General features: G+C 66.2%; 83 protein-coding genes, 3 tRNA genes and 2 pseudogenes (1 of these 88 only partly in view). 35 read left to right on the top strand and 53 right to left on the bottom strand.

Features of this window, described 5'->3' with window-relative positions:
* Positions 1–481, bottom strand: a 481-nt coding sequence (locus OVO38_RS07840; RefSeq protein WP_267208156.1) for a transposase, incomplete at its 3' end; no start/stop codon positions are given.
* 16 nt (positions 482–497) lie between these two features.
* Entirely contained in the window at positions 498–1,841 is a 1,344-nt protein-coding gene (locus OVO38_RS07835) for a DNA methyltransferase (RefSeq protein ID WP_267208155.1), read from the bottom strand.
* A gap of 228 nt (positions 1,842–2,069) precedes the next feature.
* Here OVO38_RS07835 and OVO38_RS07830 point away from each other — a divergent pair, with 228 nt between their 5' ends.
* From OVO38_RS07830 to OVO38_RS07815, 4 genes are all read left to right on the top strand, one after another.
* The gene (locus OVO38_RS07830; RefSeq protein WP_267208154.1) at positions 2,070–3,101 is read left to right on the top strand and encodes a P63C domain-containing protein; all 1,032 of its coding nucleotides are present in this window, start codon (positions 2,070–2,072) and stop codon (positions 3,099–3,101) included.
* Between the two features lie 67 nt (positions 3,102–3,168).
* Positions 3,169–3,444, top strand: coding sequence for a hypothetical protein (locus tag OVO38_RS07825; RefSeq protein ID WP_196823699.1), 276 nt, complete (start codon positions 3,169–3,171; stop codon positions 3,442–3,444).
* A gap of 65 nt (positions 3,445–3,509) precedes the next feature.
* Complete coding sequence (locus OVO38_RS07820; RefSeq protein ID WP_267208153.1) at positions 3,510–4,085, top strand: hypothetical protein; 576 nt, start codon at positions 3,510–3,512, stop codon at positions 4,083–4,085.
* Positions 4,086–4,174: 89 nt separating this feature from the next.
* Positions 4,175–5,197: a hypothetical protein gene (locus tag OVO38_RS07815; protein WP_267208152.1), complete on the top strand. Its 1,023-nt coding sequence runs from the start codon at positions 4,175–4,177 to the stop codon at positions 5,195–5,197.
* Positions 5,198–5,374: 177 nt separating this feature from the next.
* On the opposite strand, the pseudogene OVO38_RS07810 reads toward OVO38_RS07815, so the two are convergent.
* Positions 5,375–5,692: pseudogene (locus OVO38_RS07810) on the bottom strand (IS481 family transposase); the annotation flags it as partial.
* Between the two features lie 59 nt (positions 5,693–5,751).
* On the opposite strand from OVO38_RS07810, the gene OVO38_RS07805 reads away from it, so the two are divergent.
* Positions 5,752–6,192, top strand: a complete 441-nt coding sequence (locus tag OVO38_RS07805; RefSeq protein WP_267208151.1) for a MarR family winged helix-turn-helix transcriptional regulator — start codon at positions 5,752–5,754, stop codon at positions 6,190–6,192.
* Between the two features lie 82 nt (positions 6,193–6,274).
* Entirely contained in the window at positions 6,275–7,486 is a 1,212-nt protein-coding gene (locus OVO38_RS07800) for an MFS transporter (RefSeq protein ID WP_095554687.1), read from the top strand.
* A gap of 70 nt (positions 7,487–7,556) precedes the next feature.
* Here the strand turns inward: OVO38_RS07800 and OVO38_RS07795 are convergent, their stop codons facing one another.
* Positions 7,557–8,597: an HNH endonuclease signature motif containing protein gene (locus tag OVO38_RS07795; protein WP_267208150.1), complete on the bottom strand. Its 1,041-nt coding sequence runs from the start codon at positions 8,595–8,597 to the stop codon at positions 7,557–7,559.
* A 172-nt stretch (positions 8,598–8,769) separates the two neighbouring features.
* On the opposite strand from OVO38_RS07795, the gene OVO38_RS07790 reads away from it, so the two are divergent.
* The 4 genes from OVO38_RS07790 to OVO38_RS07775 all read left to right on the top strand — a co-directional run bounded on the left by OVO38_RS07790 (position 8,770) and on the right by OVO38_RS07775 (position 12,055).
* On the top strand, positions 8,770–9,321 hold the full coding sequence (locus OVO38_RS07790; protein WP_095276195.1) for a hypothetical protein: 552 nt from the start codon (positions 8,770–8,772) through the stop codon (positions 9,319–9,321).
* An 88-nt stretch (positions 9,322–9,409) separates the two neighbouring features.
* The gene (locus OVO38_RS07785) at positions 9,410–10,324 is read left to right on the top strand and encodes an ABC transporter substrate-binding protein (protein WP_267208149.1); all 915 of its coding nucleotides are present in this window, start codon (positions 9,410–9,412) and stop codon (positions 10,322–10,324) included.
* A gap of 6 nt (positions 10,325–10,330) precedes the next feature.
* Entirely contained in the window at positions 10,331–11,278 is a 948-nt protein-coding gene (locus OVO38_RS07780) for an amino acid ABC transporter permease (protein ID WP_267208148.1), read from the top strand.
* Between the two features lie 3 nt (positions 11,279–11,281).
* A complete protein-coding gene (locus OVO38_RS07775) occupies positions 11,282–12,055 on the top strand; it encodes an amino acid ABC transporter ATP-binding protein (RefSeq protein ID WP_269150535.1) in 774 nt (257 codons plus the stop codon).
* A gap of 18 nt (positions 12,056–12,073) precedes the next feature.
* Here the strand turns inward: OVO38_RS07775 and OVO38_RS07770 are convergent, their stop codons facing one another.
* Genes OVO38_RS07770 through OVO38_RS07740 form a run of 7 tightly spaced genes read right to left on the bottom strand, consistent with a single transcriptional unit; the run spans position 12,074 to position 19,244 of the window.
* Positions 12,074–12,826: a sulfite exporter TauE/SafE family protein gene (locus OVO38_RS07770; protein WP_323746827.1), complete on the bottom strand. Its 753-nt coding sequence runs from the start codon at positions 12,824–12,826 to the stop codon at positions 12,074–12,076.
* On the bottom strand, positions 12,823–13,299 hold the full coding sequence (gene coaD / locus OVO38_RS07765) for a pantetheine-phosphate adenylyltransferase (protein WP_122085604.1): 477 nt from the start codon (positions 13,297–13,299) through the stop codon (positions 12,823–12,825). The genes OVO38_RS07770 and coaD overlap by 4 nt, the downstream gene beginning before the upstream one ends.
* Positions 13,296–13,886: a 16S rRNA (guanine(966)-N(2))-methyltransferase RsmD gene (rsmD, locus tag OVO38_RS07760; RefSeq protein ID WP_095534988.1), complete on the bottom strand. Its 591-nt coding sequence runs from the start codon at positions 13,884–13,886 to the stop codon at positions 13,296–13,298. The genes coaD and rsmD overlap by 4 nt, the downstream gene beginning before the upstream one ends.
* A gap of 32 nt (positions 13,887–13,918) precedes the next feature.
* Positions 13,919–16,021, bottom strand: coding sequence for an ATP-dependent DNA helicase RecG (locus OVO38_RS07755; protein ID WP_095548317.1), 2,103 nt, complete (start codon positions 16,019–16,021; stop codon positions 13,919–13,921).
* A gap of 3 nt (positions 16,022–16,024) precedes the next feature.
* The gene (locus OVO38_RS07750) at positions 16,025–17,626 is read right to left on the bottom strand and encodes a DAK2 domain-containing protein (protein ID WP_267208147.1); all 1,602 of its coding nucleotides are present in this window, start codon (positions 17,624–17,626) and stop codon (positions 16,025–16,027) included.
* A gap of 11 nt (positions 17,627–17,637) precedes the next feature.
* On the bottom strand, positions 17,638–18,282 hold the full coding sequence (locus tag OVO38_RS07745) for a uracil-DNA glycosylase (protein WP_095548315.1): 645 nt from the start codon (positions 18,280–18,282) through the stop codon (positions 17,638–17,640).
* Complete coding sequence (locus OVO38_RS07740; RefSeq protein WP_095534992.1) at positions 18,279–19,244, bottom strand: thiamine-phosphate kinase; 966 nt, start codon at positions 19,242–19,244, stop codon at positions 18,279–18,281. Before OVO38_RS07740 ends, OVO38_RS07745 begins: the two co-directional genes overlap by 4 nt.
* Before the next feature lie 35 nt (positions 19,245–19,279).
* Between OVO38_RS07740 and OVO38_RS07735 the strand changes: the two genes are divergently transcribed.
* The gene (locus OVO38_RS07735) at positions 19,280–20,239 is read left to right on the top strand and encodes a DUF3515 domain-containing protein (protein ID WP_267208146.1); all 960 of its coding nucleotides are present in this window, start codon (positions 19,280–19,282) and stop codon (positions 20,237–20,239) included.
* Positions 20,240–20,241: 2 nt separating this feature from the next.
* Here the strand turns inward: OVO38_RS07735 and OVO38_RS07730 are convergent, their stop codons facing one another.
* The gene (locus OVO38_RS07730) at positions 20,242–21,288 is read right to left on the bottom strand and encodes a D-alanine--D-alanine ligase family protein (protein WP_267208145.1); all 1,047 of its coding nucleotides are present in this window, start codon (positions 21,286–21,288) and stop codon (positions 20,242–20,244) included.
* Positions 21,289–21,330: 42 nt separating this feature from the next.
* Positions 21,331–22,326: an NAD(P)H-dependent glycerol-3-phosphate dehydrogenase gene (locus OVO38_RS07725; RefSeq protein ID WP_095534995.1), complete on the bottom strand. Its 996-nt coding sequence runs from the start codon at positions 22,324–22,326 to the stop codon at positions 21,331–21,333.
* A gap of 141 nt (positions 22,327–22,467) precedes the next feature.
* Between OVO38_RS07725 and OVO38_RS07720 the strand changes: the two genes are divergently transcribed.
* Genes OVO38_RS07720 through OVO38_RS07710 form a run of 3 tightly spaced genes read left to right on the top strand, consistent with a single transcriptional unit; the run spans position 22,468 to position 24,460 of the window.
* Positions 22,468–23,502 (top strand): NUDIX hydrolase, encoded by a 1,035-nt coding sequence (locus tag OVO38_RS07720; protein WP_416358581.1) that lies wholly within the window; start codon positions 22,468–22,470, stop codon positions 23,500–23,502.
* A gap of 14 nt (positions 23,503–23,516) precedes the next feature.
* Positions 23,517–24,005 carry a YbjN domain-containing protein gene (locus OVO38_RS07715; protein WP_267208144.1) on the top strand — a complete coding sequence of 163 codons (489 nt, stop codon included), beginning with the start codon at positions 23,517–23,519 and terminating at the stop codon, positions 24,003–24,005.
* Positions 24,005–24,460: a YbjN domain-containing protein gene (locus OVO38_RS07710; protein ID WP_267208143.1), complete on the top strand. Its 456-nt coding sequence runs from the start codon at positions 24,005–24,007 to the stop codon at positions 24,458–24,460. The genes OVO38_RS07715 and OVO38_RS07710 overlap by 1 nt, the downstream gene beginning before the upstream one ends.
* A gap of 5 nt (positions 24,461–24,465) precedes the next feature.
* On the opposite strand, the gene leuD is transcribed toward OVO38_RS07710, so the two are convergent.
* Together leuD and leuC are read right to left on the bottom strand one after the other, a co-directional pair.
* Positions 24,466–25,056 carry a 3-isopropylmalate dehydratase small subunit gene (gene leuD, locus OVO38_RS07705; protein ID WP_095534999.1) on the bottom strand — a complete coding sequence of 197 codons (591 nt, stop codon included), beginning with the start codon at positions 25,054–25,056 and terminating at the stop codon, positions 24,466–24,468.
* A 40-nt stretch (positions 25,057–25,096) separates the two neighbouring features.
* A complete protein-coding gene (gene leuC, locus OVO38_RS07700; protein ID WP_095554677.1) occupies positions 25,097–26,518 on the bottom strand; it encodes a 3-isopropylmalate dehydratase large subunit in 1,422 nt (473 codons plus the stop codon).
* Positions 26,519–26,567: 49 nt separating this feature from the next.
* Between leuC and OVO38_RS07695 the strand changes: the two genes are divergently transcribed.
* A complete protein-coding gene (locus OVO38_RS07695; RefSeq protein ID WP_267208142.1) occupies positions 26,568–27,281 on the top strand; it encodes an IclR family transcriptional regulator in 714 nt (237 codons plus the stop codon).
* Position 27,282: 1 nt separating this feature from the next.
* Here OVO38_RS07695 and OVO38_RS07690 read toward each other — a convergent pair whose 3' ends face one another.
* Complete coding sequence (locus OVO38_RS07690; RefSeq protein ID WP_095554675.1) at positions 27,283–28,971, bottom strand: alkaline phosphatase D family protein; 1,689 nt, start codon at positions 28,969–28,971, stop codon at positions 27,283–27,285.
* A gap of 145 nt (positions 28,972–29,116) precedes the next feature.
* Here OVO38_RS07690 and OVO38_RS07685 point away from each other — a divergent pair, with 145 nt between their 5' ends.
* Positions 29,117–31,054, top strand: coding sequence for a metallophosphoesterase (locus OVO38_RS07685; RefSeq protein ID WP_267208141.1), 1,938 nt, complete (start codon positions 29,117–29,119; stop codon positions 31,052–31,054).
* Positions 31,055–31,361: 307 nt separating this feature from the next.
* On the opposite strand, the gene OVO38_RS07680 is transcribed toward OVO38_RS07685, so the two are convergent.
* The 8 genes from OVO38_RS07680 to gltX all read right to left on the bottom strand — a co-directional run bounded on the left by OVO38_RS07680 (position 31,362) and on the right by gltX (position 38,566).
* A tRNA-Glu gene (locus OVO38_RS07680) sits at positions 31,362–31,434 on the bottom strand.
* An 89-nt stretch (positions 31,435–31,523) separates the two neighbouring features.
* On the bottom strand, positions 31,524–32,714 hold the full coding sequence (gene chrA / locus OVO38_RS07675) for a chromate efflux transporter (protein WP_267208140.1): 1,191 nt from the start codon (positions 32,712–32,714) through the stop codon (positions 31,524–31,526).
* Positions 32,711–33,787: an ABC transporter ATP-binding protein gene (locus tag OVO38_RS07670; RefSeq protein ID WP_122085623.1), complete on the bottom strand. Its 1,077-nt coding sequence runs from the start codon at positions 33,785–33,787 to the stop codon at positions 32,711–32,713. The genes chrA and OVO38_RS07670 overlap by 4 nt, the downstream gene beginning before the upstream one ends.
* Entirely contained in the window at positions 33,784–35,406 is a 1,623-nt protein-coding gene (locus tag OVO38_RS07665; protein WP_267208139.1) for an ABC transporter permease, read from the bottom strand. Before OVO38_RS07665 ends, OVO38_RS07670 begins: the two co-directional genes overlap by 4 nt.
* Before the next feature lie 13 nt (positions 35,407–35,419).
* Complete coding sequence (locus OVO38_RS07660) at positions 35,420–36,478, bottom strand: ABC transporter substrate-binding protein (RefSeq protein WP_416358582.1); 1,059 nt, start codon at positions 36,476–36,478, stop codon at positions 35,420–35,422.
* Positions 36,479–36,635: 157 nt separating this feature from the next.
* A tRNA-Glu gene (locus OVO38_RS07655) sits at positions 36,636–36,708 on the bottom strand.
* Positions 36,709–36,743: 35 nt separating this feature from the next.
* A tRNA-Gln gene (locus OVO38_RS07650) sits at positions 36,744–36,815 on the bottom strand.
* 260 nt (positions 36,816–37,075) lie between these two features.
* The gene (gltX, locus tag OVO38_RS07645; protein ID WP_416358580.1) at positions 37,076–38,566 is read right to left on the bottom strand and encodes a glutamate--tRNA ligase; all 1,491 of its coding nucleotides are present in this window, start codon (positions 38,564–38,566) and stop codon (positions 37,076–37,078) included.
* Positions 38,567–38,704: 138 nt separating this feature from the next.
* On the opposite strand from gltX, the gene OVO38_RS07640 reads away from it, so the two are divergent.
* Positions 38,705–39,838, top strand: a complete 1,134-nt coding sequence (locus OVO38_RS07640; RefSeq protein WP_095536900.1) for an isochorismate synthase — start codon at positions 38,705–38,707, stop codon at positions 39,836–39,838.
* 12 nt (positions 39,839–39,850) lie between these two features.
* Here the strand turns inward: OVO38_RS07640 and OVO38_RS07635 are convergent, their stop codons facing one another.
* From OVO38_RS07635 to OVO38_RS07595, 9 genes are all read right to left on the bottom strand, one after another.
* Positions 39,851–40,642, bottom strand: coding sequence for a fumarylacetoacetate hydrolase family protein (locus OVO38_RS07635; RefSeq protein WP_095535166.1), 792 nt, complete (start codon positions 40,640–40,642; stop codon positions 39,851–39,853).
* Between the two features lie 38 nt (positions 40,643–40,680).
* Positions 40,681–41,250 (bottom strand): exonuclease domain-containing protein, encoded by a 570-nt coding sequence (locus OVO38_RS07630; protein ID WP_095546334.1) that lies wholly within the window; start codon positions 41,248–41,250, stop codon positions 40,681–40,683.
* A gap of 1 nt (position 41,251) precedes the next feature.
* The gene (locus tag OVO38_RS07625; protein WP_267208138.1) at positions 41,252–43,123 is read right to left on the bottom strand and encodes a DUF294 nucleotidyltransferase-like domain-containing protein; all 1,872 of its coding nucleotides are present in this window, start codon (positions 43,121–43,123) and stop codon (positions 41,252–41,254) included.
* 41 nt (positions 43,124–43,164) lie between these two features.
* Positions 43,165–44,682: a cell wall-binding repeat-containing protein gene (locus tag OVO38_RS07620; RefSeq protein WP_267208137.1), complete on the bottom strand. Its 1,518-nt coding sequence runs from the start codon at positions 44,680–44,682 to the stop codon at positions 43,165–43,167.
* A gap of 41 nt (positions 44,683–44,723) precedes the next feature.
* Positions 44,724–45,740, bottom strand: coding sequence for a 3-isopropylmalate dehydrogenase (locus tag OVO38_RS07615; RefSeq protein WP_267208136.1), 1,017 nt, complete (start codon positions 45,738–45,740; stop codon positions 44,724–44,726).
* A gap of 113 nt (positions 45,741–45,853) precedes the next feature.
* On the bottom strand, positions 45,854–47,437 hold the full coding sequence (gene serA / locus OVO38_RS07610; protein WP_095536905.1) for a phosphoglycerate dehydrogenase: 1,584 nt from the start codon (positions 47,435–47,437) through the stop codon (positions 45,854–45,856).
* Positions 47,438–47,524: 87 nt separating this feature from the next.
* Positions 47,525–48,388, bottom strand: coding sequence for a hypothetical protein (locus OVO38_RS07605; RefSeq protein ID WP_095536906.1), 864 nt, complete (start codon positions 48,386–48,388; stop codon positions 47,525–47,527).
* Positions 48,366–50,201 carry a DUF262 domain-containing protein gene (locus OVO38_RS07600; RefSeq protein ID WP_095546340.1) on the bottom strand — a complete coding sequence of 612 codons (1,836 nt, stop codon included), beginning with the start codon at positions 50,199–50,201 and terminating at the stop codon, positions 48,366–48,368. The genes OVO38_RS07605 and OVO38_RS07600 overlap by 23 nt, the downstream gene beginning before the upstream one ends.
* A 20-nt stretch (positions 50,202–50,221) precedes the next feature.
* Positions 50,222–51,118 carry a cation diffusion facilitator family transporter gene (locus OVO38_RS07595; protein WP_267208135.1) on the bottom strand — a complete coding sequence of 299 codons (897 nt, stop codon included), beginning with the start codon at positions 51,116–51,118 and terminating at the stop codon, positions 50,222–50,224.
* 303 nt (positions 51,119–51,421) lie between these two features.
* Between OVO38_RS07595 and OVO38_RS07590 the strand changes: the two genes are divergently transcribed.
* Positions 51,422–52,048 carry a hypothetical protein gene (locus OVO38_RS07590; RefSeq protein WP_267208134.1) on the top strand — a complete coding sequence of 209 codons (627 nt, stop codon included), beginning with the start codon at positions 51,422–51,424 and terminating at the stop codon, positions 52,046–52,048.
* Between the two features lie 92 nt (positions 52,049–52,140).
* Here OVO38_RS07590 and ilvC read toward each other — a convergent pair whose 3' ends face one another.
* From ilvC to OVO38_RS07575, 3 genes are all read right to left on the bottom strand, one after another.
* Positions 52,141–53,154 (bottom strand): ketol-acid reductoisomerase, encoded by a 1,014-nt coding sequence (gene ilvC, locus OVO38_RS07585; RefSeq protein WP_095276118.1) that lies wholly within the window; start codon positions 53,152–53,154, stop codon positions 52,141–52,143.
* A 117-nt stretch (positions 53,155–53,271) separates the two neighbouring features.
* Entirely contained in the window at positions 53,272–53,790 is a 519-nt protein-coding gene (gene ilvN, locus OVO38_RS07580) for an acetolactate synthase small subunit (protein ID WP_095553055.1), read from the bottom strand.
* Positions 53,791–55,680: an acetolactate synthase large subunit gene (locus OVO38_RS07575; RefSeq protein WP_095553056.1), complete on the bottom strand. Its 1,890-nt coding sequence runs from the start codon at positions 55,678–55,680 to the stop codon at positions 53,791–53,793.
* Positions 55,681–55,994: 314 nt separating this feature from the next.
* Between OVO38_RS07575 and OVO38_RS07570 the strand changes: the two genes are divergently transcribed.
* Complete coding sequence (locus tag OVO38_RS07570; protein WP_122085641.1) at positions 55,995–57,554, top strand: mechanosensitive ion channel family protein; 1,560 nt, start codon at positions 55,995–55,997, stop codon at positions 57,552–57,554.
* Positions 57,555–58,070: 516 nt separating this feature from the next.
* Here the strand turns inward: OVO38_RS07570 and OVO38_RS07565 are convergent.
* Positions 58,071–58,757: a DUF305 domain-containing protein gene (locus OVO38_RS07565; protein ID WP_122085643.1), complete on the bottom strand. Its 687-nt coding sequence runs from the start codon at positions 58,755–58,757 to the stop codon at positions 58,071–58,073.
* Between the two features lie 37 nt (positions 58,758–58,794).
* A complete protein-coding gene (locus tag OVO38_RS07560) occupies positions 58,795–60,903 on the bottom strand; it encodes a copper-translocating P-type ATPase (protein WP_239216831.1) in 2,109 nt (702 codons plus the stop codon).
* Between OVO38_RS07560 and OVO38_RS07555 the strand changes: the two genes are divergently transcribed.
* Positions 60,829–61,089: a hypothetical protein gene (locus tag OVO38_RS07555; protein WP_233126915.1), complete on the top strand. Its 261-nt coding sequence runs from the start codon at positions 60,829–60,831 to the stop codon at positions 61,087–61,089. The genes OVO38_RS07560 and OVO38_RS07555 overlap by 75 nt on opposite strands.
* A 13-nt stretch (positions 61,090–61,102) precedes the next feature.
* Here OVO38_RS07555 and OVO38_RS07550 read toward each other — a convergent pair whose 3' ends face one another.
* The gene (locus OVO38_RS07550; protein ID WP_267208133.1) at positions 61,103–61,429 is read right to left on the bottom strand and encodes a heavy-metal-associated domain-containing protein; all 327 of its coding nucleotides are present in this window, start codon (positions 61,427–61,429) and stop codon (positions 61,103–61,105) included.
* A 197-nt stretch (positions 61,430–61,626) separates the two neighbouring features.
* Between OVO38_RS07550 and OVO38_RS07545 the strand changes: the two genes are divergently transcribed.
* From OVO38_RS07545 to ilvD, 4 genes and pseudogenes are all read left to right on the top strand, one after another.
* Positions 61,627–63,108: a multicopper oxidase family protein gene (locus OVO38_RS07545; RefSeq protein WP_267208158.1), complete on the top strand. Its 1,482-nt coding sequence runs from the start codon at positions 61,627–61,629 to the stop codon at positions 63,106–63,108.
* 178 nt (positions 63,109–63,286) lie between these two features.
* A pseudogene (locus tag OVO38_RS07540) lies at positions 63,287–63,721 on the top strand (TlpA family protein disulfide reductase); the annotation flags it as partial.
* A 55-nt stretch (positions 63,722–63,776) separates the two neighbouring features.
* Positions 63,777–64,295, top strand: a complete 519-nt coding sequence (locus tag OVO38_RS07535) for a PH domain-containing protein (protein ID WP_122085649.1) — start codon at positions 63,777–63,779, stop codon at positions 64,293–64,295.
* Between the two features lie 62 nt (positions 64,296–64,357).
* Positions 64,358–66,196 carry a dihydroxy-acid dehydratase gene (ilvD, locus tag OVO38_RS07530; RefSeq protein WP_267208131.1) on the top strand — a complete coding sequence of 613 codons (1,839 nt, stop codon included), beginning with the start codon at positions 64,358–64,360 and terminating at the stop codon, positions 66,194–66,196.
* Here the strand turns inward: ilvD and OVO38_RS07525 are convergent.
* Positions 66,193–66,969: a DoxX family protein gene (locus OVO38_RS07525; protein ID WP_267208130.1), complete on the bottom strand. Its 777-nt coding sequence runs from the start codon at positions 66,967–66,969 to the stop codon at positions 66,193–66,195. The two genes, ilvD and OVO38_RS07525, sit on opposite strands and share 4 nt — an antisense overlap.
* A gap of 105 nt (positions 66,970–67,074) precedes the next feature.
* On the opposite strand from OVO38_RS07525, the gene OVO38_RS07520 reads away from it, so the two are divergent.
* The gene (locus tag OVO38_RS07520) at positions 67,075–68,112 is read left to right on the top strand and encodes a glutathione S-transferase C-terminal domain-containing protein (protein ID WP_267208129.1); all 1,038 of its coding nucleotides are present in this window, start codon (positions 67,075–67,077) and stop codon (positions 68,110–68,112) included.
* Here OVO38_RS07520 and OVO38_RS07515 read toward each other — a convergent pair.
* Positions 68,109–68,591, bottom strand: coding sequence for a GNAT family N-acetyltransferase (locus OVO38_RS07515; protein ID WP_095276089.1), 483 nt, complete (start codon positions 68,589–68,591; stop codon positions 68,109–68,111). The two genes, OVO38_RS07520 and OVO38_RS07515, sit on opposite strands and share 4 nt — an antisense overlap.
* Positions 68,592–68,899: 308 nt before the next feature.
* On the opposite strand from OVO38_RS07515, the gene OVO38_RS07510 reads away from it, so the two are divergent.
* The gene (locus OVO38_RS07510; RefSeq protein WP_095546348.1) at positions 68,900–70,354 is read left to right on the top strand and encodes a hypothetical protein; all 1,455 of its coding nucleotides are present in this window, start codon (positions 68,900–68,902) and stop codon (positions 70,352–70,354) included.
* Positions 70,355–70,440: 86 nt separating this feature from the next.
* On the opposite strand, the gene gatB is transcribed toward OVO38_RS07510, so the two are convergent.
* Positions 70,441–71,940, bottom strand: a complete 1,500-nt coding sequence (gatB, locus tag OVO38_RS07505; RefSeq protein WP_095276239.1) for an Asp-tRNA(Asn)/Glu-tRNA(Gln) amidotransferase subunit GatB — start codon at positions 71,938–71,940, stop codon at positions 70,441–70,443.
* Positions 71,941–72,025: 85 nt separating this feature from the next.
* Between gatB and OVO38_RS07500 the strand changes: the two genes are divergently transcribed.
* A complete protein-coding gene (locus OVO38_RS07500) occupies positions 72,026–72,559 on the top strand; it encodes a hypothetical protein (protein WP_267208128.1) in 534 nt (177 codons plus the stop codon).
* The gene (locus OVO38_RS07495; protein WP_267208127.1) at positions 72,556–73,377 is read left to right on the top strand and encodes a PrsW family intramembrane metalloprotease; all 822 of its coding nucleotides are present in this window, start codon (positions 72,556–72,558) and stop codon (positions 73,375–73,377) included. The genes OVO38_RS07500 and OVO38_RS07495 overlap by 4 nt, the downstream gene beginning before the upstream one ends.
* On the opposite strand, the gene OVO38_RS07490 is transcribed toward OVO38_RS07495, so the two are convergent.
* The 6 genes from OVO38_RS07490 to OVO38_RS07465 form a co-directional block, all read right to left on the bottom strand.
* Entirely contained in the window at positions 73,317–73,859 is a 543-nt protein-coding gene (locus OVO38_RS07490) for a mismatch-specific DNA-glycosylase (RefSeq protein ID WP_267208126.1), read from the bottom strand. The genes OVO38_RS07495 and OVO38_RS07490 overlap by 61 nt on opposite strands.
* Complete coding sequence (locus OVO38_RS07485; RefSeq protein WP_095276080.1) at positions 73,860–74,891, bottom strand: 6-phosphofructokinase; 1,032 nt, start codon at positions 74,889–74,891, stop codon at positions 73,860–73,862.
* 70 nt (positions 74,892–74,961) lie between these two features.
* Positions 74,962–76,308 (bottom strand): MFS transporter, encoded by a 1,347-nt coding sequence (locus OVO38_RS07480; RefSeq protein WP_233126883.1) that lies wholly within the window; start codon positions 76,306–76,308, stop codon positions 74,962–74,964.
* A gap of 45 nt (positions 76,309–76,353) precedes the next feature.
* Entirely contained in the window at positions 76,354–77,856 is a 1,503-nt protein-coding gene (gatA, locus tag OVO38_RS07475; RefSeq protein ID WP_267208124.1) for an Asp-tRNA(Asn)/Glu-tRNA(Gln) amidotransferase subunit GatA, read from the bottom strand.
* Positions 77,857–78,159: an Asp-tRNA(Asn)/Glu-tRNA(Gln) amidotransferase subunit GatC gene (gene gatC, locus OVO38_RS07470; protein WP_095276076.1), complete on the bottom strand. Its 303-nt coding sequence runs from the start codon at positions 78,157–78,159 to the stop codon at positions 77,857–77,859.
* 115 nt (positions 78,160–78,274) lie between these two features.
* Positions 78,275–79,426 carry a cytochrome P450 gene (locus OVO38_RS07465; protein WP_267208123.1) on the bottom strand — a complete coding sequence of 384 codons (1,152 nt, stop codon included), beginning with the start codon at positions 79,424–79,426 and terminating at the stop codon, positions 78,275–78,277.
* An 87-nt stretch (positions 79,427–79,513) separates the two neighbouring features.
* Between OVO38_RS07465 and OVO38_RS07460 the strand changes: the two genes are divergently transcribed.
* The 4 genes from OVO38_RS07460 (at position 79,514) to OVO38_RS07445 (ending at position 82,081) form a co-directional block, all read left to right on the top strand.
* Positions 79,514–80,203, top strand: coding sequence for an amino acid-binding ACT domain protein (locus OVO38_RS07460; protein ID WP_095548277.1), 690 nt, complete (start codon positions 79,514–79,516; stop codon positions 80,201–80,203).
* Between the two features lie 62 nt (positions 80,204–80,265).
* Positions 80,266–81,297 carry a serine hydrolase domain-containing protein gene (locus OVO38_RS07455; RefSeq protein ID WP_267208122.1) on the top strand — a complete coding sequence of 344 codons (1,032 nt, stop codon included), beginning with the start codon at positions 80,266–80,268 and terminating at the stop codon, positions 81,295–81,297.
* Positions 81,294–81,554, top strand: coding sequence for a hypothetical protein (locus OVO38_RS07450; RefSeq protein ID WP_267208120.1), 261 nt, complete (start codon positions 81,294–81,296; stop codon positions 81,552–81,554). Before OVO38_RS07455 ends, OVO38_RS07450 begins: the two co-directional genes overlap by 4 nt.
* 5 nt (positions 81,555–81,559) lie before the next feature.
* On the top strand, positions 81,560–82,081 hold the full coding sequence (locus OVO38_RS07445; RefSeq protein ID WP_144717051.1) for a winged helix-turn-helix domain-containing protein: 522 nt from the start codon (positions 81,560–81,562) through the stop codon (positions 82,079–82,081).
* On the opposite strand, the gene ligA is transcribed toward OVO38_RS07445, so the two are convergent.
* Positions 82,078–84,141, bottom strand: coding sequence for an NAD-dependent DNA ligase LigA (gene ligA, locus OVO38_RS07440; RefSeq protein WP_144717052.1), 2,064 nt, complete (start codon positions 84,139–84,141; stop codon positions 82,078–82,080). The genes OVO38_RS07445 and ligA overlap by 4 nt on opposite strands.
* A 61-nt stretch (positions 84,142–84,202) precedes the next feature.
* Positions 84,203–84,943: a cyclase family protein gene (locus OVO38_RS07435; RefSeq protein ID WP_144717053.1), complete on the bottom strand. Its 741-nt coding sequence runs from the start codon at positions 84,941–84,943 to the stop codon at positions 84,203–84,205.
* Between the two features lie 144 nt (positions 84,944–85,087).
* Between OVO38_RS07435 and OVO38_RS07430 the strand changes: the two genes are divergently transcribed.
* Positions 85,088–85,783, top strand: a complete 696-nt coding sequence (locus OVO38_RS07430; RefSeq protein WP_186439361.1) for a 3'-5' exonuclease — start codon at positions 85,088–85,090, stop codon at positions 85,781–85,783.
* On the opposite strand, the gene OVO38_RS07425 is transcribed toward OVO38_RS07430, so the two are convergent.
* From OVO38_RS07425 to mnmA, 3 genes are read right to left on the bottom strand one after another with little or no spacing between them, the layout of a single operon-like run.
* Positions 85,780–86,145, bottom strand: coding sequence for a hypothetical protein (locus tag OVO38_RS07425; protein ID WP_144717055.1), 366 nt, complete (start codon positions 86,143–86,145; stop codon positions 85,780–85,782). The two genes, OVO38_RS07430 and OVO38_RS07425, sit on opposite strands and share 4 nt — an antisense overlap.
* Positions 86,142–86,987 (bottom strand): methionine synthase, encoded by an 846-nt coding sequence (locus tag OVO38_RS07420; RefSeq protein WP_239216145.1) that lies wholly within the window; start codon positions 86,985–86,987, stop codon positions 86,142–86,144. Before OVO38_RS07420 ends, OVO38_RS07425 begins: the two co-directional genes overlap by 4 nt.
* 10 nt (positions 86,988–86,997) lie before the next feature.
* Entirely contained in the window at positions 86,998–88,098 is a 1,101-nt protein-coding gene (mnmA, locus tag OVO38_RS07415) for a tRNA 2-thiouridine(34) synthase MnmA (RefSeq protein WP_239216143.1), read from the bottom strand.
* Positions 88,099–88,349: 251 nt separating this feature from the next.
* Here mnmA and OVO38_RS07410 point away from each other — a divergent pair, with 251 nt between their 5' ends.
* Both OVO38_RS07410 and OVO38_RS07405 read left to right on the top strand, forming a co-directional pair.
* Positions 88,350–89,399 (top strand): sensor histidine kinase, encoded by a 1,050-nt coding sequence (locus tag OVO38_RS07410; protein WP_267208119.1) that lies wholly within the window; start codon positions 88,350–88,352, stop codon positions 89,397–89,399.
* Positions 89,396–89,599: the beginning of a response regulator gene (locus OVO38_RS07405; protein WP_173783208.1), read on the top strand. It continues 498 nt past the right edge of the window; the window shows 204 of its 702 coding nt (coding positions 1–204); its start codon is at positions 89,396–89,398; its stop codon lies beyond the right edge, outside the window. The genes OVO38_RS07410 and OVO38_RS07405 overlap by 4 nt, the downstream gene beginning before the upstream one ends.

Below are 89,599 nucleotides of genomic sequence, written 5' to 3'. Positions count from 1 at the left end.
GGCTCATATCCACCCCCAGGGTGGTCGCGAGGTGATGCTGAATATCGCGCACTGTCATCCCACCGGCGTATAGCGAGATAATCATGTCGTCTAGCTCGGTGAGCCGACGGGAGCCTTTGGGCACCATCTTTGGCGCAAACGTGCCGGCACGATCCCTCGGCATGGTCACTTCCACCGCGCCGTAGCCAGAATTGACGGTCTTGGTGTACGACCCATTGCGGTGATTGCTCTCCTGCGCGGTTTCGACCTGGGCTTTGGTCTTGCGGTCGGAATGGCCGTAGCCCAAATGTGCATCCATCTCCGCCTGCAGACCAGCGTTAATCGACGCCTGCAACAGACCTTTGACCAGGTCGCTTGCATCATCAGCAGAGGTCGAAAGCTCGCTAATCAGGCTGGCCAGCTCAGGATTTTCCATCAGCTTCTCGCTGATCTCGTTGACCCTCGCCGGGTCATGGCCTTTCTTCGGTGACACCGTAGTCATTATCGGTGAAACTCCTTCAGATCAAAGCCTCACACACAAACTTCCTGACACCCTCCATCACGGTTTTGAGCCCCTTTGAACGACGGACCTCTACAGAGCCATCTCCGTTGCGCCCAATGATTTCGATTTCACCGCGTTCAATATCTTGCAACTTTCCGCTCGTCAGGTAGTAAGGCGTGAATCCTTTGGATTTTGAACCGACTGCTTTTGCGAAGCCCTTCTCCACGCGTTTCATCAAACTCGGTGGAGTTAGGCCCCAAATCATTTCGGTGCCGTCGGGTTTGACGCGGAAAACGGAAACACAGCCGTCCGGAGCTAGGACCGATTCTCGTGGTACATCATCTGCTAATGGAGCACTTGTCCCCACAATTCGTCCATCGCTTTCCGATACGTAGATAGCATAAAATTGGTCTGGCCGACTTCCACGTTTTGAAGTCATCTCGAACCTGCGCAGGCTGTTCCACCGCACTTTTTCCGACGAATCGACTTTGAGAACCAGGGGCTCAATTTTCGATGACCCAAATTGGACAACATAGATATACTCATCCGTCCGTGTGAACTGATTCGACCTAATCGCTCCAGTTGGGTTAATGAGCGAACTCACCATCTGAATCCTCGCCTCCGGGAACGTCTGCTCCAGCAGCATCCCTAACCGCAGATATTCCTTCTCGTCAATGGTGACAATGAGCACCGAGTCCTCGGGGTTGAGTAGCTCCTTGGCGAGTTCCAGACGCTTCTCCATCATCGACAACCACTTCGAGTGCTTGTACTGGTCATCGCCGTCAACGTAGTCGTTGTTGTATTTCCAGTCCTTGTCGCGGGTGTTGTACGGCGGGTCGATGTAGATGCAGCCCACCTTGTGGCGGTGCGTGTATGTGAGCAAGTTCAACGCGTGCAGGTTCTCTGCATTAATGACCGTGTGGAAAGGTGCCTCCGGGTCAGACGAGTTCACGACCTCACCGGTCTGGACGAGTCCGGGGTAGATCGTGTCGTCGTGCTGAGCGACAACGACAAGGTCATCCACTTTCACCGCGTCTCGCAGCTCCGGTTCGTTGCCCTGTCCGGGTTCCGCTTCGAGGACAGTTGAGGTGGCTCCGCCATCGGCCTTGCGGTCAATCTGCACGACCTTCCACAGTGTTGGGTCTGTGGGCGCCACTGTGCCACGGGGAGGGAGGATATGGACCGTGTCACCGCGGCGGACAGGCCGCGTTGGCAACTCAACGCCGTCCGGCAAACGCCGCTCAAAGACAAGGCCGAAGGTGCGCTGGTTGGTGGCGTGACGAATCTCGCGTTCTAGCTCCTGAGCCATGCGGGGGTCATAGGCCCGGGCCTGGGCGAGCAGGTCGGTCAGTCGTGACATGGGTGTCCTCTCTAGTGCTGTTTCAAGGTTAACGAACCGGAACGAGATTTCGGTTCGGGACTCGAAGCGAGCAGCGAACAGCGTTTGATGACCAGCCTGCCTGAACGTATGCCGCCGCCGGAAAGAAAGTGAGCCCATTGCACAACTACCCGTCACATTCAGTGCCAGAGAGCCGGAATCCCCTCCATACGTTGTGGAAATCGCATAGCGCGCGGCACTGGCCTAAAAGTGCGGAAAATTTACCGTTTAGCCAGTTCAGATGCACCGCGCGACATTGTCGAAATCGGCATGCTAGGATATGCGATTATGGAATCGTATGGAAAAATCGAAAACCTTGATCCACACAAAATCGCGGGTCAGAAAGCTGCCGATACACGGTGGGGCCGCACAGTCGAGAGGGCCACACACCAAGGTCAAATCCATCTCGATGACATCACACTGGATTGTTTCGTCATCGAAGATGGCCGCCGCATTATCAGTCAGGCCTCTATCATGGCTGCGCTTGGCAGATCGACTTCGTCGGGCCGGCGAACGCGAAACGACAATATGCCACCGTTTGTCGAAGCGAATAACCTCCAGCCATTCATTACACCCGAGCTCAGGGAGAACCTAGAGCGCATTGAATATCGTGTTGGGGATGAAAAGCAGGTTCGTAGCGGGTACAACGCGGAAATCCTGCCGCGCATTTGCAATGTCTACCTTGCTGCTGATGACCACGGCGTTCTTACGGCAAACCAGCGTCCGGCGGTAATGGCCGCCCAGGTGCTTGTCCGAGCTCTAGCTCTTGTCGGCATCACAGCACTCGTTGACGAGGCGACCGGCTACCAAGAAACACGAGCCGCGAACGAACTGCAAAGGTTGCTCGACGCGTATGTGCATGAGGAGTTCAAGCCTTGGATCAAGAGATTTCCAGAGGTCTTTTTCAAAGAGGTGTACCGCATACACGGCTGGGAGTTCTTTCCCGGAAAAACCAAACACACCCCATACGTTGGGCATTTCATCAATGAGTACATTTACAAGCCGATGCCAGCGGGAGTGCTCCAAAGGTTGCGGGAATTGAACCCTATCAATGAGCAAGGGAATCGGGCACGGAAGCACCACCAACACCTCTCGGAAGATATGGGTGTCAAGCACCTTGAGCGGCAAATCTCAACGGTCGTGACACTCATGCAGGTTTCGGACGACAAGCAGGAGTTTGAACAGCTCTTCAATAAGGCTGATTCACGCAATCGTCCAGTGCAGACGATGATGAAGTTTTGAGACATCAAGGATCAATCTGTTACCCCCGCCCTAGCGCCAAAGGGACTGTCGACGACATGCTCAAAGCATGACCTCACACCACGACAACTTTTGGGCCGACGAAGCCGCACCCGACAGCTTTTACGCACTGACACCAGGCGGAACCGCCCCGTACCCCGCAACGGGCTCTCGGCTCGAAGTCCGGGACGAGAACTTCAACCTCCTGTCCGTCCACTGGTCGGCGGCCGCGGCGCTCGGCGAAACTGGTGAACGGTTAGCCCGTGGCGAGAGAGCTGCTGTGTACCTCGCGCGGTGGGACCGGATCGAAACCGACAACGACCCGCTACTCAAGGAGACGTCCTAGCCTCTATCGAACCTTGTACCCCTGCGGTTGTTTGCCGTCTTCGTCTCTAGGCAGGCTCCTGGCGTATGAGCCACCACCACTTTGACGAAACAGACATCGAGTTCCTTTCCGTACCGGTTCCGAAACGGCGGCATCCCGAGTCAGTGCTTCTCCATCTCGACCTGTTCCTCGACCGCGACGAGCTCGCCCACATGAACGTGTTCCTCGGTCGCAACGCCGAGACCGTGCGCCTGCTCGGTCCTGACGGTGAACACGTCGAGTTCGACGTGGCCGAAGCGAAGAAGTTCCTCACTTTGCTCGTGAAGAACTGCGACCGCGCCACCGGTCTCGTGGCGCTTGAAGCCGACGCAGCCCCTCGGGACTTGTCGATGTGGGAGCGCTCGCGGCTCGTCGCCGAAACGCACATGGAGCACGACACTCTCGTCGCCGACACCGGCGTCTACGAGGATGCCCCGCGCGAGCTCATCGACCCTCGCTTCGGCAAACAGACCTACGAGGTTTGGACAGAGTGTGGCACCGAGTTTCTCGGCCGCACGAACAAGCTCGCGCTTGCCTGGAAGATCGCGGAGAACTGCCGGAAGGAAGGTCTGCTGGCGGTGGTGTGCCAGACGCGAAGGTGGTTTGTACCGACCGACGACTAGACAGTGGCACGGTGATTCTGTCCCGCCAAGAGCGAACCCTTCACCCCCAGACACGATTGCTCGCCCGCAACCCAAGGCACACTGGGACCATGACGAACGACTACCAGCCTGACGACTTCGACGCTCACGAAAACGACGACCATGACGACATCGACCCCCTCGACCGGCCAATTTCAGACTTCACTGATGACGAGCTAAACAGCCTTCTTTACAAGCACTACCCAAACCTGATGGCTGAAATCGCAGAAACAACGCGGAAGGCCTACTCCCCAATAGACGCCGAGTTCCTCAAATCCATAAGCCGAGCCAACATTCCGAACCTTGGGTTCGACTACTCCAGCCTGTTCGAGGACATGGTGCCTAAGATTGACCTCTCGGCTTACGCTCCGAAGATCGAGCTGCCACCCATTTCGGACGAACTGCAAAAAACCCTCGACCAGGCGTACAAGGGCATCTCCGAAAGCGTCGCCGTCTTGCCAGGCGTGGAAGCCGTCCTTCAAAGCGCGAGAGAGCTTTCGGAGCAGTACGCAGGATTGCTTCCCTTCGCCCGGCAGGAACCCCTGCCGTATCTCCAGAGCTTCAACGACGAGTTCCTCGCCGTCTACGCCTGTCTCGTACTCACCGCGGCCCGAGTTGAAAACCTGATGGCCGACCTATGCCAGCACCACTTCGGTGAAGGAGAGCTGCGGGGCGCCACGCACCGAGCACAGAAAATGGCCAGAGGGCTACGAAAAGCACTCGCAAACGAAGCACCGTGCGCAACCTGCCGCGGCATAGCGGAAGACCTGGAAGAGCCAATTGACATGAGGAACACCTTCGTACATGGGAGCTGGGAGGCCGGCGCTGACATTGCCAGTGAGGAAGAGAAGGCACGGCAGGCTCTCGTTGACCGTGCGCTAGGCGACAGTCGCGTGAGAAAGCGCAGGCTCTTGGACAAGGGTCAACTTGAAGCACTCGCCGCTGGTTGGAAAGACGGCGACGAGAACGCCCTCGATGACCTTTTCGAAGAGCAGATCATCTCCCTCGGCATCGTCACGGCCTACGCCGAGATGTTCACCGAGTTCGGCGACGCGTTGGAGGACGAGCTGTTCTTCCACGAGCAAGAACAGTAAGGCCGAGCAACTGGCATCGACGGATTGGTGAACCTGCTGGCAGCGGGCACCCATTGGAACTAAATCAAGCAACGCGTGGAACTAGGCCGTGAACGAGCCCCTATTACTGCTGGTGGAAGAGTTTTCCGAAACCCCCGAAGTCTCGAGACATCGTTCCGGTTATGTCTCGGAGCTTCTTTAATTTTTGTTGCCCGGGTTGGGGTTGAGTTCGTTGTCTTTTTGGTTGTAGTAGATCTTGTCCGGTGTCAATGTGTAGTGGGCTATGTGTTGCCCCGTGGCCGTGATTTTGATGTCTGCGGTGTTGTCTACGCACATGATGGTGATGGGTTCTCCGGCCCATCGGCGTCCGATGTAGAGGCGTCTGAGTTGGCCGCCCCATCGCAGTGTTGTTTTGCCGTTTTTGGCGACTTTGTCGGTTCGCAGGCGGTAGTCATGAGCCTTGATGTCTGGTCGGGGGTGCGCTTTGGGTAAAGCGTTGTAGGCCTCCGCAGGGGTAGATCACCCTGGCGTGGGCCCGGATTGCAACTTACATAGGCATAGTATATATTTACGCTATGCAGATTGACGAACAAACACAGCTCGCCAACAGCCTCGTGTGGGCCAGCAGCCGCTTCGCACGGACCGCATATCAAGCAACGCCGGTACAACTCTCGTACGTCTCGCTGCGCGCGATGTCCGCACTCAATCGCGAGCCCGGACTTCGCGTCGGAGAACTCGCACGTCGTGAGGGTATCACACAGCCGTCCATGAGTCAGGCAATCAAGAAGCTTGTCGACGGCGGCTTCATCACCCGCCACCCCTCGCCCGAAGACGCGCGCGCCGCGGACCTCATGATCACCGACAAGGGCCGCGACATCCTCCTGAAGTACCGCAACGACTCCGCCGCCCAGATCCTGCCTGCGCTGGACACGCTGAGCGACGACGACATCGCCGTGCTTCACCGCGCCTCCGAACTGCTCCAGCAGATCACCGAGGAACTCTCCGAGAAGCGCTAGCACATCTGCATCCCTACTTACTGAGGCCGGCAATCCAGTCGACCCCACCACATTTGTCATGCCCAAAAACAAGGAGGTTTTCATGTCCAACGCTGGTTTGGAAGACGCCGAACCGCATTCAATGCTGAAGCAACCAATCGCTGTGTGGGCCCTCGCGTTCGCCTGCACGGTCTCGTTTATGGGCATCGGCTTGGTCGATCCGATTCTGCCTGCCATCAGCCGCGAACTCGACGCGTCCCCCACGCAGACGATGCTGCTGTTCACCAGCTACCTGCTCATCACGGCGCTCGCAATGTTTTTCAGCGCCTTCATCTCCTCGCGAATCGGAGTCAAGGTCACACTCTTGATTGGCCTCGCACTCATCGTCGTCTTCGCGTTTCTGTCCGGCGCCGCCGGCTCCGTCGACGCCATCATCGGGTTCCGCGCCGGCTGGGGCTTGGGCAACGCCCTGTTCATCTCCACCGCGCTCGCGGCGATCGTGGGCGCCGCCGCAGGCAGCGCCGGTCAAGCCATCATCCTCTACGAAGCGGCGATGGGCATCGGCCTCGCCGTCGGCCCGCTGGCCGGTGGTCTCCTCGGCGAGATCTCTTGGCGAGCCCCCTTCTACGGCACCGCCGTCCTCATGGCCATCGGCTTTCTCGCAATCGCGACGCTCCTCAAGCGCAAGTCCAACAATCCCGCCCCCGTCGAATTCAGCGCAGGCTTCGTCGCGCTCAAGGAACCGGCGCTGCTCACGCTCGGACTGGTCGCGTTCTTCTACAACTTCGGCTTCTTCACGCTTCTGGCATACTCCCCGTACCCAATCGAGGAGGCCGCCTCGCTCGCAGGCAAGGACTTCGGCGCCATCGAGCTGGGATTCGTCTTCTTCGGCTGGGGCCTCACACTCGCCATCTCCTCGGTGTTCCTCGCACCCCGCCTCGTGCAATGGCTCGGCCTCTTCCCCGTGCTGAACCTGATCCTCGGCGGCTTCGGCGTCCTACTCGCCTGCCTCGGTTTCGCCGCGCTGCACCTCACGGCGGTCGTCACCCTGGTCATCATCGCTGGCATCTTCATCGGCGTCTTCAACACCGTGCTCACCGAGGCCGTCATGGAAGCCACCCACCTCCCCCGCAACGTCGCCTCCTCCACGTACTCCGGACTGCGCTTCCTCGGCGGCGCCATCGCCCCCGCGGTCTCCGGCCCGCTTGCCGCCGCGCTCGGCGCGGGCGTCCCGTACTGGTTCGGCGCGGCGTCGCTAGTCCTCTCCCTCGCAATCCTGCTCGTGGGCAAGCGCAACCTGGGCCGCCTCGCTTAACGACGCCACCGCCCCAGCGCATGCGTGTTGGCGCCAGGGGCACTGGCGCTAACTCGAAAGCGACGGCACGCTACCCGTCATCCGGCGGGTCCGGGCTACGAAACGGCGCCCGCGCGGCGTGATCCGCCCCAGTCGGTGTGACCCGACCCGACGGCGAGACCCACACAATCCGCCCACCACGACGCTGCGTCCGCCCACGCGACGGCCTACCCGCCTGATAATTGTGATACCGACACAACCACCCCAAATTCCCCACCTCAGTCTCACCCCCATGCTGATGCTCCACCATATGATGCGCATCGCACTGTGACGCCGGCACATCACAATCCTTCCACGTACACGTAAGCGAATCCGCCAACATCATCTCCCGATGCTTCCGATGCGCAAACCGCACATCATACGCATTCACCGGCCCATCAGCCGCCCCCACCAAAATCACCGACCCCAACTCAGCCAAACGCATCCGCACAAACTCCGCACCGGAGACCACCACACCATTGTCAAACCGCACCTGGACATCATCACCCGCCCCCGCGATGACCTTCACATACTCCCCCAGATCCAAATTCGCAGTCACCCGCACCACATACTCCGCCTGCGGACACTCATCAGACAACCAGCCGACCACATCATCTTTCGCCGCATCAAACAACCCCTGCACCGCAAGCGAGGGACCAGTGACCTTCAACGTGGCCATCCCATCACCATGCTGGCGCACCCGCACCCCAGGCGTGCGCGCAGGCGCCGGCAACAACTCCCGCTTCAACTGCCCAGCAACACGGCGCACACACGCCAAATCACCACTGGTGGCACACAGCGTTTCAATAAACCGCCACCGGTTCGTCGCATCTGTAATCGAGCGCGACGCACGCGCAATATAGGCCAACGTATCCACCCGATGCCCGCACTCACGAGCACCTGCCACCGCACGGGCCTGGTAACGCGAATGCGACGTCGGCGCGTACAACATGCGGGCGGCAACGACTAGCTGGGCGGCGCGGTCGGGGGCCACGCCGGCGTCGATAAGCGAATCTGCAGACACGCCAACGGCCGCGGCGACGTAGTCAACGCCGGCGCGGTCGTGGGCCACAAGGTCTGCAATCACATCCATACCCAGCACCATACGGGCCTGTGACCAGCGCAAACAAGCACTTGTGAGAAGACTCCCAAAACACCCACCGAAGGGAACCGCGGGCCTACATATTGCGTCTAATACTGGTTAAGGGTTTTCCGCGCGCCTCGCCGATGGGACAATGGTCCACCCGCTTGGTTAGGATGTTCGCATGCGCCAGACCATTCTCGCCGGCACCATCGCTGCCGCACTCGCTGTATCCACCGTCCAGTTCAGCCCCCTCGTCCCGGCCGCCGCCGCTGCGGAGGCGGGAGAGAACGGGGGCGATGGGGCGTCGTCAAGCACTCGCCCCAAGGGCAACAAGCCCGGCGACCCCGCGCCCGGCCTGAAGCCGCTGGACTACGACGAAGAGAAGGATCCCATGCACCTGGATCCGGACAAGAACCCGGTGAAGAAGGTGTCGAGCTCCGAGATGTTCCTGGATTGGACCAAGGACATGGAGGAGGGCGACGGCAAGGACGTCGTGCAGGCGTGGGCGAAGAACTCGTCGGTGCCGGATACCGCGAACCCGTGGGAGCTGGCGAAGCAGGAGGTGCAGGGCTCGTCGATGATGTCGTCCGGCTTTTTTACCGGTGACTTCGCGCAGAGCTCCGCGGGGTCGAGCCGCGCTGCGTCGTCCGTCATCCCGGTCATGCTGGGCCTGCTGGTGATCGGCCAGCTCGTGGAGCTGGTGATGCGCGGCATCCGCATGGCGCAGCAGTAGCTTTGCCGCACGGCATGGCGACTTCCCCGCCGACACCGTTGCGAGTAATATACAGTGCACAGTATATTTCTACGCTTCTGGAAGTTCCATGCACGCAACATTCACCGCACGCCGGGCAAGCGTCCTCGGGGCCTGCCTCGCCGCAGCGACCCTGCTGACCGGCTGCGTGACTAACACCGAGGACGGTACGCCCGATGCCTGGGAGCCGATCGTCCCGGAAGAAGTCCCCGAGATCGCGGCCCTCGTGCCCGAGCAGGTCGCCGCGGACGGCAAACTCTCCATCGGTGCCAACCCGCCATTCGCCCCGTTTGAGTTTAAGAACTCCGAGGGCGAACTCATCGGGTTCGAAATGGACATCGGACGCGCGCTCGCGGGCGTGATGGGCCTGGAATACGACCCGCAAGACATGGACTTCTCCATGATCCTCCCCGCGGTGCAAGCCGGCAGCCTCGACGCCGGCATGTCCGGATTCACTGACAACCCTGAGCGTCGCGAATCGTTCGACTTCGTCGACTTCCTGTACGCCGGCATCCAGTGGGCGCGGCAGACTGGCAGCGCCGTCGACCCCAACGACGCCTGCGGGCTCACCGTTTCTGTGCAGCGCACGACCGTCTCCGAAACCGACGACGTGCGCCCCAAGTCCGACGCCTGCGTCGAGGCGGGCAAGGAGCCGATCACCGTCCTCTCCTTCGACACCGCCGATAACGCGGCGCTGGCCGCGCTCGTCGGCCGCGCGGACGCGTACAGCGCCGACTCCCCCGTCACCGCGTGGGCTGTGGAGCGCTCGGGCGGCGACCTCGAGCTCGTCGGCGAGATGTTTGACGCGGCGCCGTACGGAATCGCCGTACCGAAGGACTCGGAGCTGGGCCCCGTCATGGCGCTGGCCATGCAGCACCTGATCGACACTGGGGAATACGCCCGCATCCTGGAGCAGTGGAACGTCGATAGTGGGCTGCTCGAACACGCACTCCTGAACGAACAACCGATAGAAGGGCTGGGGTAACACCAGATGAGCAACAAGGTATACAGCCGGCGGAGCAAGCCGGAGCGCATCGAGGCGAAGCCGCTTCGCCACCCCGGCCGCTGGGTGCTCGCCGCGATCCTGGTCGCGCTCGTCGCCTGGTTCATCATCGGCGCCGCGCGTAACGACGCCTACGGGTGGGACACCTACTTCCAGTACCTCTTTGACACCCGCATCGCCATCGCCGGCCTGCACACGCTCGCGATCACGCTGCTAGGCATGATCATCGGCGTCGTCGGCGGCATCCTGCTCGCGGTCATGCGCATGAGCCCGAACCCGGTGTTCAACGCGGTCGCCTGGCTCTTCCTCTGGGTCTTCCGCGGCACGCCGGTCTACGTGCAGCTGATGTTCTGGGGACTGATCGGCGCGATTTATGACTCGATCAACCTCGGCTTCACCGAGATCCCGCTCGAGCCGTTCACCTCTTCCGCGTTCGCGCTGGCGGTCGTGGGCCTCGGGTTGAACGAGGCCGCGTACATGGCGGAGATCGTCCGCTCGGGCGTGTCCTCGGTGCCGGAGGGCCAGGTCGAGGCGTCGAAGGCACTCGGCATGAGCTGGTGCCAAACGATGACGCGCACGGTGCTCCCGCAGGCGATGCGCATCATCATCCCACCGACGGGCAACGAGTTCATCTCGCTGCTCAAGACCTCGTCGCTAGTCGTGGCGGTCCCCTACTCGCTCGAGCTGTACGGCCGCTCCATGGACATCGCGGCGGCCCTGTTCCAGCCGGTGCCGCTGCTGCTCGTCGCGGCGACCTGGTACCTCGTCATCACCTCGCTGCTCATGGTCGCCCAGTACTACCTGGAGCGCTACTTCGAGCGCGGTGCGACTCGCCAGCTCACCGCCCGCCAGCTCGCCAGCTTGGCCGACGCGGAGGGCACCATCCCCTCCAACGTGGAAATCATCACCGCACCGGACAAGAAGAAGGGACGCTAAGCCATGACGGTCAAAGCAACACCGATGATCCAGGCCGTGGACGTGTGGAAGTCGTTCGGCCAGTTGGACGTGCTCAAAGGCATCAACCTGGAGGTCATGCCGGGCAGCGTCACCTGCCTCATCGGCCCATCGGGGTCCGGCAAGTCGACGTTCCTGCGCTGCGTCAATCACCTGGAAAAGGTCAGCGCGGGCCGCCTGTACGTCGACGGCGACCTGATCGGCTACCGCGAGCGCGACGGCGTGCTCTACGAGATGAGCGAGAAGGATGCGGCCAAGCAGCGCCGCGACATCGGCATGGTGTTCCAGAACTTCAACCTCTTCGGCCACCGCACGGTGCTGGAAAACATCATCGAGGCGCCGATCCACGTCAAGGGCGAGGACCCGGCGAAGGCGAAGGCGCGCGCGATGGAACTGCTTGAGATGGTCGGCCTCGCCGCGAAGGCCGACGCCTTCCCCATCCAGCTCTCGGGCGGCCAGCAGCAACGCGTCGCGATCGCGCGCGCCGTGGCCATGGAGCCGAAGCTCATGCTTTTCGACGAGCCCACGTCCGCCCTCGACCCCGAGCTCGTCGGCGAAGTGCTGCGCGTGATGAAGGACCTCGCCGCCGAGGGTATGACGATGATGGTGGTCACCCACGAGATGGCGTTTGCCCACGAAGTGGCCGACCACGTTGCGTTCATGGCGAACGGCCAGGTCATCGAGTACGGCACGCCCGCCGAGGTCCTGGACAACCCGCGCGAGGAGCGCACCAAGGCCTTCGTTTCGACGCTGTTCTAACGCTCGTTCTAGCGCCCTTTACGCCCCGAACATCCCGACCAGCCCGCGCACGAGCGCGGTAAACCCGCCGAAAAACGCGAGCGAGAGCGCCACGGTGTGCGCCTTGGCGCTCGGGATGTGCGGGGCTAATTTCGTGCCCGCAACCTGGCCGACGATGAGCCCCGCGGCCGCCGCCACCCAGAACGCCGCCGGGATGGTCGCCAGGTTCGCAGCCCCGGTGAGCTCCTTGATCAGGAACGAGACCGCGCCGGAGACCATGAAGATGGGCTGCAGGGTGGCCGCGTAGGTGCGCTGCGGCCAGCGCGCCGCCTGCGAGTACACCGTGATGGCGGGCCCTGCCACGCCAGCGAGCGTGTTCATGAGCCCGCCGACGGCGCCGGAGACGGCCGCGGGCAGCGCGCCTTCGATAGGCGGCACGTAGCGCTTACCCAGGGTCACCACGCTCAGCGCGATGAGGAGCACGATGCCGACGACCACGAGCAGCGCCGAGGGCGACACCGCGCGGATGAGGAACGCACCCGGCACCGCGCCGACGACGAGCGCCGCCGCAATCGGTGCGAACTTGCCCCAATCGACGTCCGCGCGCATGGACCACGTGTTCAGCACCGCGTTGATCGTGGCGAGGACGTTGATGAGGATGATGCCCACGACCGGCCCCAGCATGAGCGAGAGCGCGGGCGCGGCGATGAGACCGAGCCCCATGCCGGAGACGCGCTGGGAGATGGCGCCGGCAGCGATGGCAACGAACACGCCGACGGCGAGCCAGATCACTGGAACTTCTCCCGCATGGCCTCGCGGACCGTGTGCGGCACCAGCCCGGTGACGTCGCCGCCGTACTTGGCCACCTCTTTGCACAGGGAGGAGGAGACGTAGCCGTACTTCTCGTCCGTCATGAGGAAGTAGGTGTCGATGCCGGACAAGCGGCGGTTCATCTGCGCCATGGGCAGCTCGTAGTCGTAGTCCAGCGAGGAGCGCAGGCCCTTGACCAGGGCGGTCACGCGGTGCTCGTTGGTGTAGTCGACGAGCAGGCCTCCCCAGGAGTCCACGCGCACGCCCGGGATGTCGGCGGTCACCTCGCGGATAAGCGCCATGCGCTCCTCCACGCTAAACAGGCCCGACTTCTTCGACGGGTTGCCGGTGACAAGCACGACGACCTCGTCAAAGCTGTGCGAGGCGCGGCGCACAATGTCGAGGTGCCCGTTCGTGATCGGGTCGAAGGACCCGGGGCAGACAGCGGTGGTCATTGCTCCTCGCTTTCGTTGGTCTCGGGGTCCGCGTAGACGGCCATGTCCATGCGGGCAATGCCGTAGGTGCGCTTCTTCAGCTTCTGGCCCGTCGGGGTGAAGGTCGCCGGCCAATCGGTCTCGGGGCTGTCGCGGTGGCGCTCGACGACGACCACGGCTCCGTCGATAAGCAATGGCTCGAGCGCGCGGACCATCTCGGCGACGGTGGCGTCATCGAGCGCGTACGGCGGGTCTGCGAGCACCATGTGGAAGTGCTTGCGCGGGGCGCGCGCAACGTAGGTGGAAGCCTTGACTGGCTCGATGCGGACGTCCGCGTGGCCGACGACCTCGGCGTTGTGCTCGATGACGGCGACCGCACGCGGGTCATTTTCCACCAGCACCACCTGCTGCGCGCCGCGCGACGCTGCCTCGAGGCCAAGCGCGCCGGAACCGGCGAACAGGTCGAGCACGTTCGCCCCCGTGAACCCGAAGCGGACCTGGAGGGACGAAAACAGGCCCTCGCGGGCGCGGTCGGATGTCGGCCTCGTGCCCTCGGGCGGGACCTTGATCTTCCTGCCGCGGGCGTCTCCGGAAATAATGCGGTTCATGCCACACACTGTAGCGGGCAGGTAGCGCGGGTTTAGCTTTTGTCTAGGTATTCGAAGTCTTCGGCGACAAAGTCCGCGGTGGCGCTGCGCGCGAACTCCAGGTTGTCGGCGACGATGCTGCCCGCGTCCCGGTAGGCGCGCTCGACGAGTGCTCGGTCGTCCACAAGATTGATCAGCCGCAGGGTGCGGTGCAGGCCCGATTGCTCCTTGCCCAGCACGTCGCCCTCGCGGCGGTTGAGCAGATCAAGCTCCGCGAGTTTGAAGCCGTCCGTGGTGGCCGCGACCTGCTGTACCCGGGTAAACGACGGGGAGCCCTGGTCCGCCAGCGTATGGAAGAGGCACCACGACTCGAACCCGCCACGGCCGACGCGCCCGCGCAGCTGGTGCAGCTGGGAGACGCCGAAGTGTTCGGACTCGCGCACCATCATCACCGTGGCATTGGGCACGTCCACGCCGACCTCGATCACCGTGGTGGACACGAGCACGTCCGTGGCGCCCGCGGCGAAATCCGCCATCACGGCGTCCTTCTCTTCGCCCTTCATCCGGCCGTGGAGGACGGCGACCGTGCTGTCCGGGAACTCCGCGTCGGCGAGGTACTCGGCCACCTCGTGCACGCCACCCTCGCCCTCGATCCTGGGGCAGACAATGTACGCCTGGTGGCCCGCCGCGATCTCTTCGCGGATCTTCTCCCACGCGCGCGCCACCCAGGACGGCCGAAACTCCGGCACGACCGAGGAGCGAATCGGCTTGCGCCCGCCTGGCAGCTCCTTGAGCGTGGACACGCTCAGATCGCCGAACACGGTGATGGCGATGGTGCGCGGGATGGGGGTCGCGGTCATGACGAGCAGGTGCGGGGTGCGCTCCCCCGCCTTCGCCCGCAGCGTATCACGCTGCTCCACCCCGAACCGGTGCTGCTCATCCACTACGACCAGCCCGAGGTTGAAAAAGTCCACCGTGTCCTGGATCAACGCGTGCGTGCCCACGACGATGTCCGCCTCGCCGGAGACGATCTTGAGCAGCGCTTCCTGCTTCTGCGCGGCCCCCATGGAGCCGGTGAGCGCGACGACGCGCGCGGGAACGCCGGCGCGCAGCAGCGTCTCTGCAAGCGAGCGCGCGTGCTGCATCGCCAGCACCTCGGTCGGCGCGAGAAGCGCGGCCTGCGCGCCGTTGTCCACCGCCTGCAGCATGGCGATCAACGCGATGATCGTCTTGCCGGAGCCGACCTCACCCTGCAACAGCCGGCTCATCGGCCGCACGGAGGCCATGTCCGCGCTGATCTCCCCGAACACCGCCGACTGGCCCTCCGTGAGCGCGAACGGCAGCTGGTCCAGCAGCCTCGCCTGGTCCCGGTCCGCCACCCGCGGCAGGGCCTCCGCGCGACGGTGCGAGAGGTCTGCCCGGCGCACCCCCATGGCCAGCGCGACGGACAGCGCCTCGTCGTACTTCAGCCGGTGCAGCGCCTTGCCGGGCCCCTCGGGGCCGGGCTCGTGGATCTGGCGGACCGCCGAGTTCAGCGGCAGCATCCCGATCGGCGTGAACCCGAGCGGCTCCTCGATGGTCGGCAGCGAGTGCAGGACCATGTGGACCGCGCCCATAATCGTCCAGGTGTTGATCCCCTTTTTCGCCGGGTAGATGGGCAGCCAGTCGCGCCCGGAAAGGATCTGCTCCAACGACCCGAAGTGCATGAGTTGTTTCAGTGAGCCGGTGGCCTGGGACGTGCCGTCGAGAAGCACGAAGTCCGGGTGCTGGAGCTGGGGGCGGCCGCGAAAAAAATTGAGCTTGCCGTTGAGCATCACGCGGCGACCCTCGCGGAGCATGCGTTGCGCGTAGGCGGAGCCGAAGAAGGTGGCGGGGATGGTTTGGCGGCCGTCGTCGACCTCGATGCGGAAGATGGGGCGCTTCGGGGTCTTGCGGTTCGGGATCAAGGTCGTGCTCACGACGGTGCCGATGATCGTCGCGGTGGAGCCCTCTTCCATGCCGGTCAAGTCTGCGCCCTTGCCGTACTGCAGGTAGCGGCGCGGGTAGTACTGCAGGAGCTCGCCGCAGGTCGTGATGTCCAGGTGCTTCGCAATCGCACGCGCCTGTTTGAGCGGGATGACCAGGTTCAGCGGACGCGAGTCTGCAAACCCAAGCATGGGCTACTCCACCCCAATCTCGGCGACCGCGCCGAGGCCGTCTGCCGGGTACGCCACCGCCTCAACGCCGAGCGTCTCGGCGAACCGCACCGCGAGCGCGTCCAACTCTTCGGCGTGCAGGTAGGTGGGGTCGTAGAGCACCGTGACCTGCTCGCCGCCGTGATCGAGCAGGCGCCGGCACGCACCCTCGAGCGCCTCCGCCGGCGTGTCCGCGATGAGCACGGTCTCTCCGTGAGCAGTAACGATGATGTCGCCCTTGCCCACGGGACCACCCTGGATAAGCCCCGCCTTTGTAGCGCGGTGCGCGACTGCCGTGCGCATCTCGCCCGCGGCCTCGGACATGGTGAACGCGGCGGTCGCCAGGGGCTGGTTCGCGTCGTGGACGGTCAGCGCGGCGATCCCGGAGACCAGCCGCACGGTGGCGAGCAGCGTGATCGTCTGCTCGAAGGCCCGCGTCGCGCGCTCGACCGCGACCAGGTTCCGGCTGTCCAGCAGCCCGTTTGGCAGCAGGATCACCTCCTGGGCGCGGGAGCGGCGGATCGCTGCGAGGATGTCCGCCACCACATCAGGGCCGGGGGCAATGGTCACGGCGCCGGCCTGACCGTACAGCTCGGTGAGCGAACCGGGCGGCGTGACCGCGATGATCACTCGCTTCGGCGCGCGCGTCACCGGCTCCGCGGGCAGGATCTCCAGCCGCAGGTTACTGACCTGCCCTGCGCCGAAGGCCTGCTCGATCACCTCGCCGGCGCGCTCGGTATGGATATGGACGGTTCCCTCGTCCTCGCCGGCGCGCGCGACGACGAGGCTGTCTCCCAGCCCGACCAGCGCGTCTTCGAGCCGCCCGAGCGCACCGACCTCGCCGCGGAAGTAGAACATGACCTCAAGGTTTCCCGCGGCACCGTGCGAGTGCGCCGCCGAGCCAGTGCTTCTGGGCGCCCCCTCCCCCGGCTCGCTTGCCCCCGGCGCGTTTTGCGCAGCGCCATCCGCCACCTCGGCCACGAGGGCTTCGAGGAGGATGACCAGCCCCGTCGCGCCCGCGTCGACGACTCCGGCTTGGCGCAGGGCCTCGAGCTGCGACGGCGTGTTCGCCAGCGCCTGCTGCGCCGCCCCGGTTGCGACGGCGGCGACGTCGCTGAGCGTGTTCGCGGTGGTGCCGGCAGCCGCCTCCTCTGCGGCGACGGCGGCGGCCCGCAGCACGGTGATCACTGTGCCCTCGACGGGCTCGGCGATCGCCCGGTCCGCAAACCGCACCGCGGCGGCGAGCGCGTCGGCGACGATGGCCCCACCGGAGGTCTCCTCCGTCATGGACTGCGCCAGGCCGCGCATGACCTGGGAGAGCACGACGCCGGAGTTGCCGCGTGCGCCCCGCACCGCGCCCTGGGCGAGGGCTTCAGCGACCTCGGCGGCCGTGGCGTCCGCGCCGATCTGCTCGGTCGCCTCCACGGCAGCATGCATGGTGTGCGCCATGTTGGAGCCGGTGTCCGCGTCGGGAACCGGGAACACGTTGAGCTCGTTGATCTCCACCCTGCGGCGTTCGAGTTCGCTGGCGGCGCGCCTGGCCCATGAGCGCAGGCGGTCACCGTCGAAGCCACGAGGAGTCACCATGAGCGGTTATCTTACAGGCCCCAGTCCACCGGCTGCCCACCTTGGTCTTGAAGCGCCTGGTTGGCCCGGCTAAACGGGCGGGAGCCGAAGAACCCTCGGCTGGCGGAAAGCGGGGACGGGTGCGGGGACTCGATGCGCGGCGTCTCACCAAGAAAGCGCGCCGCCGACTGCGCGTCGCGGCCCCAGAGGATCGCCACGAGGGGCTGGTCGCGGGCCGCGAGCGCGCGGATCGCCGCCTCGGTCACCGCTTCCCAGCCCTTCCCGCGGTGCGAGGCGGGCGCACCGGGCCGGACCGTGAGCACGCGGTTGAGCAGCAGGATGCCCTGGGCGGACCAGGACGACAGGTCGCCGTCGGCGCGCGGGGCGACGCCGAGATCCTCCTGCAGCTCCTTGTAGATGTTGACCAGGCTGCGCGGCGGCTTCACGCCCGGCTGGGTGGAAAACGCCAGGCCCATCGGGTGGCCAGGCGTAGGGTACGGGTCCTGCCCGACGATGAGGACGCGCACCGCGTCGAACGGGTCCGCAAACGCGCGCAGGATGTCGTTACCGCGCGGCAGGTAGGCGTCCTCGCCGCGGAGGAAGTCTCCCATGGCGTGGATGCGGTCCTCCACTCCCGCGAGCGGTGCCTGCCAGGTCTCGTGTACGGGCAGATTCATCCGAAGCTCTCCCATCCGTTGGTGTAGTGGGGCGCGGTGGCGTCGATAAGCACCTGCCCTGTGCGTGTGACCCTCCCGATCGAGCGGAAGCCGACGGGCGCGGAGCCGTCACAGGTGCCCAGAAGCGTGTGGTCCTCGCCGCCGGTGAGCACCCACTCCCAGGGGTCCTGCCCGAGGAGCTCGCCGGCTTTGCGCAACAGGTCGTCGGGCGCGATGGCCAGGCTGGACAGGTCGATGCCCACCTTGGAGTGCGTGGCAATCTGGGACAGGTCGCGGATCAGTCCGTCGGAGTTGTCCGTCATCGCGGTGGCGCCGGCGGCGCGCGCAACCACGCCGCGGCCGGGGGTCAGGCGCGGGACCTGGTGCGCGTGGACGAGCGGCTCGAGCGCTTCCGGGATCCGCACCCCGGCGTTGAGCAGCGCGAACCCGGCGGCGGAGTAGCCGATGTCGCCGTGGGCCACGACGCGCTGCCCGGGCCGCGCGTGGTCCAGCGAGAGCGGATCGCGGTTCCCGCCGAGCGAGCCGATCGCGGCGACGGAGACCACGAGCTGGTCTGACTGCGTTACGTCGCCGCCGACGAGCTCGGTGGAATAGTCCGCGGTTGCCTGGCCCACGCCGCGCGCAAGCCCCTCGATCACGGCGAGCGGCATCTCCGGCGGCGCGGCGATGGCCAGCAGCGCGGCGATCGGGCGCGCGCCCATCGCCTCGATGTCTGCGAAGTTTTGGACGACGGCCTTACGCCCCACGAATTCCGGCGTGGTGAGGTCGGCGCGGAAGTGGCGCCCCTCCACGAGCATGTCGGTGGCGGCCACAACCCGCGAGTTCGGGGTCGAGGGGGTGAGCACGGCGGCGTCGTCGCCGTTGATGGGCGATGGCGAGGCGCGCACGATGGCGTCGATCACCGCGTGTTCGCCCACGGATGTCAGCGTGGGCCCGACGGTGGGAAACCCGGTTCGGATCACGGTTGCTATACCGCCTTTCGTTAGACTGTGGCGCCATGAGTGCTTCCCCGGCGAACGAATCACAGGTTAATAGAACAGCGGCGTACGTCAGCCTTGGGCTCGCCGTCGTCTTCGTTGTGGCGGTGCTCGGCGGGGCGCGCTTCGTGGCCACCCAGGCCGCGAACCAGCCGGTAGCGATGTCCCAGCTCGACTCGCCGCAGGCCGGGTCTCAGGAGTGCAGCACGCTTATCGACGCCCTCCCCAACCGCCTCCTCTCCCACCGCCGCGCAGCACTTGCGGACCCCGCGCCCGAGGGCGCTGCCGCGTGGCAGTCCTCCTCCACCGAGCGGGTGACCTTGCGTTGCGGGGTGGCCATGCCGCAGCAGTACACCGCGTTCGTCGAGCCCCTAACCTTCGAGGCCGCGGGCGCCCACTGGCTGCGCGTCGACGACGCCACCCCCGGCTCCACCATGTCCACCTGGTACACCGTGGACCGCGAGCCCGCCGTCGCCGTCACCGCTGACGAGGCATCCCTCGGCCGCGACGACACCCCGCTCGACGGCCTGGACCTCTCCGCGCTGCCGGAGCAGCAGCACAGCTACGCGCCGGCGCCGCTGACGCAGCTCGCTGCCGACGAGTCGGGCGCGGCTGACTCGTGCCGCGCGCTCACGGACGCCGCCCCCGACTCGATTGCCGAGGGCTACCGCCGCAGCGCGCCTCGCGACGTCCCCGAGTCCGCCCACGTCATCGGCTGGATCGCGGACGGCAAGGAACCGATCGTGGTGCGCTGCGGTGTCGCGGACCCGGCAAGCTACGCCGCGGGGGCGCAGCTCTCACAGGTGGATGACGTTCCCTGGTTCGAGGACACGACACTGGCGAACGGGACGACCGCCTCGACCTGGTACGCGCTGGGTCGTGCGACGGGCGTGGCGGTGTCGCTGCCGCAATCGGCGGGCAGCGAGGCGATCACGAACCTCTCCGCACTCATCGCCGAACAGCTGCCGGAGCAGGGCTAGCGCTACCGCTTCAGCGCGGTGGTGACCAGCAGGTCCAGCAGGTCTGGGTACGCCAGCCCGCTGGCCTGCCACACCTGCGGGTACATGGAAATCGGGGTGAACCCGGGCATGGTGTTGATCTCATTGAGCACCGGGCCGTCCTTGGTAACGAAGAAGTCGATGCGGGCCAGGGACTTGCAGTCCAGCGCCTCGAAGCAGCGCAGCGCGAGCCGCTTGAGCTCCGCGATCGTTGCCTCGTCGTAGGGCGCGGGAATGGTCGCGGTGACCTCGTTGTCCAGGTACTTCGTCTCGAACCCGTAGAAGCCCTCGGCGGAATCCTCGGTGCCGTTGAGCCTGGCGGGCACGCTCGCTTCAATGCGCCCGTCCGGGTGCTCGATGACGCCGACTTCAACCTCGTCACCGTGCAGCTCCGACTCGACGAGGACCTTGCCGTCCGATTCGTGGGCGAGCGCGATCGCCTCGTCGAGGGCCTCCCACGACTCCACCTTTGACACGCCAATCGACGAGCCACCCGAGGCAGGTTTGACAAAGACGGGCAGTCCGAGGCGGGCACGCTGGGCGTCGTCAAGCGTCTGCCCTGCGCGCAGCACCACCTCCTCGGCGACAGCGACCCCCTCCGCCCGTACGAGCTTCTTCGTGTACTCCTTGTCCATGCCGCACGCGGAGGCGAGGACGCCGGGGCCGACGTAGGGCACGCCGGCCATCTCGAGGAGGCCCTGGATGGTGCCGTCCTCGCCGAACTTGCCGTGCAGGACCGGGAAGACAACGTCGACCTGAGCCAGGGCCTCGCCGCTTGCCGCGTCGACGAACACGCCGCGCCGGTCCGGGTTGAGCGAGAGCGCCACCTCGCGCTTCCCGGATACCTCCGGCAGCGTGGCGCCCGCGACCGGGTCGAGCGCGCCCTCCACCCAGGCGCCGCTGCGCGTAATGCCCACGGGGTAAATCTCGTAACGCTCGGACGAGAGGTGCGCCATGACTGCGCCGGCCGAGATGCAGGAAATCGAGTGCTCGGTGGACTGGCCACCGTAAATGACGGCTATACGAATCACAGATCGAGACTACACCAGCCAGCTGCTCCGCCAGCTTCCCAGCTACTCCGACTTCTTGCTCCGCCCCATCAGTGCCGCAATCGTCTCCGGCACCTTCACTCCCTTGTGGCACACGGCGTACACCGCCTGGGTCAGCGGCATGTCCACGCCCCGCTCCTGCGCGAGCTGGAAGATGCTTCTCGACGACACGACGCCCTCCGCGACCTGCCCCTTCGTCGCAGCCTTCGCCTCCTCGATCGTGGCCCCCTTGCCCAGCGCGGCGCCGAACGTGCGGTTGCGGGACAGCGGAGACGAGCACGTGGCGACGAGGTCGCCCAGGCCGGCCAACCCGGAGAACGTGCGGGCGTCCGCGCCCAGCTCCGTGCCGAGGCGGGTGATTTCCGCGAGGCCGCGCGTGATCAGCGAGGCCAAGGTGTTCTCGCCGAGGCCCTGGCCGGAGGCCATGCCGCAGGCGAGCGCGATGACGTTCTTGGTCGCCCCGCCGATCTCGCAGCCGACGACGTCCTCGTTGGTGTACGGGCGCAGGTAGTTCGTCGCGCAGGCGGCCTGCACCAGCTTTGCGCGGTTGAGGTCGGAGCAGGCGATGACGGTGGCGGCCGGCTGCTCGAGCGCGACCTCCTTGGCCAGGTTCGGGCCGGAGAGCACGGCGATGCGATCCTCGGTCGCGCCGGTGACCTCGCCGATGATTTGGGACATGCGCAGGTGCGTGTCCGATTCGATGCCCTTGGAGATAGACAACAGCGTCGAATCGGTGCGCAAATGCTGCGCCCACCCGGTGAGGTTGTCGCGCATCGTCTGGCTCGGCACCGCGAAGACGACGATGTCCGCGCCGAGTGCGGCTGCGGCGTTGGAGGTGGGGCGCACGGCGTCGGGAAGCGTGATGCCCGGCAAATAGTCGGGGTTTTCGCGTGTGGTCTCTATCGTGCGGGCGAGCTCCGGGCGGCGCGCCCAGAGGTCCACCGCGTTGCCGGCGTCGGCGAAGACCTTTGCCAGCGTGGTGCCCCACGAACCGGCACCGAGCACTGCCACATTCACCATTGCGTTGCTGCCTTCCTCATTCTTCCTCGCTGTGCCTCAACAAACTTTGTCAGCCTATCAAGAGTTTTGCACGCCGTGCGCGGCACGCGGGCGCAGCGGGCGCATTGGCGCGCGAGCACAGCGTGCGCAAAAATAGCGGGTATGGCTGACAAGAAATCGCGCGCGGGCGCACCGCGCAAGGGGAAACTGCACGAGCAGCACAAGGACATCGCCGGGGAGATGTTCCTCACCGGGCGCCACCAGGAGATCCCGAAGCGCCCGCTGGACGAGTTCCCCCGCACCACCCTGGCCGCGGGCGCGGTGCTGTGGCGCGGCAACCGCACCCAACCGGAATCCATCGAGGTGGCGTGCATCCACCGCCCGCACTACGACGACTGGTCCCTGGCCAAGGGCAAGCTCGACCCCGGCGAGTCCCTGGTGGGCACCGCGGTGCGCGAGATCCGCGAGGAGACCGGCTACGAGGTGCGCCTGGGCAAGCTGCTGGGCAAGACCATCTACCCGGTGAAGCACACCACGAAGGTGGTCTACTACTGGACGGGCGAGGTCACCGGCGGCGAATTCACCCCGAACGACGAGGTGGACGAGATCCGCTGGCTGCCCATCCCCGAGGCGAAGCCGCTGATGAGCTACAACCTGGACCGCCAGGTGCTAGAGAAGGCACAGAAGCGCTTCTCGCGCTCCGCGGATACCCGCATCCTCCTCGTGCGCCATGCTCGCGCGCACGAGCGCGCGAAGTGGTCCGGGGATGACAATCTGCGCCCGCTGGACAAGAAGGGTCGCCGCCAGGCGGAAATGCTGGTGCCGATGCTCTCCCCCTTCGCACCCACCCGCATCTTCTCGGCGGAGCCGGACCGCTGCCAGGCCACCGTCGAGCCGCTTGCGGACGAACTGGGCCTGGACGTCACCGTCGACCCTCGCTTCGGGGACCAGGCCTGGCTGGGCGATATGGTCGGCGCGAAACGCGCGTTCGAGGACGTGATCAACGCCGAGGGCACGAGCGTGATTTGCAGCCAAGGCGAGGCCATCCCGGGGCTGATAGCGTGGTTGGCAGCAAGCGGTACGCTGCCGATTGATACGGAAATCAACGCGAAAAAGGGCTCGGTGTGGTCGCTGACGTTCCACAAGGGCCAGCTCTCGGGTGCAGATTACCTGCCTTCGGCGCTACCAGTGAAGTAGCAGAAAGGACAATTATGGCTTTCGCCCCGATTACGCAGGAGCGCGTCGAGGCCACACTGGACGAGCTGGGCCTCAAGCACTACCGCAGCGAGTCGGACGACATGACGGTCACCGCGTTCCCCAGCGCGGTGTGCTTCTTCCGCTTCGACGGCGACATGTTCAACATCGTCGCCCGGTGGCTGGGTACCGCCCGCACCGAGGAAGACAAGCGCGCTTTGCGACGCTGCGTGAACTCCGTCAACCGCTCCCTGCCCCGCCTGCGCATACACCCCACCCCGTGGGAAGACGACGCCATGCTGGCCTTCGTCGATTCCCCGTTCTTCCCCAACGGCGGCGCGGAGGACGAGCAGCTCAAGCGCATGCTGGACTTCTACTTCTCCATGCTGCGCTACGCCACCGATGCGCTCAACGAGGAGCTCAGCGAGCTTCGCGACGACATCGCGCGCGAGCGTTCCGCCGAATCCAGCACTGAATCCGACGCATCCGACGAGGGGGCACAGTAATGGCTGACCACAAAACCGGTTACCGCAACACCGACCTGGACCGCGTGCGCGAGTACTTCCAGCAGCAGGGCTGGACTTACACCGACTCCGAGAACCCGGATTCGTTCCAGACTGGGTTTGCGGGCATCTCGATGGAAATTTCGTACACGTCGAACTCGATCGTGCTGTTTACCACCGTCGGCGTCAGCGAGGTCACCGCATCCCGCTTCGACGAGGTATTGACCTGGTGCGAGGAGTTCAACAACGTGCGCTCCTTCCCCACCGCGGTGGCGCTGGAGGATCCGGAGCGCGACCTCGCCGCGCTGGGCGTGACCTACGCGCTGCCGTGCCACTGGAAGCACACCGACGAGCAGTTCCGCGACTTTGTGGACCGCGGCGTGCTCGGCCTGGTGAACACCGCCAAGGCGTTCCTCAAGGAGTTTGCCCCGGAGGCGCTGGAAAACCTGCCGGAGTAGCGCGTCTAGCGCACCGCCGGCTTGAACGCGGGGCGCTTCGCTTCGAAGGCCTGGATCGCGGGCTCGTCGCGAAGCGTCAGCCCGATGTCATCCAGCCCTTCCATCAGGCGCCAGCGGGTGTAGTCGTCGATGTCGAAGGTGTAGGTGTTTTCGCCGACGGTGACCGTGCGGTCAGCGAGCGAGACCGAGGCTTCCAGACCCGGCGTCTGCTCCAGCTGCTTCCAGATCAGCTCGATGTCGGACTCGCTCATGATGCCAGCGAGCAGGCCGGCCTTGCCAGCGTTGCCGCGGAAGATGTCGGCGAACCGGGGGCTGAAGACGGCTTTGAAGCCGTAGTCCATGAGCGCCCACACGGCGTGCTCGCGCGAGGATCCGGTGCCGAAGTCGGGGCCGGCGAACAGCACCGAGCCTGCCGCGAAGTCCTCCTGGTTCAGCACGAAGTCCGGCTGGTTCTCGCGCCAGTTGGAGAACAGGCCGTCCTCGAAACCGGTGCGGGAAACTCGCTTGAGGTAGCGGGCGGGGATGATCTGGTCCGTATCGACGTTTGACCTGGTCAGCGGCACCCCAACGCCGGTGTGGGTGGTGAACTTCTCCATGATGTGTACTCCTCGTTGTCGTGTGTGAGTGCTTATGGGCTTAGAGATCCGCGGGGCTGGCCAGGTGCCCGGTCACCGCAGTCGCGGCGGCCACCAGCGGCGAGACCAGGTGGGTGCGCCCGCCGGGGCCCTGTCGGCCCTCAAAGTTGCGGTTGCTTGTCGACGCCGACCGCTCCCCCGGCGCCAGCTGGTCCGGGTTCATCCCCAGGCACATCGAGCAGCCGGCGGTGCGCCACTCCGCGCCGAACTCGGTGAAGACCGCGTCCAGCCCCTCCTCTTCGGCCTGCTGCTTGACCAGCGTGGACGACGGCACAACGAGCATGCGGGTGCCGTCGGCAATGCGTCGGCCGCGCAGGACCTCGGCGGCGGCGCGCAGGTCCTCGATGCGCGCGTTGGTGCAGGAGCCGAGGAAGACGGTGTCGATGGCGATGTCGCGCAGCGGCGTGCCCGGGGTGAGGTCCATGTACGCGAGCGCCTTCTCGGCGGCCTGCTTCGAGCTGTCGTCGGTGAAGTCCTCCGGGTCCGGCACGTTTTCGCCCAGCGGGAGGCCCTGGCCAGGGTTCGTGCCCCAGGTGACAAACGGGGTGAGCGCCGAGCCGTCGATCTCAACGACGGTGTCAAAGGTGGCGCCCTCGTCCGTGGGCAGCGTCTTCCAGTACTCGACGGCCGCGTCCCAGTCGGCGCCCTTCGGCGCGTACTCGCGCCCCTTGACGTATTCAAACGTCGTCTCGTCCGGGGCGACCATGCCCGCACGCGCGCCCGCCTCGATGGACATGTTGCAGATGGTCATGCGCGCTTCCATCGACAGCTTGCGGATCGCCTCGCCGCGGTACTCGATGATGTGGCCCTGCCCTCCACCGGTGCCGATCTTGGCGATGATTGCCAGAATCAGGTCCTTCGCGCTCACGCCCTCGGCGAGCTCGCCGGTAACCTCGACGGCCATCGTCTTAAACGGCTTGAGCGACAGGGTCTGCGTCGCCATCACGTGCTCGACCTCGCTGGTGCCGATGCCCATGGCGATGGAGCCGAACGCGCCGTGCGTCGAGGTGTGCGAGTCGCCGCACACAATCGTCATGCCGGGCTGGGTGATTCCCAGCTGCGGGCCGACTGTGTGGACGATCCCCTGCTTGACGTCGCCCATCGGGTGCAGCCTCACGCCGAATTCCTCGCAGTTCTTGCGCAGCGTCTCCACCTGGGTGCGCGACGTCGGCTCGGCGATCTCAAGCAGGTTGCCGTTCACGATGCCTTCAGTGGGCACGTTGTGGTCCTCGGTGGCCAGGTGCAGTTCGGGGTGGCGCATGGTGCGCCCGGCCATGCGCAGTCCGTCAAACGCTTGCGGGGAGGTGACCTCGTGGAGCAGCTGGAAGTCGATGTAGATAAGGTCGGGCTCGTCGCCCTTGCCTGCGGAAACGACGTGGTCGTTCCACACTTTTTCGGCCAGCGTCAGGGGCTGTTGCTCCATGGTGATTCTCCTTGGGTCAACGCACCGTCGAGAAGCGCTGCTTCCCAAAATGCGAGATGCTACTATCCATTACGTGAGACAGTATAGCGAAGACTCCGGCATCAAAGTGCTCGACCGTTCCGTAGCAATCGTCCGCTCGGTCGCGCGGGGCGACAAGACCCTCGCGCAACTCAGCGAGGACACGGGGCTGCCCAGGGCCACCACCCACCGCATTGCCACCGCGCTCGAGGTCCACCACATCCTCGCGCGCACCGACACGGGAGCCTGGACGGTGGGCCCCGCGCTCGAGTCGCTCTCTTCGGGTACGCCGCCGCGGCTGCTCAGTGCGGCGTCGCCCATCATGCGCGAACTCGTCGCCACGACCGGCGAGGCGGTCCAGCTCTACGAGCTCACCGGCGACACCCGCACGTGCATCGCCGCCGAGGAACCCGCGGCCGGCCTGACCTACACCGTGCCGGTCGGCTCGCAGCTCTCGCTCACCGCGGGGTCGGCCGCGCGAGTCTACGCCGCACATGCGCTTATCGACGCTACCCCGTTCCCCACCTCCGAACTGGACTCCGTGCGCGAGACGGGCTTGGCAGAATCCGTCGCCGAGCGCGAGGTCGGCCTCGCGTCCGTCTCGACGCCGGTGCGCGACCCCGACGGCTCGGTCATCGCGGTGCTCTCTATCTCCGGCCCGGCGGAGCGGTTCTCCCCCAGCCCCGCCGACAAGTGGGGCGCGGAGCTCCTAAGCGCCCGCGGCCGGCTCGAGGCCGCCCTCTAAGTTAGGCCTCGACGAAGCCCTCGCCGATGCGCCACTGCTGCTCGTGCGCGAGCGACACGGTGGCGTCCGGGTCTTCGACGTCGGACACGCGGTAGTAGAGCATGTCGACGTAGTCGTGGTGGATGCTGGCGACCCCGTACCCGTGACCGTCAAAATCGATGTGCTTGACCCACGGGTTGTTGTCACGAATGACCTTTTCTACCAGCAGCGAGGTGGAGTTGTCCTCCTCGTGGTAGGTGCCAAACGCGCTGGTGAGAATCTCGTCCACGTTGGGCGCCGAGATGGAGGTGGTGACCATCTCGCAGCCGATCTCGCCGTAGGTCGAGGAGATGGAGTTCGCCCACTCGGAGTGGATGTCGCCGGTGAGGAACAAGACGTTGCTCTCCTGCTCGTCCAGCATCGTGAGCAGGCGGTTGCGCTCGGCTGCGTAGCCGTCCCACTGGTCCGAGTTGACCGCGATACCGGTGGAGCGCTCCTTAATGAACCCGACGGCTTCATTCGCCTTGTCGTTGTCCGCGATGGTGACAAAGCGCATCGGGGAAATCATCACCGAGTTGCCCAGCACGTCCCAGCGAGCGTTGGATTCCTGCAGCTGCTCGGCAAGCCAATTGAACTGCTCGCTGCCCAGCATCGTGCGATCCGGATCGTCGAAGTGGTCGCTGCCGGACTCCTCGTCGCGGTAGGTGCGCAGGTCCATCATGGTCAGCTGCGCAAGCTTGCCAAAGTTGAAGCGGCGGTAGATGCGGCGCTCGCCCGACAAGGATTCCGCGCGGACCGGAAGCCACTCAAAATAGGCCTGCATCGCGGCGTCGCGGCGCTCGTCAAACTGCCCTTCCACGCGGCCGTCCGTGTGGTTCTCCGCGCCTTCGCGCCAGTTGTTGTTGGCCACCTCGTGGTCATCCCACACCACGATCCACGGGCAGGCCGCGTGCGCCGCCTGCAGGTTGAGGTCCGTACGGTAGCGCCCGTAGCGCTGGCGGTAGTCCTCCAGCGTGGTGATCTCCCACTCCGGGTGGTGCATACGGGCGACACCGCTCTTGCCCGCGTACTCGCCCGTGGGGTACTCGTAGATGTAGTCGCCCAAGAAGACCACGTGGTCGATCTCGCCACTGCGTCCGCGCTCGGCCATGTCCGCATACGCCCGGAAGTACCCGGATTCCCAGTTGGCACAGGAGGCGATGGCCAGGTTGAGCTGATCCAGGTCCGCGTCCTCCTTCGGCGCCGTCAGCGCGCGCCCGACCGGAGAGACCGCTCCCTCATGCTCGCCGCTTTTCACGACAAAGCGGTAGAAGTACTCCGTCTCCGGCTTCAGTCCGGTCGGGTCTACGTGCACGGTGTGGTCCGAGGACGCCACCGCCATGACGGAACCCGTCTTCGGCTTCTTGAAGTCCTCCGAGGTGTCCAGCTGCCACTCCAGCTCCACGTCTTCGCCCAGCCCAGAACCCGGTAGCGCCTCGCGCGACGGGGTGACGCGCGTCCAGAGCACGACCCGGTCCGGCAGCGGGTCACCGGACGCAACACCGTGCAGGAACGGCAGGCCCCACTGGTCCGCAGTGGTGGGGGTTTCCGGGGTGGACACGGTACCGGTGCGGGCGGCGTACGCCCCGGTGGCCCCCACAGCAGCGGCGGCAGCGGACGCTGCGGCCGCCTGCAGGACGACGCGACGATTCACACGAAACTCTGAGCTCATGACCGCTACTTTTACCCAACGCTCATGCCTCCGCAAGACGAACAGCGCAAAGTAAGTTACTGTTCACTTAAATTTCAGCTTTCCGCTGCTTTGCACGTAACCGCCTGTTCAGAATCTTCAGATTAAGTAAAGGACCATGGCCTTCATGCGTACCCCTCACCGTTCCCCCGCCCGCCGCGGCGCACTCGCAGCCGCACTTGCAATGTCCCTCTTCGCCGCTCCCGTCGCAGTGCCCACGGCGCACGCCGCGACCAATGCGGTCGACCGCGTCGCCCTCGGTATCGGCGCTGACGAGACCCAGGCGAACGTCGCTTGGCAGTCCGCGCGACTCGGCGAGCAGTACCTCGAGTACTGGAAAAGCGACGATCCGTCGTCGAAGCAGAGCGTGACGTCGGAAAAGGGCCCCCGCGAGGCGCTGATGACCAACCTCGAGCCGGAGACTGAGTACACCTACCGCATTGGCAGCGACAAGATCGGTTGGACCGATGAGGCGACCTTCACCACCGGCGAGGAGTCGGATTCCTGGAACTTCCTCGCGTTCGCAGACGCGCAGATCGGTGTGGACACCAAGATCGATGAGCAGGCCGTCGCCTGGGACAAGGCAGTCACTACCGCCACCTCTGAGCACCCGGATTCCGCATTCATCATGCATCTGGGCGACCAGATCGAGGGCTGGGGTGCGCCGAACCAGCAGATGAAGGCGTTCCTGGCTCCGGAGAAGCTCAAGGAGTACCGCCTCGCCGTGCTGCGCGGCAACCACGAGACCTACGCCCCGGCCAGCATCTTCGACGACGGCTTCTACCTCCCCAACGAGGACGCCGATACCACCGACTACTTCTTCACCTACAACAACGTGCTGTTCATCGGCCTGGACGGCAACCGCAGCTCCAGCGAAGACATTCAGAAGCACGCGGAGTTTGTAAAGAAGACCATCGCCGAGCAGGGCAAGGACGCGGACTGGGTGATCGCCGGCATTCACCAGGCGCCATTCTCCCAGGGCACCCACTACACCGACAATGACGTCGTGCGTATGCGCAACGAGCTCACCCCAGAGCTGTCCAGCGCCGGCGTGGACCTCGTCCTCAGCGGCCACGACCACATCTACACCCGCACCCACCTCATGAACGGCGCCGACCCCGTCGTCCCTGAAGGCGCGGCGAAGGCCGGGGACGTACTCATCCCGGACGAGAACCAGGTCCTCTACGTCACCTCCACCACCGCGACCGGTGGCAAGTACTACGACTTCCAGGACGAGAACAAGGAGAAGCACCCGCGCATCCGCGAGGAGCGCGCGACGGACCTTGTGCACAAGTCCACGGCCCGCTGGCGCCAGGACTACAACCCGGACTACACCAGCATCGATGTCTCCCCGGAGTCCCTGAAGCTGACCACTTACAACATCAACACCCCGTACACGGTCGATCAAGTCACGCTGCAGAAGAAGGACGCGGCGAAGCCGGAGGAGACCACCACCCCGGCCAAGCCGTCCGAGGCCACGACCTCCGCGACCTCCGCGCAGGCGACGCCGACCACGGGCAAGACCAGCCCGGCCGAGACGACGACGGCAACGACCACCGTGCGGCAGGAGCCGAAGACCAGCGTGGTCACCACCACCGTGGAAAGGCCGGTCACCACGACGCAGACGGTGGACAAGACCACCGAGGTCCCGACCACGATCACCAAGGGCTCCCCGGCCCCGACCACGGTGACTACTGCGGTCCCGACGACCGTGCGCGAGGAGGTGGAGAAAACCACCACCAAGCTGGTGCCCACCACCATCACGCGCACGGAGGAGGTCGCCTCCACCGCGAAGGAAACCGTCAAGGAGACGGTTGAGAAGACCGTCGCTACCACCGCGAATGCCACGGTGACCACCACCGCCGAGCCCACTGAGAAGCCGGACCAGCAGCCAGGCGAGAAGCCGAGCGACGACACCGAAGGCGCATCGAGCGGCAGCAGCGTCGCCGGCGCCGTCCTGCTCGCGCTCGGCCTGTTCGCTTCCCTGCTCGCCGTCATCGCCGGCATCTTCGCCCACCAGTACCCCGACCTGGTGCAGCAGATCCGCAACTACTTCAACATCTAGCTCACCGGCCATTGCCTCCCTGCGCCGCCGCCTGCCTCCACGAGGGGCCGGGGGCGGCGCATTGTGTATGTAGTGCCCGGAATCGGCGACGTCCAGGCAGGGGTGTGTGAATCCGGAGCCGCCCCGACGGTGCCCAGTTGACGAGAACCCCGTGACGAAGACGCTGGAAAAACTCCGTGATCTCGTCAACCTGACTTCGTCAAACAGTCCAAACTGCACCCCGCCGGCACGCCGGGCCAGTTACGGCCCACACGACAAAAGCCGGACCGGCTTCCACGCTGTGGTGAAAACCGGTCCGGCTACGTTGTACCCCGTACGGGATTTGAACCCGTGTTACCGCCGTGAGAGGGCGACGTCCTAGGCCACTAGACGAACGGGGCTCGTTCGCTGTCCTTGCGACTTTGTAAACAATAAAGGCAGACCCTACCACTTAGCAAATCGCCAGCTCATGACCAGGTTCTCGCGCGGATCACAAGGCGATAAACCCGACTAGCGCCGCGCCGATCACAACGGCCCACGCGGGGGTCTTCCACGACCGCAACGCAACGAAGGCGACCGCGGCGAGCGCCATCGTCGCGGGCCCTCCGATCCCCGAAGTAAACACCGGCGTGTACAGCGCCGCCGCCAGGATTCCCACTACCGCGGCGTTCGCGCCGGCGAGCACGCTGCGGCTTGCCGGGTGGGCACGCAGCTGGTCCCAAAACGGCATCGCCCCCGCCACGAGGAGCGCAGCGGGCAAAAAGATCGCCACCGTGGCCAGGACAGCACCCAGCGCCCAGTGGATGCCGTGTGCGCTCGCGCCGAGGAACGAGGCAAACGTGAACAGCGGCCCGGGCACCGCCTGCGCGGCACCGTAGCCGGCGAGGAAGACGTCCTCGCCCACGAGCCCGTTCGGCACCACGGCCTGTTCCAGCAGCGGCAGCACCACGTGCCCGCCGCCGAAGACGAGGGCGCCAGCGCGGTAGAAGGTATCCACGATGCCGAGGCCGACGTCGCCGCCTCGAGCAATCAACGGCAGCGCGACCAGCAGCCCGGCGAACAGCGCCAGGCACGTCACGCCCACGCCTTTGGACTGCTGGTACACGGCGCGGTCGCGCGACGCAGCATCGGCCGTGCCGCCGTCCCCGCGCAGCAAACCGAACCCGGCCGCCGCGCCGACGAGGATCGCGGCCACCTGGACCCAGGGGCTCGGCACGAGTAAGACCAGCACCATCGCGGACACCGCAATCAGCGCGCGCGACGCGTCTGTCACCAGCGAACCCGCCATCCCAATCACCGCGTGCGCAACCACGGCCACGGCGGCGGCTTTCATCCCGGTGAGCCAGCCGGCGTGGGTGGCGTCGTCAAGCGTGGCGAGCCCCAGAGCGAAGCACACCAGGGCGATTGCCGACGGCAACGTGAAGGCCGCCCACGCCGCCGCCATGCCCAGGTACCCGGCCCGGCGGAGGCCGAGCGCCATGCCGACCTGGCTGGAGGCGGGACCGGGGAGGAATTGGCAGAGCGCGACGAGATCGGCGTACTCGGAATCCGTGAGCCACTTCCGGCGCTCGACGAACTCGTCGCGGAAGTAGCCGAGGTGCGCCACGGGGCCGCCGAAGGAGGTGCAGCCGAGTTTGAGGAAGACGCCGAATACCTCGGCGACGCTGCCGCGCTGGCTCACTCCTGCTCCTTTGGCGTTGACGCGAAGACCAGTGGTGGGTCGATGCGGACCACCGCGGCGGTGTCGATCTCCGGGCGTGCGCTGCCGGGGGCGAAGGCACGGAACTCGTGGTCGCCCGCGCGCAGCGAGACCGAGTAGCCGTCGCGCTCGTAGAGCGCGGATGTCACGATCATCGTCATCGCCGTCGCTGTCGCGCCGTCGTGCCCGGCGCCGTCGAGGTGGACCATGGATGGCCGGACCGCCACCTCGACTTCGGTGCCGTCCGCCGCGGCGGTGCCCGAGAGCTCGGCGGGCCAGGACAGCTCGGGTAGGCTATCGACGACCACCCGTCCCCCATTGATCCGCCCTGGCAGCACGGTGGCGTCGCCCATAAACGACGCCACCCACGCCGACGCCGGCCGCGCGAGCAGGTCCGCCGGGGCAGCGATCTGTTCGATGACGCCGTCGCGAAGGACCGCGATGCGGTCGGCGATCGCCAGCGCTTCCTTCCGGTCGTGGGTGACGTGGACTGTCGTGAGGTTGTGCGTGCGCGTGAGCGCGACGAGCTCGCGCCGCAGGCCGTCGCGGAGGGGCTCGTCGAGGGCGGACAGGGCTTCGTCGAGAAGCAAAACGCTCGGCCGCGCGACGATGGCACGGGCGAGGGCGACGCGCTGGCGCTGGCCGCCCGACAGCGAGTCCGGTTTGCGCGCGCCGTACCCCGCCAGGCCGACGAGCTCGAGCACCTCTTCGACCCTGCTGCGGCGCTGCGATGCGGGCACCTTGGCCTGCTTGAGGGGGTAGGCCACGTTGGCCTCCACCGTCATGTGCGGCCAGACCGCGTGCTGCTGGAAGACCATGCCCATGTTGCGGTGCTCCGGCGGCACGGCGGACACATCGCGGCCGCCGATGCGGATCGTGCCGGACGTGGGGCTGAGGAAGCCGGCGAGGGTGCGCAGCAGCGTCGTCTTACCAGAGCCGGAGGGGCCGACGAGCGCGAGGAACTCGCCGCTCTGCACGTTCGCGTCGAGATTGTTGAGGCCGACGGTGCCGTCGGGAAACGCCACGGTCAAGTGCTCGAGCTGGATTTCGCTCACTTGGCGCTCCTTTCTGGGTTGCGGATGGTCAGGGCGAGCGCGACGATGCCAATGACGGCGAACATGAGCGCCAGCGCGGACGCCTGGTTGTAGTTGCCGGATTGCTGCAGGTTAAACAGCTGCACACCGATCGTGGTGGTGCCGGGCGCGATGAGCAGGATGGAGACAGTGAGTTCCCGCACCGCGGTGACCGCAACCAGCACCGCGCCGGAGACGACCGCGGGGATGGCCATGCGGCCGGTCGTATCAAGCATGGCGCGGAGCCGGCCAGCACCGGAGATGCGCGCCGCCTCCTCCACCGCGGCTGGCATGGACGCCAGCGGGGCACGCACTGCCTGCAGCACGAGCGCGGTGAACGCGCACACGTACGCCAGGAGGATCACCCACCGGGTGTTGTACAGGTCGGTGTAGCGGCCGTAGATGACCCATCCGACGCCGATGATCAGCCCGGGCAGCGCCGTCGGAAGCAGCACGATCAGCGTCAGGGCGGTGTTCGAGCGCGCCCGTGTGCGGGTGACCAACAACCCGACTGCCCAACCAAGCAGGCCGCACAGCAGCGCAGCACCTAGCGCGAGGGTGACCGAATTGGTGAAGCCCTCGATCACACGCGGGTTCTCCAGGGTGGACTGGAAGTTCGACAGTGAGATGTTTTCCAGCGTAAACGGCACGCCCGGAGCGGGAAGCAGCGCGCGGTACGTCAGGCCGATGAGCGGCCCGAGGGTGAGCGCCAGCGCGACGATCCAGGCGACGACGGACACCGCCGCCCGCGACTTCCCCAGCGGCAGCGGCATCGACGCGCCAGTGTGGGTGGTGTTCGCGGCCCGGGCGGAGACGACGTAGTCCGCGACCACCGCCACGATCCCGAGGACAAGCAGCACCGTGCCGATGGTGGAGACCATCTGCAGCGGGTTGGCCACGATGCCTGACTCCATCATGCGGTAGACCATGGTGGCCAGCGTTTCGAAGCGGACAGGCGAGCCCAAGATCGACGGGATTCCAAAGTCGGCCAGGTTCGACACCGCGGTCAGCGTAAACGCGCTGAGGAACGCGGGGCCGAGCAGCGGCAGCGTGACCGTCCGCAGCACGCGGGCGTTGCCGGCGCCACTGATCCGCGCGGCGAGCTCCAAGTCTGCGGGGATGGAGCGCAGCGCCGCCGCGACGATGACGTACACCAGCGGGTAGGAGTGCAGCGTCATGAGGAAGATCACGCCGTCCGCTCCGTAGAGGTTCCAGATCTCGCGGCCGAACACAGCGTTGAGGCCCTGGTTGTTGCCAAACAGCTGCAGCCAAGAAATCGCACCAACAAACGGCGGGACGAGCAGCGGCGACAACAGCAGGATCCGCAGCGCGCCTTTGCCGTACACGTCCGTTCGCTCGAGCAGCAGCGCCACTGCCCCGCCGAGGAGGACCGCGAAGGCTGACGACGCCAACGTGGTCACCGCCGAGTTCAGCGTCGCCTTTCCAAGGCCTTGCTCCAGCAGGAGCGGAATCTGGTTGCCGCCGAGCGCGAGCGACACGACGAGCGCGAGCGGGGTGAGAAACAGCGCGGCGACGACCAGCCACACGCCGAGGCGCGCGAGGCCGACGCCGGTGATACGGCGAGAGGTGGTAGTGGGCACGGTAATAGTCGGGCTACTTCACCGCGTTCTGGAAGAACGAGACCGCTTCCTCGCGGTCGTTGGTCACCGACTCGAGGTCGGCCTCCATCAGCGGGATGTCCTTGAGGCTCGGTGCGTCGCCAGGTGTGCCCACCGAATCAATCACCGGCAGGTAGTTCTGCTCCACCGCCAGCTTCTGGCCCTCCTCAGAGAGCACGAAGTTGATGTAGCGCTGCGCAGCGTCTTGCGCATCGGAGTCCTTGAACACGGCGATGGGCTCGGTGATAAACGGCGCGCCCTCCTCCGGGTAGGACGTCGCGATCGGGGACCCCGCATCCGCCAGGTCGCGCACCAGGTAGTCCACCACAACGCCCACCGGGTGGCCGCCGCCCGCGATCTCCTGCGAGGTCGGGCCGTTGGACTTGGCAATCATCGGCTGGTTTGCGCCCAGCTTGGTGATCCACTCGTCGCCCAGCGCCTCGTTGCCCTTCCACACGGTCGCGTTGTACGCGGCGGCGCCAGACACGGACGGGTCCGGCATGACGATCTTGCCCTGATACTCCGGGTCGGTCAGCGCCTGCCAGGAGGCGGGCGCGTTGCCCTGGTCGTACACGCCGGTGTTGTAGGCAATCACCGTCGGGATGATGCGGGTACCCACGTACATGTTGTCGGCGTCCTGCGCCTCCTCGATCACCTTGGAGGTGTCCACGTCCTTCAGCTCAGCCAGGTCGCCCGCCTCCTTGTACGTCTCAAAGGTCGGCGCGTCGGCGGCCCAGAAGATGTCGGCCTCGATGCTACCCGCGGTCTTCTCCGCCTCAAGGCGCGCGGTGAGGTCGCCGGTGCCAGCGCGGTAGACCTCCACGTTCACGTCCGGGTTGGCCTTCTCAAAGGCCTGGTTGATCTCGTCCACCTTCTCTTCCGGCTCGGAGGTGTACACGGTGATCGTGGTCTCGCCGCCATCGGCCGCGGCCGTGGACCCGTTCTCGGTGGAATCCTCAGCGGAAGGTTCGGAGCAGCCAACCAGCAGCGCCGCCACGGATCCCGTGGCAAACAGGGCGGTCAGGGTGGTTTTCGCAGTCATGCGCATGTCAATCGTTCCTCGCACTCGGCCATTTTTAACGACCAATACCGTAGCAAGGACTCAGGTACTTCGCAGCGCGAACGCACTATTGCTTCTCGACGCCACTCCCCCGCCCCAAACGCAAAAAACTGAGGCGGCCAGCAAACTCGCTGACCGCCTCAGTATCTTGTACCCCGTACGGGATTTGAACCCGTGTTACCGCCGTGAGAGGGCGACGTCCTAGGCCACTAGACGAACGGGGCTTAAGGACACAGAACAACAATGTGAAGTTCTGTTGCTGGCCTACCTGGACTCGAACCAAGAATGGCGGTACCAGAAACCGCTGTGTTGCCAATTACACCATAGGCCATCGTTTTTCAGTGCTTACCGGAGTAAACTCTCTGTGAAGTTGTTCTCCGTGTTCGCTCTGAACAACGATGATTACTATAACCAGAACGCGCTATACATACCAAATCGCCTGGTCAATGCGCATTTTCGTCGTCTTAAATCACGCCGTTGTAAGTGTGCTTTTGCGGGCCCTCTCCTGTCCTGTGCTCAACCCTGCACAACAACGAAACCCGCGTGACAGGCGGTGGGCCTGGCACGCGGGCGTCGTGAAGCGATGGGCGCCTATGCGGCGGTGAACGGGGTGACCTCGCGCGCGGCGCCCAGGCGGGTCAGCGTGGACTCCTTGCCCAGCAGCTCCATGGACTCGAACAGCGGCGGGGAGACCTGCTCGCCGGAGATACCAACGCGCAGGGCGCCGAAGGCCTTGCGGGGCTTGAGCTCCAGCTTCTGGATCAGGGCCTCGTTGAGCGCCTCGTCGATGGCGTCGGTGGCCCACGCGGACTCGTCGATCGCCTCGAGGGCGGCGATGCCCTCGTCGAGCGCCTGGACCGCGTCCTCCTTGAGGTTCTTCTTCGCGGCCTTCTCGTTCAGTTGCAGCTCGGCGTCCGGGGTGACAAGGAACTTGAGGAGCCCGTAGGCGTCGCCAAGCATCTTGATGCGCGTCTGCACGAGCTCCGCGGCCAGCGCGAACTTGTCGGCCGGGTAGTCGGCCGGGAAATCGGTGTACTCCGTGAGGTAGGCGCGCAGGCGATCGCGGAAGTCCTCCGAGTCCAGCTGGCGGATGTGGTCGGCGTTGATGGCCTCGAGCTTCTTCTGGTCAAAGCGCGCGGGGTTGCCCAGCACGTCGTGCACGTCGAAGGCCTTGACCATCTCGTCGACGGAGAAGATGTCCTGGTCCGCGGACAGCGACCAGCCGAGCAGCGCGAGGTAGTTGATCATGCCCTCGGGGATGATGCCAGCGTCGCGGTGGTTGAACAGGTTGGACTCCGGGTCGCGCTTGGACAGCTTCTTGTTGCCCTGCCCCATCACGAACGGCAGGTGGCCGAACTCGGGCGTGAACTCCGCGACGCCGATGCGCTGCAGTGCCGCGTAAAGCGCGATCTGTCGCGGGGTCGAGGACAGCAGGTCCTCGCCGCGCAGCACATGGGTGATGCCCATCAGCGCGTCGTCGACCGGGTTGACCAGCGTGTACAGCGGGGCGCCGTTGGAGCGGGCGACCACAAAGTCGGGCTGTGTGTTCGACTTGAACGTGACTTCGCCGCGGACCAGGTCGTTCCAGGTCCAGTCCTGATCCGGCATGCGCAGGCGCCACACGGGCTTGCGGCCCTCGGCCTCGAACGCGTCGATCTGCTCCTGGGTCAGGTCGCGGTCAAAGTTGTCGTACCCCAGCTGCGGGTCGCGGCCGGCGGCCTTGTGCCGCTCCTGCACCTCCTCGTTGGTGGAGTACGCGGGGTAGACCTCTCCGGCCTCGATGAGCTTGTCCAGCACATCTTTGTAAATGTCCATGCGCTGCGACTGGCGGTATGGCTCGTGCGGGCCGCCGACGTTGATGCCCTCGTCCCAGTTCAGGCCGAGCCACTCGAGCGACTCGATAATGGCCTGGTAGGACTCCTCGGAGTCGCGGGCGGCGTCGGTGTCCTCGATGCGGAAGACAAACGTGCCGCCACTGTGCCGCGCCTGCGCCCAGTTGAACAAGGCGGTGCGCACCATACCGACGTGCGGGGTGCCGGTTGGCGATGGGCAGAAACGTACGCGCATTGCAGAATCAGTCATGGGGTAAATAGTAGCGCGGACGCAAACAGCGTCAATTAGCAGGCAATTGCTTCTCGACGCCCCTCCCCACGCCCCCGACCACGAGCGCCAAATCCCCAAGAGTTGCCGCACACATTGCGGTTGCTAAAGTCTTCCCTTATGCCGCATACCCCCGCGTCCGATTCCCTCCGCCCCGCGAGCGCACCCGACTTCCTGCTCTCACGCCCGGGCGGCTCTGTGCGCACCCAAGGAGCCGCGCGCCGGTTCTCCGACGCGTGGGACGCAATCGACGCGCTCGAAGCGGGCGACGTGGACATGCTCGTCGGCGCCCTGCCGTTCGACCAGGACTGCCCCGCCGCGCTCACCGCCCCGGAAAAGATTGTGCGCGAGTCCGGCACGCTCGAGCCCCACCCCTACTACCGAGTGGGCCCGGGCGCCCAGCTCAGCGCGTCGGTGACCAGCTTCGACCCCTCGCCGCAGGAGCACCTGCGCCGCATCGAGGCCGCGATCGGCACGATCGAATCCTCCAAACTGAACAAGGTGGTCTTGGCGCGCGCCGTCGATATTGCCTTCGACCCGCCGGTTGATCCCCGGCTCGTCGCCGCGCGCCTGATTGACCTGTCGTACACCCGCGACGGCTTCATTGCGGACCTCACCCCCTCCGGCCGCACCGGCCACTTCTTTGTCGGTTCCTCCCCCGAGGTGCTGGTGAAGCGGCGCGGTTCGGAGGTGTCCTCGCGCCCGCTGGCCGGCTCTGCCGCGCGCATCCCGCACGACCGCGACGCCGACGAGGCGGCGGCCGCAGCCCTGTACAACTCGGCGAAGGACCTGGGTGAGCACGCCTACGTGGTTGAACACATCCGCCGCGTACTCGCACCGCTGTGCTCGCGCCTGGACATCCCCGACCGCCCGGAGTTGGAGAAGACAAGCGAGATGTGGCACCTTGCCACCCCGATCCGCGGCGAACTCAAGGACCCAGCGCCGAGCGCGCTGGACTTGGCGCTGCGCCTCTACCCCACTCCGGCCGTGTGTGGGACCCCCTCCGACGCGGCGGAGGCGCTGATCACCACCGCGGAGACCGACCGCGGTTTCTACGGCGGTGCGGTCGGCTACACCGACGCGAACGGCGACGGTGAGTACATGGTGGCCATCCGCTGCGCCGAGGTCGACGCCGCTGGCGCCACCGCCCGCACCTGGGCCGGCGGCGGGCTCGTCATCGACTCCGACCCGCAGGCGGAGCTAGACGAGACGAGCGCAAAGCTGCGCACCATCATGCGCGCGCTCGGGCTCTAGGTCCGCCTGCCGCTACGCCTTCGCGACCGGGTTGCCCAGCGAGCCGATCCCGGGGATCTCAACCTCGATGAAGTCACCCGGCACCATCTCCGCGGTGCCCGCCGGGGAGCCGGTGGCCATGACGTCGCCCGGCAGCAGCGTGAACGACTGGGTGACCCACTCGATCATCTCACCGATGCTCATGATCATCTGCTTCGAGTTGGAATCCTGCTTCGTCTCCGTGGTGCCGTCGTGCGTGAGGTGGGCCTTGATGGGCAGGTCCGTGAAGTCGAACTTATCCAGGTCCGTCTCAATCCAGGGGCCAAGCGGCGCGAAGGTGTCGATGCCCTTGGCGCGGGCCCACTGTCCGTCCGCGAACTGGAGGTCGCGCGAGGAGACGTCATTGATGATGGTCACGCCGCGTACCACTGACTTCCAGTCCTTCGCTTTGACGTTCTTGCACGGCACACCGATGACGACGGCGAGCTCACCCTCAAATTCCACGCCGGTGGCAAAGTCCGGGATGCGGATCGGCGCACCGGGGCCCACCACGGCTGTCGGCGGCTTGATAAAGATGGTGGGCGGCAGGTGCTCGGCAGATTCTTTAAACACCTCGGCGACGTGGTCCGCGTAGTTACGGCCGACCGCCACGATCTTGCTCGGCAGCGTCGGCGCGAGCAGGCGCACGTCTTCCAGCTTGTATTCCTTGCCCGTGTACTCGGGGTCCGTGTAGGGGGTGCCGGCGATTGCCTTGGCCACCTTCCCCTCGTCATCGATGACCGCGAAGGTCATCCCTTCGGGTGTTGCAATTCGTCCAAAACGCATGCCGACGAGCATACCGAATTACATAGTGCAGTGATACATCACTCACCAGACAGGGCAAGGTAAAGTTCCGCACACGCCAGCGCGTCCGTCAGCGCGCTGTGGCTTGAGTACCGCGGCAGATTGTACCGCTGCCGCACCCGCGCCAACCGCAAATCCTCCCCGCGCGGGTACGTGCCCATCCGCTCCATGTGACGCCGCTCCAGCGCCATCGTATCCACCACTTCGCTGTCGTGCAGGACCCACTTTGTGCCGGTGACCTGCTCGCCCAGGCACCCCAGAAACCCGGTCTCCATCTGGGAGAAGTGCGCCAGCAGCTTTCGTCCATCGATCGCGCGCGCGAACGCCGCCCACACCTCGGCCGGGTCCTCGCCCAGGCGTGCGACGTCGTCGTCGGTGACGCCGTGCACCGTGGCGGAATCGCCCACCTGCGCGCCAGCGAGCACGTGGTATTCGGCTCGCGAGAGGTCGATCACCCGCCCGTCAAGCGGCACCCAACCGACGGCCACCAGTTGGTCGCGCCCGGGGCGCAGGCCGGTGGTCTCGACGTCGACGGCCAGGAGCGCGGCGTCGACAAGCGTCCTGCGGGATGCTCGCGTGAACCCAAACATGTCACACCGCCTGGACCGGGTACTTGCTGGCCAGCGCGTTTTGCAGCGACTTGATCACGCGGAAGCTGTCGCGCAGCGCGGCGCGGTCACGCTCGGTGAGCTCGCGCGGGTCGATGTGGTAGTCGGGGCGCTCGCCCGCGCGCAGCTGCCGCGCCTGGTGGCGAAGGACCAGGTCGGAGAGGTAGTCGGAGGCGTCGAGAAGCTCGCGCGCCCCCTTCTCGGAGAGGGCAGTGCCTATCGACGCCCGCACGCGCTCCCCCGTCGCCACCTCCCCAACCCCCGCGACGATGGCGTACAGGCGCGCCATCTGGACGACCGCCGCGGTCCCGCCGCGCTTCACGTCCAGGGTGGAGGCGTACTCGCCACCGCGCTCGACGACGAGCCCCCGGAAGAACCCGATCGGCGGCTCGCGGAACGTGGCCAACGCCGCCAAATGGGTGTGGAGCCGCCGCGAGCCGTGCGCAGACGCGAGTGCGGACTCGCGCACCTCCCGGGCCACCTCCCGCGCCGCGTCGTCCGAGGCGAACACGGTGCGGAAGTCGAAGAAGACCTGCGCGTGCAGCAAGGCGTCGGGGTCGGGCGCGGTCACCCAGCGGTGGAAGGTGCGCTCCCACTGTGCCTGCGTCATCCGCCACGCCGCGTTGGACGCCATCATCTCGCCCGGGCACAGCGCCTGCCCCGCCTCGCTGAGCCCCTGGCAAACAAACCTCCCGAGGGCGGCGAAGTACTCGCCGTGCGCCTCCGGGTCGTACGCGTTGCCCAACACCAACGCGTTGTCCTGGTCCGAGGCCGGCCCCATCTCGCCGCGCGCCTGCGAGCCCACGGCGACGAACGCGAACGGGACCGGCGGCGGGCCGAGCTCCTCGATGGCCAGGACGCACAGACGCCGCGCGATGGCGTCAGTGATCGAGGTGAGCAGACGCTGCGACTCGGCGGCGGTGGCCCCGCGCTCGAAGAATCGCGCCGACACCTCGGCGGCGCGGCGAAAAGCGCCGTCAAGGCCGGAGCGGCTACTGCGCTCCACGTCGGCGGCGAGGTAGATCGGGTCCGCCTGGAGCAGGCGCATAATGTCGCTGGAGGTCACCACGCCGACGATCCCGCCCGCGCCGGTGACCGGCAGGTGGTGCACGCCGAGTTCGCCCATGAGCAGCATCGCCTCGAACACGAGGGCGTCCGCGCCGATGGTACGCACCGGCGCAGTCATCACCTCGCGCACCGGCCCGCGCGGGTCCTTGCACCGCGCCACGACGCGGGAGCGCAAGTCGCGGTCCGTCAGGATGCCGGGCCGCTGCGTCCCCGTTGCATCGGCGACGATCAGACACGTCACGCCCTGCCGGTCCATCTCGGCAGCGGCCTCCGCAATCGAGGTGCCGGGGTGGACGGTGGCAAGCTTGCGGTCGCGGAGCAGCTGGTCCAGCTCGGTGCGCAGCACCTCCGCGGAGCTCGACCTCCGGACCTCTTCCGCAGCAGCGCGCACACGGCGCGAGGCGGACTGAAAGAATCGCCCCAGGTCCGGGTAGCTGGCAAGGAGCTCGCTAAACGACGCGCGCGGCAGCAGCAGGAGCAAACTGTCTTCCACCGCAACCATGCCGTACTGCGATTCCCGCGCGCCGAGCAGCGTGGAGTAGCCAAAATTCTTGCCGGCATCGCGGCGGTCCAGCAGCACGCCGTCCCCGGAGACGATGTCCACCGCGCCGGAGCGGATGATGTGGAGTGCGTCGTTAATCTGCCCGGGCGCCACGATCGTCTCGCCCCTACGGACGTACGTCACTGTCATTTGCGCAGGCAGGCCGGCGAGCACTTCCTCCGGCAGGTGCGAGAACGGCTCGTGCTGGCCGAGGAAACCTGCGACTTCTTCAAGTTCGACGCTCATGCCCCAACACTAGCGTGGGGCAGCGCACAATATCAGCGGCTTTACTGGTAGCTCACAAACCACGGGCGGGGCTGGACGTCGTTGAACGTCTGCTCCGGGCTGAAGGTCGGGGCGTCCTCGTCCAGGAAGTTCTTCCACGCCATGAAGAAGCGCGGGTTCAGGCCCTCCCGCAGCACGTTCCAGGTATCAAACTTCTGCCCCAGGTCGCCGTGCCCGTCGGCGTGCAGCACGTACGCGAGCTCGTCGCGGTCGGTGCGGATGTTCTGCCGGTCGGGGAACATCTGCACCTGGAATTGGTGCAGCACAAACGCCTTCTGCGGCAAGTTGTTGTCGCGCGTGAGGTCCGCGAGCCAATCGGCGACAACGTTGATCTCCTCGGCGGTGGCGGAGCCCACGCGGGACAGCGGCGCCTCGCCCGGGTTGAGCTTCCACTCGGCGTCGAGTGCAAGGCCGACGTTCGGTCGCTTCAGCAGCTCCTCGTACATCTGCACCTGGTGGAGGAAGTCGCCCTGGCCCGGTTGCAGGTCCAGTACGGCGTAGCCGCCCGCCTCCGTGATCGCGTCGATGTACGGCACGACAGATTCCACGGGCGCCTCGTTGGAGTAGTCACCGTCCTCGCCCGGCGAGTTGGACGCCACGGTCACGATGATCTCAAACGCCGGAATGACCGGTTCCCCGGCCAACGGCTGGTACTTGCTGGCGTAGTCCTTGGCCATCGCGGCAGCCTCTTGCGGCGGCTGCTCGCCCATCACTCCCAGCTCGGGGGCGAACGAGTGTCCATAGAGCGCGATCATCCTGCGCCCCGGGAACACCAGGCCGCCGCCGCCCGGCAGCTCGCCGTTGCCCGCCAGCTCCACGCGGCGCGCAAACGCATCGGTGCCGCCCCACTGCAGGCCAAGCGCGAGCGTGTCCTGGTCGGAGACGGTGCGCATGCTTTCCGACGTCACACGCGGATCCGGGTACGCCACCACCTGCACGTCAGCGCCTGCGGCGCGTGCCGTCGCGGCCGCCGCGCGCGAGGTCTCGGCGGTGGCGAGCATCGGCGGGAGCTCGCGCTCGCCCTTGTTCGGCGCATCGAGCGCGGCGATCGCGGCGACGTCCTGTTCCGGCGCGTCGCTCTGCACGGGCTCGGTGGCGTCGTCGGCGGTGTCCTGCGCGCCCGCACCGACCTCGATGACCTCGTCGGCGCCGAGCCGCTCCAGCTCCGCGCTCACCGCGTCGCCCGTCGCCGGGTAGCGCACGAGCATCGGCGCCCCCTTGTCCACGGCGAGCGCCGCCGCCTTCAGCTGGTCCTCACGCTTCGGGCCGGACACCACGGCGGTGTCGGCGGCGTCAAAAAGCCGGCGCGACACTTCGACGCCGGAGCCGTCGGCGTCGTCAATCGCCTCGGCACCATGCGTCTCCAGCTTGTCGGGCTGCGGCGAGGATGCCGCGCCGATGCCGCCCTCACCGCACGCGGTCAGGGCGAGGCTGGAGGCCAGCACTACGGCCAGCCCCACCGCCCCAATGACCTTCCTACGGGCTCGGTTCGTGCTGGCGGACATCGCGGGAACGCTCATACGGGAGTGCACCTTTCATCTGTCTAAAGCTGGCTGACAGATTACTGCAGTGCTGCCGCGATCCGGGTTCCGACCTCCTCGGTGCGCACCGCGCCGCCGTCGCGAGCAGCCACCTTATCCTCAACCGCGCGCTCAATCCGCGCGGCGTTCTCCTCATCGCCGAGGAAGCGCAGCATCATCGCCACGGAAAGAATCATCGCGGTCGGGTCCGCTATCCCCTGCCCCGCGATGTCCGGCGCCGACCCGTGCACCGGCTCGAACATGGAGGGGAACTCGCGCGCGGCGTTGATGTTGCCGGAACACGCCTGCCCCACGCCGCCCGTGATGGCGCCCGCAAGGTCCGTCAGGATGTCGCCGAACAGGTTGTCCGTCACGATCACGTCGTAGCGCGACGGATCATCCACCATGTAGATCGTGGCGGCGTCGATGTGGTTGTAGTCCACGTCGACCTCGGGAAACTCCGAAGCAAGCGTATCGACGACACGCTGCCACAACCCGCCCGCGTTCACCAGCACATTCGTCTTGTGCACCAGGGTGAGCTTCTTACGCCGCGTCATGGCCAGCTCGAAGGCGTAGCGCACCACGCGCTCCACGCCGAAGTAGGTGTTCTGGCTCACCTCGGAGGCCACCTCGTGGTCGGTGCCCTGGCGCAGCGTGCCACCGTTGCCGGCGTAGAGCCCCTCGGTGCCCTCGCGCACGACGACGAAGTCCACGTCGCCGGGGTTGGCCAGCGGGCTCGTCGACGTCGGGAACAACCGCGACGGGCGCAGATTGACGTAGTGGTCAAGCTTGAACCGCAGCGGCAGCAACAGACCGCGCTCCAGCACGCCCGCGGGGACGTTGGCTGGGTCGCCAACCGCCCCGAGAAGGATCGCGTCGTGCGACTTCAGGCTGTCCAGGTCCGCGTCCGTGAGCAGCTCGCCGTTGCGGAGGTAGCGGCGCGCGCCAAGGTCGTACTCGGTGGTCTCCACGTCGTTGCGGACAGCGCGGAGCACCTTGAGGCCCTCCGCCATGACTTCGGTCCCGATGCCGTCGCCAGCAATCACAGCCAGTTTCATTTTCTGAGATTCCTTTCCCACATATTGGACTACGGGATAGCGTAACAGCTCCGCCGGCGAAAAATCGGCGCTGCGCGGAAAAGGATTCAGGACCGAGTCCAGCCCGGAACGACCTAGTCCAGGTCGATCTGCAGCGCGGAGGCGCCGAGCTCCTGTGCAATCTCGTTGACCAGGGCCTCCGGCACCTCGGCCTCGACGCGCAGAATCAGGATTGCGCCATCGCCCTTGGACGCCTGCGTGAGCGCGGCGGCCTCGATATTGATGCCCTTGTTCCCCAGTTTGCTGCCCACCGTGCCCAGCGCACCGGGCGCGTCCGTGTACTGGAAGAACAGGTTGCGCCCCTGCGCGCGCATGTCCACGCCGCGGCCGTTGATGCGCACGATCTTCTCCACGCCCTCGAGGCCGGTGAGCGCGCCCGTGACCGAAACGGCGTTGCCCGCCGCAGAGACCACCTGGACCTCCAGCGCGCTGCGGTGCGCCCGCGCCTCCGTCTGCGTCTCCACCGAGTACTCCAGCCCGCGCGACTGCGCGATCTGCGGCGCGTTCACAAACGTCACCGGCTCATCAATGATGCCGGAGAACAGGCCGCGCACAGCGGACAGCCCCAGCGAATCAATCTGTTCCGTGGACAGCTCGCCGCGCGCGGTCACCTTCAGCGACGTCGGCGCGCCGTCCAGCAGCTCGCCGGCGATGAGGCCGAGCTTGCGCGACAGCTCGAGCCAGCGAGCGACCTCCTCGCCCACGCGGCCGCCGGTGATGTTCACCGCGTCGGCGACGAACTCGCCGGCCAAGGCCTTGAGTACCGAGTCCGCAACGTCCGTGCCCGCGCGGTCCTGCGCTTCCACCGTTGACGCGCCCAGGTGCGGAGTCACGACGACCTCGTCCAGGGCAAACAGCGGCGAGTCGGTGCACGGCTCGGTGGCGTACACGTCGAATCCGGCACCGCGGATGGGGCCGTTCACGATGGCGTCGGCAAGCGCCTGCTCATCCACCAGGCCGCCGCGGGCCGCGTTAATGAGGATCTGCCCCTCCTTCGCCTTGGAGAGCAGGTCCGCATTGAACATGCCCGCGGTCTCCTTCGTCTTCGGCAGGTGGATGGTGACGAAGTCGGCGCGCCCCATGAGCTCCTCCAGCTCCACGAGCTCAACGCCGAGCTGCGCGGCGCGCGCCGGATTCGCGTACGGGTCGTAGGCGATGACGGTGGTCTCGAACGCGCTGAGGCGCTGCGCAAAAAGCTGGCCGATGTGGCCGAAGCCGACGATGCCGACGGTCTTGCCAAAGACCTCAACGCCCTTGAACGACGAGCGCTTCCACTCGCCGTCGCGCAGCGTCTTGTCCGCCGCCGGGATTTGGCGCGCGGTGGACAGCAGCAGCGCGATCGCGTGCTCGCACGCGGAGTGGATGTTGGAGGTCGGCGCGTTGGCCACCATGACACCGCGCTCGGTCGCGGCGTCAATGTCTACGTTGTCCAGCCCAACGCCGGCGCGGCCGATGATCTTCAGGTTCGGCGCCGCCTGGATCACCTCGCGGTCCACGGTGGTGGCGGAGCGCACGAGCAGTGCGTTCGCTTCAGGCACCGCGGCGAGCAGCTCGTCGCGGTTCGGACCGTCGACCCAGCGCACCTCCACGGAGTCTCCAAGCGCTTCGACGGTTGATTGGGACAGCTTGTCTGCGATCAGCACGACCGGTTTGGACACTGGGGATCGTCTCCTGCGGTATTTCAATAAAGGAATAGGTACGGGGGTAACTTTAATGTCCGCAGGCACGCTTGTCTGCCATCCGCGCTAATATTTTTCTTCCGCCTGCATAATTCGCTCCGGAATGTCGCTCGCCGGCTCGAATTGCGTCCCGAGCGCAATGAGCGGTGCGTCCGCCAGGCCCGCCATCGCCAGCAGCGTGTCCTCGGATTCGCGGGGGTCCGGGTTGTCCACCATCGTGACCCGCGCGCCGAACGCCCGGGCGTTTGCAATCGAAGCAATTGACGACGCCCGCGTGGCCACCACCTGCGGCGCCATATCCGCATCGCGGCGCGAATGGACCGGGAACGGCTTCGCCACCGCGTTCGGCATCACCTGCGGCTCCGCCCAATTGGCGTGCAGCCACGTCGGCACCGACGTATCCAGGTCGGCGATCACCTCCTGCGCGTCCGCCGGGTCGTGCACGGGCCGTTCGTGGAACCGTACCGAGGTCATCTTGCCCAGCGCGTCGATCCCGCCCGGATCGCGGTAGACGCGCACGCTCCCGGACGCCGGCGCGATCGCCACATCGCCCACCGTGAGCAGCGTAAACGTTTTCAGACGCTTCACTTCCTGCGTGATCTGCCCGTGGTGATCTTCGTCGTAGACCAGCATCGGCGCGTGCGCGTACGCGGCAATCGACGCCGCCCGCAGCTGCGCCTCCACGCTGGAATCCGACACCACCAACGTCTCGGACGTGTTGAAGAAGTACTCGGAGCTGACAAGCCCGTTCGTGTCATCGAGTACTACCGGGTGATCATCAAACGCAGTGGAGACGTGCCGCGACTGATTCGCGGCCCGGGCCTGGTCCAACGGGGTACTTGTGTCCTCGCCCGCGCACCCGCCGACGGCGAGCGCCACGCAGCACATCGCCGCGGCGAGGCCCCGGCTAGCTTTCTGCTTCGCTGCCATTCTCCCCGTCTGCGTGATTGGTGCTGCAGGCGTCCACCGTGCGCGTACCGAGGGCCCCGAGGGCTCCGTCCAGGTCGCGGACGACCGGCTTGTCCAGCGCGTACTCGATGATGCCCACGAAACGGTCGCGGCGGTCATGGATAAAGCTGTTCCAGTCCGAGTTCAACAGGTCGGCCGGGCGGATCTCGTGGCCCTCCAGCATTGCGTCGAACTCTGCGTCGTCCATCAGGGACTTCGACTGCAGGCGCGGCAGGTAACGCTTCGGCTCGTTGTTCTCCATCACCACGTCGGTGCGCCGCCCCATCGGGGTGCGGTTGAGCACGGAGTCAGCCAGCTCCTCGGTCGCGCCGGCCTGCAGGCAGAACTCGCGCGGGAAGACGGTGTGGAAGCGCGGCTGCAGCTCGGCGATGGTGTCGCGGTTGAGCGGCTTCCCGGTGCGCCAGTCGAGCGCTCCGCGGGCCATCAGCAGGGAGTACAGCCCGCGGTACACACCGCTCTCCGCCGTCGCGGACTGCAGGCGGGACTCGTGGAACTGCGCGTCGCCCACGGTGCGCGGCACCTCGTCGGTGTCCCCGCGGACCCAGGGGGTGACCTCGGTGACGTCGAGGCCGGCGCGAATCGTCGGCGCGTGTGCGCCGTAGAGCTCGCCGAACACGCCGGACCAGTACCAACGATTGAGTCGGTCGCGCGGCTCCTTCTCGTCCAGCAGTCCGGGCTGCTCGGCCAGTCGCGCGAGGATGACGGCCAGCGGAATGATCTGCGAGGAGTACGGGACCTGGTCGATGGCCAGGATGCAGCGCTCCGCGAGGAACTCGGCAGCGGCAACGAAGGCATCGGCCAGCTCGTCGCAGTGGGTCAGGTAGTCGTGCAGCGAGATATTGAGGATGTCGCCGCGGTGCCCCACCGCGTTGCCCTTCCTGCTGGTGATCAGGAGCGACAGCCCACGCAGGAACTCGATGCGCCCGATCCCGTCCAGCGCCGGGTACAGGCGCAGCGTGCGTTCGATGTGCGCGAAGTGGTCGGCCAGGCGGAAGTTGGGGTCTTCAGTGGCGAATACGGCGGTGAGCAGCTCGAAGACATCCATCTGCACACCGGCGGAGTTGGCGTGCGCGAAGATCTGGCCGACGCCGATCTGCGAGGTTTCACGGTCAATCCGGATCACAGGCACGTCGTACGCCGGCAGCCAGCGCAGGACCTCGTTCTGGAAGGTCTTCACCGCGGCGCGCATCTCCGGGTCGTCCGTGTCGGCGGCCATATCAATGAGGAGGTCGTTGCCTTCCTTCCACAGCAGCATTGAAACGGGCACGACGCCGTGCGCCAACATGTCCTCGCGGGAGTGGATGCCCCCGTCGATCTGCGGGCCGAAGTGGGAGCGCACCTGACCGTCCGGGTCGACGGCAAAGACCGCTTCGACCGGCATCGGGTCGGCGGCCACCGCGGCGCGCACGTCGACGAAGAAGCGGCGACGGATGCGCCGGCCCAGGTAGTCCACCGTCGGGATCTCGCCGGCGCCCTTCAGGGCGTAGAAGAGCGAGGTGAGGCGCTGTTGGCCGTCGAGAAGCAAAAGCCCCGGCTCCCGATCCCCCGTCGTCAGACCGTCGAGCGGGCGCGGGCGGAAACGCATGGGCGCGTTTCGGGTGTCCAGGGCAAGGAAAGAACCGATGGGGTAACCGCGAAGCACTGAGGTGACCAGGGTGCGAATCCTGTCAACATCCCAGATGTATTCGCGCTGGAAGTCGGGCAACTGCAATTCGCCACGTTCAGCACGGGCGAACAAGTCCTTCAAGGAATAGCTTGGCGTTGTAAAACCCATGCCCCAACCTTAGAACGGAATCAGCAAACCTGCTCGTGCGATTCGTGCTCCGGGCGCTCGATCTGGATCGTGGAGTGCTCGATGCCCAGCTCGCGCAGGGCGTGCTGCACTGCATCTAAGAGCGGCCCACTATCCGTACCCGCCGCGCCGACCACGTGCACCGTAGCCAACACGTTCACGCCGTCGAGGCTCCAAAGGTGAAGGTCATGGATGTCTGCAACCCCCGCGGTCGCTCGCAGCGCCTCCTCCACCTCGGCGGTGCGGAAACCCTCCGGGACCTGTTCGAGGAGCACGCCAGCAGATTGGCGCATCAGCTGCCACGCCCGCGGCAGCACGAGCGCGGCGATGATGAGCGAGGCCACGGCGTCCGCCACGGCCACACCGGTTGCCATGACCACGATGCCCGCGACAATAACCGCGGCCGATCCCAGCAAGTCCACCAGCACGTGAAGGAACGCGCCGCGGACGTTGATCGAGTCGCCGCGGTGACCGTGCAGCACCCACGCCGAGATGCCGTTGGCCGCAAAACCGATGACGGCGATGAGAAGCATGGTCTCGCCGTGCACGTCGGCGGGTTCGCGGAGGCGACGGATCGCCTCAACGACAATCCACACAGAGATCGCGAGCACGAGCACCGCGTTGACCAGCGCCGCGAGCACCTCCACGCGCCGGTAGCCGTACGTTGCGTGGCGCGAGGCCTGTTTCCGCCCCACGAGCACCGCGAGAACGGCGATGATGAGCCCGGCGGCGTCGGAAAGCATGTGCATCGCGTCCGCCATGAGCGCCATGGACCCGGCGAGCCATCCCCCAACCAGCTCCGCAACGAAGACCGTGGCGGTGACGGCGAGCGCAACGAGGAGCGCGCGCAGCGGAGTATCGCTCGACGGGGCGTGATCGTGGTTGTGGTCGTGTGCCATAGCTCAATCCTAAGCTGCCACACAGTTAATGACAATTAAATGAAAACGGCTCCCGGTTTCAAAAAACACGCGGTGAGCAGGGCTCATTATCGACGCTACGCCCTCCCCACCCCACACAACCGTACAAGTTGCTGACTATTTGGGCGATGCCTCAACAACTTTTGCTACCGTTGATAGGCGCAATAGCACAATGGTCTCGAGCAGTGAGCCAATTTACGCAATGTTCATCCGCTCGCATGGGGCCACATACGAAAGGATACGACTATCACTTCCGCAAACCCGAACCCGAAGGATCCGAACCGCGTGGAGAAGGCCGCGAAGCACATCGGCGACCACGCACACGACGCAAAGGACAAGGTCGGCGAGACCTTCACCTCCGCAAAGGGCAAGGCTGGCGACGCTGTCGACGGCGTTCGCGGCACCGGCTCCACCACCGTGTCCAAGGCTGAGGGCACCACGAAGGCAACCTCCGGCACCACTGCAGCCGACGCCGGCAACGGCGGTGGCGGCTGGTGGAAGTGGCTGCTCGGCCTGATCGTCGCAGCTCTGCTGGTCTGGCTGCTGATCAGCCTCTTCAGCGGCGGCAGCGACGACTCGGACGGCGCTGCCGTCACCGAGACCTCCACCGTTGCTACGGAGACCACCAGCGAGACCGTCACCGCTGACCCGAGCGAGGACGCCACCGCGGGTGCCGGCGACGCAGCGGCTGACGCCACCGACAAGGCTGGCAATGCCGCAGGCGACGCAACCGACAAGGCTGGCGACCTCGCAGGCGACGCGAAGGACGCTGCAGGCGACGCGGCCGACAAGGCTGGCGAGGTTGCAGGCGACGCAACCGACAAGGCTGGCGACCTCGCGGGCGACGCGAAGGACGCTGCAGGCGACGCGGCCGACAAGGCCGGCGACGCTATCTCCGGCGCCACCAACTAGTTTCGCCACAGCGCAACACAACACCGCCCCAGCTCCTGGACTGACCAGGATGCTGGGGCGGTGTTTTCGTGCGGATGTTGTCGCGCGTGCGTCTACGCGGTCTCGTTCAGCGGGTTCTTCACCCAGGTCATCATGTCGCGCAGCTGCGCACCGGTCTTCTCAATTGGGTGCTCTGCAACCTTCGCGCGCAGGCCCTCGAGCTCCTTGTTGCCGCCTTCGACGTTGGCTACCAGGCGCTTGGTAAACTCGCCGGACTGAATGTCCTTCAGGATGTCGCGCATGCGATCCTTGGCACCCTCGTCGATCACGCGCGGGCCGGACAGGTAGCCGCCGAACTCTGCGGTGTCAGAGACGGAGTAGTTCATGTTGGCGATACCGCCCTCGTAGATGAGGTCCACGATCAGCTTCATCTCGTGCAGGCACTCGAAGTAGGCCATCTCCGGCTCGTAGCCGGCCTCGGTCAGCACCTCGAAACCCTTCATGATCAGGTCCTCCAGGCCGCCGCACAGGACTGCCTGCTCACCGAACAGGTCGGTGACGGTCTCCGCCTCGAACGTGGTCGGTATGACGCCCGCGCGTGCGCCGCCGATCGCGGCGGCGTAGGACAGCGCCAGCTCCTTGCCATTGCCGGTCGGGTCCTGCTCGACCGCGATCAGGCAGGGCACGCCCTTGCCGTCGACGTAGGTGCGGCGGACCAGGTGGCCCGGGCCCTTCGGCGCGACCATCGCAACAGTGATGGTGTCGGCCGGATCGATCAGCTTGAAGTGGATGTTCAGGCCGTGGCCGAAGAACAGCGCGTCGCCGTCCTTCAGGTTCGGCTCGATGTCCTTGCTAAAGATTTCTGCCTGCGAGGTATCCGGGGCCAGCAGCATGATCACGTCGGCCCACGCCGCGGCGTCCGCGTTGGTCTTGACCTCAAAGCCGGCCTCCTGGGCCTTCGCGGCGGACTTGGAGCCCTCGCGCAGGCCGACGACCACCTCAACGCCGGACTCGCGCAGGTTCTGCGCGTGGGCGTGGCCCTGGGAGCCGTAACCGATGATGGCGACCTTCTTGCCCTGGATGATGGACAGGTCCGCGTCGTTGTCGTACAGAACGTCAATTGCCATGAGTGAAACACTCACCTTTCCTATTATATGGGACGGCCATTTCATATTATGGCATAGATTTGAGTTTATGTGGGGATTATGTGGCGTCGGCAAGCGATTGCTTCTTTACGCCACCGCCTACCCCTTCGTCGGCGCCATCGTCTTCGGGCCGCGGCTCAGCGCGACGTTTCCCGAGCGGACGAGCTCCTTGATGCCGAAGGTCTCCATCAGCTCCAAGAAGGCCTTGAGTTTCTCCGGCGAACCCGTGGCCTCGATGACCACGGACTCCGGCGACACGTCGACGATGTGGGCGCGGAAGATGTTCGCCGCGTCCACCACCTGCGGGCGGTTCTGGTTCGTCGTGGCCACCTTGACCAGCATGAGCTGGCGCGCGATCATCGAGTCGTCTTCCAGGCGCGCGACCTTGAGCACTTGAACCAGCTTGTGCAGCTGCTTCGTGATCTGCTCGATGGCGTACTCGGACGCGTCGACAACGATGGTCAGGCGGTTAATGCCCTCGGTCTCCGTCTTCGCCGACACGAGCGAAACCAGGTTGTAGCCGCGACGGGTAAACAGCGCGGTGACGCGGGTGATGATGCCGTCGACGTCCAGCACCAGCACCGACAGCGTGTTGCGAGAAATGGTTTGGTCAGACATCTACTTTCCCTCCTGGGTGGTGGTATCGGCAGCCTCTGTAGCTTCTACGGCCTCGATGGCCTCGTTGATCGCCTCCGGGGTCTCCCCTGCGGACTCCTCCATGTCGAAGAACGGGCGCATGCCCAGGGCGTACTGCATATCGGAATTCGACGCGCCGGCCGCGATCATCGGCCACACCTGCGCGTCCTCGCCGACGATGAACTCGACGACGACGGGCCGGTCGTTGATCTCGCGCGCCTTCTGAATCGCCGGCACGACATCTTCTTCCTTGGTCACACGGATCGCCTCCGCGCCGAGCGCCGTCGCCAACTGCACAAAGTCCGGCACGTACATTTCCTCACCGCCGAGCTTGGTGTGGGAGTAGTGGCCGTCGTAGAACAACGTCTGCCACTGGCGAACCATGCCGAGGTTGCCGTTATTGATCAGCGCCACCTTGAACGGGAAGCCCTCCATCGCGGCGGTGGTCAGCTCCTGGTTGGTCATCTGGAAGCAGCCGTCGCCGTCAATCGCCCACACCTCTTTATCCGGGCAGGCGACCTTCGCGCCGAGGGCCGCGGGCACCGCGAAGCCCATCGTGCCGAGGCCGCCGGAGTTGATCCAGTGCCGCGGCTGTTCAAAGTCAACAAACTGGGCCGACCACATTTGGTGCTGCCCCACGCCCGAGACGTAGATCGCGTCCGGCCCCACCGTCTTCGACAGCGTCTCAATCACAAACTGCGGCGAGAGCTTGCCGTCAGACTGCGGGTCGTAGCCGCGCGGGAAGCGCTCCTTCAAGTCGTTGAGGCGCGCGAGCCAATTGCTTATCGACGGCGCAGCATTCCTCTTCTCGTCCCTAAACGCATCGAACAGCTGGGACAGGACCTTCTTCGCGTCGCCCACGATCGGCACGTCCGCCTCGCGGATCTTGCCCACCTCGGCCGGGTCGATGTCGGCGTGGATGACCTTGGCGTAGGGGGCGAAGGTGCTGGTGTCGCCGGTGACGCGGTCGTCGAAACGCGTGCCGATGGCAATGAGCAAGTCCGCCTCCTGCAGAGCGCCGACCGCGGGGACGGATCCGTGCATGCCCGGCATGCCCATGTACAGCGGGTGCGACTGCGGGAACGCGCCCAGCGCCATGAGCGTGGTCACCACCGGGATGCCGGTGCGCTCCGCAAACGCGAGCAGCTCCTCGTGCGCGCCCGACTTCACCACGCCGCCGCCGATGTAGAGCACCGGGCGCTCCGAGGCGGCGATCAGCTTCGCCGCCTGCGCGATCTGCCGGTTGTGCGGCTTGGTGTTCGGCTTGTAGCCGGGCAGGTCCACCACCGGGGGCCACGCGAACTCGATCTCCGCGGCCTGCAGGTCCTTCGGAATGTCCACCAGGACCGGGCCCGGACGGCCCGTCGACGCGATGTGGTGCGCGGCGGCGATCGCCGCCGGGATGTCCTCGGCGCGGGTGACCATCAGGTTGTGCTTGGTAATCGGCATCGTGATGCCGCGAATGTCCGCCTCCTGGAAAGCGTCGGTGCCGATGAGCGGCGAGCCGACCTGGCCCGTAATCGCGATCATCGGGACGGAGTCCAGGTACGCGTCCGCGATCGCGGTGACCAGGTTCGTCGCGCCCGGGCCCGAGGTGGCCAGACACACGCCTACCTGGCCCGAGGCGACCGCGTACCCCTCCGCCGCGTGGCCGGCACCTTGCTCGTGGCGCACGAGCACGTGGCGCAGCTTCTCGGCCTGAAACAGGGCGTCGTAAAGCGGAAGGACCGCTCCCCCCGGCAACCCGAAGACGAACCGGGTGCCCAACTCCTCAAGACTTCGCACGACCGCGTCCGCGCCTGTGATTCGCTCCGGCTCGACGCTCGGCGCCGGTTGCGAGTTGCCGTCCGGCGCATTCGATGAAGCTGCCACGTTTCCAAACTCCTTGGGTCAATGTGTCGGTTGTGAGGGTGATCAAAACAAAAGCCCCCGGCGAGCACTTCTCGTGAGTGCTGTCGAGGGCGCTTGTGTCAGCGGCGTACGAAAACGAACCCGCTACGGCAAGCGCCGCGAGGGAATTCGTACTACTAGTCGCTGTGTGATCATGTGCGCTACGTTACACAGCCGGGCGGACTACCGCGCCGATTTCACTGATTAAAATTCACATCCCACTTTTTGGGAAGCCGCGCGAGTGTGACCGACGGCACCGTTCAGGCCCCCTGCCCCGGACTAAACTCAAACAGACTATGCCGTTCACATATATTCTGCTCGGTTGGTGGCACTGGATCGCCGAAACCGGCATCAACCTCGCCCTCCTCTTCGTCCTCGCGCTGCTGGTGCCGCGCGCCGGCCGGTTTATTAACCGCTACTTCGAGCGCCAGGTCACGCGCACGACCGATGTGGACGAGGGCAAGAGCCGACTTGCCCTCGTCGGCGTGGCGGTCTACATCGGCGAAATCGTCGCCTACTTCCTCCTGCTCATCTTCGCGCTACAACAGATCGGCTTCTCGCTCGCCGGCGCCGCGATCCCCGCCACCGTCGTCTCCGCCGCCGTCGGCTTCGGCGCGCAGAGCATCATCGCGGACTTCCTCGCCGGCTTCTTCATCCTCACCGAAAAGCAGTACGGCGTGGGCGACTACGTCTCGTTCCAAGGCAGCGGGGTCGACATCGAGGGCGAAGTCATCCAGATCACCATGCGCGCGACGCAGATCCGCACCATCGAGCAGGCGACCGTCTCCATCCCGAACTCCACCGCCCGCGTGTGCATCAACCAATCCAACTACTGGTCCAACGCGATGGTGGTCATCCCCGTCCCGCTGCTCGGATCCCGCTCCGCCGACGAGGCCATCGCGCGCTCCGAACGCGCCGCGCGCCGCGCCCTCGCCCAGCCGGAAATCGCCGACACCGTCCGCGACGAGCTGCAGGTCCACCCCGCCGTCGGCATCGCACCGCCCGCCACCGTCGGCTCGCCCTGGACCGTGGACATGCGCTTCCTCGTGCGCGTCGACCCGCTAGCCCAGTGGATGGTCGAGCGCGCAATCCGCGTCGCCATCCTCGACGAATTCTGGAACGAGTACGGCTCCGCAACGACGCTCGACGGGACGCTTGTCGACGCCCCCGTCACCCCTCCAACCACGCATGACTCCGGCGTCAACCCGCCCGAGGCACCCTCTCCTGTTCGTCCTCCCGATGCACTGGATGCGACAGACACGACGGAAACACCAGCACCGTCGCCCTCCGCCGAAGCGACGAACAGCCCGACCCCTCCACACCCAGTAGACGATCCGGCCGCAGCACCCACCCGGTCTGACCCCGCTTCCTTCGCTGCCCACGGCGACAACGCGCGCACTGACGACGCCCCCAGCACCGATACAGGCAGCGACCACCGCACCTGGTTCTTCTCTTCGCCACAACGGGTACTCAACGGCATCATGCGAATGTCTACCCTCGTATTGCTGGCGATCTTCGGCGTCCTCTTGCTCATCCGTGGCTTCATGGTGCAACCGGGCGAAGAAAGCGAGGCAAACAGCGGCTTCCTCGCACCTCCCGCCCGCACCACCGCGCAGACGACCGAGACCGTGCCGGACGCTGAGGACGTCGCCCCCACCTACGAGCAAACCGAACCGGAGTTTACTGCCCCAGCCCAGCCCACCACTGAGGCCCAACAGTCCACTGAGCACACACCTTTGGAAACCTCGAGCTCAGACGAAACCGTCCGAAGCAGCGACGCGCTTCAGAGCCCGACCGCCTCTGAGTCTGCACTCCCACAGGTCACTGAGTCCGCAACGCTCTCCACCGAGCCTTAAAACGACCGTCCTCTGCTGAAAAGCCCCAAACTGTATTAGACGTTGGAAACAGGGGCTCGGTTCTGTTTCGGGGCGATATTGGAATACTTCTCACACTTTGCCGTTTTCCCTGGTCATGGGGTGCTTGTTGCGGTTATTGTGTGGGGCATGGACTACATTGACGCGCTTGTTACCGCCGACAGGAACGGCATCTCCATCATTGCCGATGCCGCCGGCGCAAGCGTTGATGCGCTCAGCTCTCGCGGGTGAGACCAGGACCGTGCCGAGCACTTGGTGGATACGGCCGGGGTGTTTTACGGCCGTGTGAGTATCGGACAATAATGCGTAGTCCTCCAAGGGTCTGGACACAGGAGCTCTCCCCTTTGCTCAGTGGTGCGACCAGAAGGAGAAGAAACATCCACCCCGGTGCACCCGCTGCGGTGACAACGACCCATCGCCCGCAGCAGGTGGCAATCGTCACGGTTACCCTTCTTTTTCAGATTCCTGTCCTCGGGGTCAGAAAAAGACGGGGACCTGTCATAGGTCAGTGAGCATCTGCTGCATCTGAGCGATCTCGGCCTCCTGGTCGTTGATAATTTGTTCGGCCAGGGTGATCGCATGGGGATTCTGGCCGTCAGCAACCTCGTCACGGGCCATGTCGACCGCACCTTCGTGGTGGGCGGTCATCTGCTCCAGGTAGAGGCGGGCGGCCTCGGTGCCCTGGGCTTCCTCAAGGGCTGTCATGTCCTCCTGGCTCATCATCCCGCTCATGCCACCCATCTCGCCGTGATCCATTCCACCCATCTCGTCCATGGTTCCCATGCCCCCAGAGTCGGTGACCGGCTGCTGGCCCCAGGCCTCGAGCATGGCGGTCATCCGGTCAATCTCCGGTCCCTGGGCGTCAATAACCCCCTGGACAAACTCCACGACCTGGACGGGGATACCCTCCTTGGCCAGGAGCATCTCACTCATCTCCACGGCCTGCTGGTGATGGGAGATCATCATCTGGGCAAACATGATGTCCGCGTCGTTGTGATCGGCGGAGATCTCCCCGTCCGCATCAGTCGTCGCCGTGGTGGTCTTGGTCGTCTCAGCGGTAGTCGTCGCAGTGCTGGTGGCCGAGGTGGTGGCGTCGGTGTTGCTCGACTCGGTGGCCTCACCGCAGGCGGCCAGCGCCAGGGTGGAGGCCACGGCGAGAGCGGAAAGAACAAGGGTGCGCTTCATGGTGGAGCCCTTTCAGGGTCATATGGGGTCTGGTGGATCAGTGGACGGCGGTGGATTTCGGAGTAGGCGTGGTGTGTTCCTCCTTCGACTCGGTGGGAGCCAGGTGGGCCGGGTCCAGATCAATCCGGCGCAACAGCTGGGCGTTCAGGGCCACCACGATGGTCGAGGCAGACATCAAGATCGCGCCCACGGCCGGGGACAGCACGAACCCGATCGAGGCGAGCACTCCGGCGGCCAGCGGCACGGCGAGGATGTTGTAGCCAGAGGCCCAGATCAGGTTCTGGATCATCTTGCGGTAGCTGGCCTGGGACAGCTCAATCATCGACAGCACTGCCCGCGGGTCATCACTGGCTAGGACCACCCCGGCAGATTCCATGGCCACATCCGTGCCGGCACCGATGGCGATACCGACCTCCGCGCGGGTCAGAGCGGGGGCGTCATTGACACCGTCACCGACCATGGCCACGCTCAAACCCCGGTCCTGCAGCTGCATGACCTTGGTGTCTTTGTCCTGGGGCAGGACCTCGGCGAAGACCTCATCGATCCCCAGGTCCTGGCCAACCGCCTGGGCCACCTGCTGGGCGTCACCGGTGATCATCGCGACCTTCACCCCGCGGTCCTGCAGGGCTTTCACGGCGGCGCGAGATTCGGGGCGGATCTTGTCCTCGACGGCCACCGCACCGATGATCTGACCGTCGCGAACTATATGGAGCACACCGGCCCCACGCCCGGTCCAGGCGCTGGTGGTGTCGGTGAGCTCGGCCGGGGTAGTGAGGTTGAACTCGCGCAGCATGTTCGGCCCGCCCACGAGGATCTCAGCGCCATCGACAGTGGCCCGGACCCCCCGGCCGGAGGCGGCGCTGAAACCAGTTGCACGCATTTGCTGACGGGAGGCCTCGGGATGGGCGGCCGCGGCCGCCACGATGGCGCGGGCCACGGGGTGCTCACTGTCGGCCTCCGCGGCGGCGGCCAGGGCCAGCAGCTCGCCCTCGGTGACGCCGCCAGCTGCCGCGACACCGGTGACCGCGTGCGCACCCTCGGTCAGGGTGCCGGTTTTGTCGAAGAGCACCACGTCGATGGTGCGCATCCGCTCGAGCGTCATCCGGTCCTTGATGAGCACCCCGGATTTCGCGGCCCGCTCGCTGGAGATCGCAATGACCAGCGGAATCGCCAGGCCCAAGGCATGCGGGCAGGCGATGACCAGCACCGTGACCGTGCGCACCACGGCATCGTCCGGGCTGCCGATAATGGTCCACACCACCGCGGTGATCAGAGCGGAGATCAGCGCGAACCAGAACAACAACGCCGCCGCCCGATCCGCCAGGGCCTGGGCCCGGGAGGAGGACTCCTGGGCGTCGGCAACCATGCGTTGGATCCCGGCCAGGGCGGTGTCCCCGCCTGTAGCCTCCACCCGGATGCGGACGGTGTTGTCGGTGGCCACGGTACCGGCGACCACCTTGTCACCGGTGTCGCGGAAGACGGGACGGGATTCGCCGGTGATCATCGCCTCATCGAATTCGGCGGCTCCGTCGATGATGGTTCCGTCGGCCGGCACCCGGGCACCGGCCCTCACCAGCACGACGTCGTCGACGACCAGCTCGGAGATGGCCACGGTGCGGGTGGTCCCGTCGATGACTTTCTCGGCCTCATCCGGCAGCAGGGCAGCCAGCGCGTCAAGCGCGGAGGACGCGGCCCCGAGAGCAGACATCTCCAGCCAGTGGCCCAGCAGCATGATGGTCACCAGCAGGGCCAGCTCCCACCAGAAGTCCAGCTCAAAACCGCCCAGCCCCAGAGTGGTGACCCAGGAGGCGACAAACGCCACGGTGATGGCCATGGCGATCAGGAGCATCATCCCGGGTTGGCGGGATTTCAGTTCTTTCCATCCGCCCTTGAGGAAAGGCGTTCCGCCGTAGACGAAGATGATCGTGCCCAGCACCGGGGGGATCCAGGTGGATCCGGGGAATGCCGGGAGGTGGTAGCCAAGCAGGTTGGCGACCATGGGGCTGAAAATAACGACGGGAATGGACAGAATCAGCGACCACCAGAAGCGGTCCCGAAACATTGCGGTGCTGTGTCCGGCGTGTTCGCCGTGACCATGAACGTGGTGGTCGTCGTCCAGGGCGGAATGCGGGTGATCGTGGGGCATCGCCTGGCCGTGGGTGTCGGCATCTGCGTGGTGTTCGTGGCTGGCATGGTGGTGTTCATGGCTTGCATGATCCGGGTGGTAGGTGTGGTCTGTTTCCGGAGCAGGGTGATCACCATGGTGATCGCCGGAATGGTGGGGAGTGCTCATGACGTTCCTTTCCACTCAACCCGGTCGGGGTCGAGATGACGGGTAAAACTGATCAGGATAAGACGGTGTAGCCGGCGTCCTCGATGGCCCGGCGAACCATCTCCGGAGGTACGACACCGGTGACCGTGACGGTGGAAACTCCACCAGCAGCGAGATCAACCTGGACGTCGTCGACCTGGGGAAGGGCCTGAAGGGCCTGGGTCACCCTTTTCGCGCAGTGCCCGCAGGTCAGGCCGGTGACCTGGTAGCTAGGGGTAGATCCTCCTGCTGACGAGTCGCCGGTGGCAGGGCTGGAGGCGGTGTCGGCGCGTGAGGCAGGTCCGCAACAGCTGCAGCCGTGGGAGGCCATGGGCAAGAGGCGGGGCTGGGAGGTGATCATGGGAAAGCTCCTTCGGTTCGGTGGGGTGAGGCGATGCCGCCCTTTATCGTATACCCCCCTGGGGTATATTTCCCTAGCGTATACCCCACCAGGGTATATTTTCAAGGAGTGGAGGGCACGGCTCTCACGCGGGGCTGGGTCCTCACCTGCGCCTGTCTCCCGTGTCACTGAAATCTTGCACCAAGAAAGGTTAAATGATGATGAACGCGTATTCCCGACGACAGATTCTGCTCGGCGGGCTCGCCCTCGCCGGCACCGGGGCCGTGGCCGCCTGCACCAGCGATCCTGGACCCACTGCCTCGGCACCAAGTCCCTCCCTTCGCCCCACTCCCACCTCCACTGCGCTCGGTGAGCCGACGGTGCGCCGGAAACTGACCGCCCGGCCCCTCTCGCTGGATATCGGCGGCATCGAAGCCAAGACGTGGGGATACGTCTCTGACACCGGGGATGCGGCCATTGAGGCCACCGCCGGCGACGTCCTCCAGGTCGATATCACCAATGAACTGCCTGAGAGCACCTCCATCCACTGGCATGGCATCGCACTCCACAACGCAGCCGACGGTGTGCCCGGCATGACCCAGGACCCCATTGAACCTGGCGAGTCTTTCTCCTATGTTTTTGAAGCCCCCCACGGTGGCACCTACTTCTACCATTCTCACACCGGCCTGCAGCTTGATCGCGGCCTCCACGCCCCACTGATCATCCGTGACCCGCAAGACGCTGAGGACCACGACGTCGAGTGGACCATCGTGCTCGACGACTGGGTCGATGGCATTCAGGGCACTCCCGAAGATGAGCTCGACAAGCTCACCGGAATGGGTTCGGGCGACCATAACGGGAGGATGGGAATGGGAGGTCACGGCCAGATGATGCACGGCACCCCGGACCGGGTACTGGGCGGGGATGCCGGCGATGTGATGTATCCGCACTACCTCATCAACGGACGTATCCCCCGCGCTCACCGGACCTTCGAGGCTCGCCCGGGCGACAAGGCCCGCCTGCGGTTTATCAACTCCGGCGGTGACACCATCTTCAAGGTGGCCCTCGGTGGTCACCGCATGACCGTCACCCACACCGACGGCTTCCCTGTCCAGCCCTCGGAGACCGAATCGATCTACCTGTCGATGGGCGAGCGTGTCGACGTCGAGGTCATCCTCGACGACGGCATCTTCCCGCTCACGGCTTTGGCGGTGGGTAAGGACGACCGCGCCTTCGCCGTCATCCGCACCGCCGGCGGCCAGGCCCCCAACCCCGATGTCGACTTCCCCGAGTTGTCGTCCACCGGACTGCTTCTGTCCTCCCTGAAGCCAGCGGACCGTGCACTCCTGCCCGAGGGCACACCAGACCGAGAAGTCAGCATCGACCTGGGCGGGCAGATGATGCCGTATGAATGGAGCATTCTCACCGACGGCCAATCCTCCTCCGCAACCGTGCAGGAGGGCCAGCGCCTGCGACTGGTCATGCGCAACAGGACCATGATGCCCCATCCCATGCACATCCACGGCCACACGTGGGCGCTGCCCGGCAGCGGCGGGCTACGCAAGGACACCGTCCTTCTCCGCCACGGTGAAACCATGGTCGCCGACATGATCGCTGACAACCCCGGTGAGTGGGCATTTCACTGCCATAACGCCTATCACATGGAAACCGGGATGTTCAGCTCGCTTCGCTACGAGTAACCCCCACAGCAGGATTGAGTGCCGAGGTGGGCAGAGTCGCTGCAGACCACCCGCCGGGCAGCACGATGAGCTTCCTCGGTGTTGTGGTCTTCCGGGACAACCAGAACACCGTCCTCTTCCCCACCGCCCCGGAATAAGGAAATCTAATCGATGCCGAGCACACCCCCGTAGAGCCGCCATCGCGGTTGTCGCGGTACTCACCGCCGTAACCCTGGTGGCCTGTTCCTCAGGCGACGGCGCCCGAAACGCCGTCGCCGTCGGGGGCACCTTCCAGTACCACTCACCAGGAGGCCAAACCGAGATTATCTGCGTAAAGGAGGAACGTGCCCCGCTGCCGGATTTCTCCGGCCCGTCGCTGATGGAGAAGGGTGATGAGATAAGCCTGTCTGATTTTGAAGGCGAGGTCGTCGTCCTCAACGCTTAGGGCCAGTGGTATGCACCGTGTCAGGCGGAAGTCGATGACCTGCAGCTTGTCCAGGAGACTCTCGATCCCCTCGGCGGCACGGTGCTAGGCATCAACGTCCGTGACTACAACCAGACCATCGCCCAGGACTTCAAACTCGACAACGCGGTGACCTATCTCTCGATCTACGACCCGCCGTTTCGTATCGCTACGCACCCGCGCACCAATCGCCGCGTCCAGCCTCGCGCCGACTAGCATGTTGTGCATGACTGAGCAGCCTGATCATCAGCCGAAGGTTTTTCGTCCGTCTCGCGAGCACATCATTGGTATTGTCCTCATGATTGGTATCGCGTTGATTGGTATTTCGTGGGCGCCGTTGGCGTTGGGGTGGTTGCTGCTGTTCCCGATCGGGTGGATTGTGTGGGTGCTTTCGTCTTCAACCACTGTCGATGAGCGTGGCATCGCACTGCGTTATGTCGTACGACCGAATACGCGCATCGCTTGGGATGAGCTCGAGGGGATCGGGTTTAAGGGTGCGCGCGCGATGGCGACGACCACCTCCGGCAAGGAGTACCCCATGCCCGGCGTGACTTTTAATTCACTGCCAGAGCTCGCGGAGGCGTCGCGCGGACGAATAACGGACGTGATCACGGGCGCGCAGGAGGCTGCGGACGGCAAGTACGAGATCATCGACAAGGACAACCACCACGTTCTGCTGTCGCGCGAAGAGTATGAGGAGTACCTTAAGTCTCACCCTGATACGCCGGGCCCGCGTCCGAGCTAGCGCCCTTTCGCTTATCGACGCCCCCGTGCCCCCACCCCATCCCTCGTCGTAAGGAGCTTTTCGTGATTCCCCTTCGCTCGCGCGTGACCACTGTTGGCCGCCAAGCCGCCGGTGCCCGCGCCCTCTGGCGCGCAACTGGCACGGAGGAAAGCGAGTTTGGCAAGCCGATCGTCGCGATCGTCAATTCGTACACGCAGTTCGTGCCGGGCCACGTGCATCTCAAGCACATCGGCGACATCGTCGCGGACGCGGTGCGCAAGGCGGGCGGCGTGCCGAAGGAGTTCAACACGATCGCCGTCGACGACGGCATCGCGATGGGCCACTCGGGCATGCTGTATTCGCTGCCGAGCCGCGAGATCATCTCGGACTCGGTGGAGTACATGGTCAACGCGCACACCGCCGACGCGATGGTATGCATCTCTAACTGCGACAAGATCACCCCGGGCATGCTCAACGCCGCGATGCGCCTGAACATCCCCGCGGTTTTCGTCTCCGGCGGCCCGATGGAGGCCGGCAAGGCGTTCGCGGTCGACGGTGTGACCAAGCCGAAGTCGGATCTCATCGACGCCATCGCGCTCTCCGCCAACGACGCGGTCTCCGACGAGCAGCTCGACGACATCGCCAACGGCGCCTGCCCCACCTGCGGTTCCTGCTCCGGCATGTTTACCGCGAACTCCATGAACTGCCTCACCGAGGCCCTCGGCCTCTCGCTGCCGGGCAACGGCACGACGCTGGCCACCCACACCGCCCGCCGCGACCTGTTCACCAAGGCCGGCGAGATGATCGTCGAGATGTGCAAGCGCTACTACGGCAACGGCGACGAGCGCGTCCTGCCCCGCAACATCGCTACGAAGCACGCGTTCCGCAACGCGATGGCCCTGGATATGGCGATGGGCGGCTCGACCAACACGATCCTGCACATCCTCGCCGCCGCGCAGGAGGGCGAGGTCGACTTCGACCTCACCGACATCGACGAGCTCTCCCACGTCATCCCCTGTCTGTCCAAGGTCGCGCCGAACGGCGAGGCACACGTCGAGGATGTGCACCGCGCCGGCGGCATCCCCGCCATCCTCGGCGAGCTGCACCGCGGGGGCCTGTTGCTTGACGACGTCCACTCGGTCGCCTACAACTCCCTCACCGAATGGCTCGGCGACTGGGACATTCGCGGCGACCACCCGCTCGACGAGGCCGTCGAGCTCTACCACGCAGCCCCGGGCGGCAACCGCACCACCGAGGCGTTCTCGCAGTCGGCCCGCTGGGACTGCCTTGACACCGACTCCGCCAACGGCGTGATCCACGACCTGGAGCACCCCATCACCTCCGACGGCGGCCTGGTCGTCCTGCGCGGCAACCTCGCCCCGGACGGCGCGATCCTCAAGACCGCGGGCGTCGAGGAAGGGCTCTGGGAGTTCACCGGCCCGGCTCGCGTGGTCGACTCGCAGGAGCAGGCGGTATCTATGATTCTGAACCGCGAGGTGCTCGAGGGCGAGGTCGTCGTGATCCGCTACGAGGGCCCGTCGGGCGGCCCGGGTATGCAGGAGATGCTGCACCCGACGTCCTTCCTCAAGGGCGCTGGCCTGGGGAAAAAGTGCGCGCTGATCACCGACGGCCGCTTCTCCGGCGGCACTTCCGGCCTGTCCATCGGCCACATCTCCCCCGAGGCTGCGCACGGCGGGCTGATCGGCCTGATCGAGAACGGCGACACCATCGCCATTTCGGTGGCGAACCGCGAGCTGAAGCTGGACGTGCCGGAGGAGGAGTTGCGGAAGCGTCGAGAAGCGATGGAGGCGTCGGAGCGCCCCTGGACGCCGAACCGCGTCCGAGAGGTGTCGAAGGCGCTGCGCGCCTACGCAAAGATGGCGACCAGCGCCGACAAGGGCGCGGTCCGCCAGGTGGATTAGTTCGCGACCGGGTTCACGCCGGTGCCGAACCACCAGATCAGCCCGGCGGCGACCACGCCGAGCAGCGCGCAGATCCAGCTCCACGCGATGGGGCGGCGCGCCCACGAACGGGTGGCGTCCACCCCGTAGAAGCCCGGGCCGGTGAATTGCAGGCCCAGTGCCAGGCCGAACAGGATGATCGGCAGCCACGCCTCGGCGCCCCATGCGAAGACGTTCCAGGAATCGGTGGCGTCGACGATGCCGTGCACCGCCATGAACCCGGTCACGGCGACCGCCACCATCGACGCGATCGGCGAAAGCAGCCCGAGCACGAGGAAGACGCCGGCGGCGAGCTGCAGGATCGGCACCACGATGGCCAGGCCGTCGCCGTACGCGTAGTCGCCGAACGCGTCACGCAGCTCGGAGATGCCGTCGGAGCCGCCGAGGCGGAAGAGCGTGGTCACGGACGCGACGATGAGCCAGCCGCCGAGCAGGAGGCGCAGCAGCAGCAGCCCAAAGTCAATGGTGCCGCGCTTCGCCCGCGGCTCCTCCACGCGCACCGGCTCCGGCTCGGCCACGGCTGGGGTCGGGTCGAGGTGTACGGTCTCGGTCGGCGATTCGGGGAACACCTCGGTCGGCGCAGCCTTGCCGGTCAGCGTCGCGGGCTGTTCGCTTGTCGACGCCCCCACCGCCGTACTCCCGGCAGTGCCCTCATTGCCGAGCGGCGCGTACGGCAGGCCGTCGAGCGGATCGAAATCATCAGGAGTGACGTCGCGTGCGTTCTTCTTGTCCATGCCTGTAAATCTATGCCACGCGCCCCACGGCCGCTGGCAATCTCCTCGGCGCGCCCCCGCAAAACTTGGTTGACACGTCACTGTCTCGCGTGGATACTCGAGTCTATGAGCTCCAACCCAGCACGCAACGCGTCCCCGGACGGCGAGTTTGTCCGCGACACCACCTACATCGCCGACTCCTTCAGCGCCGACCTCGCCCCGGGCAGCGCCCCGCAGCCCGCCGACGACGGCACCTGCGCCTGGCCCATCGAGCCGGGCCGCTACCGGCTCATGGCGGCGCGCGCCTGCCCATGGGCGCACCGCGCGATCATCGTCCGCCGCCTCCTCGGCCTCGCGGGCCCGACCCACGACGCCCGCTCGTGGACCTTCGACCTCGACCCGGACGGCAAGGACCCCGAGACGGGCCTGCACTTCCTCAAAGACGCCTATGAGGCGCGTTTCCCGGGCTATCCGCGTGGGATTACGGTGCCGGTGATCGTCGAGAAGCAAACGCGCGCCGCGGTCACGAACGACTTCCGCCGCATCCCCGTCGATTTCCAGGACGCCTGGGCGGCCCACCACCGCGACGGCGCCCCCGACCTCTACCCGCGCGAGCTGCGCGCCGAGATCGACGAGGTCGCGGACCGCGTCTACCGCCACATCAACAACGGCGTGTACCGTACAGGATTCTCCGGCTCGCAGGACGCGTACGAGGAGGCCTACGCCGACCTCTGGGAGCACATGGACTGGCTGGAGGACCACCTCTCGCGGCACCGCTTCCTCGTGGGCGAGCACATCACGCTTGCCGACGTCTACCTCTACCCCACCCTCGTCCGCTTCGACCCCGTCTACGTCAGCCACTTCAAGGCGTCACGCAACCGCATCGCGCAGATGCCCAACCTGCGCGGTTACCTCCAGGAGCTCTTCCAGCTCCCGGGCTTCGGCGACACCACCGACTTCCAAGAAATCAAGGAGCACTATTACATCACCCACGCGGAGATCAACCCCACCGGCGTCGTCCCCGCGGGCCCCGACATGCGCTGGCTTATCGACGCCCACGAGCGCCACCTCCTCCCCGGCTCCCCCTTCGCCGACGGGGTCACCCCGCCGCGCCCTGTCCGCGCCGGTGAGGAGGTCAAGCACCCCGCGCCGTTCCAGCGCTAGTCGCGCGTGCCGCCGAGGACGCGCAGCGCCGCCCCGTCGAGGCGCATCGTCGACCAGTCGCCCATGTCGTCGGCGCCCATCGCGTTGTAGAAGCCGATGGACGGCGTGTTCCACTTCAGCACGGACCACTCGACGCGGCGGTAGTCGTTCTTGACCGCGATGCGCGCAAGCTCCTGCAGCAGCGCCGTGCCGATCCCCCTGCCGCGGCACTCCTCGCGGACGTAGAGATCCTCCAGCCAGATGCCGTGGCGGCCCTCCCAGGTGGAGTAGCTCAAGAACCACAGGGCCATCCCCTCGAGTTCGCCGTCGTTGTCCGCCACCAGCGCGAACACACTCGGGTTCTCGCCGAAGAGGTGGTCGCGGACGTCCTGCTCGGTCGACGTCACCGCGTCGGGCTCCTTCTCGTAGAGCGCGAGCTCGTTGATCATGGCGTAGATGGCGGCAGCATCGGCGTCGGTGGCCTGGCGGATTGTCGTCATGGGTCGTTAGCTTAGGCGAGAGCGGGCGGATTCCAGAATTGGGAGACACCAACGACCCTGCCGCACCCTCAATGTCACGAGAAGGTCACGTTTTACTGTGCGAAACGATCCCGCGGCCGAGGCGGCGCTGTGCGCACGCTGGGCGCGCGTGCGGGGCGATACGCTGGCGTTTCTTGGGGTGGGTGGTGGCGTCGAGAAGCGAAAAATGCCCGTACACACGCAAAATGGCCATTCGCGGGGGCGAGCGCGCTTTGTTAATATCGCCCCGGTTCATTTTTATCGTACGACTATTTTTCTAGGATCATTCCATGAAACAGACAATTCAGGTGGCCATGGCGCTCGTCGGCCTGCTCGTCGGCGCCGGCTTCGCCTCCGGCCAGGAAGTCATCCAGTACTTCCTCGCCTTCGGCTACATCGGCATCGTCGGTGCCGTGATCTCCGGCATCATCATCTTCGTCGTCGGCACCACCATCTTCCAGCTCGGCTCGTACTACCTTGCCGACGATCACTCGGTGGTGTTCAACCGCGTGTCCAGCCCAATCGTGTCCAAGTACATGGACTACGCCACCATGTTCAGCCTCTTCGCGTTCGGCTTCGTCATGGTCGCCGGCGCCGGCTCCAACCTGAACCAGCAGTTCGGCTTCGCCCCGTGGATCGGCGCGACCATCATGACCGTCCTGCTCGTCCTCTCTGGCTTCCTCGACGTGGACCGCATCACGCAGGTCATCTCCGTCATCACGCCGTTCCTCATCATCGCCGTTTTCGTGGCGTTTGGCATCACCATCATGCACATGCCCGACAGCCTGCACGCGATGAACGACATCGCCCTGCAGCAGTCCCCCGCCGACGGCGTGTTTAACAACTGGCTGCTCTCCGCCGTCAACTACGGCACGCTGGTCAACATCATGGCGGTGTCGATGATGCTGGTCATCGCCGGCTCGCAGATGAACCCGCGCACCGCCGGCGTCGGCGGCCTGCTCGGCGGCCTCATCTTCGCCATCATGCTGGTCATCCTGAACTTCATCCTGTTCTTCAACATGGACAAAGTCGCGGGCAAGGACATGCCGCTGCTCGCCGTGTTTGACTCGATGCACCCGGTTGTCGGCGTCATCGTCTCCATCATCATCTACATGATGATCTACAACACCGCCGTCGGCATGTTCTACGCCATGGCCCGCCGCTTGACCAACAAGCACCCTGAGCGTTTCCGCATGGTGTACTTCATCGTGGTCGGCATCGGCTTCCTGCTGTCCTTCGTCGGCTTTGCTGACCTGATCAGCTGGGTCTACCCGGCGATCGGCTACCTGGGCATCATCCTGACCATCGCCATCATCGTCGGCTGGTTCAACGACCGCGACAACATCAAGGAGGAGACCAGCCGCCGCGAGCGTCTCGCTGAACTCGCCGAGACCGCGCTCGACCCGTCCGAGGACGAGCTGACCGCCAAGGAGCGCAAGGAAGTGGAGCGGCTCGCCTCCGAGTCCCACGTCGAGGACTCCGACCTGTGGCACTCTGTCCAGGAGGAGGTCGCAGCAAACCTCGACGCTGACGAGGAGAACGAGTTCAACCTCGAGGACGCCCCCTCCCTCGACCCGGATCACGACGACTACGAGGGCGCGCCGGAGTCCGACGGCGACGGCATCGACTGGGACGCCTACAAGGAGGTCTACGAGACCGGGAGCTTCCCCGCCGTCGACCCGAACTCACCCAACGGCGTCAAGGGCAACGACGACACCCCGGGCGGCAGCACCGCGGTGAAGTAGCAGCTTCTCGACGCCCCCGCGCACGCACAAAGGCGCTCCTGGTCCAAGACCGGGAGCGCCTTTCGTCGTGAAGCGAAAAACTGCGCCTAGGCGAGCTTCGCGGCGATCATCTTGTTGACCTCGCCTGGGTCAGCCTTGCCTTGGGTGGCCTTCATGACGGCGCCCACGATCGCGCCGGTGACCTTTTTGTTGCCCGCGCGGTACTTCTCCACGATGTCCGGGTTCGCAGCCAGCGCGTCGTCGATCGCCTTCTCGATCGCGCCGTCGTCGCGCACAACCTCGAGGCCGCGGGCGGCGACCACCTCGTCCACGGTGCCCTCGCCGGCGATGACGCCGTCGATCGCCTGGCGGCCGAGCTTGGTGGTCAGCTTGCCTTCCTTGACCAGCTCAACCACACGCGCGACGTCGGCGGGGGCGACGCCGATCGCGTCGAGGTCCTTGCCCGCCTCGTTCGCCTTCGCCTGGATGTAGGAGACCCACCAGGCGCGGGCCTCGTCCGGCGTCGTGCCGGCCTCGACGGTGTCCACCACCAGGTCGAGCGCACCGGCGTTGACCAGGTCGCGGAACTCCTTCTCCGGCAGCTGCCATTCCTCCTGGATGCGCGCGCGGCGCACCCACGGCAGCTCCGGCAGCGTCTGGCGGATCTCCTCGACCCACTCGGGCTTCGCGATCACGGGCGGCAGGTCCGGGTCGTTGAAGTAGCGGTACTCGCTCGCCTCCTCCTTCGGGCGGCCCTTGGAGGTGGAGCCGTCCTTCTCTTGGTAGTGGCGGGTTTCTTGGACGATCTCGCCGCCGTCGTCAAGCACCTGTGCCTGGCGCTGCATCTCGAAGCGCACGGCCTGCTCGACGGACTTCAGCGAGTTGATGTTCTTCGTCTCGGTGCGCGTGCCGAACTTCTCCTGGCCGATGGGGCGCAGGGACAGGTTGGCGTCGCAACGCATCGAGCCCTGGTCCATGCGCGCGTCGGACACGCCGAGGGCCTTGACCAGCTCGCGCAGCGCGCCGACGTACGCCTTCGCCACCTCGGGGGCGCGCTCGCCGGCGCCGATGATCGGCTTGGTCACGATCTCAATGAGCGGGATGCCGGCGCGGTTGCAGTCCACCAGCGAGGCGGTCGCGCCCGTGATGCGGCCGGACGAGGAGCCGAGGTGCGTGAGCTTGCCGGTGTCCTCCTCCATGTGGGCGCGCTCGATCTCCACGCGCCACTCGGTGCCGTCCTCCAGCTGCACGTCGAGGTAGCCGTCGTGCGCGATCGGCTCGTCGTACTGCGAGATCTGGTAGTTCTTCGGTTGGTCCGGGTAGAAGTAGTTCTTGCGCGCGAAGCGGGAGCTCTCCGCGATCTCGCAGTTGAGCGCCAGGCCGATCTTGATCGCCCACTCGACGCCCTTCGCGTTGACCACGGGCAGCGCGCCCGGCAGGCCGAGCGAGACCGGGTCAATATTGGTGTTGGGTTCAGCGCCGAAGTGCGCGGAGGCGGTGGAGAACATTTTCGTCTCCGTGGCCAGCTCCACGTGCACCTCGAGCCCCATGACGGGGTCGTACTTTTCCAGTACTTCGTCGTAATCCATCAAGTCGTAGGCAGTCATGCGCCCCATTCTACTAATCCACGCGCACGTTCTCCCCGCCAGTGCACCATTGCGAGCGAAGATACGCTTCCTTATCATCGTCGCCGTGCGTTACCCAGATTTCTCAGACTCCCCAACCAGAACGGGCACGGTGATCGTAGTGCTCGTTGGCCTCCTCGTGCTCGCGGCACCATTCGCCGCCCGCGCCGTGGTGAGCAACCCCGCCCCGCAGGCAGAACCGGTTTCCGCAGGCAGTGTCACGCTTGTCGACGCCCACGGCACCCCACTCGTCTGCCCGCGCACCGAGAACCGCCCGGCGCAGGACGACACCGGCGTCGGCGGCATGTGGACGTGGGACTGCGCCAATGACGTGAAGGCGAGCGCCCGCGTCGAGCTCTCCCCCGCCGACGGCGAGGCGCCCGCGGCCCTGACACGCTACTTCTGGCAGATGACCAGCGGCGAGGACCTCCGCCCGGACGACATCGCCCACCCCGCTCCCCACGTCGCGGTGGGCCAGCGCGGTGACATCGCTGCCGCTTCCGTCCAACGCGGCGACACCACCACCTACTTCAGTGCGAGCGGTGGCGATGGCGTCGACCTCATTTCCCGGCTCGCCGCGGAGGAGGCGATGCGCCAGTGAGTGGCTTCCGCCTCCCCCAGGTCTTCGTCGGGCTGATCTTCACCGCCCTGCTGGCCTACTCCGGCTACAGCTACGTGCAGATCCCGTGGCGCCCCGTGTTCGCCGGCATTTCGGTGGCAATTGTCATCGCGCTGCTGCTCATCGCATGGATGTTGCTGCGCCGCCACCCCGGCCGCCCGGATTCGCGCTGGTGCCTCCCCGCAGCCGTACTCGCGGGCATGGCGCTCACCGGCCCCATGGGCCCGGTCAACTCCGCCTTCCAGGAAGCTGCGGCGAGCCTGCCGAGCGTGGTCTTCTACGCCATTTCGCCGTTCCCGGAAGAAACGGCGAAGCTGCTGCTGGTGCTTGCCGCCGTGTCGGCGTTCGCGCCGGTGTCCCGCCGGATCGAGGTGGCGGTCGTCGGCATGGCCGTCGGAGCCGGCTTCTTTATCGCAGAAACCATGTCGTTTGCCGCAATCGCCGCCGCGACCGACCTGGAGTCTGATTTCGCCGACGGCACGTTGACCTACGCGGTACGGCTCATCATGTCGCCGTTCGCCCACGCACTGTACACGGGGCTCGCCGCGTGGGGCCTTGGCGCGTTGCTGTGCCGGACCGACCGCTCGCTGTCGTGGAGGCTGCAGCGCGTCGCTGGCTGGTTCCTCCTCGCGGTGTGCGTCCACGGCGCCTTCAACGCGTCGTCAGAGCTCCCCGGGGCCGCGGGACTCATCGCGATGCTGGTCACCGTTGCGGCCAGCTGGTGCTTGCTGGTTTGGTGCTACCGACGCTCACGGGCAGTCGGCGCCGACGCGGCGGCTGAGTCCCACACTTCGCGGTAGCTCTCGGCCAGACTGTCCACTGTTTCGTGGGCGTTGAGCCCGCTCGGGTTGCCCACCACCCAGACGGGCACCCCGGCAAGGCGTTCGGGCTGCAGTCCGCGCTTGGCTTTCGGAGCACGGTAGGCGTCGCGAAAAGCCCCGATGCCCACGACCATGACCACGTCAGGCCGATGCCGCGCGACGCACGCGCGTACTTTGTCGCCACCCGCAACGAGCTCCTCGCGTGTCAGTGCTGAGGCTCGCGGCGTCATGCGGTCAACAAAGTTGGTAAAACCGATGCCCATTCCGGCGAGCATGGCGGCGTCTTCATCTGCGAGCCCTCGCTCGGCGTGCACCCGGTACGGCGTGATGCCGGCGCGCTCGAGCGCGGGCCAGAACCGGTTTCCGGGGTGGGCGAACGGGGCGTCGACCTCTTCCGTCAGCCGACCGGGGTTAATCCCCACCACCAGCAGGCGGCAGGGGTCCGGGATCCGATCCCGCATCTAGCCAAACATCGCCTTCGCCGTGGTGTAACGGTGCTCCGGCACGCTCTTCAGGTGCGCGACCGCGTTCTCCAGCGGGACGAGGTCGATGTCCTCGCCGTGCAGCGCCACGCAGGTGTCAAAGTTGCCCTCGTGCGCCGCGCGCGCCGCGTGGACGCCGTAGCGGGTAGCCAGGACGCGGTCGTACGCGGTGGGCGTACCGCCGCGCTGGATGTGGCCCAGCACCGTGGTGCGCACGTCGTAGCCCAGGCGCTTCTTGATCTCGTCAGCGACGATCTGGCCCATGCCGTTGAAGGTGATGTGGCCGAACTCGTCCTCCTCGCCCAGGCTGCCGTCCATGGTGCCTTCCTTCGGGGTGGCGCCCTCTGCGACGACGACAATGCCGTACTTCTCGCCCATCTGGAAGCGGCGCTCCATCGCCTTGCAGATCTCGGCGATGTCAAACGGCTCCTCGGGGATCACGGTGTAGTGCGCGCCGCCGGCCATGCCAGCGTGCAGCGCGATCCAGCCGACGTGGCGGCCCATCACCTCGACGATAAGGATGCGGTTGTGGGACTCTGCGGTGGTGTGCAGGCGGTCGATCGCGTCGGTGGCGACGGAGACGGCGGTGTCGAAGCCGAAGGTGTAGTCGGTCGCCGCGACATCGTTATCAATGGTCTTCGGCACGCCCACAACGGGGATGCCGTTGTCCGCCAGCCACTTCGCGCCCTTGAGGGTGCCCTCGCCGCCGATGGCAATCAGCGCGTCGATCTCCGCGTCGGCCAGGTTTTCCTTGATGGTGTCAATCCCGGCTTTGAACTTGTCCGGGTGCAGGCGGCCGGTGCCCAGGATCGTGCCGCCGCGCAGCAGGATCGAGTCGATGAACGCGTCGTCGTACAGGTCGACGCGGCGATCCTCCATGAGGCCGACCCAACCGTCCTGGTAGCCGACGACGGTCGAGCCGTACTCGGCGCTGGCAGTGCGGACAATTCCACGGATGACGGCGTTGAGCCCTGGGCAGTCGCCGCCGGAAGTTAGTGTCGCAAGTCGCATAACTGCCACCTTAGCGCGTTTGCCAGGAAGCTGGCCGACCGAGCTGGTGGCGTGGGCGTCGAAAAGCGAATTAGCGGTCGCTCTTGAGGAAAAACGAGCTGACCGCACCGATGAGCATCGCCGCGAGCGGGATGAGCACAGCCCAGCGCACCGACACTGCGATGTCGCCGGAGACGAGCACGGCGCCGACGAGCGCTACGCCGAGCACGCTGCCCACCTGGCGCAACGTGTTGTAAAGCCCGGAGGCCGCGCCCGAGTCCTCCTCGGGCACCGAGCGCATCGTGGTCGTGGCATTCGGCGCCCACGTGAACGCGCTGCCCACGCCGAAGACCGCGGCGAGCAGCGCGACCCAGAGCGGGTTCGCACCGGTGCGCACGACGGCGTACGTGGCGAGCAGAGCGATGCTCATCGTGCCGAAGCCGAACACGCACAGCACCTTGGGGCGCATCTTGTCCGACAGCACGCCGGCCACCGGCGTGAGCACGAGCGCGACGATAGACATCGGGGCGGTGAGCAGGCCCGCGCGTGCCGACGACACCTCCATGACGGTTTGCAGCCAGTACATCATCGGGATGAACATCGACGCTGCCGTGAAGCCCAGGGCGGCGACCCCGAGGGTGCCCAGGGCGAAGTTGCTGTCGCGGAACAGCCCGACGGGCAGGAACCCGTGGTCGCGCCCGCTCACGCCGCGCCAGATGATGAGCGCGACGCCGCACAGGCCGAGCACGATGGCGACCACGTTGCCGTACTGAATGCCGTAGATGAGCAAACCCAGGCCGGCGAAGGAGAGCGCGACCGACGCCAGGTCTATCTGCGCGGGCGACGACGGCAGCCGCGGCACCCACGCGAACGCCGCGCACAGCGCGACGACGCCCAGGACAGCTTGGGCGATGAATCCGGCGCGCCACCCGCCGGCGTCGATGATCGCGCCACCGACCACCGGGCCGGTGAGCGAGGCGATGGAACCGATGACGCCCCACGCGGCGAACGCGCGGCCGCGCTTGTGCTGCGGGAAGACGCGGTTGATCATCCCGAAAGCCTGCGGGAGGAAAATCGCGGAGCCGACACCCTGGATGGCGCGCGCGAGGACGAGCCCCCACAGGTGCGAGGAGCCCGCGGCGATCGCGAGCGCCGCGACGTAGATGCTCAGGCCGGTAAGGAAGACGGGGCGTTGCCCGTACTTGTCACCAAGCCGCCCGGTCACCGGCATGGGCACGACGGTGCACAGCAGGTAGACGCTGGTGAGCCAGACCGCGTCGCCGACCTCGTAGGGCAGCCGCGGGGTGATCACCGGCATAAGGCCTTGGTCCACAAGGATGAGGAAGTAGCCCGCGGCGAGCGCCGCGAGCGTCACCCAGGGGTTGGGGCCAGAGTGGGGTGCCACCGAGCGCCCCGCCGACGTCACAGAAGTTGTCACGAAAGGGGTCCTCTCAGGGTCTCGGGGGTTGGGATGGGCGACGCGTTACTTGTCTGCGTCGCGGCCGGTCTCGTAGGCGGCGCCGACGCGGTAGAGGCGCGCGTCCTCGAACGCCGGGGCGATGAGCTGCAGGCCGACCGGCAGACCCGTGTCGTCCGCCTTGCCGGCGGGCACGGACATGCCCGGCAGGCCGGCGAGGTTCAGCGGCAGGGTGAACAGGTCGAAGTTGTACATGGCCAGCGGGTCGTCGACCTTTTCGCCGAGCTTGAAGGCGGTGGACGGCACGGCGGGGGCCGCGATGACGTCGCAAAGCTCGAATGCTCGGGCGAAGTCCTGCGCAATCAGGGTGCGCACGCGCTGCGCCTGCAGGTAGTAGGCGTCGTAGTAGCCCACCGACAGGGCGTAGGTGCCGAGGATGATGCGGCGCTTGACCTCGGAGCCGAAGCCGACGCCGCGGGAGGCGGCCATGACCTGCTCGGCGGAGTGCTCGCCGTCGTCGCCCTCGCGCAGGCCGTAGCGCATGCCGTCGAAGCGCGCGAGGTTGGAGGACATTTCGGACATCTGGATGATGTAGTAGGCGCCCATCACGTCGTCGAAGTGAGGGCAGTCCACCTCCACGATCTCCGCGCCCTGGGCCTCGAGCTGGGCAAAGGCTGCGTCGATGCGCGCGTTGACCCCGTCCTGGGTGCCGGGGCGCTGGAACTGCTTGACCTTGCCCACCTTGACGCCGGTGAGGTCGCCGCTCGCGCCTTCGCGGGCGGCGTCCGCAAGCGGTGCCACCGGGCGGTCCACGCTGGTCGCGTCGAACTCGTCGTGGCCGCCGATGATCTCGTGCAGCAGCGCGGTGTCCAGCACGTTGTTGGCGCAGGGGCCGACCTGGTCCAGCGAGGACGCGCAGGCTACGACGCCGTAGCGGGAGACGCCGCCGTAGGTCGGCTTCACGCCGACGGTGCCGGTCAGCGACGCCGGCTGGCGGATCGAGCCGCCCGTGTCCGTGCCGATACCCAGCGGTGCCTGGCCCGCCGCGAGCGCCGCCGCGGTGCCGCCGCCGGAGCCGCCCGGCACGCGCTCGGTGTCGTGCGGGTTGCGGGTGACCTTGTAGGCGGAGTTCTCGGTCGAGGAGCCCATGGCGAACTCGTCCAGGTTCGTCTTGCCCAGGATCGGAATACCTGCTTCGCGCAAGTGCTTCACGACGGTCGCGTCATACGGGCTCATGTAGCCCTCAAGCATCTTCGACGCGGCGGTCGTCGGCGCGTCGGTGGTCACGAGCAGGTCTTTCAGCGCCAGCGGCACGCCAGCGAGCGGAGACGCGGGCTCCTCCCCCGCCTTGACCTGCGCGTCCACGGCGTCGGCCGCGGCGAGCGCTTCTTCCGCGCCCACGTGCAGGAACGCGCCGAGGGTCTCGTCGGTTTCGGCGATGCGGTCCAAGAACGCCTGGGTGACCTCGCGGGAGGTGACCTCGCCGGCCTGGATCATGCGCGCCAGCTCGTGGGCGGGCGTGGCGATGAGGCCGTCACTGGGCATGGTGAAGCTGGTGTTCTCGCTCATTTACTCGTCTCCCTCCCCGAGGATCTGCGGCACGACGAAGCGGTCGTCTTCCACCTCCGGCGCCTGGTCCAGCGCCTGCGCCTGCGTCAGTGTCTTCTTCTCAACGTCCGGTCGCATGCCCGCCTCGATGGAGTGCGGGTGACTCATCGGCTCAACGCCCTCGGTGTCCACGCTCTGCACCTTCGAGACAGCGTCGACGATCTGGTCGAGCTGTTGCGAAATCTGATCGAGCTCGTCGTCCTGCAGCGCAACGCGGGCGAGCCGGGCGATGCGGGCGACCTCCTCGCGTGAAATCTCAGCCAAAACGGTTCCAATCTTTTCGTGCTTGAGTTATCTAACGTTATCCAACAAGGTCAGTAAACCGACCCTCATCTTACGTCACGGCCCTCGCTTGCTAACGAGCACCGCCCGCGCCACGCTAGCGCCGCGGGGTCAGCGTGACGGGCAGGCTCGCCCACCCGCCGACCGGGAACTGCTCGCGCCGCCCCGCGTCCGCGGCGACCTCGCCCACGCTAAACGCCCGCAGCAACTCCTCGGTGAGGCACCGCAGCTCTAGCATGGACAGGTACTTGCCCGGGCAGGCGTGGGGGCCGGCTCCCCACACCAGGTTGCTCGGGTGTTCCGGGTCCCGGTTCGCGGCGGTCCAGTGGATCCGCACGCGCTGCCCCTCGTCGAGCTCGACGCCGTCGAGGTCCACCGGGCAGGTGGTCACGCGCCGGTTGCTCACAAAGGGCGAGTCCTGGCGCAGGATCTCGTCGGCGATCGCGGTGAACTCCCGCTCGGACACTCCGCTGCGCAGACGGTCCTGCAGCGCCGCGTCGTTGCCCAGCGCGTAGAGCAGGACGCCGACGCAGTAGGCCATCGAGCTCAGGTCGCCCGCGGTCCAGTTGCGCAGGACGGAGACCAGCTCGTCGAATTCGAGGTGGCGGCCGATGCTCGTGTCGTTGAGCAACTGCAGGGTCACGCTCGGCTGGCCTGCCGCGTCTGCAGGCTTCGCAGTCTTCGACTCCTTCGCGGCATCGACGGCCTCGTGGATCATGGCGTCGAACGCCTCCGCCACCGCGGCGGTGCGCTCGAGCTGACCCGAGCGGGTGGCGGCGTTGTTCTCCGCGACCCAGTCGACCAGGCGATCCTCCATGCCTGCGGGCCAGCCAAGCCACGCGAGCATGGCGCGCACGGCGTAGCGAGCGCCGATCGTGGCCACCGCGTCCACCTCTCCCCCGTCAGCGTCCAACTGCGCCCCCTGGACGTCGGCGACGACGCTGCGCGCGGCCTCCCGAAACGCCGGGGTGTAGGGGGTGAGTGCGTCGGGGGTGAGGTAGGCGTCGATAAGCGCGCGGAAGCGCTCGTGCTCCTCCCCATCGAGGCCGTTGGGCAGCTGCATGAAGCGCGAGACCGCGGACGAGAAGCGGGCGGGGTCCTCCGCCACGGCGCGGGCCTGGGTGTTGCCGAGCACGACGACCTCGTTGCCGCTGCGCACGATGCGCTCCCCGCGGCTCAGGTGCGCGTCGCCGTACGCGCGCGGTTCGGTATTGGCGGTGGGGGCGTCTGGAAGCTCGCGTGCGTGCACGGTGCATGGTCCTTTCTGCGTAAAGATTCGCCAGCCTATCACCGTTTTCACGGTCAGTTGTACGGGCTGACTGATATAACTAGGTGCATGTCTTACCTTATTCGCGTCTCTCTCCCTGATGTCCCGGGCAGCCTTGGCGAGCTGGCCGCGGCGTTCGGCATGGTCGACGCAAATATCCAATCCGTGGACATCGTGGACAGCGTTGCCGCAGGCAAAACGGGGGATTCGGCGAGCGGCCACGTGACCGACGACATTGTCGTCGAGCTCCCCACCGGCACGATGGTGGACACGCTGATTACCGCCGCGGCCTCGGTGGAGGGCGCAGAGGTGGATTCGATCCGCCCGTTCACGGGGCGCGTGGATCGCCGCGGCCAGATCCAGATGCTGCAGCGCATCGTCGCGGCGTCCGGCGACGAGCAGCGCGCGATGGAGGAACTGGTGGGCGCGATTCCGCGGTCGATGACCTCGTCCTGGGCGGTGGTGCTGCGAGCGACCGACCACGGCCTGGACCGCGTCGCCGCGTCGCAGGCGGCGCCGGAGGACGACGGCTCTCACCCCACAATGCAGGACGTGGACGCCGCGCGCATCCTCCTGCCCGACGCGGATACCTGGGTCCCCGAGTCGTGGTGGCTGTTGGACACCGCCCTGTCCATCACCCGCCTGCCCGGCACCGAGTTGGTCCTGGTGGTCGGCCGCGTCGGCGGGCCGGACTTCTTGGCCTCCGAGGTATCGCAAATCGGCGACCTAGGCAGCATCATCGGGGCGATCCTGAGCTAGTTGGCTTATCGACGCCACCGCCCCCCTTTACAACTTTCTAGATTTTTGGAATTCTAGAAGGTATGAAACACGCATGCTCCCGACCTATTGCCGGTGCCATTGGCGCCGTCACCGCCGCCGCGACGGCTGCCCTCCTGCTCACCTTCGGCCCACAGCGCATCAGCCTGGCTACCATGCACACCGGCGACGCGCAGCTCGCGTCCGCGCTCGAGCGCAGCGCCGCCGCCGAGCCGGGGCACCGCGCGCTCTCGGCGCTGGTGTACGACCAGGGCCGAGTCACGTTCGGCGGCCTCGGCGCCGACGAGCACACCGAGTTTGAGATCGGCTCGGTGACCAAAACGTTCAACGCGGAGCTGGTACGGCAGCTAATCCGCGCCAATGAGCTCACCCTTCACACCACCGTCGACGACATCCTCGGCCCCACCGGCGCACCGATCGATTCAGTCACCGTGGAAGAGCTGCTCAACCACACCGCTGGGCTCCCGCCAATGGGCCACCTCGGGCTGCCGGACATCCTGAAAGCCAACGTCACCCAGGGCGGCAACGCGTACCGCACCGACTCCCCCGACGACATCCTTGCCGCCGCCCGGACCATGGAGCTCCACGGCCGCGGCGAATACGCATACTCCAACTACGGGCACGCACTGCTCGGGCAACTGCTCGCGGTGAAAACTGGCACGCCGTACGAAGAACTTGTGCGAACGCGGATCTTGTTGCCTGCGGGCATGGACGAATCGTTCGTGGCGGGCCCCGGCGGGGTGGATACGCACCTGCTCGGGCGCGGCCTGCGCAGTAACGGGCGCGAGGCGGAGCCCTGGGACATGGACGGCTGGGCGCCGGCGGGCGCGATCCGCTCGACCGCGTCCGACATGGCGCGATTCATCGAGTGGGTCGACGAGCACGGCCGGCCCGACTACGGCTGGGCCACCGCCGATGCATACACCTTCCACAACGGTGGGACCGGTGGGTTTCGCACGATGCTCGTGTGGGACCCGGAAAACCCGCACCGCGCGGTGTTCGTGGCCGGCGACACCGAAGCCTGGGTCGACGACCTAGGCATCAACCTCCTCGACACCACCAAGGAGCTCGCATGATCCCACTCATCGCATTCATTATCGCCCTCCTGGCGTGGGAGACGTTCCGCGCCATGCGTCGCCCGCAGCGTAGGGGCTTCGCGCTTGTCAACGCCTCCCTCACCGCCCTCGTAGTGTGGTGGATCGCCACCCCACTTGATTGGAACGCTACGCTCCCCATCTGGCTGTGGTGGGCCCTCGCGGTGTGGGCGGCGGTGCTCGTCGGCTTGAGCGCCGCGCGACTCGCTTTACAGCGTTCCACGGTTTTGGAACGCTAGAACGCATGACATCTGCTGATTTCTCCACCGACGCGCGCCTGGACGCCCTCGAGGCGCGCGTCGCGGCGCTCGAAGCCGCGCGCTCCGGTGCGTCGGCAGCGCCCACCGCGGTCCCGCACGGCACCGACCTTCCCGACCTCCCCGCCGCGTTGCGCGCATTGGAAGGCTGCGACGACGGCGCGGTCGCGTTCGGCGGCTCGGTCACCACCCGCAGCGGCACCTACGACTACCAGTGGACCCGGCCGACGGAGGCGGTGACCGAGCACGCCTGGCAGGAACAGATCGAGCGCCTGGCCGCGCTCGCCCACCCCGTGCGCGCCGAGATTCTGCGGCACCTGCTTTCCGGCCCCGCGACCCCGGCCGACCTGGTCGCCGCCGAGGTGGTCACCTCAACAGGGACGGCCTACCACCACCTCAACGCACTGCAGTCCGCGGGGTGGGTTGCCAAGGAGGCCGGCGCGTTTGCCATTCGCCCGGCGCGCGTCGTGCCGCTGATGGCAATCATCATTGCCGCGGAGGCACACTAGCGTGACAGGGCGTCCGGCCCTTCCTCCAGCAGGGTGACGAACTGCTCCTCGTTGAGGATCGGGCGGCCCAGGTCGCGGGCTTTTTGTTCCTTGGACCCGGCGTTCTCCCCGACTACGACAAAGTCGGTCTTCTTGGACACCGAGCCCGACGCCTTGCCGCCACGGGTGAGGATCGCTTCCTTGGCGGAGTCTCGGCTAAAGCCTTCGAGGGTGCCGGTGACGACGACGGTGAGGCCCTCGAGGGTGTGCGGGGTGGCGTCGGCGTCGTGGTCGTCTTCCATGCGTACCCCGGCTTTCGTCCAGGAGTCCACGATGGCCTGGTGCCAGTCCACGGTGAACCAGTCCTTGAAGGATTCGGCGATGATCTGCCCGACGCCATCGGTTTCGGCAAGGTCGGACAAAGGGGCGTCGAGAAGCGCTTGCATGCTCTTGTAGCGGGCGGCGAGCGCGCGGGCGGCGGTGGGGCCGACGTGGCGGATGGACAGGGCGACGAGCACGCGCCAGAAGTCGACCTGCTTGGCGGTTTCGAGGTTGGCCAGCAGTTTCTTGCCGGCGGCGTTGACCTGGCCGTCCTTGCGCGTGTAGGCGTTGGACTTCTTCAGGTCTTCTTCGGTGAGGTCGAAGAGCGCGGCTTCGTCGATGAGCACGCCCGAGGCGATGAGGTCCTGGGCGCCCTTCTCGCCGAGCGCCTCGATGTCGAATGCGCCGCGCGAGGCGAGGTACTCCAGGCGTGCCGACAGCTGCGCCGGGCACGAGCGGGTATTCGGGCAGCGCCAATCCGCGTCGCCCTCCTTCGCCGGGGCGAGTTTCGTGCCGCATACCGGGCAGTCCTGGGGGTAGACAAACTCGCGCTCTGAGCCGTCGCGAAGATCCGCGACCGGCCCGAGCACCTCGGGGATGATCTCGCCGGCCTTACGCACTACGACCGTGTCGCCGATGAGCACTCCCTTGCGCTTGACCTCGTGCTGGTTGTGCAGGGTGGCCATAGACACCGTGGACCCGGAGACGAAGACCGGCTCGAGGACCGCGTACGGGGTCGCGCGCCCGGTACGGCCGACCGAGACCTGGATGTCCTTGAGCGTGGTGGTGACTTCTTCGGGCGGGTACTTGTACGCGATGGCCCAGCGCGGCGCGCGGGAGGTGGAGCCGAGCTGGCGCTGCTGAGCGACGCTATCGACCTTGATCACCAGACCGTCCATCTCGTGGATGGCGTCGTGGCGGTGGTCCGCCCAGTACTTGACCGCGTCCTGGACGTCCTTGGCCGTCTCGGCCCGCTTGGTGTACTCGGAAACCGGCAGGCCCCACTCAGCGAGCTTGAGGTAGGCATCGTGCTGCGTCTCCGGTGCGAAGCCGTCGCGGGCGCCGATGCCGTGGCAGATCATGTGCAGCTTGCGCTTCTTCACATCGTCCGGGTGTTTCTGGCGCAGGCCGCCGGCCGCGGTGTTGCGCGGGTTGGCAAAGGGCTTGCCGCCCTCCTTGATGCGCTGCTCGTTGAGCTCTGGGAAGTCCTCGGGGCGGATGAACACCTCGCCGCGGACCTCCAGCAGCGCGGGGGCGTCGCCGGCAAGCTCGTGCGGGATGTCTTCGATGACGCGGGCGTTGGCAGTGATGTCCTCACCCGTGGTGCCGTCGCCGCGGGTGGCGGCACGCTCGAGGACGCCGTCGCGGTAGACCAGGTCGATGGACAGCCCATCGATCTTCAGCTCGGTGAGGTACGGGCCGGGGGTCTTGCGCAGCCACTCAGCGAGCTCTTCTGCCGAGAACACGTTGTCCAGGCTGTACATGCGCTCCAGGTGCGTCACGTCCGCGAACGCGGAGGACGCGGCCGTGGGCGCGCCGACTTCCTTGGTCGGCGAGTCCGGCACGGCAAGCTCGGGGTGCTCCTCCTCGAGCTCCTGCAGCCTGCGGAACAGGGCGTCGAACTCCGCATCGGAGATGACGGGCTGCCCGTTGTAGTACAGGTCACGGTGGTGACGGACCTCGTCCGCCATCTCGCTCCACGTACGCTGCAGGTCCTCGAGGCGCTCGGGCGACGGTACGTCTGGCTCAGGTGTAGTCATGCCGTTGGATTCTAGTTGCCCGCGGCGCCGACCGGGGTGCGCCGACTCTGTGGCGTGCTGGCTACTCCTGGAAGAGCGCATACACGCGCGAGGTAATGCTTGGGGCGCCCTTGATGTTCGCCGGGCCGACCACGATCACGGCACCGGTGGCGGGCACCTGCGCGAGGTTGTTCAGCACCTCGATCTGGTAGATGTCCTGCTCCAGCACGTACAGCTCGCCGTAGAGGAAGCCGCTTTCCGCCACCGCGACGCCGGGGTCGGTGTCCAGGGTTTCGTGGCCGATGGCTGCAACTCGGCGATCGTCAATAAGCACATGCAGCGCCTCGAGCGACCAGCCGGGGGTGTGCTGCACCCCGTCTTCGTCCAGGTTCACAAACGCGTCGGGGTCCTCCCAGCGCGTGGACCAGCCGCTGGAGAAGGCGACGAAGCTGCCGGGCTCGATCGTGCCGTGCTCGGCCTCGAATGCGGCGATGTCGTCGGCGGTCACGGCGTAGTCCGGGTCAGCCGCTACCTTGTCCTCCAGGTGCAGCACGTTGAGCGGCAGAATCAGCTCATCGACGCCGATGCCGGAGATGAGCCGCTTGCCCGCTGCGAAGTGGCCGGGCGCGTCGACGTGGGTGCCGTAGGGTGTGGCGAAGGTGTACTCCTTGGCCCAGAAGCGGTCCTTTTCGATGGTGCGGACGTCGCGCTCCTGCATCGGCTCGAATGCTGCGAAGCGCGGGATGCCGGAGTGAACCTCGTGGGTGAGGTCGACGCGCTTCGCGCCGAGGATCTGCTGCTGCCAGTCGGTGAGTCGTGCCACGGTGGGCCACCTTTCGTCGGGATGGATCGGGGTGATGTGAGTCAACTATTCGCTACTAGACAGCTCGGTTCAATACTTCCATTCACCGCAACGACTCCCGCGCGTTCGAACGGAAACCCATCCTGTGTTGGGGGCGCGGATACAATGACGGGCATGGCTTCCGCACCCGCCGCTTTTGACGCGTCCCGCATGCTCTCCTTCGACCTCGAAACCACCTCCGTAAACCCGCTCGAGGCTCGCATTGTCACCTCAGCCCTCGTGCGTATCGACGGCCGCGAGGTCACCGCCAACGAGACCCTGGCAGATCCTGGCGTGGAAATCCCCGAGGCTGCTGCCGCAGTCCACGGGATCAGCACGGAAAAGGCGCGCGCCGAGGGCCGCCCCCACGACGAAGTCCTGCGCGAGACCGTCGACGCTATCAAGCAGGCCTGGGACGACGGACTCACGCTCATCGTGTTCAACGCACCGTACGACTTGAGTGTGCTGCGCGCGCTCACCGGCGACTTCACCGTGACCGGCCCTGTGTTTGACCCGCTGCTCATCGACAGGGCGCGTGACCGCTATCGCAAGGGCAAGCGCAACCTCGGCGCGCTGTGCGAGCACTACGGGGTGCGCCTGGACAACGCGCACGAAGCGACCTCGGACGCGATGGCGGCGGCGCGTATCGCTTGGAAGCAGGTGCGCAAGGTCTGGCCGGAACTCGCAGAGATGGACACCGATGACCTCATGGAGTACCAGGCGGTGGAGAACTACCGCATCCAGACCGACCTGAAGAAGTGGCTGGAATCACGCGGGCGCGACGCGTCCAACGTGAGCATGGGTTGGCCGATGGTGGGCTAAAGCTCCGCGCGCAGCTTGTCGACGAACTCACGTAGCCCATCGTCATCAGACTCCAAGACGCGTGTCTCCCCGGCCTTCGTCTGTACCACAAAATCACCGTCGGCTAGGTCCACAGACTTGATACCTTCTGCCGGCACCTCTGTGGTTACACCGTCTTCTACCAGTCGAAGCGTTTCCCCATCGAAGTGAGCTTCGCGTTTTTCCGTGAATCCCGAAAACGCAACGAACCACAGCACACCGAGGGCGGTACCCAAAATAAGGTCGTCCAACACCAGACCGAAGACGACAAAGAACATCGCGCCAAAGGTGACGCCGGTCGCGTAGTCGTGGCTTTTCTTGCTCCAGTGCAGCGTCTCGCTCATACCTCCATACTCAGCTCTTCGGCCATCTCGCGGGCCGCGCGATAGTTCGCGCCGGTGCCCACCAACGTCGCTGTGGGCTCGGCGTAGACGTCAAGGCGGGTCTGCGCCGGGTCGATCTGCAGTTCATCGAAGACACGGTAGAGCTCGCGCGGTGCCATGGTCGGAATCGCGATGCGAGTCCCCTGGTCCAGCAGCTTGGCCAGCGCGTCCTTGTCACAGGTGCGCGGGTCGACGGTGATCCACGGGGTGGCGTCGACAAGCTTTGGTGTGTGCAGTAGGTGCTCCCCGAAACGCTGCAAGGTTTCCTGCGGCTCAGGGACGGCCCGGATCATCTCGTAGTCCGTGGTGCCGCGAAGCGTACCGGCGGTGACCTCGGGCAGGAGTGGCTCGTCGAGCTGTAGTACGACGTCGCCGAAGCGGGCTGCGACATCGCGGCGGTGCTCGCCGCACGCTTCAATCAGCGCATCCGTGAGGTCGCGCAGCGCCCCGGGGTCCGAGATCATGCGATGTCCGTTGGGCATCTCGACCTCGGCGGCAAGCGTAAACGGCCCGACCAGCTGCGCCTTGACGGTGTCAACCTTGCCGTGCCAGGCCTCCTCGAGCACGTCAAGGTCGCGGGCCATGCGGTCGGCATCACCGCGCTTGCGGGCGGCGACGCGCCAACCGCGCGGACCGCGACCAATTGGGATCTCCAGCAGCGCAGCCGTGCGGCCGATCGCGTCCGAGCCCACGCCGCGCTCCGGCAGCTGCGGGATGTGCGGCAGAGCCGTTTCCGAAAGCACCACGTCGGCGGCCTGCGCCAGGTCCGTGCCGGGCATGGGACCGAGTCCAAAGGCGGTCATCGCAGCTCCCCTACGCCGTCGCGCAGATCGTGCCCGAGCCGAGCACCACATCGCCCAGCCCGTCCGGGTCAGGCAGGTAGAGCACCGCGGCCTGACCGCGCGCCACGCCCTCGAGCGGGATGTCCAGGTCGAGGGCCATCGTGTCCGCTTCCACGTCAATGAGCGCCGAGCACTTGACGACGCCACCGTGCGCCCGAATCTGCACATTCGCCTCCAGCGGCGCATCCGGGGTCGCCTGCCCCATCGCGCTATGGAGCACCTTCAGCCGGTCCGCGGTGATTTGGTTGATCTTCAGCGCCTCGCGCGGGCCCACCGTCACGGTGCCGGTCTCGGCGTCCACGTCGGTGACGTATCGCGGCTTGCCGTCGGCGGCGGGCACGCGCAGGTTCAGCCCGCGGCGCTGGCCGATCGTGTACTGGAACGCGCCGTCGTGCTCTTTCAGCTCGGTGCCGTCCTGGTCCTTGATCAGCCCGGGGCGCATGCCGATCGAGCGACCGAGAAACGCCTGCGTGTTGCCATCCGGGATGAAGCAGATGTCGTAGGAATCCGGCTTGTTCGCCGTGGAGAACCCGTAGGCCGCGGCCTCCTCGCGGATCTGCGGCTTCTCCGTATCGCCGACTGGGAACAGGCAGCGGTCCAGCTCATCGCGGGTGAGCACGCCCAGGACGTAGGACTGGTCCTTGTGAGGATCAGCGCTACGTCGTAAATTGCCCTCCGCATCCACAATGGCGTAGTGGCCGGTGGCCACCGCGTCGAAGCCGAGGGTGACCGCGCGCTCGAGCAGCGCCGCGAACTTGATCTTCTCGTTACAGCGCAGGCAGGGGTTGGGGGTCTCGCCGTGCTCGTAGGACCAGACGAAGTTGTCAATCACGTCCTCTTTGAAACGGTCCGAGAAGTCCCACACGTAAAACGGGATGCCCAGCTTGTCGCACACGCGGCGCGCGTCTGCGGAATCCTCGAGCGAGCAGCAGCCGCGGGCCGACTCGCGGGTCTGCTGCGCGTCCTTGGACAGCGCGAGGTGGACGCCGATGACGTCGTGGCCCTGTTCAACCAGGCGCGCAGCCGCCACCGAGCTGTCCACGCCCCCGCTCATCGCTGCTAATACTCGCATGTGGCGGAAGTGTACCCGTCAACAGGAGCAGGGGAAAACCCGTCGGCGCTGGGCCCTCAACGGGCCGGAGGGTCATACCGTGGCATGACGATTCAGCTGCGCGCGTTGGCTAGGTTGAGGGTATGCCACGCACAACTCCCCCGTCGCCGGTTCGTGTGCGAGACGTTGTCATTGCCGTAGCGCTAGCTGCGTGTGCTGCGCTCGGTGCCTTCAGTGCCTCGCAACCCGTCTGGGCAACCGCCATACTCGTCGTGTGGACGGTCGCTGCGCCATTCACGCGGTGGCGGTGGCCGGCCGCGACGGCGCTCACCGCGTTTGTACTGTTGGGTATCCGCGCCTGCGGCACGGAGCTCACCATCGCCGAGATCGTCGTGGCGGTCTTCACCGCGTATATTTCTCGTCGCAACCTGCGCCCCGTGCTTCGCGACGTCGCCGCCACAGCGCTGGTCGTGGGCGATCTCCTCGCGCACTCCCTGGTCTCGCCCGTGCTGCGGAGCATGCCTCTCGACGAGCGCCTCCCCTACCTGGCGTGGAGCGCCACGCTCCTCGTCGCAGCTGGGCTTTTCGGCGAGCTCCGCAGACGCGCGGAGGAGACCGCGGCCCGCGAACTGGAGCAGGCGCTGCAGCAGCAACGGATAGCACTCGAGCACGCCATGTCGGAGGAGCGCGCCTTCCTCGCTCGCGAGATCCACGACGTGGTCACCCACTCGCTGGCCGTGATGGTCGCGCAGGCCGACGGCGGCCGCTATTGCGGGGACGGCGATTCCGCGCTCGCGGCCAAGGACGACGCGCTGCGAACGATCGGCGAGGTCGGCCGGGAGTCGCTCACCCAGATGCGCGAAGTGGTCAAGCTACTCCGCGCGCCAGAAACGCGGCCGGTCGCGCCGTCACCCCACTCGCTTGACCTGGACGAGTTGGTGCGCACGAGCCGACTCGGCGGCCTGGACGTGGACTACACGGAGGCGGGCACCCCGCCTGAGCAACTGCCGCTGGCCACGGCGATCGCGACCCGGCGCATGGTCCAGGAGGCGCTTACGAATGCGCTCAAGCACGGCGACGGCCGGGCATCGCTCGACGTGACGTGGCAGGACGAGCTGGTGGTGATCGATGTGGTCAACATCATCGCAGCCCCGCCGTCCGGCCCCTCGGACGGTCACGGTTTGCGGGGGATGCGCGAGCGAGCTTCGCTTATCGACGCCACCGTGCACACCGGCCCCGCGCACTCCAACATTGGAGCGCAGCAGTGGGTGACTGAGCTGCGCGTCCCCTACGCTGACCCTCACCCGAAGGAACAGGCATGAGCACAATTCACGTCGGCATCGTCGACGACCAGGCGCTCTTCCTCCACGGAATTCGCCGCGTTATCGATTCACAACCGGACATGTCGGTGCAGTGGCTTGCCGCCAACGGCGCCGAGGCCCTCGAGCAGCGCGAGGCGCGCCCGGTCGACCTGATACTTATGGACGTGCAGATGCCGGTCCTCGACGGCATCGCCGCCACC

This window comes from Corynebacterium sp. Marseille-P8863 (assembly GCF_946902955.1).
GTDB lineage: Bacteria > Actinomycetota > Actinomycetes > Mycobacteriales > Mycobacteriaceae > Corynebacterium > Corynebacterium gottingense.
The sequence above is the reverse complement of the archived record's forward strand: the minus strand, read 5'-3'. Positions and strand labels throughout refer to the sequence as shown.

What these genes read in the sequence shown, in the direction of transcription:
- OVO38_RS07605 (WP_095536906.1), bottom strand. Translation starts at nt 48,388, where the DNA reads ATGGCAGCGAAGCAGAAAGCTAGCCGGGGCCTCGCCGCGGCGATGTGC.
- OVO38_RS07425 (WP_144717055.1), bottom strand. Translation starts at nt 86,145, where the DNA reads ATGAGCGAGACGCTGCACTGGAGCAAGAAAAGCCACGACTACGCGACC.
- OVO38_RS07450 (WP_267208120.1), top strand. Translation starts at nt 81,294, where the DNA reads ATGATCCCACTCATCGCATTCATTATCGCCCTCCTGGCGTGGGAGACG.
- OVO38_RS07510 (WP_095546348.1), top strand. Translation starts at nt 68,900, where the DNA reads ATGAAACAGACAATTCAGGTGGCCATGGCGCTCGTCGGCCTGCTCGTC.
- OVO38_RS07535 (WP_122085649.1), top strand. Translation starts at nt 63,777, where the DNA reads ATGACTGAGCAGCCTGATCATCAGCCGAAGGTTTTTCGTCCGTCTCGC.
- gatA (WP_267208124.1), bottom strand. Translation starts at nt 77,856, where the DNA reads ATGAGCGAGAACACCAGCTTCACCATGCCCAGTGACGGCCTCATCGCC.
- OVO38_RS07570 (WP_122085641.1), top strand. Translation starts at nt 55,995, where the DNA reads ATGCCGTTCACATATATTCTGCTCGGTTGGTGGCACTGGATCGCCGAA.
- OVO38_RS07545 (WP_267208158.1), top strand. Translation starts at nt 61,627, where the DNA reads ATGATGAACGCGTATTCCCGACGACAGATTCTGCTCGGCGGGCTCGCC.
- gatB (WP_095276239.1), bottom strand. Translation starts at nt 71,940, where the DNA reads ATGACTGCCTACGACTTGATGGATTACGACGAAGTACTGGAAAAGTAC.
- OVO38_RS07745 (WP_095548315.1), bottom strand. Translation starts at nt 18,282, where the DNA reads ATGAATCTGCCCGTACACGAGACCTGGCAGGCACCGCTCGCGGGAGTG.
- OVO38_RS07790 (WP_095276195.1), top strand. Translation starts at nt 8,770, where the DNA reads ATGCGCCAGACCATTCTCGCCGGCACCATCGCTGCCGCACTCGCTGTA.
- OVO38_RS07695 (WP_267208142.1), top strand. Translation starts at nt 26,568, where the DNA reads ATGCGAGATGCTACTATCCATTACGTGAGACAGTATAGCGAAGACTCC.
- OVO38_RS07755 (WP_095548317.1), bottom strand. Translation starts at nt 16,021, where the DNA reads ATGCTTGGGTTTGCAGACTCGCGTCCGCTGAACCTGGTCATCCCGCTC.
- OVO38_RS07750 (WP_267208147.1), bottom strand. Translation starts at nt 17,626, where the DNA reads ATGGTGACTCCTCGTGGCTTCGACGGTGACCGCCTGCGCTCATGGGCC.
- OVO38_RS07625 (WP_267208138.1), bottom strand. Translation starts at nt 43,123, where the DNA reads ATGAGCGTCGAACTTGAAGAAGTCGCAGGTTTCCTCGGCCAGCACGAG.
- OVO38_RS07690 (WP_095554675.1), bottom strand. Translation starts at nt 28,971, where the DNA reads ATGAGCTCAGAGTTTCGTGTGAATCGTCGCGTCGTCCTGCAGGCGGCC.
- gltX (WP_416358580.1), bottom strand. Translation starts at nt 38,566, where the DNA reads ATGACTGATTCTGCAATGCGCGTACGTTTCTGCCCATCGCCAACCGGC.
- OVO38_RS07805 (WP_267208151.1), top strand. Translation starts at nt 5,752, where the DNA reads ATGCAGATTGACGAACAAACACAGCTCGCCAACAGCCTCGTGTGGGCC.
- OVO38_RS07525 (WP_267208130.1), bottom strand. Translation starts at nt 66,969, where the DNA reads ATGGACAAGAAGAACGCACGCGACGTCACTCCTGATGATTTCGATCCG.
- OVO38_RS07735 (WP_267208146.1), top strand. Translation starts at nt 19,280, where the DNA reads ATGAGTGCTTCCCCGGCGAACGAATCACAGGTTAATAGAACAGCGGCG.
- OVO38_RS07640 (WP_095536900.1), top strand. Translation starts at nt 38,705, where the DNA reads ATGCCGCATACCCCCGCGTCCGATTCCCTCCGCCCCGCGAGCGCACCC.
- ilvN (WP_095553055.1), bottom strand. Translation starts at nt 53,790, where the DNA reads ATGTCTGACCAAACCATTTCTCGCAACACGCTGTCGGTGCTGGTGCTG.
- OVO38_RS07775 (WP_269150535.1), top strand. Translation starts at nt 11,282, where the DNA reads ATGACGGTCAAAGCAACACCGATGATCCAGGCCGTGGACGTGTGGAAG.
- OVO38_RS07715 (WP_267208144.1), top strand. Translation starts at nt 23,517, where the DNA reads ATGGCTTTCGCCCCGATTACGCAGGAGCGCGTCGAGGCCACACTGGAC.
- OVO38_RS07600 (WP_095546340.1), bottom strand. Translation starts at nt 50,201, where the DNA reads ATGGGTTTTACAACGCCAAGCTATTCCTTGAAGGACTTGTTCGCCCGT.
- OVO38_RS07780 (WP_267208148.1), top strand. Translation starts at nt 10,331, where the DNA reads ATGAGCAACAAGGTATACAGCCGGCGGAGCAAGCCGGAGCGCATCGAG.
- OVO38_RS07595 (WP_267208135.1), bottom strand. Translation starts at nt 51,118, where the DNA reads ATGGCACACGACCACAACCACGATCACGCCCCGTCGAGCGATACTCCG.
- OVO38_RS07630 (WP_095546334.1), bottom strand. Translation starts at nt 41,250, where the DNA reads ATGTTTGGGTTCACGCGAGCATCCCGCAGGACGCTTGTCGACGCCGCG.
- OVO38_RS07430 (WP_186439361.1), top strand. Translation starts at nt 85,088, where the DNA reads ATGACGGGCATGGCTTCCGCACCCGCCGCTTTTGACGCGTCCCGCATG.
- leuD (WP_095534999.1), bottom strand. Translation starts at nt 25,056, where the DNA reads ATGGAGAAGTTCACCACCCACACCGGCGTTGGGGTGCCGCTGACCAGG.
- OVO38_RS07720 (WP_416358581.1), top strand. Translation starts at nt 22,468, where the DNA reads ATGGCTGACAAGAAATCGCGCGCGGGCGCACCGCGCAAGGGGAAACTG.
- OVO38_RS07455 (WP_267208122.1), top strand. Translation starts at nt 80,266, where the DNA reads ATGAAACACGCATGCTCCCGACCTATTGCCGGTGCCATTGGCGCCGTC.
- OVO38_RS07620 (WP_267208137.1), bottom strand. Translation starts at nt 44,682, where the DNA reads ATGAGCGTTCCCGCGATGTCCGCCAGCACGAACCGAGCCCGTAGGAAG.
- OVO38_RS07685 (WP_267208141.1), top strand. Translation starts at nt 29,117, where the DNA reads ATGCGTACCCCTCACCGTTCCCCCGCCCGCCGCGGCGCACTCGCAGCC.
- OVO38_RS07460 (WP_095548277.1), top strand. Translation starts at nt 79,514, where the DNA reads ATGTCTTACCTTATTCGCGTCTCTCTCCCTGATGTCCCGGGCAGCCTT.
- OVO38_RS07795 (WP_267208150.1), bottom strand. Translation starts at nt 8,597, where the DNA reads ATGGATGTGATTGCAGACCTTGTGGCCCACGACCGCGCCGGCGTTGAC.
- OVO38_RS07785 (WP_267208149.1), top strand. Translation starts at nt 9,410, where the DNA reads ATGCACGCAACATTCACCGCACGCCGGGCAAGCGTCCTCGGGGCCTGC.
- OVO38_RS07815 (WP_267208152.1), top strand. Translation starts at nt 4,175, where the DNA reads ATGACGAACGACTACCAGCCTGACGACTTCGACGCTCACGAAAACGAC.
- OVO38_RS07800 (WP_095554687.1), top strand. Translation starts at nt 6,275, where the DNA reads ATGTCCAACGCTGGTTTGGAAGACGCCGAACCGCATTCAATGCTGAAG.
- OVO38_RS07820 (WP_267208153.1), top strand. Translation starts at nt 3,510, where the DNA reads ATGAGCCACCACCACTTTGACGAAACAGACATCGAGTTCCTTTCCGTA.
- ilvC (WP_095276118.1), bottom strand. Translation starts at nt 53,154, where the DNA reads ATGGCAATTGACGTTCTGTACGACAACGACGCGGACCTGTCCATCATC.
- ligA (WP_144717052.1), bottom strand. Translation starts at nt 84,141, where the DNA reads ATGACTACACCTGAGCCAGACGTACCGTCGCCCGAGCGCCTCGAGGAC.
- OVO38_RS07550 (WP_267208133.1), bottom strand. Translation starts at nt 61,429, where the DNA reads ATGATCACCTCCCAGCCCCGCCTCTTGCCCATGGCCTCCCACGGCTGC.
- coaD (WP_122085604.1), bottom strand. Translation starts at nt 13,299, where the DNA reads ATGACCACCGCTGTCTGCCCCGGGTCCTTCGACCCGATCACGAACGGG.
- OVO38_RS07825 (WP_196823699.1), top strand. Translation starts at nt 3,169, where the DNA reads ATGACCTCACACCACGACAACTTTTGGGCCGACGAAGCCGCACCCGAC.
- OVO38_RS07615 (WP_267208136.1), bottom strand. Translation starts at nt 45,740, where the DNA reads ATGAAACTGGCTGTGATTGCTGGCGACGGCATCGGGACCGAAGTCATG.
- mnmA (WP_239216143.1), bottom strand. Translation starts at nt 88,098, where the DNA reads ATGCGAGTATTAGCAGCGATGAGCGGGGGCGTGGACAGCTCGGTGGCG.
- OVO38_RS07635 (WP_095535166.1), bottom strand. Translation starts at nt 40,642, where the DNA reads ATGCGTTTTGGACGAATTGCAACACCCGAAGGGATGACCTTCGCGGTC.
- OVO38_RS07485 (WP_095276080.1), bottom strand. Translation starts at nt 74,891, where the DNA reads ATGCGACTTGCGACACTAACTTCCGGCGGCGACTGCCCAGGGCTCAAC.
- OVO38_RS07710 (WP_267208143.1), top strand. Translation starts at nt 24,005, where the DNA reads ATGGCTGACCACAAAACCGGTTACCGCAACACCGACCTGGACCGCGTG.
- leuC (WP_095554677.1), bottom strand. Translation starts at nt 26,518, where the DNA reads ATGGAGCAACAGCCCCTGACGCTGGCCGAAAAAGTGTGGAACGACCAC.
- OVO38_RS07560 (WP_239216831.1), bottom strand. Translation starts at nt 60,903, where the DNA reads ATGCCCCACGATCACCCGCATTCCGCCCTGGACGACGACCACCACGTT.
- OVO38_RS07565 (WP_122085643.1), bottom strand. Translation starts at nt 58,757, where the DNA reads ATGAAGCGCACCCTTGTTCTTTCCGCTCTCGCCGTGGCCTCCACCCTG.
- OVO38_RS07520 (WP_267208129.1), top strand. Translation starts at nt 67,075, where the DNA reads ATGAGCTCCAACCCAGCACGCAACGCGTCCCCGGACGGCGAGTTTGTC.
- OVO38_RS07490 (WP_267208126.1), bottom strand. Translation starts at nt 73,859, where the DNA reads ATGCGGGATCGGATCCCGGACCCCTGCCGCCTGCTGGTGGTGGGGATT.
- OVO38_RS07725 (WP_095534995.1), bottom strand. Translation starts at nt 22,326, where the DNA reads ATGGTGAATGTGGCAGTGCTCGGTGCCGGTTCGTGGGGCACCACGCTG.
- OVO38_RS07445 (WP_144717051.1), top strand. Translation starts at nt 81,560, where the DNA reads ATGACATCTGCTGATTTCTCCACCGACGCGCGCCTGGACGCCCTCGAG.
- rsmD (WP_095534988.1), bottom strand. Translation starts at nt 13,886, where the DNA reads ATGAACCGCATTATTTCCGGAGACGCCCGCGGCAGGAAGATCAAGGTC.
- OVO38_RS07835 (WP_267208155.1), bottom strand. Translation starts at nt 1,841, where the DNA reads ATGTCACGACTGACCGACCTGCTCGCCCAGGCCCGGGCCTATGACCCC.
- OVO38_RS07420 (WP_239216145.1), bottom strand. Translation starts at nt 86,987, where the DNA reads ATGACCGCCTTTGGACTCGGTCCCATGCCCGGCACGGACCTGGCGCAG.
- OVO38_RS07515 (WP_095276089.1), bottom strand. Translation starts at nt 68,591, where the DNA reads ATGACGACAATCCGCCAGGCCACCGACGCCGATGCTGCCGCCATCTAC.